This is a genomic window from Kitasatospora sp. NPDC001527, assembly GCF_040298605.1.
In the GTDB taxonomy this organism is placed as follows: Bacteria; Actinomycetota; Actinomycetes; order Streptomycetales; family Streptomycetaceae; genus Kitasatospora.
On sequence record NZ_JBEPAM010000001.1, the window covers coordinates 228,817 to 341,211 of the forward strand.

At 74.2% G+C, this 112,395-nt stretch carries 105 protein-coding genes and 2 pseudogenes (2 of these 107 cut by a window edge); 64 read left to right on the forward strand and 43 right to left on the reverse strand.

The window, feature by feature from the left end:
• The 3 genes from ABT238_RS00995 to ABT238_RS01005 form a co-directional block, all read left to right on the forward strand.
• Positions 1-188: the final stretch of a cytochrome P450 gene (locus ABT238_RS00995; protein ID WP_350755128.1), read on the forward strand. The gene continues 1,003 nt to the left of window position 1, outside the view; only the last 188 of its 1,191 coding nucleotides appear in the window; its start codon lies off the left edge, out of view; its stop codon occupies positions 186-188.
• Positions 189-320: 132 nt separating this feature from the next.
• On the forward strand, positions 321-2,090 hold the full coding sequence (locus ABT238_RS01000) for a phytoene desaturase family protein (protein ID WP_350558382.1): 1,770 nt from the start codon (positions 321-323) through the stop codon (positions 2,088-2,090).
• Positions 2,087-3,145 (forward strand): MDR family NADP-dependent oxidoreductase, encoded by a 1,059-nt coding sequence (locus ABT238_RS01005; protein WP_350558379.1) that lies wholly within the window; start codon positions 2,087-2,089, stop codon positions 3,143-3,145. The genes ABT238_RS01000 and ABT238_RS01005 overlap by 4 nt, the downstream gene beginning before the upstream one ends.
• A gap of 45 nt (positions 3,146-3,190) precedes the next feature.
• Here ABT238_RS01005 and ABT238_RS01010 read toward each other — a convergent pair whose 3' ends face one another.
• The 3 genes from ABT238_RS01010 to ABT238_RS01020 form a co-directional block, all read right to left on the reverse strand.
• Entirely contained in the window at positions 3,191-3,769 is a 579-nt protein-coding gene (locus ABT238_RS01010; RefSeq protein WP_350558376.1) for a TrmH family RNA methyltransferase, read from the reverse strand.
• A complete protein-coding gene (locus ABT238_RS01015) occupies positions 3,766-4,410 on the reverse strand; it encodes a class I SAM-dependent methyltransferase (RefSeq protein ID WP_350558373.1) in 645 nt (214 codons plus the stop codon). Before ABT238_RS01015 ends, ABT238_RS01010 begins: the two co-directional genes overlap by 4 nt.
• Before the next feature lie 127 nt (positions 4,411-4,537).
• Positions 4,538-5,008, reverse strand: coding sequence for a carboxymuconolactone decarboxylase family protein (locus tag ABT238_RS01020; protein ID WP_350755130.1), 471 nt, complete (start codon positions 5,006-5,008; stop codon positions 4,538-4,540).
• Between the two features lie 210 nt (positions 5,009-5,218).
• Here ABT238_RS01020 and ABT238_RS01025 point away from each other — a divergent pair, with 210 nt between their 5' ends.
• Positions 5,219-5,419 (forward strand): hypothetical protein, encoded by a 201-nt coding sequence (locus tag ABT238_RS01025; RefSeq protein ID WP_350558367.1) that lies wholly within the window; start codon positions 5,219-5,221, stop codon positions 5,417-5,419.
• A gap of 20 nt (positions 5,420-5,439) precedes the next feature.
• Here ABT238_RS01025 and ABT238_RS01030 read toward each other — a convergent pair whose 3' ends face one another.
• Positions 5,440-7,923 carry a lysylphosphatidylglycerol synthase domain-containing protein gene (locus tag ABT238_RS01030; protein WP_350558364.1) on the reverse strand — a complete coding sequence of 828 codons (2,484 nt, stop codon included), beginning with the start codon at positions 7,921-7,923 and terminating at the stop codon, positions 5,440-5,442.
• 76 nt (positions 7,924-7,999) lie between these two features.
• Here ABT238_RS01030 and ABT238_RS01035 point away from each other — a divergent pair, with 76 nt between their 5' ends.
• The 3 genes from ABT238_RS01035 (at position 8,000) to ABT238_RS01045 (ending at position 9,806) form a co-directional block, all read left to right on the forward strand.
• A complete protein-coding gene (locus ABT238_RS01035) occupies positions 8,000-8,266 on the forward strand; it encodes a UBP-type zinc finger domain-containing protein (protein ID WP_350558361.1) in 267 nt (88 codons plus the stop codon).
• A 117-nt stretch (positions 8,267-8,383) separates the two neighbouring features.
• Entirely contained in the window at positions 8,384-8,656 is a 273-nt protein-coding gene (locus ABT238_RS01040; RefSeq protein ID WP_350558358.1) for a hypothetical protein, read from the forward strand.
• Positions 8,657-8,801: 145 nt separating this feature from the next.
• Positions 8,802-9,806: a sigma-70 family RNA polymerase sigma factor gene (locus ABT238_RS01045; RefSeq protein WP_350558355.1), complete on the forward strand. Its 1,005-nt coding sequence runs from the start codon at positions 8,802-8,804 to the stop codon at positions 9,804-9,806.
• On the opposite strand, the gene ABT238_RS01050 is transcribed toward ABT238_RS01045, so the two are convergent.
• Complete coding sequence (locus tag ABT238_RS01050; RefSeq protein ID WP_350558352.1) at positions 9,711-10,025, reverse strand: STAS domain-containing protein; 315 nt, start codon at positions 10,023-10,025, stop codon at positions 9,711-9,713. The two genes, ABT238_RS01045 and ABT238_RS01050, sit on opposite strands and share 96 nt — an antisense overlap.
• Positions 10,026-10,186: 161 nt before the next feature.
• On the opposite strand from ABT238_RS01050, the gene ABT238_RS01055 reads away from it, so the two are divergent.
• Both ABT238_RS01055 and ABT238_RS01060 read left to right on the forward strand, forming a co-directional pair.
• The gene (locus tag ABT238_RS01055) at positions 10,187-10,624 is read left to right on the forward strand and encodes an SRPBCC family protein (RefSeq protein ID WP_350558349.1); all 438 of its coding nucleotides are present in this window, start codon (positions 10,187-10,189) and stop codon (positions 10,622-10,624) included.
• Positions 10,625-10,699: 75 nt separating this feature from the next.
• On the forward strand, positions 10,700-11,191 hold the full coding sequence (locus ABT238_RS01060) for an NUDIX domain-containing protein (protein WP_350558346.1): 492 nt from the start codon (positions 10,700-10,702) through the stop codon (positions 11,189-11,191).
• Between the two features lie 92 nt (positions 11,192-11,283).
• On the opposite strand, the gene ABT238_RS01065 is transcribed toward ABT238_RS01060, so the two are convergent.
• From ABT238_RS01065 to ABT238_RS01085, 5 genes are all read right to left on the reverse strand, one after another.
• Positions 11,284-12,039, reverse strand: a complete 756-nt coding sequence (locus tag ABT238_RS01065) for a Clp protease N-terminal domain-containing protein (RefSeq protein WP_350558343.1) — start codon at positions 12,037-12,039, stop codon at positions 11,284-11,286.
• A gap of 84 nt (positions 12,040-12,123) precedes the next feature.
• Positions 12,124-12,828: a class I SAM-dependent DNA methyltransferase gene (locus tag ABT238_RS01070; RefSeq protein ID WP_350558340.1), complete on the reverse strand. Its 705-nt coding sequence runs from the start codon at positions 12,826-12,828 to the stop codon at positions 12,124-12,126.
• A 41-nt stretch (positions 12,829-12,869) separates the two neighbouring features.
• Positions 12,870-13,319, reverse strand: a complete 450-nt coding sequence (locus ABT238_RS01075) for a GNAT family N-acetyltransferase (RefSeq protein ID WP_350755229.1) — start codon at positions 13,317-13,319, stop codon at positions 12,870-12,872.
• A gap of 80 nt (positions 13,320-13,399) precedes the next feature.
• On the reverse strand, positions 13,400-14,140 hold the full coding sequence (locus tag ABT238_RS01080; RefSeq protein WP_350558334.1) for a tyrosine-protein phosphatase: 741 nt from the start codon (positions 14,138-14,140) through the stop codon (positions 13,400-13,402).
• Between the two features lie 188 nt (positions 14,141-14,328).
• Positions 14,329-15,021 (reverse strand): hypothetical protein, encoded by a 693-nt coding sequence (locus ABT238_RS01085; protein ID WP_350558331.1) that lies wholly within the window; start codon positions 15,019-15,021, stop codon positions 14,329-14,331.
• Between the two features lie 299 nt (positions 15,022-15,320).
• Here ABT238_RS01085 and ABT238_RS01090 point away from each other — a divergent pair, with 299 nt between their 5' ends.
• From ABT238_RS01090 to ABT238_RS01100, 3 genes are all read left to right on the forward strand, one after another.
• Positions 15,321-16,184 (forward strand): RNA polymerase sigma factor, encoded by an 864-nt coding sequence (locus ABT238_RS01090; protein ID WP_350559198.1) that lies wholly within the window; start codon positions 15,321-15,323, stop codon positions 16,182-16,184.
• On the forward strand, positions 16,181-17,359 hold the full coding sequence (locus ABT238_RS01095) for a hypothetical protein (protein WP_350755132.1): 1,179 nt from the start codon (positions 16,181-16,183) through the stop codon (positions 17,357-17,359). The genes ABT238_RS01090 and ABT238_RS01095 overlap by 4 nt, the downstream gene beginning before the upstream one ends.
• Positions 17,360-17,907: 548 nt before the next feature.
• Entirely contained in the window at positions 17,908-19,473 is a 1,566-nt protein-coding gene (locus ABT238_RS01100; RefSeq protein ID WP_350558325.1) for a protein kinase domain-containing protein, read from the forward strand.
• A gap of 58 nt (positions 19,474-19,531) precedes the next feature.
• Here the strand turns inward: ABT238_RS01100 and ABT238_RS01105 are convergent, their stop codons facing one another.
• The 4 genes from ABT238_RS01105 to ABT238_RS01120 form a co-directional block, all read right to left on the reverse strand.
• The gene (locus tag ABT238_RS01105; RefSeq protein ID WP_350558322.1) at positions 19,532-20,509 is read right to left on the reverse strand and encodes an ABC transporter substrate-binding protein; all 978 of its coding nucleotides are present in this window, start codon (positions 20,507-20,509) and stop codon (positions 19,532-19,534) included.
• A gap of 71 nt (positions 20,510-20,580) precedes the next feature.
• Positions 20,581-21,471, reverse strand: coding sequence for an ABC transporter ATP-binding protein (locus ABT238_RS01110; protein ID WP_502891387.1), 891 nt, complete (start codon positions 21,469-21,471; stop codon positions 20,581-20,583).
• A gap of 15 nt (positions 21,472-21,486) precedes the next feature.
• The gene (locus ABT238_RS01115; RefSeq protein ID WP_350558316.1) at positions 21,487-22,557 is read right to left on the reverse strand and encodes a FecCD family ABC transporter permease; all 1,071 of its coding nucleotides are present in this window, start codon (positions 22,555-22,557) and stop codon (positions 21,487-21,489) included.
• A complete protein-coding gene (locus ABT238_RS01120; RefSeq protein ID WP_350558313.1) occupies positions 22,554-23,582 on the reverse strand; it encodes a FecCD family ABC transporter permease in 1,029 nt (342 codons plus the stop codon). Before ABT238_RS01120 ends, ABT238_RS01115 begins: the two co-directional genes overlap by 4 nt.
• Before the next feature lie 100 nt (positions 23,583-23,682).
• On the opposite strand from ABT238_RS01120, the gene ABT238_RS01125 reads away from it, so the two are divergent.
• On the forward strand, positions 23,683-24,315 hold the full coding sequence (locus tag ABT238_RS01125; RefSeq protein ID WP_350558310.1) for an HAD family hydrolase: 633 nt from the start codon (positions 23,683-23,685) through the stop codon (positions 24,313-24,315).
• A gap of 16 nt (positions 24,316-24,331) precedes the next feature.
• On the opposite strand, the gene ABT238_RS01130 is transcribed toward ABT238_RS01125, so the two are convergent.
• Positions 24,332-24,568 (reverse strand): hypothetical protein, encoded by a 237-nt coding sequence (locus tag ABT238_RS01130; RefSeq protein ID WP_350558307.1) that lies wholly within the window; start codon positions 24,566-24,568, stop codon positions 24,332-24,334.
• A 494-nt stretch (positions 24,569-25,062) separates the two neighbouring features.
• On the opposite strand from ABT238_RS01130, the gene ABT238_RS01135 reads away from it, so the two are divergent.
• Positions 25,063-25,446: a cold-shock protein gene (locus ABT238_RS01135; protein ID WP_350558304.1), complete on the forward strand. Its 384-nt coding sequence runs from the start codon at positions 25,063-25,065 to the stop codon at positions 25,444-25,446.
• A 33-nt stretch (positions 25,447-25,479) separates the two neighbouring features.
• Here ABT238_RS01135 and ABT238_RS01140 read toward each other — a convergent pair whose 3' ends face one another.
• The 4 genes from ABT238_RS01140 to ABT238_RS01155 all read right to left on the reverse strand — a co-directional run bounded on the left by ABT238_RS01140 (position 25,480) and on the right by ABT238_RS01155 (position 29,077).
• On the reverse strand, positions 25,480-26,325 hold the full coding sequence (locus ABT238_RS01140) for a 1,4-dihydroxy-6-naphtoate synthase (RefSeq protein WP_350558301.1): 846 nt from the start codon (positions 26,323-26,325) through the stop codon (positions 25,480-25,482).
• Positions 26,318-27,076, reverse strand: coding sequence for a futalosine hydrolase (locus tag ABT238_RS01145; protein ID WP_350755137.1), 759 nt, complete (start codon positions 27,074-27,076; stop codon positions 26,318-26,320). Before ABT238_RS01145 ends, ABT238_RS01140 begins: the two co-directional genes overlap by 8 nt.
• Positions 27,077-27,086: 10 nt before the next feature.
• On the reverse strand, positions 27,087-27,620 hold the full coding sequence (locus ABT238_RS01150) for a hypothetical protein (RefSeq protein ID WP_350558295.1): 534 nt from the start codon (positions 27,618-27,620) through the stop codon (positions 27,087-27,089).
• 77 nt (positions 27,621-27,697) lie between these two features.
• Positions 27,698-29,077 (reverse strand): MFS transporter, encoded by a 1,380-nt coding sequence (locus ABT238_RS01155; RefSeq protein WP_502891388.1) that lies wholly within the window; start codon positions 29,075-29,077, stop codon positions 27,698-27,700.
• Between the two features lie 623 nt (positions 29,078-29,700).
• Here ABT238_RS01155 and ABT238_RS01160 point away from each other — a divergent pair.
• On the forward strand, positions 29,701-30,582 hold the full coding sequence (locus ABT238_RS01160) for a DUF3027 domain-containing protein (RefSeq protein ID WP_350558292.1): 882 nt from the start codon (positions 29,701-29,703) through the stop codon (positions 30,580-30,582).
• A gap of 196 nt (positions 30,583-30,778) precedes the next feature.
• Entirely contained in the window at positions 30,779-34,084 is a 3,306-nt protein-coding gene (locus ABT238_RS01165; protein WP_350755139.1) for a sacsin N-terminal ATP-binding-like domain-containing protein, read from the forward strand.
• Positions 34,085-34,111: 27 nt separating this feature from the next.
• Here the strand turns inward: ABT238_RS01165 and ABT238_RS01170 are convergent, their stop codons facing one another.
• Genes ABT238_RS01170 through ABT238_RS01180 form a run of 3 tightly spaced genes read right to left on the reverse strand, consistent with a single transcriptional unit; the run spans position 34,112 to position 37,202 of the window.
• A complete protein-coding gene (locus tag ABT238_RS01170; RefSeq protein WP_350558286.1) occupies positions 34,112-34,348 on the reverse strand; it encodes a hypothetical protein in 237 nt (78 codons plus the stop codon).
• A 33-nt stretch (positions 34,349-34,381) separates the two neighbouring features.
• On the reverse strand, positions 34,382-36,865 hold the full coding sequence (locus ABT238_RS01175; protein WP_350558283.1) for an HAD-IC family P-type ATPase: 2,484 nt from the start codon (positions 36,863-36,865) through the stop codon (positions 34,382-34,384).
• 52 nt (positions 36,866-36,917) lie between these two features.
• Positions 36,918-37,202, reverse strand: coding sequence for a DUF2530 domain-containing protein (locus ABT238_RS01180; RefSeq protein WP_350558280.1), 285 nt, complete (start codon positions 37,200-37,202; stop codon positions 36,918-36,920).
• 246 nt (positions 37,203-37,448) lie between these two features.
• Between ABT238_RS01180 and ABT238_RS01185 the strand changes: the two genes are divergently transcribed.
• Together ABT238_RS01185 and ABT238_RS01190 are read left to right on the forward strand one after the other, a co-directional pair.
• Positions 37,449-38,912 (forward strand): NCS2 family permease, encoded by a 1,464-nt coding sequence (locus ABT238_RS01185; RefSeq protein ID WP_350558277.1) that lies wholly within the window; start codon positions 37,449-37,451, stop codon positions 38,910-38,912.
• Positions 38,913-39,079: 167 nt separating this feature from the next.
• The gene (locus tag ABT238_RS01190; RefSeq protein ID WP_350755141.1) at positions 39,080-39,613 is read left to right on the forward strand and encodes an NUDIX domain-containing protein; all 534 of its coding nucleotides are present in this window, start codon (positions 39,080-39,082) and stop codon (positions 39,611-39,613) included.
• On the opposite strand, the gene ABT238_RS01195 is transcribed toward ABT238_RS01190, so the two are convergent.
• The gene (locus ABT238_RS01195) at positions 39,614-40,927 is read right to left on the reverse strand and encodes an NsdA family TPR-like regulatory protein (protein WP_350755143.1); all 1,314 of its coding nucleotides are present in this window, start codon (positions 40,925-40,927) and stop codon (positions 39,614-39,616) included.
• 174 nt (positions 40,928-41,101) lie between these two features.
• Between ABT238_RS01195 and ABT238_RS01200 the strand changes: the two genes are divergently transcribed.
• From ABT238_RS01200 to ABT238_RS01240, 9 genes and pseudogenes are all read left to right on the forward strand, one after another.
• Positions 41,102-41,575 carry an ATP-binding protein gene (locus ABT238_RS01200; protein ID WP_350755145.1) on the forward strand — a complete coding sequence of 158 codons (474 nt, stop codon included), beginning with the start codon at positions 41,102-41,104 and terminating at the stop codon, positions 41,573-41,575.
• A gap of 319 nt (positions 41,576-41,894) precedes the next feature.
• Entirely contained in the window at positions 41,895-42,023 is a 129-nt protein-coding gene (locus ABT238_RS01205) for an albusnodin family lasso peptide (protein ID WP_350755147.1), read from the forward strand.
• An 82-nt stretch (positions 42,024-42,105) separates the two neighbouring features.
• Positions 42,106-43,800 carry an albusnodin/ikarugamycin family macrolactam cyclase gene (locus ABT238_RS01210; protein WP_350755149.1) on the forward strand — a complete coding sequence of 565 codons (1,695 nt, stop codon included), beginning with the start codon at positions 42,106-42,108 and terminating at the stop codon, positions 43,798-43,800.
• The gene (locus ABT238_RS01215; RefSeq protein WP_350755151.1) at positions 43,797-44,492 is read left to right on the forward strand and encodes a lasso peptide biosynthesis B2 protein; all 696 of its coding nucleotides are present in this window, start codon (positions 43,797-43,799) and stop codon (positions 44,490-44,492) included. The genes ABT238_RS01210 and ABT238_RS01215 overlap by 4 nt, the downstream gene beginning before the upstream one ends.
• Positions 44,431-44,982, forward strand: coding sequence for a GNAT family N-acetyltransferase (locus ABT238_RS01220; protein WP_502891383.1), 552 nt, complete (start codon positions 44,431-44,433; stop codon positions 44,980-44,982). Before ABT238_RS01215 ends, ABT238_RS01220 begins: the two co-directional genes overlap by 62 nt.
• A 287-nt stretch (positions 44,983-45,269) precedes the next feature.
• Positions 45,270-45,674, forward strand: a pseudogene (locus ABT238_RS01225) (transposase); the annotation flags it as partial.
• A gap of 306 nt (positions 45,675-45,980) precedes the next feature.
• On the forward strand, positions 45,981-46,508 hold the full coding sequence (locus ABT238_RS01230; protein WP_350755153.1) for a hypothetical protein: 528 nt from the start codon (positions 45,981-45,983) through the stop codon (positions 46,506-46,508).
• 58 nt (positions 46,509-46,566) lie between these two features.
• Entirely contained in the window at positions 46,567-47,133 is a 567-nt protein-coding gene (locus ABT238_RS01235) for a hypothetical protein (protein WP_350755155.1), read from the forward strand.
• Positions 47,134-47,161: 28 nt separating this feature from the next.
• Entirely contained in the window at positions 47,162-48,358 is a 1,197-nt protein-coding gene (locus tag ABT238_RS01240; protein ID WP_350755157.1) for an MAB_1171c family putative transporter, read from the forward strand.
• Here the strand turns inward: ABT238_RS01240 and ABT238_RS01245 are convergent.
• From ABT238_RS01245 to ABT238_RS01255, 3 genes are all read right to left on the reverse strand, one after another.
• Positions 48,336-49,610: a WD40 repeat domain-containing protein gene (locus ABT238_RS01245; RefSeq protein ID WP_350755159.1), complete on the reverse strand. Its 1,275-nt coding sequence runs from the start codon at positions 49,608-49,610 to the stop codon at positions 48,336-48,338. The genes ABT238_RS01240 and ABT238_RS01245 overlap by 23 nt on opposite strands.
• Before the next feature lie 96 nt (positions 49,611-49,706).
• Positions 49,707-51,008 (reverse strand): WD40 repeat domain-containing protein, encoded by a 1,302-nt coding sequence (locus ABT238_RS01250; RefSeq protein WP_350755161.1) that lies wholly within the window; start codon positions 51,006-51,008, stop codon positions 49,707-49,709.
• Positions 51,009-51,386: 378 nt separating this feature from the next.
• Entirely contained in the window at positions 51,387-51,836 is a 450-nt protein-coding gene (locus ABT238_RS01255; RefSeq protein ID WP_350558274.1) for a VOC family protein, read from the reverse strand.
• Between the two features lie 119 nt (positions 51,837-51,955).
• On the opposite strand from ABT238_RS01255, the gene ABT238_RS01260 reads away from it, so the two are divergent.
• Entirely contained in the window at positions 51,956-52,879 is a 924-nt protein-coding gene (locus ABT238_RS01260; protein ID WP_350558272.1) for a DUF4231 domain-containing protein, read from the forward strand.
• Between the two features lie 45 nt (positions 52,880-52,924).
• Here the strand turns inward: ABT238_RS01260 and ABT238_RS01265 are convergent, their stop codons facing one another.
• Complete coding sequence (locus ABT238_RS01265; RefSeq protein ID WP_350755163.1) at positions 52,925-53,707, reverse strand: MHYT domain-containing protein; 783 nt, start codon at positions 53,705-53,707, stop codon at positions 52,925-52,927.
• 330 nt (positions 53,708-54,037) lie between these two features.
• Complete coding sequence (locus ABT238_RS01270) at positions 54,038-54,463, reverse strand: VOC family protein (RefSeq protein WP_350558266.1); 426 nt, start codon at positions 54,461-54,463, stop codon at positions 54,038-54,040.
• Positions 54,464-54,775: 312 nt separating this feature from the next.
• Between ABT238_RS01270 and ABT238_RS01275 the strand changes: the two genes are divergently transcribed.
• The 7 genes from ABT238_RS01275 (at position 54,776) to ABT238_RS01305 (ending at position 62,103) form a co-directional block, all read left to right on the forward strand.
• Complete coding sequence (locus tag ABT238_RS01275) at positions 54,776-55,471, forward strand: WXG100-like domain-containing protein (protein WP_350558263.1); 696 nt, start codon at positions 54,776-54,778, stop codon at positions 55,469-55,471.
• Positions 55,468-56,460, forward strand: a complete 993-nt coding sequence (locus ABT238_RS01280; protein ID WP_350558260.1) for a nucleic acid/nucleotide deaminase domain-containing protein — start codon at positions 55,468-55,470, stop codon at positions 56,458-56,460. The genes ABT238_RS01275 and ABT238_RS01280 overlap by 4 nt, the downstream gene beginning before the upstream one ends.
• Before the next feature lie 27 nt (positions 56,461-56,487).
• Entirely contained in the window at positions 56,488-57,042 is a 555-nt protein-coding gene (locus ABT238_RS01285; RefSeq protein ID WP_350558257.1) for an SUKH-4 family immunity protein, read from the forward strand.
• 129 nt (positions 57,043-57,171) lie between these two features.
• Positions 57,172-58,023 (forward strand): nucleic acid/nucleotide deaminase domain-containing protein, encoded by an 852-nt coding sequence (locus ABT238_RS01290; protein ID WP_350558254.1) that lies wholly within the window; start codon positions 57,172-57,174, stop codon positions 58,021-58,023.
• 45 nt (positions 58,024-58,068) lie between these two features.
• A complete protein-coding gene (locus ABT238_RS01295; protein WP_350558251.1) occupies positions 58,069-59,832 on the forward strand; it encodes a hypothetical protein in 1,764 nt (587 codons plus the stop codon).
• 110 nt (positions 59,833-59,942) lie between these two features.
• A complete protein-coding gene (locus ABT238_RS01300) occupies positions 59,943-60,377 on the forward strand; it encodes a MarR family winged helix-turn-helix transcriptional regulator (protein ID WP_350558248.1) in 435 nt (144 codons plus the stop codon).
• Between the two features lie 58 nt (positions 60,378-60,435).
• Positions 60,436-62,103 carry an MFS transporter gene (locus ABT238_RS01305; RefSeq protein ID WP_502891384.1) on the forward strand — a complete coding sequence of 556 codons (1,668 nt, stop codon included), beginning with the start codon at positions 60,436-60,438 and terminating at the stop codon, positions 62,101-62,103.
• A 54-nt stretch (positions 62,104-62,157) separates the two neighbouring features.
• Here ABT238_RS01305 and ABT238_RS01310 read toward each other — a convergent pair whose 3' ends face one another.
• Positions 62,158-62,676, reverse strand: a complete 519-nt coding sequence (locus ABT238_RS01310) for a GNAT family N-acetyltransferase (RefSeq protein WP_350558245.1) — start codon at positions 62,674-62,676, stop codon at positions 62,158-62,160.
• 46 nt (positions 62,677-62,722) lie between these two features.
• On the opposite strand from ABT238_RS01310, the gene thpR reads away from it, so the two are divergent.
• A complete protein-coding gene (gene thpR, locus ABT238_RS01315; RefSeq protein WP_350558242.1) occupies positions 62,723-63,313 on the forward strand; it encodes an RNA 2',3'-cyclic phosphodiesterase in 591 nt (196 codons plus the stop codon).
• A gap of 346 nt (positions 63,314-63,659) precedes the next feature.
• Here the strand turns inward: thpR and serC are convergent, their stop codons facing one another.
• A complete protein-coding gene (gene serC, locus ABT238_RS01320) occupies positions 63,660-64,778 on the reverse strand; it encodes a phosphoserine transaminase (protein ID WP_350755165.1) in 1,119 nt (372 codons plus the stop codon).
• Between the two features lie 167 nt (positions 64,779-64,945).
• Positions 64,946-66,046, reverse strand: a complete 1,101-nt coding sequence (locus ABT238_RS01325) for a citrate synthase 2 (RefSeq protein ID WP_350558236.1) — start codon at positions 66,044-66,046, stop codon at positions 64,946-64,948.
• A 415-nt stretch (positions 66,047-66,461) separates the two neighbouring features.
• On the opposite strand from ABT238_RS01325, the gene pdxH reads away from it, so the two are divergent.
• The 6 genes from pdxH to ABT238_RS01355 all read left to right on the forward strand — a co-directional run bounded on the left by pdxH (position 66,462) and on the right by ABT238_RS01355 (position 76,825).
• Positions 66,462-67,094 (forward strand): pyridoxamine 5'-phosphate oxidase, encoded by a 633-nt coding sequence (pdxH, locus tag ABT238_RS01330; protein WP_350559189.1) that lies wholly within the window; start codon positions 66,462-66,464, stop codon positions 67,092-67,094.
• A gap of 201 nt (positions 67,095-67,295) precedes the next feature.
• Positions 67,296-68,870, forward strand: coding sequence for a TIR-like protein FxsC (locus ABT238_RS01335; protein ID WP_350755167.1), 1,575 nt, complete (start codon positions 67,296-67,298; stop codon positions 68,868-68,870).
• A complete protein-coding gene (gene fxsT, locus ABT238_RS01340) occupies positions 68,867-72,964 on the forward strand; it encodes an FxSxx-COOH system tetratricopeptide repeat protein (protein ID WP_350755169.1) in 4,098 nt (1,365 codons plus the stop codon). The genes ABT238_RS01335 and fxsT overlap by 4 nt, the downstream gene beginning before the upstream one ends.
• Positions 72,965-73,002: 38 nt before the next feature.
• Positions 73,003-73,173 (forward strand): hypothetical protein, encoded by a 171-nt coding sequence (locus tag ABT238_RS01345; protein ID WP_350558227.1) that lies wholly within the window; start codon positions 73,003-73,005, stop codon positions 73,171-73,173.
• Positions 73,174-73,214: 41 nt separating this feature from the next.
• Positions 73,215-75,527: an FxsB family cyclophane-forming radical SAM/SPASM peptide maturase gene (locus ABT238_RS01350; RefSeq protein WP_350755171.1), complete on the forward strand. Its 2,313-nt coding sequence runs from the start codon at positions 73,215-73,217 to the stop codon at positions 75,525-75,527.
• A 419-nt stretch (positions 75,528-75,946) separates the two neighbouring features.
• Positions 75,947-76,825, forward strand: a complete 879-nt coding sequence (locus ABT238_RS01355; RefSeq protein WP_350755173.1) for a glycosyltransferase family 2 protein — start codon at positions 75,947-75,949, stop codon at positions 76,823-76,825.
• Positions 76,826-76,945: 120 nt separating this feature from the next.
• On the opposite strand, the pseudogene ABT238_RS01360 reads toward ABT238_RS01355, so the two are convergent.
• Positions 76,946-77,050 (reverse strand): annotated as a pseudogene (locus tag ABT238_RS01360) (DUF397 domain-containing protein); the annotation flags it as partial.
• Between the two features lie 45 nt (positions 77,051-77,095).
• Here ABT238_RS01360 and ABT238_RS01365 point away from each other — a divergent pair.
• From ABT238_RS01365 to ABT238_RS01375, 3 genes are read left to right on the forward strand one after another with little or no spacing between them, the layout of a single operon-like run.
• Entirely contained in the window at positions 77,096-77,272 is a 177-nt protein-coding gene (locus ABT238_RS01365) for an ATP-binding protein (RefSeq protein WP_350558218.1), read from the forward strand.
• A gap of 20 nt (positions 77,273-77,292) precedes the next feature.
• Positions 77,293-77,424, forward strand: a complete 132-nt coding sequence (locus ABT238_RS01370) for a hypothetical protein (protein ID WP_350755175.1) — start codon at positions 77,293-77,295, stop codon at positions 77,422-77,424.
• A gap of 56 nt (positions 77,425-77,480) precedes the next feature.
• Positions 77,481-78,443 (forward strand): 2-hydroxyacid dehydrogenase, encoded by a 963-nt coding sequence (locus tag ABT238_RS01375; protein WP_350558213.1) that lies wholly within the window; start codon positions 77,481-77,483, stop codon positions 78,441-78,443.
• Here the strand turns inward: ABT238_RS01375 and ABT238_RS01380 are convergent.
• The 3 genes from ABT238_RS01380 to ABT238_RS01390 form a co-directional block, all read right to left on the reverse strand.
• Entirely contained in the window at positions 78,424-78,945 is a 522-nt protein-coding gene (locus ABT238_RS01380) for a hypothetical protein (RefSeq protein ID WP_350755177.1), read from the reverse strand. The two genes, ABT238_RS01375 and ABT238_RS01380, sit on opposite strands and share 20 nt — an antisense overlap.
• 150 nt (positions 78,946-79,095) lie before the next feature.
• A complete protein-coding gene (locus tag ABT238_RS01385) occupies positions 79,096-80,040 on the reverse strand; it encodes a DUF4231 domain-containing protein (protein ID WP_350558207.1) in 945 nt (314 codons plus the stop codon).
• Between the two features lie 647 nt (positions 80,041-80,687).
• Positions 80,688-81,452: an SIS domain-containing protein gene (locus ABT238_RS01390; RefSeq protein WP_350558204.1), complete on the reverse strand. Its 765-nt coding sequence runs from the start codon at positions 81,450-81,452 to the stop codon at positions 80,688-80,690.
• A 221-nt stretch (positions 81,453-81,673) separates the two neighbouring features.
• Between ABT238_RS01390 and ABT238_RS01395 the strand changes: the two genes are divergently transcribed.
• The gene (locus tag ABT238_RS01395; protein WP_350558201.1) at positions 81,674-82,366 is read left to right on the forward strand and encodes an iron-dependent transcriptional repressor DtxR; all 693 of its coding nucleotides are present in this window, start codon (positions 81,674-81,676) and stop codon (positions 82,364-82,366) included.
• A gap of 491 nt (positions 82,367-82,857) precedes the next feature.
• On the opposite strand, the gene ABT238_RS01400 is transcribed toward ABT238_RS01395, so the two are convergent.
• On the reverse strand, positions 82,858-83,511 hold the full coding sequence (locus ABT238_RS01400; protein ID WP_350559186.1) for a bifunctional DNA primase/polymerase: 654 nt from the start codon (positions 83,509-83,511) through the stop codon (positions 82,858-82,860).
• A gap of 396 nt (positions 83,512-83,907) precedes the next feature.
• Between ABT238_RS01400 and ABT238_RS01405 the strand changes: the two genes are divergently transcribed.
• Complete coding sequence (locus tag ABT238_RS01405) at positions 83,908-85,284, forward strand: NsdA family TPR-like regulatory protein (protein WP_350558198.1); 1,377 nt, start codon at positions 83,908-83,910, stop codon at positions 85,282-85,284.
• 222 nt (positions 85,285-85,506) lie between these two features.
• Positions 85,507-86,658 (forward strand): hypothetical protein, encoded by a 1,152-nt coding sequence (locus ABT238_RS01410; protein ID WP_350558195.1) that lies wholly within the window; start codon positions 85,507-85,509, stop codon positions 86,656-86,658.
• A 121-nt stretch (positions 86,659-86,779) separates the two neighbouring features.
• Here the strand turns inward: ABT238_RS01410 and ABT238_RS01415 are convergent, their stop codons facing one another.
• Positions 86,780-88,078 (reverse strand): ABC transporter substrate-binding protein, encoded by a 1,299-nt coding sequence (locus ABT238_RS01415; RefSeq protein ID WP_350558192.1) that lies wholly within the window; start codon positions 88,076-88,078, stop codon positions 86,780-86,782.
• 247 nt (positions 88,079-88,325) lie between these two features.
• Between ABT238_RS01415 and ABT238_RS01420 the strand changes: the two genes are divergently transcribed.
• Together ABT238_RS01420 and purU are read left to right on the forward strand one after the other, a co-directional pair.
• Entirely contained in the window at positions 88,326-88,769 is a 444-nt protein-coding gene (locus ABT238_RS01420) for an SCO4402 family protein (RefSeq protein ID WP_502884092.1), read from the forward strand.
• A gap of 124 nt (positions 88,770-88,893) precedes the next feature.
• Complete coding sequence (gene purU, locus ABT238_RS01425; protein ID WP_350558186.1) at positions 88,894-89,760, forward strand: formyltetrahydrofolate deformylase; 867 nt, start codon at positions 88,894-88,896, stop codon at positions 89,758-89,760.
• A gap of 64 nt (positions 89,761-89,824) precedes the next feature.
• On the opposite strand, the gene ABT238_RS01430 is transcribed toward purU, so the two are convergent.
• Positions 89,825-91,045, reverse strand: a complete 1,221-nt coding sequence (locus ABT238_RS01430; protein WP_350558183.1) for a zf-HC2 domain-containing protein — start codon at positions 91,043-91,045, stop codon at positions 89,825-89,827.
• Positions 91,042-91,713 (reverse strand): sigma-70 family RNA polymerase sigma factor, encoded by a 672-nt coding sequence (locus ABT238_RS01435; protein WP_350755179.1) that lies wholly within the window; start codon positions 91,711-91,713, stop codon positions 91,042-91,044. The genes ABT238_RS01430 and ABT238_RS01435 overlap by 4 nt, the downstream gene beginning before the upstream one ends.
• Positions 91,714-92,277: 564 nt before the next feature.
• Between ABT238_RS01435 and ABT238_RS01440 the strand changes: the two genes are divergently transcribed.
• The 6 genes from ABT238_RS01440 (at position 92,278) to ABT238_RS01465 (ending at position 100,279) form a co-directional block, all read left to right on the forward strand.
• Complete coding sequence (locus ABT238_RS01440; RefSeq protein ID WP_350755181.1) at positions 92,278-92,814, forward strand: ATP-binding protein; 537 nt, start codon at positions 92,278-92,280, stop codon at positions 92,812-92,814.
• Between the two features lie 500 nt (positions 92,815-93,314).
• Positions 93,315-94,637 (forward strand): MFS transporter, encoded by a 1,323-nt coding sequence (locus ABT238_RS01445; RefSeq protein WP_502891385.1) that lies wholly within the window; start codon positions 93,315-93,317, stop codon positions 94,635-94,637.
• 22 nt (positions 94,638-94,659) lie between these two features.
• Positions 94,660-95,187 carry a GNAT family N-acetyltransferase gene (locus ABT238_RS01450; protein ID WP_350558174.1) on the forward strand — a complete coding sequence of 176 codons (528 nt, stop codon included), beginning with the start codon at positions 94,660-94,662 and terminating at the stop codon, positions 95,185-95,187.
• 112 nt (positions 95,188-95,299) lie between these two features.
• Entirely contained in the window at positions 95,300-95,677 is a 378-nt protein-coding gene (locus ABT238_RS01455) for a DUF4229 domain-containing protein (protein ID WP_350558171.1), read from the forward strand.
• An 11-nt stretch (positions 95,678-95,688) separates the two neighbouring features.
• A complete protein-coding gene (locus ABT238_RS01460; protein WP_350755183.1) occupies positions 95,689-96,789 on the forward strand; it encodes a LacI family DNA-binding transcriptional regulator in 1,101 nt (366 codons plus the stop codon).
• A gap of 112 nt (positions 96,790-96,901) precedes the next feature.
• Positions 96,902-100,279 carry an SdrD B-like domain-containing protein gene (locus ABT238_RS01465; protein ID WP_350755185.1) on the forward strand — a complete coding sequence of 1,126 codons (3,378 nt, stop codon included), beginning with the start codon at positions 96,902-96,904 and terminating at the stop codon, positions 100,277-100,279.
• Positions 100,280-100,364: 85 nt separating this feature from the next.
• Here ABT238_RS01465 and ABT238_RS01470 read toward each other — a convergent pair whose 3' ends face one another.
• Entirely contained in the window at positions 100,365-101,588 is a 1,224-nt protein-coding gene (locus ABT238_RS01470) for an MFS transporter (RefSeq protein WP_350558162.1), read from the reverse strand.
• A gap of 382 nt (positions 101,589-101,970) precedes the next feature.
• On the opposite strand from ABT238_RS01470, the gene ABT238_RS01475 reads away from it, so the two are divergent.
• Positions 101,971-103,314, forward strand: coding sequence for a dicarboxylate/amino acid:cation symporter (locus ABT238_RS01475; protein ID WP_350558159.1), 1,344 nt, complete (start codon positions 101,971-101,973; stop codon positions 103,312-103,314).
• 215 nt (positions 103,315-103,529) lie between these two features.
• Here ABT238_RS01475 and ABT238_RS01480 read toward each other — a convergent pair whose 3' ends face one another.
• Positions 103,530-103,733, reverse strand: a complete 204-nt coding sequence (locus tag ABT238_RS01480) for a cold-shock protein (RefSeq protein ID WP_350558156.1) — start codon at positions 103,731-103,733, stop codon at positions 103,530-103,532.
• A gap of 422 nt (positions 103,734-104,155) precedes the next feature.
• On the opposite strand from ABT238_RS01480, the gene ABT238_RS01485 reads away from it, so the two are divergent.
• The 6 genes from ABT238_RS01485 to ABT238_RS01510 all read left to right on the forward strand — a co-directional run bounded on the left by ABT238_RS01485 (position 104,156) and on the right by ABT238_RS01510 (position 110,242).
• Entirely contained in the window at positions 104,156-105,058 is a 903-nt protein-coding gene (locus ABT238_RS01485; RefSeq protein WP_350558153.1) for a menaquinone biosynthetic enzyme MqnA/MqnD family protein, read from the forward strand.
• A 174-nt stretch (positions 105,059-105,232) separates the two neighbouring features.
• Positions 105,233-106,456 carry a cyclic dehypoxanthinyl futalosine synthase gene (mqnC, locus tag ABT238_RS01490; protein ID WP_350558150.1) on the forward strand — a complete coding sequence of 408 codons (1,224 nt, stop codon included), beginning with the start codon at positions 105,233-105,235 and terminating at the stop codon, positions 106,454-106,456.
• 14 nt (positions 106,457-106,470) lie between these two features.
• The gene (locus ABT238_RS01495; RefSeq protein WP_350755187.1) at positions 106,471-107,100 is read left to right on the forward strand and encodes an imidazolonepropionase-like domain-containing protein; all 630 of its coding nucleotides are present in this window, start codon (positions 106,471-106,473) and stop codon (positions 107,098-107,100) included.
• A gap of 278 nt (positions 107,101-107,378) precedes the next feature.
• Positions 107,379-107,966 carry a hypothetical protein gene (locus tag ABT238_RS01500; protein WP_350558144.1) on the forward strand — a complete coding sequence of 196 codons (588 nt, stop codon included), beginning with the start codon at positions 107,379-107,381 and terminating at the stop codon, positions 107,964-107,966.
• A gap of 145 nt (positions 107,967-108,111) precedes the next feature.
• Positions 108,112-108,804, forward strand: coding sequence for a demethylmenaquinone methyltransferase (locus ABT238_RS01505; protein ID WP_350558141.1), 693 nt, complete (start codon positions 108,112-108,114; stop codon positions 108,802-108,804).
• A 154-nt stretch (positions 108,805-108,958) separates the two neighbouring features.
• Entirely contained in the window at positions 108,959-110,242 is a 1,284-nt protein-coding gene (locus tag ABT238_RS01510; protein WP_350559180.1) for a geranylgeranyl reductase family protein, read from the forward strand.
• 14 nt (positions 110,243-110,256) lie between these two features.
• On the opposite strand, the gene ABT238_RS01515 is transcribed toward ABT238_RS01510, so the two are convergent.
• Complete coding sequence (locus ABT238_RS01515) at positions 110,257-110,619, reverse strand: MazG-like family protein (RefSeq protein WP_350755189.1); 363 nt, start codon at positions 110,617-110,619, stop codon at positions 110,257-110,259.
• A 106-nt stretch (positions 110,620-110,725) separates the two neighbouring features.
• The gene (locus ABT238_RS01520) at positions 110,726-111,388 is read right to left on the reverse strand and encodes a peptidylprolyl isomerase (RefSeq protein WP_350755191.1); all 663 of its coding nucleotides are present in this window, start codon (positions 111,386-111,388) and stop codon (positions 110,726-110,728) included.
• A 242-nt stretch (positions 111,389-111,630) separates the two neighbouring features.
• Between ABT238_RS01520 and ABT238_RS01525 the strand changes: the two genes are divergently transcribed.
• Positions 111,631-112,395: the 5' portion of a DMT family transporter gene (locus ABT238_RS01525; RefSeq protein ID WP_350755193.1), read on the forward strand. The gene runs 165 nt beyond the window's last position; 765 of the gene's 930 nt are visible here — the first part of the coding sequence; its start codon is at positions 111,631-111,633; its stop codon lies beyond the right edge, outside the window.

Sequence of the window (112,395 nt, forward strand, 5' to 3'; positions counted from 1 at the left end):
ACATCGGCTTCGGCCACGGCGTGCACTACTGCATCGGCGCGCACCTCGCCCGGCTGGAGCTCCAGGTGGCGATCGAGCAGGTGCTGGCCCGGCTGCCGGGGCTGCGGCTGGCCGTCCCCGAGCGCGAGCTGCGCTGGAAGGAGGACGCGATGGTGAACGGCCTGCAGGCGCTCCCGGTCGCCTGGTGACGCCCCGTCACCCCGACCGACAGCACGGCAAGGTGCGGCACGGACAGGTACGCCACGGCGCGGACAGGCACGGCACGGCACGGACAGGCACGGACAGGCACGGCTAGGCAAGGACGACGAGGAAGGCCAGGAATGGCACGGCAGACGGACACCGCGCATCGGCGGGAGTCGATGATCATCGTGGGCGGCGGGCTCGGCGGCCTGTCCACCGGGTGCTACGCCCGGATGAACGGCTACCGCACCAGGATCTTCGAGATGCACGAGATCCCCGGCGGCTCCTGCACCGGCTGGGACCGCAGCGACTTCACCTTCGACTGGTGCATCAGCTGGCTGCTCGGCAACGGCCCGGGCAACGAGATGTACCAGATCTGGCTCGAACTGGGCGCGCTCCAGGGCAAGGAGATGCGGCACTTCGACGTGTTCAACATCGTCCGGGGCCGGGACGGCCGGGCGGTCTACTTCTACTCCGACCCGGACAAGCTGGAGGCGCACCTGCTCGGCCTCTCCCCGGCGGACGCCGCCCCGATCCGGGAGTTCTGCGCGGGGATCCGGACCTTCCGCAAGGCGCTCGCGGCCTACCCGTTCCTCAAGCCGGTCGGCCTGATGGGCCGGCTGGAGCGCTGGCGGATGCTGGCCTCCTTCACCCCGTACTTCAACACCATCCGCAAGTCGATCGCGGTGCTGATGACGGACTTCTCGCAGCGTTTCCGCGACCCGCTGCTGCGCGAGGCGTTCAACTTCATCCTCTACGAGAAGCACCCGGCCTTCCCGGTGCTGCCGTTCTACTTCCAGCTCGCCTCGCACGCCAACCAGGCCGCGGGGGTGCCGGAGGGCGGTTCGCTCGCGCTGGCCCGCTCGATCGAGGAGCGCTACCGCAAGCTGGGCGGGGAGATCACCTACAACGCCAAGGTCGAGGAGATCCTGGTCGAGGAGGACCGCGCGGTGGGCGTGCGGCTGAGCGACGGCCGGGAGTACCGCGCCGACATCGTGGTGTCCGCCGCCGACGGCCACACCACGGTGATGAAGCTGCTCAAGGGGCAGTACCTCAACGACACCTACCGCCGGCTCTACACCTCGCTGATCGACGAGCCGGGCCAGCTGTCGCCGGGCTACGTGGCGCTCTTCCTGGGCCTGCGCAAGCCCTTCCCGGCGGGCGACCCGTGCACCACCTACCTGCTGGGCGAACGGGAGACGGCCCAGCTGACCGGGATCCGCTGCGCGTCGATGAACGTCCAGTTCCGCACCCGGCACTACCCGGAGCTGGCGCCGGCGGACTCCACCGTGGTGTTCGCGACGTACTTCTCCGACATCGCCCCCTGGCGGGCGCTGCACGAGGGCCCCGAGCAGTCCTCCCGGGTGCGCCGGGGCGAGGAACTGCACACCCTGCCGGTCAAGCACGGCCGGGAGTACATGGCGGCCAAGCGGCGGGTGCGCAACGGCATCGTCGGCTTCCTGGACGAGCGCTTCCCCGGCTTCAAGGACGCGGTGGCGGTCGCGGACGTGTCCACCCCGCTCACCCAGGTCCGCTACACCGGCGTCTACGACGGCACCTTCCCCGGCTGGAACCCCTTCGTGGAGGGCGCCGAGACGGTGGAGGAGGAGATCAAGCGCAGCGGCCCGGTGCTGCCCGGGCTGTCGAACTTCTACCTCTCCGGGGTCTGGGCGACCATCGGCGGGCTGATCCGGGCGGCCGCCGCCGGTCGGCACGTCATGCAGTTCATCTGCCGGGACGACGGGCTGGAGTTCACCGCCGAGATCGACCGGAGCGCGCCGCCGCCGACGCACCTGGTCATCCCGGTGGGCCGGTCCGCCGAACCGGCCGGGCCGCCGGTGCCGGCCGGCACCGGCGGGGCGGCACCGACCGAGGACAGCGAGAACGTGGAGACGGGAGCCCTGGCATGAGGATCGAGAAATGGGTGGTCCGGGAGCACCTGGACGGTGTGCCCGACGTCAACCGGATCTACGAGAAGGTCGTGGAGGACGTCGAGATCGACCTGCGGCCGGACGAGATGCTGTTCCGCACCAGGTACGTCTCGGTGGACCCGTACCAGAACGGCCTGGCGCTGGAGACGCCGGTCGGTCACCACATGGGCGCCGACTCGATCATGGAGGTGGTCGAGGCCGGACCCGAGGCGGCGTTCGCGGTCGGGGACCTGGTGCAGGGCTTCGGAGGCTGGCGCACCCACGTCGTCCACAACGGGGCCGAGGAGCTGTGGACGACCGGCATCTTCCCGATGGTCTTCCCGGCCTACCGCCGGCTCGACCCGTCCTGGTACGACGAGCGGCTGCCGCTGTCCACCGCCCTCGGCATCATGGGCGCGCCGGGGATGACGGCCTGGGGCACGCTCACCCGCTTCCTGGAGGTCCGCCCCGGCGACACCGTGGTGGTCAGCGGCGCGTCCGGCTCGATCGGCACCCTGGTGGGCCAGTTGGCGAAACGGGCCGGGGCCGGCCGGGTGGTCGGCACCACCGGGTCGGCGGGCAAGGCCGAGTACCTGCGCGAGCTGGGCTTCGACGACGTGGTGCTCTACACCCAGGGCGACGACGCGGAGAAGGCCCGGCAGGCGCTGCTGCTCGCCGCGCCGGACGGCGTCGACCGGTACTTCGACAACCTGGGCGGGTCCGTCACCGACGCGGTGTTCACCATGCTGAACGTGGACAGCCGGGTGGCGGTCTGCTGGCAGTGGGCGACCACGGTGAACGGCGAGCTGACCGGGCCGCGGCTGCTGCCGTACATCATGTTCCCGCGCACCACGATCCGCGGGATCTTCGCCCAGGAGTGGTTCACCGAGCCGCTGTTGGCGCAGATGCACCGGGAGCTGGGCGGGCTGGTCACCAGCGGGGAGATCCGCTACCACCAGACCGTGCACAAGGGCTTCGACGCGATCCCGCAGGCCTACCGGAGCCTCTACCTGGACCGGGAGGCCAACCGGGGCAAGGTGCTGGTCGAGGTGTGAGCCGCTCCGTCGGCGGGAGGGGTCACCCCTCCCGCCGACGGCGGTTCACTCGTCGTCGAGGCCGTCGAAGCCGCCGGCGTCGGAGCCGTCCGGGGTGCCGCTGATCGCGTACCCCTGGCGGCGCGCCTCGTAGCAGGCCACCGTGGCGGCGGCGGAGACGTTCAGCGAGCCGACCCGGCCCAGCTGCGGCACGAAGACCACCTGGTCGCAGAGGCCGAGCGCCTCCGGCGTCACGCCGCGGTCCTCGTGGCCCAGGACGAAGGCGACCGCCGGGGTCAGCTCGGCGGCGAACATCGGCACCGCCTCGTCGGCGAGCTCCAGGCCGACCACCTTGAAGCCGTCGGCCTTCGCGGCCGCGATCGCCTCGGCGACGGTCGGGTGGTGCTCCACCTTCAGGTACTTGTCGGTGCCCATGGCGGCCTTCTGCGCGCCGGAGGAGCGCACCGACGGGGTGTCACCGGTGAGGTAGAGCTTCTCCGCGCCCATCGCGGCTCCGGTCCGGACGACCGAGCCGACGTTGAAGGGCGACTGGAGGTTCTCCAGGATCATCGCGAGCCGGAACTCGTTCCCACGCCGCCAGGAGCGGTGCAGCCGCTTCAGTTCGGTCCCGCGGAGCTGCTTCACGACGTCGTCCCTCGTCCACTCTCGGGGCCCTCGCCCGCCGTCGGGCGGGGCCGCGCTTCCAGAATCCGGAACCCGTTGACCGAGGTCAGCCGGGTGGTCGGCCAGCCCTGCTCGTTCAGCCACTTCTGCAGCGAGTCCGAGCCGAGGTGCTTCTGCACCACCAGGAAGGCGGAGCCGTCCGGGGTCAGCCGGCCGAGCCACTGCTCCAGCAGCCGGCGCAGCGCCGTCTTGCCGATCCGGATCGGCGGGTTGGAGTAGATCGCCGCGAACCGCAGGTCGGCGGGGACCTCCTCGGGCAGCGCGGCCTGCACATTGCCCAGCCCCAGGGACTCGGCGTTGTGCCGGACCAGGTCCAGGGCGCGGCCGTTGACGTCCACCGCCCAGACCGGGAGCCGCTTGCGGCGGGTCGCCCAGGTCAGCGCGATCGGGCCGTAGCCGCAGCCGACGTCCAGGATCGGGCCGCGCACCCGGGGCGCCGGCGCGTGCTCCAGCAGGATCCGGGTGCCCGGATCCAGCCGGGTGCGGGAGAAGACGCCCGCGTCGGTGGTGAGCTCCAGGGTGAGGTCCGGCAGGGTGACCGTGATCGGCCGGCGCTCGCTGGCGACCTCGGGTGCACCGGTGAAGTAGTGCGAGCCGGACATGGTTTCCCCGTCGTTCGTATGGGCCTCGGGGCCACCGGGAGGTGTGGGTAAGCCCTGCTGGTACGGCTCCGATCGTACCCCGGTGGCCGGGAGGCCCGTTCTGCCCTCGGGCGGGGCTCCGGCGCGGTCAGTGGGTGCCGGGGGTCTTGCGGGTGGCGACGTTGATCCGGTTCCAGGCGTTGATGGTGTAGCAGAGCGAGATCAGCTGGGCCAGCTCCTGCTCCGGGAACAGCTCCGCGGCCCGCCCGTACACCTCGTCACAGACGCCGCCGCCGATGTGGGTGATCTGCTCGGCCAGCGCGAGGGCGGCGCGGTCGCGCTCGCCGTAGACGCCCTCGGGGGCCTCCCGCCAGGCCGGCAGCAGGTAGATCCGCTCGTCGCTCTCGCCGGCCTTGCGGGCGTCCTTGACGTGCATGTCCAGGCAGTAGGCGCAGCCGTTGAGCTGGGAGGAACGGATCTGCACCAGTTCGACGAGGGCCGGGTCGAGGCCCTCGCGGGCGGCGGCGTCCAGCGCGATCATCGCGCGGAAGACCTTGGGGGCGGTGCGGGCGTAGTCGAGGCGGGCGGTGTGCTGCGGGGCGTTCGCGTTCGTCGTCATGGTGATGACCCTAGGCAGCGGGTGAACCCCGTGAGTGGTGCATTCCGGGCCGGTTTCGACGGGTCAATCGGGGTAGGCGGCAACACGCCGACGGGCCGGTGGCGCTTCGCGCCCGGGCGGCGGCCGACGGATACTGCCAGTACCCCACCGGGCAGTCGCCATCGGGTCGGAAAGCCTCCGAGGAACCTTCGAGGAACGAGGACGGACGCCATGCCGCAGAACCACGAGGACTACCTGGACGAGGCCGACGAGGTCGACGAGGCCGTGCTGCCGGACGAGGAGACCGGGGAGGACGAGTACGACGAGCTGGCCGAGCGGCGCGCGCTCGGCGCGGACCCGGCCACCGACGTCGCGGACGTCGCCGAGCAGAGCCGGATCGTCCAGCTCGACGAGGACGAGTACCGGGAGTAGGCGGCCGGGAGGGGCCGGGCTCAGAGCGCGCCGCGGCGCTGGAGCCAGCTGAACGCCGCCCAGCCCGGCAGCACCGGCAGCAGGAGGGTGAGCAGCCGGTAGAGCGTGACGGCGGCCAGCGCCCCGCCGTCCGCCATCGAGGCCAGCTTCACCAGGCCGGCCAGCAGCGCGCTGTCCACGAAGCCGGCCCCGCCCGGGGTGGGCGCGGCGTTCCCGGCCGCGTTGCCGACCAGGAACACCACGCCGACCGCCGCGAAGCCCGGCTCCTCCCCGACCGCCCGGGCGCAGCAGTACAGACAGACGATCAGCGTGATCGACACCAGCAGCTGCCCGGTGAAGCCGACCGCCAGCCGCCCCGGGTTGCGCAGCAGTTCCACCAGCCGGGGCAGCACCTCGGCGGTCAGCGGGCGCAGCCGGGCGATCAGCCAGCGGCGGGCCGGCGGCACCGCGGACACCACGGCCAGCAGGGCGCCGGCCACGGCGAGCCCGCCGACCACGAAGGGCAGCGCGTCCAGCTCGGAGCCGCCGGTCTCCACGCCGGTCAGGTAGACGAAGGCGCCGAGCTGGAGCAGGTGCAGCACCAGCCCGAGCAGTTGTCCGACGCCGATGCTGGACAGCGCCTGCGCGGTCGGGATGCCGGCCCGCTGGAGGAAGCGGGTGTTCAGGGCGACGCCGCCGACCCCGCCGGGGGAGACCAGCTTCACGAAGGACCCGGCGACCTGGGCGAGCACGGCGTTGCGGAAGTCCAGCCGCTCGGGGACGAAGCCGACGAAGCCCATCGCCCCCATGACGTGGCTGGAGGCCGCGGCGAGCACGGCGAGGACGAGCCAGAACGGGTCGGCGTCGGCGACGGCGGCGATCGGGTTGCGCTCGGTGGCGAAGAACTGCGGCAGCAGCAGCCAGCCGGCCAGCAGGCCGCCGCCGACGGCGATCACGGTGCGGGGGCGCAGCCGCTCCAGCCGGACCGGCCGGACGGGGGCCTGCGGGCGGCTGCGGAGGACCTCGGTGCGGATCTGCTCCAGCAGGTCCGGCGCGGGTGCCGCGGGCTGCCCGCCCTTCGCGCCCCGCGCGTTCTGCTCCCGCGCGACCCGCTTGAGGGCGAGCCGGGTGCCGCGGGCCAGCGCGATCGGCTGGAGCAGCGGCAGGGCGGCGGCGACCGCGTCCGGGCCGAGCACCGCCACCGCGCTGCGCACCGAGCGCTCCGCGCCCGTGCGCAGCGCGAGCGTGGTGAGCAGCTGGGCGATGTCGCTGCGCAGCACCAGCTCGCCCGCCGCGATGTCGCCGTCCGCGAGGCCCACCAGGTGCACCGCCCCCGCCGCGTCGACCAGCAGCGCGGCGGGCCCCAGGGCGCGGTGCGCGATCGCCCGCCGCTGGAGCAGCGCCAGCTGGCCCCAGGCGTCGGCGAGCAGCGCGTCGGTGAGCTCCTCGTCGGCCAGCTCGTCCAGGGTGCGGCCGGGCAGCCGCTCGTAGGCGACCAGCGCGCTGTCCGGGCCGAGCCCTGCGGTGGCGGCGATCCGGCGGGTGCGGACCCCGGCGGCGACGGCCGCGTAGGAGACCAGGGCCTCGTGTTCCAGCCCGGTGCGCAGCGAGCGCAGCGCGCGCGGGTGCGGGGCGGTGCGCAGCCGCAGCCGCCGCCAGGCCCGCTGCACCAGCGCGGCGGTGACCGCCTGCCGGTCGAGCAGCTGGACGTCCAGCTCGGGGCGGCCGTCCTGCTGGTGGACCAGGTAGCGGTCCGGTCCGGCCGCCACGGCGGCGACCGGGCGCAGGCCGGCCCCGCGCAGGCTCTGCAGGAGCTGGGCGGGCCGGGGCCGGGGGTCGGGGGTGCCGACGGCCCAGCGGGTGCCGTGGGCCGCCGTCCAGCCGATCAGCACCCCCAGCAGCAGGGCGGTCGGGGTGGCGGCCCCGGAGGCGAGCCCGGCCAGCGCGGAGAGGGTGAGGACGACGCGCGGCAGCCGCCGTTCGCGGGCCGCGGAGGCGATGAGGAAGGCGAGGACGGGCGCGAGGTAGCCGTACACCGGCTCGGTGCGGACGAGCGGGTCGCCGGGCAGCGGCTGGGTGAGCGCGGAGACCAGGGAGAACGGCGCCGGTCCGTCGATCCACAGGTCGACGGCGAGCGAGGCGCCGAAGGCGAGGACGGCGGCCAGCACGCCGTCGGCGAGATGCTGCAGGACGTGCCGCCGGTCGGCGGCGGTGCGGTACAGGCGGCAGGCGGCCGAACAGACGGGCAGGAGCAGCAGCGCGGCGGTGGTGAGGCCGGTGGCGACGCCGCCCAGCGGGTGCGGCACCAGCGCGGCGGCGGCGGCGACGTCCTCGGCGAGGCCGTTGGTGGTGGCGCGGGCGTAGTCGGCGAACAGCAGGGCCAGGGCGATCACGAAGAGCCCGGCGATCAGCCGGATCAGCGCCGCCGGCTGCCGGATCCGGCCGGTGCCGGATATGCCCGGGGGCGCCTGCTCCTCCGTGCCGCCGGTCGTGCTGATCGCCGCGCTTCCCGTCACATCCGCCACCGAGGCATGGTCCCACGAGCCCCGTGGGGCGTGTCCCGGGGAGCGGGGCGGGCCCGGCGTCACTACTGTGCGTTCCATGAGCGCCTGCGAAGACCTCGCCGCCGCACCCCGGGACATCGCGCCCCTGCCGCCCGGGGACGGCTGCGCCGACTGCCTGGCCCAGGGGCGCCGGGACTGGGTGCACCTGCGCCTGTGCCTGGACTGCGGCCACATCGGCTGCTGCGACTTCTCGCCGCAGCGGCACGCCACCGCGCACTTCCACGACAGCTCGCACCCGGTGATCCGCTCCTACGAGCCGGGGGAGGACTGGCGGTGGTGCTTCGTCCACGAGCTCATGGGGTGACCGGTTGACGTTCCGGCGGCCATGCGGTGAGGTGTAATCCCGAGCAATCGGGACATAACGCCCATGCGGCCGTCGGCCGGGCCCGTCCGGCCGGGGGCCACCGAAGGGAGGCCGACGATGACCAAGCGAACAGCGGGAAGCTCCCCCGGGCTCCGCGGCGGTACCCAGGAGCTGCTGGAGCGCCGGGGCATGGCGACGACGCCGCAGACGCTCCCGCCCCGGCCGCGCACCGGGCTCCCGCAGTCCGCCGGCGCCGGCTCCGCGGGCGGGTCCGCCTTCCGGCACGGCGGCCGGGACGCGGCGACGTCCGTCCCGCACTCCGCGCCCGCGCAGCACGCCGAACTCAAGGGCCACCGCCACCGCGGTGCGGAGAAGCACAGCGCGCACTGAGCGCTCCGGCTCCGGTCGCCGTCCCGGCCACGGGTCGGGGCGGCGACCGGGGCACGGCGCGGCGTTGTCGGTGGCCTGCGGTAGTTTTCCCGGCGATCGGCGGCAACCGGCGATCGACGGCGACGGGCGAGCGGGGGCACGGGCGATGACGGACCTGATGGCAGGGCCGGTGACGGAGCCGGCGGCCGGGGAGCCGGTCGAGCTCCAGCTGGAGCGGTACCGGACGGAACTGACCGGCTACTGCTACCGCATGCTCGGCTCGGTCTTCGAGGCCGAGGACGCGGTGCAGGACACCATGGTCCGAGCCTGGCGCGGGCACCGGGGCTTCGAGGGCCGCGCCGCGCTGCGCTCCTGGCTCTACCGGATCGCCACCAACGTCTGCCTGGACGCGCTGAACGGCCGCAACGCCCGGGCCCGGCCGATGGACCTGGCCGGCCCGTCCACGGTGGCCACCGCGACCGACGCCCAGCTGCCCGAGGTCACCTGGGTCGGCCCGGCGCCGGACGGCCGGGTGCTGCCGGAGACCGCCGACCCGGCCGAGGTGACCGCGCAGCGCGAGTCGGTGCGGCTGGCCTTCGTCGCCGCGCTCCAGCGGCTGGCCCCCCGGCAGCGGGCGGTGCTGATCCTGCGCGAGGTGCTCGGCTGGCGGGCCAACGAGGTCGCCGAACTGCTCGGCGTCACGGTCGCCTCGGTGAACAGCGCGCTCCAGCGGGCCCGGGCCGCGCTCGCCGCCGAGCCGGCCGCGTCCCGGCCGGCACCGGTGCTGGACGAGGACCACCGGGCGCTGCTGGCCCGGTACGTCACCGCCTTCGAGGCGTACGACATGGACGGCCTGGCGGCGCTGCTGCACGAGGACGTCACGCTCAACATGCCGCCGTTCGCGCTCTGGCTGACCGGGCACGCGGACCTCCGGGAGTGGATGCTCGGGCCGGGTCACGGCTGCCGGGGCTCCCGGCTGCTGCCGGTGGAGGCCAACGGCAGCCCGGCGTTCGGCCAGTACCGGCCGAGTCCGCGGGGCGGGCACGAGCCGTGGGCGCTGATCGTGCTGGAGGTGTCAGAGGGCCGGATCACGGGGCTCACCAACTTCCTGGACACCGACGTGCTCTTCCCGCTGTTCGGCCTGCCGCCGCGGCTGGCGGCCGGGGAGTGACGCGTCCTCCCCGGTGGGGAGGACCGCGGCCAGCCCGCTGAACGCGAGCAGTTCGCGCAGCGGGCCGCTCGCGTGGTGCAGGACGAGACGCACGCCGTGCCGGGCGGCGGCGAGCCGCAGCCGGGCCAGGGCGTCGACGACGGCCAGGTCGGGGGCGGTCAGGGCGCCCAGGTCACAGCTCAGCGGGCGGTCGGCGGGTGCTTGCGGTTCGGTCTTCACGCGGATCAGACCGGAACGGCGGGCGGGCCTCATCGGCCCGGCGGAAGGATTCCCGGAAAAAACTTCGCCGAAGGGCGATGAGTTTCCGCTGCGGCCCCGGTCTACCCCTGTGAAAGCGCGGCACCGAGCGGCGCGTCCACCGAACAGAGGGAACCACCACCATGACCGAGAACCTCGGCAGCCTCTCCATCGTCCGCGAGGTCCAGGCGGCTCCGGCCGACGTCTTCCGGGCCTACGTCGAGCCCGAGCAGTTCGTCCGCTTCTGGGGCCCGGTCGGCACCCACGTCCCGCTGGACACCGTGACCATCGAGCCGGAGGTCGGCGGGCGCTTCGACAGCACGATGGTGATCGAGGCGACCGGCGACCGCTACCCGGTGCGAGGCCGCTTCACCGCCGTCCGCGAGGGCGAGCTGCTGGAGTTCTTCGAGGAGGGCGTCGGCCTCACCGGCCGGATCACCCTCGCCGACCTCGGCGACGGCCGCACCCGGGTGCTCATGGAGCAGGAGAACGTGCCGGCGATGTTCCTCGGCCCGGAGGCGGAGGCCGGCCACAACTCCAGCTTCGACCGGCTGGTCGAGCACCTGGCCGCCCGCGGCTGACCGCCGCGGCGGCCGGCGGCGGGGCGGCTGGCAGAGTGGGACGCACGTTGTCCCCGCGTCCCAGGAGGTCCCGCCGTGCCGGTCGAGCCGTTGAAGTCCCGTGAAGAGTGGTTGGCCTCGCTGCCGCGGATCTACGCGGCGGCGGGCTGCGTCCTGCGGGACGCGTCCGGGCGGATCCTGCTGGTCAAGGCGGGCTACCGGGAGCACTGGCAGTTCCCCGGCGGGACGATCGACCTGGGGGAGGGGCCCGCCGAGTGCGCGGCCCGGGAGCTGCTGGAGGAGACCGGCATCGTGCGGGAGGCCGGGGACCTGCTGGCCATCTCCTGGACCCACCCCTCGGACGAACTCGACCACCCGGCCGAGCACTTCCTGTTCGACTTCGGCACCGTCCCGGACGGCACCCCCGTGACCGTCCCGGCCGGCGAACTGGACGACCACCGCTGGGTCGACGACCAGGAGGCCTTCGAACTGCTCGGCCCGGCGCGCTCGTTGCGGCTGCGCGCGGCCCTGGAGGCGAGGACGGACGGGCGGACGCGGATCGTCACCACGCACGTCTCGGGCTTCTGAGCGGCAGAGGCAGCACAAGCGGCAGAGGCGGCAGAGGCGGCCGAGGTGTCCCGGGGGCGCGCCCGTCCCGCGCGACCCCCGGAACGGCTCCTTCAGTCCTGCTGCTGGTCGCCGGTGTTCGGCGCGACGAAGGCGGCGAGCAGCTCGCCGACGAACCTCTCCGTCTCGGCCTTCTCCACGCCGAGGTCGTTGAGCACCCCGGCGCCGTTCTCCAGCTCCAGCAGGGCGAGCAGGATGTGCTCGGTGCCCACGTAGTTGTGGCCGAGCTTCAGCGCCTCCCGGAAGGTCAGCTCCAGGGCCTTCTTGCCCCGGGCGTCGTACGGGATGAGCCCCGGCACCTCGGCGTCCGGGGCCGGCAGCACGGCGGTGGCGGCGGTGCGGAGCGCCTGCGCGGACACGCCCTGGGCGGCGAGCGCCCGCACGGCCAGGCCGTCGGGCTCGACGAGCAGGCCGAGCAGCAGGTGCTCGGCGCCGATCTCGGCGTTGCCGGCCTCGCGGGCCTCCTCCTGGGAGGCCATCACGACGTGCCGGGCCCGGTCGGTGAACCGGCCGAAGCCCTGGCTCGGGTCCAGGTCGTTGGGGGTGGCCGGGTCCTTGGGGACGAAGCGCTTCTGGGCGGCCTGCTTGCTGACGCCCATGCTGCGGCCGATGTCGGTCCAGGAGGCGCCGGAGCGGCGGGCCTGGTCGACGAAGTGGCCGATGAGGTGGTCGGCGAGTTCACCGAGGTGGTCGGCCGCGATGACGGCGTCCGAGAGCTGGTCGAGCGCGTCGGTGTGGAGCTTCTTGATCGCGTCGATCAGGTCGTCGAGGCGCAGCGGAGTGGTCTTGGGAACGATCGGATTCTCCATAGCGTCAACCGTAGGTTGTCGACCCTGGGATCGTCAACCATCGGTTGACGCTATGGCGAGTTGAGCCCCGCCGCAGCTCCGGGCCTACCGCTTCTCCCAGACGTACGCCGCCGAGACCGGGTGGCTGCGGTACTTCTCCCACTTCGGCTTGAGCGCGATCCAGGCGTCGTCCACCACCGCCTCGCGCATCTCCACCAGCGTCCAGCCCGCCGCCAGGCCGGCCGTCAGGTGGTCGGAGACCAGGTGGACATGGGTGGTGATGGCGACGTCGGAGCCGTCCGTGCCGGTGAAGTGGGTCGGCATGCCGGCGGCCATGATGAAGTACGGGTGCAGGCCGACCAGCACGCAGCGCCCGCCCGGGCGGGCGAGGCGGAAGGCCTCGCGGTAGTACGGGCCGAGGTCGGCGAGGTGCTCGTCGATCAGCGAGGAGACCACCAGGTCGTACGTGCCGGCCGCGAGCCCGGTGGCGGCGACGTCCCCCTCCCGGAGGCTGTCGTGGGCGCCGCGCTCCGTGGCGCGCGCCAGCATCTCGGGCGTGAGGTCCACGCCGTCCAGCACCAGCCCCGCGGCGGCCCGGCCGCGCAGCCAGGCGCCGGTGCGGCCGGTCCCGCAGCCGAGGTCGGCCGCCCGGCGGACCTCCGGCCAGGCCGGCGTGGCGAGGCGTTCGAGCACCGCGAGGTCCATCGCGTCCTCGACGGTCTGCTCGTAGGTGTCGACCCAGCCGGCGTAGCCGGTGCGGACGTCCACGGTCGGGTAGTTGCGGGTGTCGAAGTCGGAGAAGTCCACCATGCCCGGCAGTATCGGGCGCTGGTCCGGCCGGTCGCGAACGATTATCGGAGCGTCAGTTTGAATCCGTCGTGGCTGCGGTCGAAGCCGAGCGAGGCGTAGAAGCGGTGCGCCCCGGTGCGGCGCTTGTCGCTGGTCAGCTGGACGAGCGTGCAGCCGCGCTCCCGGGCCCGCTCGATCACCCGGACCATCAACTCCCGCCCCAGCCCCGCGCCCCGCCGGTCCGCCCGCACCCGGACCCCCTCGACCAGCGCCCGCTCCGCCCCGCCCCGCCCGAGCCCCGGGATGTACGTGACCTGGAGGTACCCGAGGACGGTGCCGTCCCCCTCGTCGAGCACCAGCATCTCGTTGCGCGGATCGGCGTCGATGTCGGCGAAGGCCCGGGCGTACGCCTCGCCGACCTCGACCGGGGCGGGATCGGTGACCTTGTCCTCGTCGGTGAGCAGCGCGATGACGGCGGGCAGGTCCCGGCGGGTGGCGGTGCGGAGGATCACGCGGATCACGCCCGGAGTCTGCCAGAGCGGCAAAGCGGGAAGCCGGTCCGGCCGGCCTCCCGCTCCGCGGGCCCCTGCCGTCAGGAGGGCAGCAGGCGGGCGCGGACGGCGGCGAGGTCGGCGGCGGTGACGCCGGCGGCCGACAGGTAGCGGGCGGGGGCGAAACCGTCGAGGGCGGCGGCGACGGCGGCCTCGGCGGTGGTGCCGGCCTCGGCGAGGACGGCGTCGATGCGGCGGTACTGGTCGGGCAGGCCGAGCATGCCGTAGAGCGGGCGGACGTTGGGGGCGCTCAGGAGGTAGTCGGCGACGATCTCGGCGGGGGTGACCTCGGCGAGGGCGAGCAGCAGCAGGGCGGCGAGGCCGGTGCGGTCACGGCCGGCGCCGCAGTGCACGACCAGGCCGCCGGGGCGGGCGCCGGCGATCGTGGTGATCAGCTCGGCGGCGGCGTGCGGGCAGTGGTCGAGGTAGGGGCGCAGCGCGAGCGGGGTGCCGTCGAGGTGGCCGTGGGCCAGCCACCAGGCGGGGCCGGCGAGTTCGTCCAGCGGGACGCGGATCAGCTCGACGTCCTCGGGGAGCGGGAGCAGCGGCTTGTACTCCTCGATGTTGCGCAGGTCGACGACGGTGCGCACGCCGTGGTCGAGCAGGGCGTCCCAGCCTTCGGCGGTGAGGCGGTCCAGGTTGTCGGCGCGGGCGATCGCGCCGCGGGTGGTGCGGGCGCCGGTGGTGGTGCGCAGTCCGCCCAGGTCACGGACGTTGAGGCAGCCGTCCCAGACCAGAGTGCGGTCCTCGGAGGTGGTGGGTTGCGCGTCGGCCCGGCTCATCGGTTCCCCGTTTCCTTGACGAGGGGGTCCCGTTACCCCCTCGTGATGTGGACTTCCGGTGGAGCGGGATGGTTCCTGTGACGGTCGGATGATCAGTGGGGCGGGGGCCCGCCCGGCAGTGCCGTCCGTTGCGGGATCCGCATGACAGTCGTCACGGTGCGCGCCGGGACGGTGCCGAGAGACGGGCCCTACCGGGCGAAGTCCCAGAGCGGCCGGCCGAGGGTGTCCACGCAGCGCACGGCCGTGAAGAGCTCGTCCTCGGCCGAGAGGAACCCGTGGGCGACGCCGCGCAGCACCGTGCGGGCGGCCGCGTCCGCCCGCGTCCAGGCGCCGGTCAGCACGAGCGTCCCGTCGACCAGCTCGGCGCGCTGGATCCGGGCCACCGGGACGGCGAGCAGGGCGGCGTTGACCTGGTCCAGCTCGACGGGGGAGAGGTAGGTCTCGCCGGCGCCGCCGCCGCGCTCCCGTTCGGCCCGGCGGCGCAGCTCGGGCAGCCCGTAGTGGCGGACGGCCGCCACCGAGTCGTCCAGGGCGACCCGCCAGCGCGGGCCGGGCAGCACCTCCCACCAGACGTCCTCGCAGACCGGCAGCAGCTCGCCGATCCGGGCCCGCCAGGTCTCGATGCCGTAGACGGCGCGCGGGTCGGGACGCGGACCGGGGAGGGCCGCGGCGGTCCAGTCGGCGCGGCGGACCAGGCTCAGGTCGAAGGTGTAGCGCAGCCGGCCTTCGGTGCGGTGCTCGACCAGGCCGAGCAGGGCCCAGTGGGTCGGGTCGGGGAGGCTGAAGGTCCGCCCCCGGCCGGTGAGGCCCAGGAGGCGGAGGGCGGGCGCGAGGTGGTCGCGCAGGCCGCGCTCGAAGAGCTCGTGGGCGGCGGAGGTCATGGTGTTCCTGGGGGTGGGGGGAGCAACCGGCGGCGCCTGCGGCGCAGAGAAGGGGTGCGGGGCGCGAAAGCGGCGGCCGGAACGTTCGTTCACATATAACGTAGGCGATTTGTCGACTTCCCTGCCATAGGCGAAGGCCAGACGGTCTCGGGACCTTCGACCCGAAGGTGATCCGATGGAGGGGGCGAGCCCCGGGCTCCGGCGGCCGGACCGGTGCCGGAGGGTGGCCGGGCCGTGGCCGGGGCGGGCGGCGGCGGTCCGGACCCGCCGGAGCGGCGCGTTCGCCCCGATGGCGGATGATGTGGCGGGTGCAGAGTGCAGAACGCCCCGGAGCGGGCACCGACAGCGCCGTCGGCCGGTCCGGACCGGTCCCGACGTCAGGTCCGCCACCCACCCCGCCCTCGGGCGCGGCCGCCACCCCCGTCGATCTGACCGAGGCCGTCCGGGCCGCGCAGGGCGGGGACGAGGAGGCCTTCCGGCTGCTGTTCCGGGCCGTCCAGCCGGGTCTGCTCCGCTACCTGCGGGTGCTGGTCGGGGGCCGGCCCGAGGACGCCCAGGACGCCGAGGACATCGCCTCCGAGGCCTGGCTGCAGATCGCCCGCGACCTGGGCTCCTTCACCGGCGACGGCGACGGCTTCCGCGGCTGGGCGGCGACCGTCGCGCGCAACCGGGCGCTGGACCACCTGCGGGCCCGCCGCCGCCGGCCGGTCGCCGACCTGCCCTTCGAGTACCTGGCCGAGCTGGCCGGCGGCGAGGACACCGCGGGGGCGGCACTCGCCTCCGTGGGCACCTCCGACGCGCTGGCGCTGATCTCCCGGCTGCCCCGGGACCAGGCCGAGGCGGTGCTGCTGCGGGTGGTGATGGAACTGGACGCGGAGAGCGCCGCCCAGGTGCTCGGCAAGCGCCCGGGCACCGTGCGGATGGCCGCGCACCGGGGGCTGAAACGGCTCGCCAAGCTGTTGGAACAGTCCTTCCCGGCGGGCGCGGGGACGGGCGCGGGCGGCCCGGGGATCCCGGCCGCCCGGCGGGGTCACGACGGCGGTCCGGCCGGGGGGCCGACCGGCGGCGGAACGGTCCGCGCGGGGCTCGGACGGGCCGCGAAAAAAAATTCTCCGCAGGGTGTGACAGAACGCCGGGCCGCGACGCTGAAGGACATGAGATGAGCACCAACCGATCCCGCCGGATCGACCGTGACACCGCCGAGCAACTGCTCGCCGGTGCCGTGGGCGGCCCGTCGGCCGGGCGGGACGCCTCGCTCACCGGCCCGGACGGCAGCACCGGGCACGCGGGACCCCTCCTGCCCGGCGACGGGCCGAAGGAACGGGTCGCCCGGGTGCTCTCCGCCGCCGCGGCGCCGGTGGCGGCGGGCGAACTGGCCGGGGAGGAGGCGGCCCTGGCCGCGTTCCGGGAGGCCCGTCTCGTGCCCGATCCCGCAGCACCCGCCGCACCCGCACCCGTCCGGAGAGCTTCGATGGCAACCGCCGCGCTGACGAGGGCCTTCAGCACGAAGGCCGTCGCCGTCGTGCTCGGCGCCACGGCGCTCGGCGGGGTCGCGGTCGCGGCCGGGACGGGCAATCTGCCCTCGCCGCTGGGCGGCGGCCCGGACCAGCCGCGCCACGTGGTCGCCCCCGTGACGCCCGCCCCGCCGACCTCGCCGGAGGCCCGCTCCGGGGTGCCGGCCGCCGGCATCCCGTCCGGCGGCGGGCCGCTGGTCGCCCCGTCCGGCTCCGCTCCGACCGGTGCGGCCTCCGCCGCTCCGTCGGACGTCCCCTCGGGCGGCCGGTCCACCTCCGCCGGTCCGTCCGCCCCGGCGAACCGGCCGGCGACGCCGCAGCCGTCCGCCTCCGTGCGGGGGGACGGGAGCGGCCCGTCGAACCCGGCGGCCCACGCGGCGCTCTGCAAGGCGTTCTCCGACCGGGCGGGCAAGGGCGAGCGCCCGCGCACGCTGGTCACCGATCCCCAGTTCGGCGGGCTGGTCTCCACGGCCGGCGGCACGGACAAGGTCGAGGAGTACTGCGCCCGGCTGCTGCGCGGCGCGGGCGGCGACGACGACCGGCAGGGCGGTCCGGCACCGTCCCGGTCCGGCACCGCGGCCTCCGGCAACGGCGGCTCCGGCGGCCAGGGGTCCGGCGGCCAGGGCTCCAACGGTCAGGGTTCCGGCGGCCAGGGCTCCAACGGTCAGGGTTCCGGCGGTTCCGGCAACGGCCAGGGCACCGGCGAGAACAACGGCGGCGGCGCGGGCCGGGCTTCGAAGCCCGCCACCGCACCGCCCGCGGCGGCCACGCCCGGGCCGCCGGGGACCGACCGCACCGACGACGCCACGGGCGGTCCGAGGTGACCCACGATCTCCGGATGGGCGGCGAGCGAATCCCCCCGGGCCCGTCGCCCATCCGGACCGCTCCACCCCGCACCACCACGGTGACCGCACCACCGCGGTAGCCGCAGGACCCGCACCACCGCAGTACCCCGCCCCACCCGAGGACTCCGGGAGGACGGTCGGCTCCCCCGTGCCGGCCGTCGCCCGGCCGGCCCCGGCCTGGCGGGCAGGCGCACCCCGGAACGCGCCTGCCGGCCCGGCCGGACCGGAACCCGCCGGCCCGCCCGCCCGCAGTCAGGGCGGGCCGGCACCGCCCGACCAGTCCGGACCGGACCGATCGTGACCCGTCGTCCTGGACGACCACGAGCCGGCGGTCGGGGATCCGCTGCCCGGTTCCCCGGCCGCCACCCCTTCCCGAGGGGCCACCGGCGCCGCCGCGCCCGGTGGCCCCTCGGTCGGTGCGCCCGTCCGACGGCCGCCCGGGGGCCGTCGCCGCCGGGGGCTATCGTGCACACGTGCACGAGGCGGTCCGGGACCCCGGGCAGGGCTTCTGAGGGGAGCGGTTCCAGGTGATCGGACGCGCGCTGAACGGGCGCTACGAACTCGTCGAGATACTCGGCGTCGGCGGCATGGCCACGGTCTGGCGCGGGGTGGACCACGTGCTGGGCCGTCAGGTGGCCGTCAAGGTCCTCAACGGGGGCCTCGCCGACGACCCGCGGTTCGCCGAGCGGTTCGGCCGCGAGGCGCAGCACGCCGCGATGCTGGTCCACCCGAGGATCGTCATGGTCTTCGACTCCGGGGTGGACCAGGGCTCGCCGTACATCGTGATGGAGCTGGTGCAGGGCCGTTCGCTGGCCGCGCTGCTGGCCCAGCGGCCGGGCCTGCCGGTCGAGCAGGCGGTGGGGATCGCCGCCGCGGTCTGCGAGGGGCTGGCCCACGCGCACGCGGCGGGCCTGGTGCACCGGGACATCAAGCCGGGCAACATCATGATCACCGACGACGGCGGGGTGAAGGTCGTCGACTTCGGCATCGCCCGGGCCGGCTCCTCGCACAACCTCACCCAGACCGCCTCGGTGCTCGGCACCGCCGCGTACCTGTCGCCCGAGCAGGCCACCGCGAGCCCGCTGGACGGCCGCACCGACCTGTACGCGGTGGGCTGCGTGCTGACCGAGATGCTCACCGGCGCGCCGCCGTTCACCGCCGAGACGCCGGTGGCGATCGCCTACAAGCACGTCGGGGAGCAGCCGCTGCCGCCTTCGCTCCGGCGCCCCGGCCTGCCGCCCGCGCTGGACGCGGCGGTGCTGCGGCTGCTCGCCAAGCACCCGGGCGACCGGCCGGCGGACGCCTTCGCGGCGCGGGCCGAACTGCTGGCCTGCGTGCCGGGGCTGGTGCCGGCCGACCCGACCACCGAACTGCTGGCCGCCGCCCCGCCGTTGCCGCCCGCCGTTCCCACGGCCTTCCCCGCCGCCTTCCCGGCGGCCGGGGGAGACCAGCAGCACACCACGCTCCTGCCGCCCCAGCCGGCGCCGCCGGCCCCCACCTCGGTGATGGCGCCGATCCCGGCGGCCCCGCCGCCGATGCCGGAGCCCGAGCGTGAGAGCCGCCGCAAGCCGATCGTGTTCGGCGCCCTCGGCCTGGCCGGGGTCGCGGGCGCCGCGGTGCTCGCGCTCACCGCCTTCGACGACCCGACCACCCCCGTCGCCGCACCGTCCACCCGCCCCACCGCGACCGCCCCCACCACCCCGGCGGCCACGCCCACCCCGACGCCGACCCCGACGCCGAGCGCCACCACCCCGTCCGCCCGTCCGACCCCGACGGCCCCCGCCACCACCCCGGCCCCGCACAACCCGGCTCCGCTGGTTCAGATCAACGCCCTGCGGCAGAGCATCGCGCAGACCCAGCTGGAGAAGGAACGCGGCCGCCAGATCGACCTGCTGCACACCCTCGACGAGGCCACAGCCCTCCTCAACGAGGGCCGCCCCGACGACGCCGCCGCGAAGCTGAAGGGCGCCCAGCGGACCGTCCGCGACCTCGCCAAGAAGCACGCCGTCGACGGCTCCACCTACCAGAACTGGAACTCCCGGCTCTCCTCCCTCGTCACCTCGCTCAACGCCGTCGCCGACGAGGAGGACTGACCGCGCGGGCACCGGGCCGCGGCGACGGACCGGGCCGGCGACGGGGGCCGAGGGCGGGTCAGGCGCCCAGGAAGCGCTGGAGCTGCTGGAGGACGTAGTTGGCGCCGGTGTAGCCGATGCCCTGGAACCAGAGCTGGTCGTCGACGGGGAAGGCGCGGTGGGCCTTGACGGCCTCCAGGGCCTGCCAGGCGGGGCTCGCCAGGGTGGCGGTGAGGCCGTTGCGGGCCGGGTCGCCGTAGTCGGCGTAGAGGAGCAGGTCGCCGTCGGCCCTGGCGAGCTGGTCGGGCGGGAGCTCGATGTCGGACTGGTCGGTGTTCTGGGCGTCCGGGCGGCCGAGGCCGGCGTCGGCGAGCACCGAACCCGGGAAGTTCTGCCTGCCGTAGAGGCGGATCCCGCCGCCCTCGACGAAGCGCAGCAGGCTGACCTTCCGCCCGCCCGCCTTGGCGTTCGCCAGCGCGGTCACCACCTGGTTGACGTGCCGCTGGTACGAGGCCGCGAACGCCGCCGCCGCGTCCTGGCGGCTCAGCGCCTGGGCGTGGGTCTGGACGTTGGCCTTCCAGGGTGCGCCGGTGGTCTGGGTGAGCACGGTCGGGGCGATCGCCCGCAGGTCGTCGTACCGGTCGCCGTCGCGGGTCTGGCTGGACAGGATGAGGTCGGGCCGCAGGGCGCGGATCGCGGCGAGGTCCGGGGAGCCGACCGGGCCGACGTAGGCGACCCGGTCGAGCCGGGAGACGGGCCAGTAGTCGGCGAAGGTCCGGTCCGCGGCGGGCCGCGCCGCGCCGACCGGGGTGATGCCGAGGGTGAGTGCGGAGTCCAGCTCGGCGGTGTCCAGGGTGACGACCCGCATCGGCGCGCCGGGCACGGTGACCGGACCGGTGGCGGCGGACACGGTGACGGCCGGCAGCGGGGTGGGGGAGGGCGGCTCGGCGGCGGCCGGGTGGTCGGCCGGCGGGGGCGCGGGGTGGCGGGTGGTGCAGCCGGTGAGCGCGGCGCCGCCGAGCGCGGTCAGCAGGGTGCGGCGGGTGAGCGGGGACATCGGCACCTCGGACGACGGGAGCGGGGGAGCACGGCGCGTCGATTATGTCCGAATTGGTGCATAAAGTTTCGCTATGCGTCCGTCGTGGCCGTCCACGGCGCGCCCGGTACCACCAGCGGCGTCCCGGTCACCGGGTCCGGCACCACCACCGACTCCAGCCCGAACACCTCCCGCACCAGCTCCGCCGTCACCACCTCGGCCGGCGGGCCCTGGGCGACGATCCGCCCCTCCCGCATCGCCACCAGGTGGTCCGCGTACCGGGCGGCCTGGTTGAGGTCGTGCAGCACCGCGACGACCGTCCTCCCGCGCTCGACGTTCAGCCGGCGCACCAGGTCCAGCACCTCCACCTGGTGCGCGATGTCCAGGAAGGTGGTCGGCTCGTCGAGCAGCAGGATGTCGGTGCCCTGGGCGAGCGCCATGGCGATCCACACCCGCTGCCGCTGCCCGCCGGACAGCTCGTCCACGCCGCGCTCGGCCAGCTCGGCCGTCGAGGTGCGCTCCATCGCCTCGGCGACCGCCGCCTCGTCCTCCGCGGACCACTGCTGCCACCAGCTCTGGTGCGGCTGGCGGCCGCGCGCCACCAGGTCGGCCACCGCGATGCCCTCGGGGGCGCTCGGCGACTGCGGCAGCAGCCCGATCCGCCGGGCGATCTGCTTGGTGGGGACGCGCGCCAGCTCCTCGCCGTCCAGCAGCACCGCGCCGCGCGCCGGCTTCAGCAGCCGGCCCAGCGCCCGCAGCAGGGTGGACTTGCCGCAGGCGTTCGGGCCGACGATCACCGTGACCCTGCCGTCCGGGATCCGCAGCGAGAGCTTCTCGGCGACGGTGCGGGCCTCGTAGGCGAGGGTCAGCTCCCGCGCCTCCAGGCGGTGGCCGGACCCCCGGTCCACGGTGCCGGTGGACGCGGCGCGGGCGGACTCGGTGTCGACGGACTTGGTGTCGACGGACTCGGCGTCGGCGGGCATCGGGGTCTCCACGACTCAGGAACCTCCACGGCGGGAGCGGATCAGCAGCCACATCAGGTACGGCGCGCCCACCAGTCCGGTCACCACGCCGACCGGCAGCTCGGTGGGCGCCAGCAGCCGGCGGGCCAGCAGGTCGGCCAGCACCACGACCAGCGCGCCGGTGAGCGCCGAGCACAGCAGCGGGATCTGCGCCGAGCGGGCCAGCCGCACGGCGATCTGCGGGGCCATCAGCGCGACGAAGTCCACCGGCCCGGCCGCGCCCGCCGCGCAGGAGGCGAGCACCACGCCGAGCAGCGCCATGCCCAGGCGGATCCGGTTCAGCCGCAGCCCGAGGCCGACGGCGGTGGCGTCGTCGAAGGAGATCGAGCGCTGCGCCCGCGCCGCCCACAGCGCCACCGGCACGGAGGCCAGCAGCACCCAGGCGAGCCAGCCGGCCTGGTCGTAGCCGGAGCCGTTCAGGCTGCCGGTCATCCAGACCTTGGCGGCCTGCGCCTGGAAGCCGTCGCCCTTGGTGAGGAACACCGAGGTCAGCGAGGAGAGCGCGACGGAGATCCCGATGCCGATCAGCACGAAGCGCTGGGCGTGCAGGCCGCGCCGCCAGGCCAGCAGGTAGACCAGCAGGCCCGCCACCAGCCCTCCCGCGACGGCCGCGTACGGCACCTGGCCGGTGGAGCCGACCACGCCGTACGCCAGCAGGCCGACCACGGCCGCGGTGGCGCCCCAGGAGACGCCGACCACGTCGGGGCTGGCCAGCGGATTGCGGGCGACGGTCTGGATCAGCGCCCCGGCCAGCCCGAGCGCGGTGCCCACCAGCAGGCCGACCACCACCCGGGGCAGCCGGAACTCGCCGACCACCAGTTCGTGCGGGCTCGGCTGCCCGAACACCACCTTCAGCACCTCGCCGGGCGCCACCGTGGACTCGCCCAGGCAGAGCGAGGCGACGGCGGTGGCGGCCAGCGCCACCAGCAGGCCGAGCGCCGCCCAGGCCGAGCGCCGGTGCAGCAGGAAGGAGACGCCCCGGGCGCGCACCACGGTGTAGCCGCGCAGCGAGACCGTGGAGACCGTCGGGGCCGTCGGGGCCGTCATGCCGCCACCACCTTCCGCCGCCGGACCAGGGCGACCAGGACCGGCACACCGACCAGTGCGGTCATCACACCGGCCGGTACCTCCGAGGGCGGGAACAGCACCCGGCCGAGCGTGTCGGCGAGCAGCAGCAGCGCCGGGCCGAGCACGGCGGACAGCGCGAGCACCCAGCGGTGGTCGGCGCCGGCCACCGCGCGGGCGGCGTGCGGCACGGCCAGGCCGACGAAGGCGACCGGTCCGGCGGCCGCGACCGCCGAGCCGGTCAGCACGGTCGCGCCGAGCGCGCCGACCGCCCGCACCAGCCCGGTCTTGGCGCCGAGCCCCTTGGCGGTGTCGTCGCCGAGCGCCAGCGCGTCCAGCCCGCGCGCCACCGCGAACACCAGCACGGTGCCCACGGCCAGGAACGGCAGCAGCTGCCAGGCGACGTCCGCGGTGCGGCCGGAGAGCGAGCCGACGTGCCAGAACCGGAACTGGTCCATGGCCGCCGCGTCGGTGGTGAGCACCAGGGTGTTGAGCGAGGCGATGAACGCGGACACCGCCGAGCCGGCCAGCGCCAGCTTGACCGGCGTCGCCCCGCCCCGGCCGCGCCCGGCCAGCCCGTACACCACCACGGTGGCGAGCACCGCGCCGGCGAAGCCGAACCAGACGTACCCGGTGAGCGTGGAGACCCCGAACGCGGAGATCGCCAGCACCACGCCGGCCGCCGCGCCCTGGCTGACGCCGAGGATGCCGGGGTCGGCGATCGGGTTGCGGGTGATGCCCTGCATGACGGTGCCGGCCAGGCCGAGCGCCGCGCCGACCGCCAGGCCGACCACCGTGCGCGGCACCCGCAGCTCGCGGATCACGACGGCGTTGGTGGAGTCCCCGCCGTGCAGCAGGGCGTCGAGGGTGTCGCCGAAGGGGATGTTCCGGCTGCCGACCGCCAGGCTCAGCAGCACCGCGCCGGCCAGCAAGGCCAGCGCGGCGATGAGCCACAGGATGCGGCGGCGCAGCAGGCGGGCTCTGCCGGGCGCGGTGGTGTCGGTCATGGCTCTCTCTCGCAGATAGCTCAGGCAAACCTAAGTTCCACGCGGAAGCCGGGGCAAATCGTTCCTTCGCGCAGGTCGGGACGTTGGATAGCCTGACGGCATGCCTGCGACCTCGGACGCCCCGCTCACTGTGGGTTTCGACCTGGACATGACGCTGCTGGACACCCGGCCCGGCATCCGCGCCACCTATCTGGCGCTGTCGGCCGAGACCGGGACCGTCATCGACGCCGACCTGGTGGTGACCCGGCTCGGACCGCCGCTCCTCGACGAGCTGCGCAACTGGTTCCCGGAGGAGCGGGTGGAGGCGGTCGCCCACCGCTACCGCACGCTCTACCGGGACCACGCCTTCGCGCCGACCGTCGCCCTGCCCGGCGCGCACGACGCCCTGGAGGCGGTCCGCGCGCACGGCGGCCGGGTCGCGGTGATCACCGGCAAGTACGAGCCCAACGCCCGGCTCCACCTGGAGCACGCGGGTATGCGGGCGGACGCGCTGGCCGGCGACCTCTGGGCGGAGACCAAGGGCGACGCGCTGCGCGAGCACGGCGCCACCGTCTACGTCGGCGACCACCTCGGCGACATCCGGGGAGCCCGGCACGCGGGCGCCGTCGCGGTGGCGGTGGCCACCGGTCCGTACGGGGCCGAGGAGCTGCGGGCGGCGGGCGCGGACGTGGTGCTGCCCGACCTCACCGCCTTCCCGGCCTGGCTGGCCGGGCACCTCGGGACGGCCGTCTAGGCCCCGGCGCGGGCGCTCAGGCGTTCGCGCGGGACCGGCGGCGCTGGGCCCGGGCGGAGAGCAGCAGGCCGGTCAGGGCGAGCAGGAAGCCCAGCGGCATCAGCATGCTGAGCCAGTACGCGGCCGTGGGCAGCGGCGTCAGGTGCAGGAACAGCGGGACGAAGGTGACCAGCGTGGCGAGCGCGCCGAGCCCGAAGACGATCGCTCCGGCTTTGACGTAGGCGTCGCCGCGGTCGGCGCTCTGGCTGCTCACGGGGCTTGCTCCTCTGCGGCCGGGACGGCGGGTTCGGCTGCCGTCCCAGTCTCGCAGAGGCCGCCGGCGGCCGGTCCCGCGCGGTGCCGGGCGGGGGCGTCCGGGGGCGCTTCGCGGACGAGCGACCCGGTCACGTTGCGCAGTTTTCCGGGCGCTGGGAGTTTTGATCCCTGCTGGGCGGGGGTATGCAGGCTGTGCCGAGGGGTGCGATCAGTGCGCCCCGCTTCTCTCCGACCGGGGGTGCGAGCCTGTGGACAGTGCCGAGCCGCGCCCCGGCCATGCCGGTTCCGGGTCGCCCGTGGCCGTCGGAGCCCCGTACGGATCTTGTGCGGAACGCGGATGAGACAGTGACGGACCGTTAGTCTGCTCCTTACAGTGTGCTGACCGCGTGCGCCCCTGCGGGCGTGTCCCCCCGGGTCGGCCCGCTGTCCCACCACCCAGCGATTCCCGGCCAGGGCCGGGATCCCTCACACCCACATCGAGGACTGTTCGAGATGCCCACCGGCCAGGTCAAGTGGTTCAACGAGACGAAGGGCTTCGGCTTCCTGTCGCGCGACGACGGCGGCGACGTCTTCGTCCACACCAAGGCGCTGCCCGCCGGGATCACGTCGCTGAAGCCGGGCCAGCGGGTCGAGTTCGGCGTGGTCGCCGGGCACCGCGGCGACCAGGCGATGCAGGTCCAGCTGCTGGACGCGCTGCCGTCGGTGGCCGCCGCCCAGCGCAAGAGCCCGGACGACATGGCGGCGCTCGTCCAGGACCTCATCACGATGATGGACGCCGTGCTGCCGGGGCTGCAGCACGGCCGCTACCCGGCCAAGCCGGCCGGGCAGAAGCTCGCCGTGCTGCTGCGCGCGGTGGCCGACCAGTTCGACGTCTAGTGACCTGAGCCGGAGGTTCGCCGGAGGCGGGCCTCAGAAGTCCAGCGCGCCCGGGCCGAGCGGCGGCACCAGTCCCTCCGCGGCGGCCCGGGTGAGCAGCGCGCGCACGGCCGCGTGCCCCTCCTCGCCGAGGTCCGCGGTGAACTCGTTCACGTACAGGCCGATGTGCCGGTCCGCGACGTCCGGGTCCATCTCCTGGGCGTGCTCCAGCACGTACCGGCGGCTGGCCTCCGGGTCGTCCCAGGCCTGCCGGACGGAGGCGCGGATCGCCTCGGCCAGCTCCCGCAGCCGCTGCGCGCCCAGTGAGCGCCGGGCGATGATCGCGCCCAGCGGGATCGGCAGACCGGTCTCCCGCTCCCAGGCCTCGCCCATGTCGGCGAGGCAGCGCAGTCCGTAGTTCTGGTACGTGAACCGGGCCTCGTGGATGACCAGGCCGGCGTCCACCCGGCCGTCCCGGACGGCGGGCATGATCTCGTGGAACGGCAGCACCACGATCTCCCCCAGGCCGCCGGGCACCGCCCGGGCCGCCCAGAGCCGGAACAGCAGGTAGGCGGTTGACCGTTCGGACGGGACGGCCACGGTCTTCCCGCTCAGGTCGTCCCCGCTCTCCGGGCGGGTCAGCACCAGCGGCCCGCAGCCGCGTCCGAGCGCGCCGCCGCACGGCAGCAGGGTGTACTCGTCCAGCACCCACGGCAGCGCGGCGTAGCTGACCTTCAGGACGTCCAGCTCGCCGCGCTCGGCCAGGCCGTTGGTGACGTCGATGTCGGCGAAGGTGACCTCGGGGGCGTCCGCGCCGGGCACCAGGCCGTGCGACCAGGCGTGGAAGACGAAGGTGTCGTTCGGGCAGGGCGAGTACGCGATGCTCAGCCGTTCAGCCACGGCCGGCCTCCTTCACTAGCGCGGGGTGGGGCAGGGCGGCGAAGGCGCGCTCCAGCGCGGCCAGCGCCTCGCCGATCCGCCAGGCGGACCGGTCGCGCGGGCCCACCGCGTTGGAGACGGTCCGCAGTTCGAACGCGGGCACGCCGTGCCGGGCGGCGGCCTCGGCGACCCCGAAGCCCTCCATCGCCTCGGCCACCGCGTCCGGGTGGCGGGCGCTCAGGGCGGCGGCGCGGGCGGCGCTGCCGGTCACCGTGGAGACGGTGAGAACGGTTCCGGTGACGGCGTCCAGGGCCTCGGCGGCGAGCGCCACGGCGGCCGGCGCGGGGGTGTGCCGGACGGTCCCGAAGCCCAGCTCGGTGACGTCGGCGAAGCCCTCGGGGGTCTCGGCGCCCAGGTCGGCGGCGACGATCCCGGTGGCGACCACGGTCGCGCCGATCGGCGCCCGGGGGGCGAAGCCGCCGGCGATCCCGGCCGACAGCACCAGGCCGTAGCGGGCGGCGGTGAGCGCGGTGGCCGCGGCGGCCGCGGCGGCGCCCGGGCCGACCCCGCCGGCCAGCACGTCCACCGTCACGCCCGAGGGGTGTGCGACGCGGTCCAGCGCGCCACCCGGCAGCGCCACCCGCTCGCCGGGGCCCTGCGGGGCCGCGCCCAGGCCGCGCAGCACGGCCTCGGCCTCGGCCGGCACCGCGACGACGACGAGCAGCCGGGCCCGCGCGGGGTCCGACTGCTCGTCGGGGAGTCGTACCGTCACCGCGGGACCGTCAGCTGTCCTGGGTGTTCAGCTGGAAGTACCACACGGCGTAGATCGCGTCCGGCGACTTCGGGTCGGTCTCGACCACGGTGATCAGGGTCTTGCCGGAGGAGTTGAGCGCCTTGCTCGCCGGCACGGAGCCCGAGAAGGTGGCGTTGCGGGCCGCCGAGGCCAGGATGAACCGGCCGCCCTGGCCCTGCTGGCCGCCGTTGGTGTTGGCCCACCAGCCGCGGTCCGCCACGTCCGGGCTGACGCCGATGGCGATGCGGTCGCTGACGACCACGTCGGACGAGGGGAGGGTGCCGTCCTCCAGGGCCTTGCCGGCCTTGTCCTGGCACTCCTCCTGCTGCTGGTCGGTCAGCGGGTTGCCGTCGTTGAAGCAGAACGGGTCGGCGGCCTGCGAGGAGTTGCCGACCACCAGGGTCGCGCGGTGGTCGCTGATCTCGTGCTGGTTCGACGCGTAGGCGATGGACCCGCCGACCGTGCCGGCGGCGATGACGACGACGGCGCCGAGGCCGGCGACTGCGCGGGTGCTGAGGCTCATGCGTCAGAGGCTACCGGGCTTTCGCGATCACGCTACGCGGGGGTCGGCCGCCGCGTGTTGTCCGCCGCCCCGGTGTGCTAGGCCACCCGGGGCGCGGCCGGGCGGTGGCGCAGCCCCACCCGCAGGAGCGAGCGGAACGTCCAGAGCAGCGCCGCGCCGAGCACGGCGGCGGCCACCGACAGCCCCAGCGCGCCGTCCAGCGGCAGCAGGATGCCGACCGCGCCGCCCGCCACCCAGGACAGCTGGAGCGCCGTCTCCGAGCGGGCGAAGGCGGAGGTCCGCACCGCCTCGGGGACGTCCCGCTGGATCAGCGCGTCCAGCGACAGCTTGCCCAGCGAGGCCGCGAGGCCGGCCGTGCCGGCGACCGTCACCACCGTCACCACGCCGTACCAGAGCGCGGCGGCGGCCGTGGCGCAGCCGGCCAGCAGCAGCATCGCGGTGACCGTCACCTCGGGGCTGCGGGGGCGCAGCCAGGAGCCGAGCAGCGAGCCGAGCGCGTTGCCCGTCCCGGCGGCCAGCGCCACCAGGCCGAGCGCCAGGGTCGGCCGCAGGCCGCCGATCGGGTCGTCCCGCAGCAGGAACGCCAGGAACAGCACCAGGAAGCCGACCAGCCAGCGCATCGCCGCCATCGCGCGCAGGGCCAGGATCACCGACGGGCCGACGGTGCGCAGCGAGGCCTTGGGCCGCTGCCCGGCGGGCGCCAGCTCCTCGGCGGCGCGGCCCGGCAGGAGGCCGTGGTGGCCCGGCGGGTGCTCCTCGGCGTGCAGCACCGCGCGCTGCTCGCCCTTGGCCGAGTCCACCGCGTGCGGCAGGTGGAAGGCCATCAGGGTGCCCGCCACGAACACCAGGAAGGCGCCGCGCAGCGGCCAGCTCGGCCCGATGAGGTGCAGCAGCCCGCCGACGCCGGCCGCGACCATGGTGGCCAGCAGCCCGGCCAGGGTGACCCGGGAGTTCGCCTTCACCAGGGAGAGCCGGCTCGGCAGCAGCCGGGGCACCACCACGCTGCGCACCACCCCGTACGCCTTGGAGGCGACCAGCACGCCGAGCGCCGTCGGGTAGAGCGCCAGTCCGCCGCCGGCCACCACGCCGGCCATCGTCCAGGCGAGCACCGCGCGGGCCAGCATCGAGGTCGCCATCGCGGCCCGGCGGCCGTGCGGCAGGCGGTCCAGCAGCGGGCCGATCACCGGGGCCAGCACGGCGAACGGCGCCATGGTGACCAGCAGGTAGAGCGCCACCCGGCCGCGGGCCTCGCCGGTGGGCACCGAGAAGAAGATGGTGGAGGCGAGCGCCACGGTGATCAGCATGTCGCCGAAGGCGTTCAGCGCGTGCAGTTCGATGAGCTTGGCCAGGCCCGACTCGCCGGCGCCCTCGGCCGCGGTGGCCCGGCGGATCCGCCGGCCGGTGCCGTGCACCACCTTGCCGGTGCGGGAGCCGGCCGCGGAGGCGGTGCGGACCAGGAAGTGCCGGCGCGGCTCCTCCTTTTCCTCCCCGAAGTCCCCGAAGTCCTCGATGTCCGCGACGTCCTCGAAGCCCTCTGGGGACTCCTCGGCCCCGGCGGCACCGGTGGCCACGGCGCCGGGACCGGCGGCGTCCGCGGATCCGGAGGGTTCGGCGGCGGGCAGTGGCGAGGGGTCCACCGATCGCGGTTCGCCCGCATCGTGGACCGGAGGCTGCTGTCGCGGCACGGCGTCCGCCTCGTCGGGGCTGCCGGTCTGCGAGGCGCGCAGTGCGTGCTGCGACGGGTTCTCGTCCGCCACAAGCCCATCCTGCCCCAGAATCGGGACGACAACGCGGGATTCCGCTCCGCGCCGCGCGGCCGTCGGCCGTCGTTCCCGTTCCGGACGCTCCGGAGCCACTCCGGGCGCCCCGGACTGTGCCGGGTGGCCGACCGGCGGGTAGCCTGCCCAGGGTCCGCCCGAGGGCCCGACCGGCTCCGGCGGAACCGATGAGCGGCGCGGCCGGTATCCGCGGTGGCCCGCGGTCGCGCAGAATGGACGAGGGACACCGAGCCGCGACGGAACAGGCAACTCGCCGTGGGCGACAGAAGAACTGGGAGAGAATCGACGCCGTGAGTGCTGCGATGCGAAGCCGTACCCCTGATCGGCTCTGTGCCGAGGCCGTCGAACTCGCCCGTCAGGCAGCCGAGGACGCCGTCGGCGCCGAGACCGTCGGAGCGCACCTGGGTGTCCAGGCCGAGGCCGACCGTGTCGTCACCCACACCTTCGAGTGCCTGGACGCGGCGTACCGGGGCTGGCACTGGGCCGTCACCGTGGCCCGCGCCCCGCGCGCCAAGAACGTGACGCTGGACGAGGTCGTGCTGCTGCCCGGCGCCGACGCGATCCTCGCCCCGCAGTGGGTGCCGTGGAGCGAGCGGCTGCGGCCGGGCGACATGGGCCCCGGGGACCTGCTGCCCACCGGCGCCGACGACCTGCGCCTGGAGCCGGGCTGGACCGGCGAGGACGAGCCCGCGCCGAACTCCGCGGTGGCCCAGGCCGCGCAGGAGGACGTGCTGGTCACCGACCCGGACATCCAGCCGGCGCCGGTGCGCGCCCAGATCAGCGCCGTCGCCGACGAGCTGGGCATGGGCCGCAGCCGGGTGCTGTCCCGCCTCGGCCTGCACCTGGCCGCCGACCGCTGGGAGAAGGCGCACGGCCCGCAGACGCCGATGGCGCAGTCCGCCCCGGCCTCCTGCGTCAGCTGCGGCTTCCTGATCCCGATCGGCGGCTCGCTCGGCCAGGCGTTCGGCGTCTGCGGCAACGAGTTCGGCCCGGCCGACGGCCAGATCGTCTCCTTCGCGTACGGCTGCGGCGGGCACTCCGAGGCGGCCGTCATCCCGGCTCCGCCGGCGCCCGCCGAGCTGATCCTGGACGAGCTGGTGGTCGAGCCGTTGCCGCTGCACCCGGACCGGCTCTCCGGCTCGGTCGAGCCGGACGCGCCCACCGAGGAGCTCGGCCACTCCTGAGCACCGCCCGGGCATCGTGGGCCGGCGGCGGCCCGTCCCACCCGGTGGGGCGGGCCGCCGCCGTTCCGGCCCGGATTCCCGCCCGCGCCGTCGCCCGGCCGGGGCGGGCTGCGGCCGGGGGCGTGTCCGGGGCAGTCCTTCCGGCAGGGAAGAATGCCCCTCGTAGGGCACAACAGGGCGGCGGAAGGCAGGTCCAGTGGAACCTCGGATCATCGGCAGCGGCGCGGACGAGCACCTCGCGGACCCCTTCGACAGCGCCGGACTGCGCCGTCGGGTGCTGGACGCCTGGGCCGCCTCCCCGGCCCGGTTCCGGGAGGACGCCAACGCCGAGGAGGAGCTGGCCCTCGGCGGCTACCGCGACCGGCTGGTGGTCGAGCTGGCGCAGAACGCCGCCGACGCCGCCGTGCGCGCCGGGCACGGCCCCGGCCGGCTGCGGCTCACCCTGGCGGACGGCGTGCTGGCCGCCGCGAACACCGGCGCGCCGCTGGACGCCACCGCCGTCGAGTCGCTGTCCACCCTGCGCGCCTCCTCCAAGCGTGGCGAGCGCGACACCACCGTCGGCCGGTTCGGCGTCGGCTTCGCCGCCGTCCTCGCCGTCACCGACGAGCCCGCCGTGCTCGGCTCGGCCGGCGGCGTGCGCTGGTCGCTCGGCGAGGCCCGGGCGCTGACCGGGGCGCAGCCGGCGCTCGCCGAGGAACTGCGCCGCCGGGACGGCCACGTGCCGCTGCTGCGCCTGCCGTTCGCCGCCGAGGGCCCGGCGCCCGAGGGCTACGACACGGTGGTGGTGCTGCCGCTGCGCGACGCCGCCGCCGAGGACCTCACCCGCCGGCTGCTGGCCGCCGTCGACGACGCGCTGCTGCTGACCCTGCCGGGCCTGGCCGAGGTGGTGGTGGAGACCTCGGAGGGCACCCGCACGCTGACCCGCTCGGCCGCCGGGCCGCGGCCCGACGGCGTCACCGAGGTGACGGTGACGGACGACGCGGGCGGGGGCCTTCGGCGCACCGTCTGGCAGACCGCCGAGGCGGCCGGCGCGCTCGCCCCCGACCTGCTCGCCGACCGGCCCACCGAGGAGCGCGCCCGCCCGTACTGGACGGTGACCTGGGCGGTGCCGGTCTCCGACGAGGGCGCCCCGCAGCGGCCCGCGATCGCCCCGGTGCTGCACGCGCCCACCCCCAGCGACGAGCCGCTCGGCCTGCCCGCGCTGCTGATCGCCTCCTACCCGCTGGACTCCACCCGTCGGCACGTCGCCCCCGGCGCGCTCGCCGACTTCCTCACCGAGCGCGCCGCCGACACCTACGCCGACCTGCTGCGCGCCCGCGGCGGCGACCTCGGCTCGCTCGGCCTGGTGCCCGGCCCGCTCGGCCAGGGCGCGCTGGACAACGCGCTGCGCGCCGCCGTGCTCTCCCGGCTGCCCGGCACCCCGTTCCTGCCGCACCCGGCGCCGGTCGAGGAGGGCACGCCCGCGCTGCGGCCCCGGGACGCCACGCTGCTGGAGGGCGCGGACGGCTCGGTCGTCGAGGCGCTGGCGCCGATCTTCCCCGGCCTGCTGCCGGCCGGCCTGGAGCGCCGCACCGAACTGCGGGTGCTCAACGTGCGCCGGGTGCCGCTCGCCGAGGTGGTCGACCAGCTGGGCGGCCTGGACCGCGAGCCGGCCTGGTGGCGCAACCTGTACGCGGCGCTCGGCGGCGCCGACCCGGAGGCGCTCGGCGCGCTGCCGGTGCCGCTCGCCGACGGGCGGACGATCACCGGCCCGCGCCGGGTCCTGCTGCCCTCCGACGACGCCGACTGGGCGGCCTTCCCCGGCTACCCCGAGTCGCTGGCCGGCGCGCTCGCCGTGCTCGACCTGCGGCTCGCCCACCCGGAGGCCGCCCACCCGCTGCTGGCCAAGCTCGGTGCCGGCGCGGCCACCCCGGCCGGGGTGCTGGACACGCCCGAGGTGCGGGCCGCCGTCGCCCGCTCCTACGAGCTGGCCGAGGACGACCCGGACGCCGCCGCCGACCTCGCCGACGCCGTGCTGGCACTGGTCAGGGCGGCCGCCCCGGCACCCGGCGAGCACCCCTGGCTGGCCCGGCTGGCCCTGCTCGACGACGAGGGCGAGCCCGTCCGCGCGGGTGAGCTGCTGCTCCCCGACAGCCCGCTCGCCGCGCTGGCGCGCGAGGACGACGCCGCCTGGGTGGACGACGAGCTGCTGGAGCGCTGGGGCCCGGAGGTGCTCGCCGCCGCCGGCGTGCCGGCCGAGTTCGTGCTGGTCCGCGCCGAGGACGTGGTGCTCGACCCGGACGACCTGGAGCGGCTCGACCCGACCGCCCCCGCCGACCGGGCGGCCGGCGGCCACCCCACCGGGCTGATCGACGAGGCGCCGGACGGCCTGGCCGACTGGGCCGAGGACGCGCTGGAGGCCCTGCACGCCGACGACGGGGACACCGTGGGCGTCCCGCCGGTCGCCGCCGAGCTGCTCGCCGTCCGCGATCTGGACCTGGTGGACGACGACGCCTGGCCGCAGGCGCTGGCCGCGCTCTCCCGCCCGCCGTACCGGGACGCCGTCGTCAACCCGGTCCGCACCCTGCTGCCGGACGGCTCGTACGCCGACCTGCCGCCGTACACCGCCTGGTGGCTGCGCGACCACCCGGTGCTGGACGGCCGCGAGCCCGCCGGGCTGCGCGCCGCCGGCGCCGACCCGCTGCTGCGCGGGCTGTACGACGAGGCCCGCACCACCCTGGACGAGCAGTTCCTGCACGCGCTGGGGGTGCGCACCACGCTGGCCGCGCTGCTCGCCGAGCCGCACGGTCCGGACGAGGTGCTGGACCGGCTCACCGACCCGGCCGCCGAGGTCGGGCACCGCCAGCTGCACGGCATCCACACCGCGCTGGCCCGGGTCGAGGCGGAGCGGATCGAGCCGCTGGACGTGGTGCGGGCGGTGCCGCCGCTGGACCGCGCGACCGGCCGCCGCCCCGACCGCACCGTCGTGGTGGACGCCGCCGAGGCGGTCGTCGCGGACGCCCCCGACCTGGTGGAGCTGCTGCACGACCACCCGCTGCTGCCGGTCGCCCCGGCGCTCGCCGCCGACCTCGCCGAGCGGCTGCACGTCTCGCTGGCCAGCGAGGTGGCCGGCGGGCGGGTGCTCTCCCAGGGCGCCCTGCACCGGGTGCCGGCCGTGGTGCGGGAGCTGCTGCCCGGCTGCCCGGTCGCCTACGAGGAGCACGAGGAGCTGCTGGTGGTCGGCCCGGACGGCGAGGAGGCCGCCGTGGACTGGCGCTGGGACGCCGAGGGCGGCACCCCGGAGGCGCCGTACGACCCGGAGTCGGCCGAGGAGGCGGACGAGGACGACGAGTTCGAGGTGCCGCCGGTGCCCGGGCTGCTGCACGCGGCCACGCCGGAGGGGCTGGCCGCCGGGCTGGCCTGGTCGGTCGGGCAGTGGCACCGCCGGTTCGAGGTACTGGCCGCGCTCAGCGAGCCGGACCGGGCCTACGAGCTGTCCGCCGCCCGGGACTTCGAGGGCTGACGGCCGACCGCTCCGGTGCCCGCCCGTTCAGGAGCGGGTGCCGGAGCGGGTGCGGCCACGGGCGAGCAGCCGCAGGTAGATCGTCAGGGTGGTCACCACCCAGGCGGCGGTCAGGACGGCGGCCACCGCCTTGCTCAGCAGCGGTCCGGCGTGGATCCCGGCCAGCGCGCCGACCCCGGCCATCGCCAGGGCCAGCAGCCCGGTGGCCAGCAGTCCGCCCAGGAAGGCCGCGAAGGCCTCCAGCTCTCCGCCCCTGCGCGCCATCCGCCACCCCCGGCGATCGTTCCGCTCCGTGGGTCAATCATCGAGCCGGCGGCGCATGATCCGCCAGACCACCTCCAGCACCACGCCGGCGGTCAGCGCGATGCCGACCCCGACCCACGGGTCCCGGGTGCCGGTCAGCGAGAGCTGGAAGAAGTCGGAGAGCCACGGCACGGTCAGCACCAGGGTGAACGCCCCGCCCATCGTCCCGATCAGCAGCAGCCGCCACCAGGTGTACGGGCGGGCCACGATCGCCAGCACCCAGATCGCGACCAGGAAGAGCGTCAGGGTGGCGACGCTGGTGTCCGACTCGAGGTCGGTCGCGTGGTTGGCGCGGGCCAGCGCGTACGCGGCGAAGGTGGCCGTCCCGGCGATGAGGCCGCCCGGGATCGCCAGGCGCAGCACCCGGCGCACGAAGCCGGTGCGGGCGCGCTCGTTGTTGGGCGCGAGCGCCAGGAAGAAGGCCGGTACGCCGATCGTCAGGGTGGACAGCACGGTGGAGTGCCGGGGCAGGAACGGGTACGGCGAGTGGGTGAAGATCACCAGCAGCGCCAGCAGCACCGAGTAGACCGTCTTGACCAGGAACAGCCCGGCCACCCGCTCGATGTTGCCGATCACCCGGCGGCCCTCGGCGACCACCGAGGGCATCACCGCGAAGGAGTTGTTCAGCAGCACGATCTGGGCGACCGCCTTGGTCGCGTCGCTGCCGCTGCCCATCGCCACGCCGATGTCCGCGTCCTTGAGGGCCAGCACGTCGTTGACGCCGTCGCCGGTCATCGCCACGGTGCGCCCGCGCGACTGCAGCGCGCCGACCAGCTGGCGCTTCTGCTGCGGGGTGACCCGGCCGAAGACGGTGGTCCGCTCGGCGGTGTCGGCGAAGGCCTGCGGATCGGCGGGCAGGGTGCGGGCGTCCACCGGGTGGTCGGCACCGGGCAGCCCGAGGTGGGCGGCGACCGCGCCGACCGAGACCGCCGCGTCGCCCGAGATCACCTTCGCCTCGACCCGCTGGCCCTCGAAGTAGCGCAGGGTCTCGGCGGCGTCCTCGCGCAGCCGCTGCCGGAGCACCAGCAGGGCGAGCGGGCGCAGCCCGGCGGCCGGGTCGGGGGCGTCCAGCGGGACCGGCGTGCGGCCCAGCAGCAGCACCCGCAGGCCCTGGGCGCCCAGCTCGTCCACCTCGGCCAGCGCCGGGTGGCCGGAGGGCAGCAGCACGTCGGGGGCGCCGAGCAGCCAGCTGGCCTCGTCGCCGCGCGGTTCGTGCAGTTGCACGCCGCTCCACTTGCGGGCGGAGGAGAAGGGCATCGCCTCGATCACCCGCCAGCCGTCGCGCCGCTCGGTGCTGCCGTTGCCGTAGGCGTCGATGACGGCCTGCATCGACGGGTTGGGGCGGGCGTCGGCGCCGGCCATCACGCCCAGGGCCCGGCGGACGGTCTCCTTGAGGGTGCCGTCGCCGTCCGGCTCGGTGCCGGTGTCCCCGTCCCCCGCTCCTCCGTTCCCGCCGATGATCCGCAGGTCGACGACGTCCATGCCGCCCTCGGTCAGCGTGCCGGTCTTGTCCAGGCAGACGGTGTCCACGCGGGCCAGCCCCTCGATCGCGGGCAGCTCCTGCACCAGGCACTGCTTGCGGCCCAGCCGGACCACGCCGATCGCGAAGGCCACCGAGGTCAGCAGCACCAGGCCCTCGGGCACCATCGGCACGATCCCGGCGATCATCCGGCGGACCGCCTCGCGCCAGTCCCGGCCCTCCACCGCCAGCTGGCTGATGATCAGACCGATGGCGGTCGGCACCAGCAGCCAGGTGATGAACCGCAGGATGCTGTCGATGCCGCTGCGCAGCTCCGACTTCACCAGGGTGAACCGGCTCGCCTCCTCGGCCAGCCGCGCCGCGTAGGCCTCGCGGCCGACCTTGGTGGCGGTGAACGCGCCCGCGCCGGCCACCACGAAGCTGCCGGACATCACCTGGTCGCCGGGGCGCTTGAGCACCGGGTCCGGCTCGCCGGTGAGCAGCGACTCGTCGATCTCCAGGCCGTCCGCCTCGGTGACCTCGCCGTCGACGATCACCTTGTCGCCGATGCCGAGCAGCACGGTGTCGTCCAGCACGATCTCGCCGACGGCGACCTCCCGCGCGCTGCCGTCCCGGCGCACCTGGGGCCTGGCCTCGCCGATCAGCGCGAGGCTGTCCAGGGTCTTCTTGGCGCGCAGCTCCTGGATGATGCCGATCGCCGTGTTGGCGACGATGACCAGGCCGAACAGGCCGTCCTGAATGGGGCCGACGACCAGGATGATCGCGAACATCACGCCGATGATCGCGTTGAACCGGGTGAAGACGTTGGCCCGGACGATCTCCCTGGCGGAGCGGCTGGAGCGGACCGGAACGTCGTTGACCTCGCCGCGGGCGACCCGCTCGGCCACCTCGGCGGCGGTCAGCCCGCCGCGGCGCCCGGGGAGCAGTCCGAGCGGGTGGGCGCCGTCCGGCTGGTCACCGGTGGGCTGGTCCTCGGCGGGCTGCGCGGGCTGCGTCATGGCACCGACTCTACGGGCGCCTTATGTCCGATGCGTGCTACTAAAGGACTATTCAGTCCGACCGAGTGGCCGGGTTCTGCGCCTGCGTCGCGGCGGCCGCGCGGCTGCGCGCGATGGCGTCCCGGCGGGCCCGGCAGTACCAGAGGCCGATCAGTCCGAGGCCGCCGCCGGCCAGGCAGATCCACGGCCAGCTGCCGTGGCCGTGGTCGGAGAGCGTGCCCCAGAACGGGAGCAGAGCCACGAACGCCACGAACCAGAGCACCGTGCCGCCGCCGACGATCGCGACGTCGTTGGCCTCCAGCGGCGGGGGAGAGGGGTGCGGTGGCGTCTTGGGCATGGGCCCTAGGGTACGGTGCGGGCGCACGTCCGATCGATTCAGCACGGAGACTGTTCGCGCTGTTACAGGGGTTATTCGTTCTACGCGCGAAGATAGCGTACGAGCGATCGGGGAACCCATACTTGTCTCTCCGGTCGGTCGCGGCATGCTCAGGACACCGTGCTTCGTGCCCGTCCTACCGGGTCGCCCGGCCACCGTCGTCCCGGGCGGGTCCCCCTCTCCTCCGCCCCCCACAGAGGACGCAGCATGCCCGTGGCCCAGCCGACCACCGAGTCGCCCGAGCCCGCCCAGCCCGACGCGCCGAAGCCCCCGTCCGGCGCGCTGGACCGCTACTTCCGGATCAGCGAGCGCGGCTCGACCCTGCCGCGCGAGATCCGCGGCGGCGTCGCCACCTTCTTCACCATGGCGTACATCCTGGTGCTGAACCCGATCATCCTGGCCAGTGCCACGGACATGACCGGCGCCCACCTGGACAGCGCCCAGCTGGTCACCGCCACCGCGCTCACCGCCGGTCTGACCACGCTGCTCATGGGCGTGATCGGCAACGTCCCGATCGGCCTGGCCGCCGGCCTCGGCGTCAACACCATCGTCGCGCTCCAGCTCGCGCCCAAGATGACCTGGCCGGACGCCATGGGCATGGTCGTGCTGGCCGGCTTCGCGATCATGCTCCTGGTCGCCACCGGCCTGCGCGAGCGGGTCATGAGCGCCGTCCCGCTCGGCCTGCGCAAGGCCATCGCGATCGGCATCGGCCTGTTCATCACCCTGGTCGGCCTGGTCGACTCCGGCTTCGTCAGCCGCATCCCGGACGCCGCGCACACCACCGTCCCGCTCCAGCTCGGCACCGGCGGCCACCTGCTCGGCTGGCCCGTGCTGGTCTTCGTGCTCGGCCTGCTGCTGACCCTGGTGCTGCTGGTCCGCAAGGTCCCCGGCGCGATCCTGGTCTCCATCGCCGTGATGACCGCCGTCGCCGTCGTGATCGACAAGGTCGCCGACATCCCCGCCCTCAACTGGGGCCTGACCGTCCCGGCCTGGCCGGGCAACCCGGTCGCCGCCCCCGACTTCGGCCTGGTCGGCGAGGTCAGCCTGTTCGGCGGCTTCGAGAAGGTCGGCGTCCTCACCGGCGTCCTCTTCGTCTTCACCGTCCTGATGTCCTGCTTCTTCGACGCGATGGGCACCATCCTCGGCGTCGCCGACGAGGCGCACCTGCTGGACGAGAAGGGCGACCTGCCCGGTATCAACAAGGTCCTGATGATCGACGGCATCGCCACCGCGGCGGGCGGCGCGACCTCCTCCTCCGCCAACACCTGCTTCGTCGAGTCCACCGCCGGCGTCGGCGAGGGCGCCCGCACCGGCTTCGCCTCCGTCGTCACCGGCGGCCTCTTCGTGGTGGCCCTCTTCCTGACCCCCCTCGCCACCATGGTCCCCGCCCAGGCCGCCACCCCCGCCCTGGTCGCCGTCGGCTTCCTGATCCTCGCCAACTCCGTGCGCGACATCGACTGGGCCGACTACACCATCGCGATCCCGGCCTTCCTGACCATCGCGATGATGCCGTTCACCTACTCCATCACCAACGGCATCGGCTTCGGCTTCATCACCTTCTGCGTCCTCCGCCTCGCCGCCGGCCGCGGCCGCGAGGTCCCCCTCCCGATGTACGCCGTCTCCGCCGTCTTCGCCTTCTACTACCTCATGCCCGCCCTCGGCCTGCTCTGACCTCGCTGAGCTTTCGACGGCCCCACGCCTTCATGGGTGTGGGGCCGTTGGCGTCGGAGCGTGCGAGGGTCCCCAGTATTCGTCAGTCTGACGCGAATTTGCCGGAGTGGGCTGTTGAGGTCGCCCTCCTCTGCGATGCTGAAGGTCCATCGAGAGGGGCCGCAGCTATGCAGTGGAAGATCCACGGGGAACGTCCGATCTACGAGAACCCTTGGGTGAACCTGTGGCTGGCCGATGTCGAGCAGCCCGACGGGCACCGCTGGGAACACCACGTGGTCAAGCTGCGGCACCTGGCGGTCGCGGCCATCGTGAACAGCGAGAAGCAGGTGCTCATGATGTGGCGGCACCGCTTCATCACCAACACCTGGGCCTGGGAACTCCCGATGGGGCTGATCGAGCCGGACGAGACCCCGGCGGAGGCCGCGGCCCGCGAAGCGCTGGAGGAGACCGGCTGGAAGGTCGGTGAGGTCAAGCCGCTGATCTACGCCCAGCCGGCGAACGGGATCACCGACTCCGAGCACTTCGTGTTCCGGGCCGATGCCGTCGAGTACGTGGGCCCGCCGACCGAGCGCAACGAGTCCGACCGGATCGAATGGGTCGCCCTGTCCGAGCTGCGCGGCATGATCGACCGCCGCGAGATCGTCAGCAGCGGCACGCTCGTGGGTGTGCTCTACCTGCTGCTCGACGAGGCCGGCCTCTGATCATCCGGCCGAGCCGGTGATCCGGTCGACCAGTTCCTCGGCCTGGGTGTGGCCGCGGTAGGGCTTGAGCAGTTGGCGGAACTCCTGGAGGTGGGTGACCACCCTGGGGGATTCGACGGCCGCCGCGAGGTCGAGGGCTGCCGTCGCGGTCGTGCAGGCCAGTTCGAGTTCCTGCCGCTGGAGGTGCGTGCGGGCGAGCCAGAAGCTGTGGAACGCGCGGCCTCGGAGGTTCGTCGTCGGCTCGGTCCGGAGGGCTTCGGCGATGAGGGGCTCGGCGGCCGTCGCATCGCCCAGCTGGCCAAGGGCGATCCCGGTGTCCACGGTGAGCTTGGTGTGGTCGAAGTACTGGATCCACGCGGGATCGTCGTCGGTGGTGGAGATCCGCTCGAAGTGGTCGTGTGCTCTGGTGATCGCCCGGTGGGTCGCCTCCTGGTCGTGCGCGCTCGCGTGGCCGAAGGCTTCGCGCATCGACAGCATCGACAGCAGCCTCGGCGTACCACGGTCGAGATGGGCATTGTCCTGGGCGGCTCGGGCCAGCGTGATCGCGTCCTGGGCTCTCTCCTGGTAGGTCGCCTGGAGGCTGAGGCAGGCGAGCACGTTGGCGATGAACGGGCGGTCGCCGATCTCGCGCGCGAACCGGAGTGCTTCGGTGAAGTAGCTCTGGGCGGTGTTGAACTGCCGTGCGTCGAAGTACGTCCACCCGGTGAGGCGCGCGAGTTCGGCAGCGATGCCGTGGAGGCTTCGACGGTAGTTGGGGTCCGCGGTGTCGCGCATGATGCCCGTGACGTACCTGAGCTGGCCGATCACCGCCGGCCGTAGGGCTTCACCGCCATGCTGGTCGTCGCGTCGCCAATAGTCCTCGATGGACCCTTGCAGGGAACGCAGGACGTTGGGCGTGACCCTTGTACCTGCGGCTATGGCGAGCAGGTCGTCCAGCTCGGTTCCTGCTCGGGCTTCGGGAGCCGGCCGGGGGAGATGCGCCACCTCGACCTGGAGTGAGAGCCCCTGGCGTAGGACGGCGGGCTGTTCCCAACTGCGGTCGGCCAGGCCGAGCATCCGCCCGGGAATCCGTAAGCCGTCCGCGATGCGCTCGATGACGCCCATGTTGGTGATCTTCGGGCGGCCCTTCATCACCTCGCCCACCCTGCTGGGCGTCAGCTCGCATGCGCGGGCGATGCGGGACGGGTGGAACCCGCCTTTGCGCGCGGCGAGTTGGAAGACCCGTGCGAAGTCACGCTCCGCGCAGGCAAGAACCATGTCGGGGTCCGCGAGCAGTCTGCGCGGAAGCCCCTGCGGCTCTGTGGACTCGCTCATGGCTGCCACCCCTCAGCGCCAGGAAGATCATCGCTCAGTGTCACGCGAGATAACCGACCGCGAGTTTACCCATCGTGGGTACACACGCTGGCCTTTTTTCGAAGCTGTCCGCTCGGGACTCTGGAGTCACCTTCGGGAGATGCCCGGAGGGCGATGGAGAGGGTGGCTGGGCTGATGAGCGTGATCAATTCCGCCTCGACAGTCCATCCCTCCTCCGCCGGTTTCCCGATCGACGTGCCCATCGAGATTCCGGTGGTGCTTCCTGGTGACTGGCGGTGCCGGGTGGAACTGCCCTGTATCCCCGAATCGGCCGGTGCCGCACGCAAGTTGGTGGCCACCGGCCTGGCCGCTTGGTCGCTTGATCATCTCGCTGACGTGGCTGAGCTCCTGGTGACCGAGCTGGTCGCCAACGCGGCCAAGCACACGGGGTGCACGAGGATCTCCGTTGCGGTGGAGCGGCGGCAGTCGTCGGTACGTGTGGGGGTCCGGGATTCGTCCGTTGAACTGCCGTGCCGCATGGAGCCGAAGGGTGAGGCGGAGTCCGGGTACGGCCTCGGCCTGGTGGACACGCTCGCCTCTCGCTGGGGTGTGGACCTCGCTGCGCTCGGCAAGTGGGTCTGGTTCGAGCTGAGGACGGTGGCGGCGTGAACGTGAATGGACCAGGGACCCACGGTCTTCATCGTGGCGAGCATCGTGACCCGGTTGGCGCGGTACTGGCGGGGGTCTGGGTGCTCGGCCACGCGGTCACCGTGTTCCTCCTCGGTGCTTCGGTGTTGAACCAGTTGGAGGCTGCCGACCATCAGGGCCTCGCACACCCCGCGCGGTCGGCACCCGATCGCGAGCCGCCGACCTGACAGGCGGGTCCCCCAAGACTCCCCTGGCCCCGACGACGACACCGGGGCCTGGGGTGCGCCACCGTGACGGGATCGACCGTCACGCCCTGCACCAGCGGAGGGAGGTGAACGACATGGAGAACCTGGTCCAGCTCGACCCCGAGCAGGAGGAGGAGGTCGTCGTCCTGGGCGACGCGACGTTCCTGACGAAGGGCAGCAACAACAACAGCGTTGAGGGCAAGCGCGCGCCGTACGACGCCTGACGCTGACGGCACGGCGGCGGCACCCTGACCCCCGGGGGGTGCCGCCGCACCTTGCTCGGGCTCGATCCTTGGAGGTGATCGCATGAGCCTGTTCGGTGGATCAATCACCCCGGCCACCACGTCCCGAACGCCTGCCGGCGCACGGGTGTTGTGGCGCGGCCCGTCGGCCTGGTCGGTCGACGCCCGGGTACGCCTGGCGGAGGGCGCCGGTAAGCGGTTGGCGGTCTTCGGCCCATGCGGTGCCACGGACGCGGACCTGGATCGCCTCGTCCGTTCAACCGGTCTGCGCGTCCTGGACATGGCGGCAACCGCCTGGACGGGGGCGTACACCCTGGTCTTCGACGACGGCCGCGGCGAGCTCACGGTGTGGGCCGACCCTGCCGGCGCGGCCCCGGTCTACATCACCCAGGCTGACGGGACTTTGGTCTGGGCATCGAGTGCGCTCGCGCTGGCCTCGCTGATCGGTGCCGAGCCGGACGAAACCTGGCTGGCCGCGCACCTGGCCGAGCCGACCGCGTGGGTTCCCGGCCGGTCGGCTTGGAAGGGAGTGGAACAGGTACCGCCGGGGCATCGCTGGACCGCCAACGCGCATGGCGCTTCCGCCTTCGCTCCGTTCTGGCGGGCGCCCCGCCTCGCCTGGGGCGACGCCGTACAGCGGCTGCGCGACGACCTGGAGGACAGCGTGCTCATCCGGGTTTCCGGACAAGCGGCGTCCTCCGATCTGTCGGGTGGTCTCGACTCCAGTACCCTTGCGGCGATCGCCGCAACGTCCGGTCCTGTCACCGGCCTCACCTACCACCCCAAGGGGCGGGAGAGCGGCGGAGACATCGACCACGCCCGCGCCGTCGCCCGTGCGTTCCCCGCTATCCGCCACCGCTTCATGCCCCTGGGCCCGGAGCACCTGCCCTTCGCGGACCTCGGTTCCGTCCCGTTGACGGACGAACCGGCGCCGTCGGCCATGGTCCACGCCCAACTCTCCTCCCAACTCCGTTTGTTGGCGGTTGACGGCATGAACGTGCACCTGACCGGGGACGGCGGGGACTCCCTGTTCATGCCGCCCCCGGTGCACATGGCCGACCTGGCGCGATCGGGTCGGTTCCTCCGCCTGGCCGACGACGCGCAGGCATGGGCACGGCTCTACCGGTCGAGCCCCTGGACAGTGGTGGCCGCGGCCTGGAAGGACCCCGGAAAGCTCGGCGGTGCGACGGCGCCGATGCCGTGGCTCACCCGCCGCACGCTCGACCTGGCCCGGTCCGTCACCGCTCCACACGCGGACACGCTCACCCTCGGCCACGCCGACCGCTACCTCCTGGGAGAAGCACGTTACGTCGGCCGGACCGCCGCGACGGAGAACCAACTCGCAGCCGCGCACGGCATCGAGATGCACAACCCCTACACGGACGCCCGCATCGTGGAGACCGTCCTCGCCACGTCCGCGACGCAACGATGGTCCGCACGCCGCTACAAGCCGCTGTTGGCCGACGCCGTGACCGGTCTCCTGCCTCAAGGGGTCCTTCAGCGGGGCGCCAAGGGGGTGTTCGCGGCCGATCACCACCACGGGCTGCGCGCGAACAAGGCCCGGGTCCTGGATCTGGTGGACGGGCACCTCGCCGGCCTCGGGCTCATCCGTCCGGCGGCCGTGCGCTCGCTGCTGGGCCATGCCGTGCTCGGCGTCGACATCCCGTGGGGCCTGATCGAACCCGTTCTCGGTACGGAACTCTGGCTCCGGTCCTCGGCCGCGGCCGGACAGGCGGTTCGCTGGGAGGAGAGGCCATGACGATTCCCACGCCGACGAAGCACACGCGTACCGCACTGACCGGCCGCGCGGGCGTGGTCGTCGACTACCGGACCGGCCGGACGGTCCTCCTCACGGGCGACACGCTCACCCGCTGGCTCGACGCACTGAAGCACAGCGCGGCGCCGGCCCCGGTTCCCCTGCGCGACTCGCATGTCTCCTGGGGAACCCGCGAATCCCCTGCCCGCCTGGAGGCGGTCGCCCCGCCACCGTGGGCATGGCGGCTGGCGGCGGCGGCCGTCGTGGCGACGACCCTGGCTGTGCGCACGGCAGGCCGTCCTGACAGAAGCTTCGGTCGCCTTCGCCGCCTCGCCGAGGCCGGCGGCCACCTGCCGTTCCCGAGCGCACGCCACGCCAGCCTCGCGGTGCGCTCGGTCCGTTGGGCCGCCCGCGCGTTCCCCGCCCGTGTCGCCTGCCTGGAGGAGAGCGTGGCGGCCTCCCTCCTTCTCCTGCTCGGCGGCCGTGGTGGTGCCTGGCGCCACGGCGTGGCCACCGACCCGATACGCCTGCACGCCTGGATTTGCGACGTTCACGGCCTGCCGGTGGAGGAACCCGAGCAGACTGGCGACTGCACACCGATCAACGCACCGACCGACCCGGAACGAGGCACTGATGCCCACCCCTCACATCCTGCTGCCCGGCGAGCGCGTCAGCCTGGCGATGACCAACCGTGACCACCTGGCCGACTACCACCGATGGGAGAACGACCCCGGCACCATCCTCGGCTTCGGCACGCAGGTCGCCCAGTCCTGGGAGGTCCGCGCGGGCGGCTGGGAAGGTCAGGGCCGCAACCGCGACTACCCCCAGTTCGAGGTGGTCGCCGACGACGACCACACGCCGGTCGGCATCACGACCCTCTCGATCGACCCCGCCGTGAGGACGGCCGAGTACGTCATCCTCCTCGCGCCGGAGGCGCGCGGTAAGGGCTTCGCCGCTGAGGCGACCGAACTGACGCTCCGCTGGGCGTTCGAGTACACGGCCCTGCGGATGGTGTGGCTCAAGGTCCTGGAGCCGAACGTGGCGGGCGTCTCCGCCTACCAGAAGGCCGGGTTCCAGCCTGCGGGCCGCCTGCGGCAGTCGGGCTACTGGCGCGGCCGCCCCTGCGACGAACTCCTGATGGACGCCATCGCCGACGACTTCCTGCTCACCAACGCGCCCGCCTGACCGCCACATGGGGATCTCCTACCTCATGCCCGCCCTCGGCCTCCTCTGAGATCCACGGTCGGCCCGACGGCCCCGCACTCCTCGACGGAGGATGCTGTTGGCAAGTGTGAGTGATCGGCTGCGGTGAGTGACGCTGGTCTCCGAGACTTGTCTCGGAGACCAGCGTTGGTCGTTGTGGGGTGTGTGGTGTCGATGCGTGCGGGACCGGGTGAGGTTCCGGCGGAGACAGTGAGGGTGGCGCGGGCGGCGTTCCCGAGGGGGAGTCCGGCGATCCGGATTCACCCCCGATCCGGGTCCAGTTCTCTCCCACCGGCTGCCGGCCGTGTCCGCACCTGCGCGACTGCGTCAGCTCCCCGAAGGCCATGCGCCGGGAGCTCACCTTCCGCCACCACGACGAACACCAGGCCATCCGTCAGGCCCGAGAACTCCAGCAGACCGACGGCTGGAAGGAGCGCTACAAGGGCTGCGCCGGGGTGGAGGGAACCCTCTCCCAGGGCATTCAGCGCTGGGGCCTGCGCAGATCCCGCTACCGAGGCCTCGCGAAGACCAGCCTCCAGCACCAGTTCACCGCCGCCGCGATCAACCTCGCCCGCATCGACGCCCACCTCGCCGGGATGCCTCGCGCCCGCACCCGCGCCATCCACTTCGCAGCACTTCGCCCCGCCGGGCACCAGCTCGGCGGGGCGAAATGATCAGGACCCCGAATTCGCCAACAGCATCCCTTCACGGGTGTGGGGCCGTCGGTGTCGGGGCGGAAGTGCGCGGGGGAGCACCGACCTGTCGGCCCGGATCCGCAGCGGACTCCCGACCTCGTCGGTCGCCGTGCTCGCCTTCACCGGCTCCTGGAACGGTCGAGCCCGGCGCGTTGTCGGATCCTTCACCGTTGTGGAGGGCGCTCGCGGATCAGCGCGACGGTGTCCCGGACGGGGAGCGCGTTACCGTGCCGGGCGGTCAGCGATACTGTGGGCGAGCGGCGGGTGGCTGAAAGGGCGACGGGCGTGAGCGAGCAGGGCGGGGCGGGGGCGGGGGAAGAGGCGCATTCCGACCCGGAGGCGGAGCGGCTCGGGCAGCGGATCGAGTACCTGTTCACGTGGGTGCAGCCGCTCGGCCGACGCTACACGCTGCAGGAAGTGGTGGACGGGATCCGTGCGGCGGCCAGACCGGGGGACCCGAAGCTCTCCGTGGGGCGGCTGTGGATGCTGGTCAAGGGCCGGGCCGGTAACCCCACCGTCGGCACGCTCCGGGCGTTGGGCGAGTTCTTCGGCGTCCCGCAGGCGTACTTCATCGACGACGAGGTGGCGGACCGGGTCGCGGCACAGCTCGCGCTGATCGCGGCGATGCGCGCCAACGACGTCCGGTCGGTGGCCCTGCGGGCGGCGGCCGTGGCGACCATGTCGACGCACGGCGTGGACACCGTGCGGTCGCTGGTGGAGCGCAGTGGCCTGCTGGAGGCGGGCGAGCAGGGCGCCGCGGTCGCCGGTTCGCCGGCGGAACCGCCGGACTCGCCCGCCGGACCGATCGTCTAGACTCCGCCCGGGGGGCGCGGACGGGCGCGCGCGGGGCTGTGCGGACGCGGGGGCGCGCGTGGAGCAACGGGAATGGCGCCGGTTCAAGGCGCAGTGCGACGGCCTGATCCGGCAGTTGGACGTCACCGGGCAGTTCACGGTCGAGAGCCTGGCCGACGCGGTGGCCCGCTGGCGCGGGCGGCCACTGCGACTGATCCCGTTGCCGCGGGCGGACACCGGGGGATCCGGGATCTGCGGGGTGTGGATCGCCCTCGCCGACGTCGACCACGTCTACTACTCGGTGGTGACCAGCCCCGTTCACCAGGCCCACATCGTGCTGCACGAGCTGGCGCACATCCTGCTGGACCACCGGCAGGACGGCGAGCCGGACCACGACGCCCTGCGGCGGCTCTTCCCCGACCTGGATCCGGCGATGGCCGCCCGGTTGCTGGCCCGGGACCGCACCCGGACGACCACCGACCAGGAACAGGAGGCCGAACTCCTCGCCACCCTGCTGTGGCAGCACTTCGATGCCGTCCCGGCCGCGCGGCCGGGTGCGTCGCGCGAGTCGGCCGACGCACTCTCCCTGGTCGTGTGCACCTTCGCCGCCGCCTACGAGTGGAGGGGCTCGAATGAGGCCGTTTGACCTGGCGGTTCTGCCTCCGGTGTGGATCTTGACCCTGTTCGGCCTGCGTGGGCTGCGGACCGCGCCCCGGCGCAACCGGGTGCTGTGGACGGCGTGGGCGTGCTGGGCGATGTCGACGACGCTGGGGGCCCCGGCGGTCCGGCGGGCGGTCGATGCGCTGCTGGGCATCGCCGGCGTCACCAACCTGCTGGTTCACCTGGTGGGACTCACGACCACGGCGTGCGTGGTGGAGTTCGTCCGGGAGATGACCGGGCAGGCGCGAGGAAGGGTGTCCCGGCTGATCGTGGCCGTACTGGCGGTGGCCTCGTTCGCGCTGACCGCGGCGTTCGTCATGATGCCGCGCCCGGACGGCGACACCGACCCCTTGACGTACGGCGAGGGCTCGCCGGCCGGCTACCTCTACTGGGCGGTCCTGACCGGTGATCTCGTGATCGGGCTGGCGGCCGACGCCCGGCTCTGCTGGGTGTACGGAAAGCAGGCCGCGCCCGGTCCGGTGCGGACCTCGCTCTGGCTGATGCGGGTCGCGTTGTTGCTGGGCACCGCGTACCTGACGCACCGATTCGTCTGCCTGAGCGCGAGCCAGTTCGGTTGGCGGAGTCTCCGGCCGGCAGCGGCCGGCGGCACGACTCAGGTCCTGATGGCGCTCGCCCTGGCGCTGTTCGCGCTCTCGGTGATCTGGCCCTCGCTGGCCGGGTACCGGCAGAAGCGCGCGGCCGCACGACAGGCCGACCGGATCGCGCCGCTGTGGCGCCTGCTGCAGGCGGCGACGCCGGAGGTGGTTCTGCCGCTGCCCGAGGAGCTCCGCCGGAACAATCCGCGGCTTCGGTTGTACCGGTACGTGATCGAGATCCGGGACAGCGTGCTCGCTCTGGAGGGGCACCTCGGCGAGGCCCATCCGGGCGCCGCCGAGGACCGGCTGCGCGCCGGGCGGATCGCCGGCGACCAACTGGCGCCCGCCGTCGAGGCGGTGCTGCTGCGGTACGCCCTGGCGGCCGAACTGGAGGGGCGGGAGCGTCCGCCCGGCGGCCGGGCGGAGCCGGGCGAGGAGCAGCTGGACCTGGACGCCGAGATCCGCTGGTTCGAGCGGGTCGCGGCCGCGATCGAGCTGCCCGCGGTGGTGGCCGCAGCCCGGGAGCTGGGTGCGCCCGGCGCGCTGGTGAGCAGCGCGCCGGGCGGCGGTGGTGGTGAAGGGGAACACCGGATCAGTGGGGCTGGCCCCAGTTGAGGTTGATGAGGCTGCCGTCGTCCATGCGGAGGTGGAAGTCGGCGGTGGAGGGGCGCCAGATGCCGACGTTGGCGGCGGGGTAGCCGTTGGCGCCGTCGAAGTTTCCGGAGACGGGGAGGTCGCCGTTGGCTCCCCAGTTGAGTTTGGTGAGGCTGCCGTCGTCGTTGCGGAGGTGGAACTCGCCGGTGGAGGGGCGGAAGATGCCGACGTTGTCGGGGCCGGCGCCGTCCCAGTTTCCGGAGACGGGGAGGTCGCCCTGTTGGCCCCAGTTGACCTTGGTGATGCTGCCGTCGTCGTTGCGGAGGTGGAAGTCGCCGGTGGAGGGGCGGAAGATGCCGACGTTGGCGGCGGGGCCGCCGTCCCAGTTCGCGGAGACGGGGAGGTCGCCGTTGGCTCCCCAGTTGAGCTTGGTGATGCTGCCGTCGTCCATGCGCAGGTGGAACTCGCCGGTGGAGGGCCGGAAGATGCCGACGTTGTCGGGGCCCGCGCCGTCCCAGTTCGCCGAGACGGGCAGGTCGCCGTTCTCGCCCCAGTAGACCTTGGTGAGGCTGCCGTCGTCGTTGCGCAGGTGGAACTCACCGGTGGAGGGGCGGAAGATGCCGACGTTGGCGGAGCCGCCGCCGTCCCAGTTCCCCGCCACCGGCTGGTCACCGGAGCCGCCGCCGCTGAACAGGGCGTTGACGATGCGCTCGCCGTCGGCGGCCTGAGGCTGGTACCGCTCTTCGAGGGCGGAGTGCTGGACCGCCTGGCACACCTCGCCGATCGGCCGGGTCTGCCAGTTCGGCACGCTGAGCATGGCGTTGAGGAAGGCGTTGGTCGACCAGGTCGGGTCCATCCGTTCGGCGAAGGAGCCCCAGGTGGCCCGCTGCTGGAACAGGCCCACGCTGTCGTGGTCCTCCTCGTTGGGGTTGTTGCGCAGGGTGGTCTCGACGATGGATGTGGTCACCGCGATGACCGCGGCGCGGTGGGGCAGCCCGCGGTTCTTGACGGTGTTGACGATCGCGCGGGCGCAGGAGACCCGGTACGCCGTCATGTAACCGGCCAGCTTGCCGGTCAGCACGGTGTTGAGCTGGCCGGCGAGGGCCTGGTCGGTGCTCTGGACCAGGCCGCAGGACCAGTCGGGCGCCAACGTGATGGCGGCCGGGTTGGAGAGGTCGGCCGCACTCGCCTGGGTGGCGGGGGCGAGGGCGAGGGCGCCGGTGACGAGGGCGGCGGCGGTGACGGCGGCGAGGTGGTGCGCGGGGCGGTTCACGATGGTGGGCTCTGCTTCCGTTCGGGCGTCGATGAGGCGGCGTCACACGCGGGCCCGCCGGGGCGCGGTGGGTGCACGCGCCCCGGCGGGCGTTCGTCAGTGGGGTTGGCCCCAGTTGAGGTTGATGAGGCTGCCGTCGTCCATGCGGAGGTGGAAGTCGGCGGTGGAGGGGCGCCAGATGCCGACGTTGGCGGCGGGGTAGCCGTTGGCGCCGTCGAAGTTTCCGGAGACGGGGAGGTCGCCGTTGGCTCCCCAGTTGAGTTTGGTGAGGCTGCCGTCGTCGTTGCGGAGGTGGAACTCGCCGGTGGAGGGGCGGAAGATGCCGACGTTGTCGGGGCCGGCGCCGTCCCAGTTTCCGGAGACGGGGAGGTCGCCCTGTTGGCCCCAGTTGACCTTGGTGATGCTGCCGTCGTCGTTGCGGAGGTGGAATTCGCCGGTGGAGGGGCGGAAGATGCCGACGTTGGCGGCGGGGCCGCCGTCCCAGTTCGCGGAGACGGGGAGGTCGCCGTTGGCTCCCCAGTTGAGCTTGGTGATGCTGCCGTCGTCCATGCGCAGGTGGAACTCGCCGGTGGAGGGCCGGAAGATGCCGACGTTGTCGGGGCCCGCGCCGTCCCAGTTCGCCGAGACGGGCAGGTCGCCGTTCTCGCCCCAGTAGACCTTGGTGAGGCTGCCGTCGTCGTTGCGCAGGTGGAACTCACCGGTGGAGGGGCGGAAGATGCCGACGTTGGCGGAGCCGCCGCCGTCCCAGTTCCCCGCCACCGGCTGGTCACCGGCCTGCGGCTGGGCGTCGTCCACGATGCTGTTGTTGCGGGCCGGCTTGAAGGTGCCGTGGCCGGAGAAGTACGGGTACGGGATCTGGCGGTGGAGCACGTTGCCGCTTTTGGTGAACTCGTAGCCGTAGTAGGAGGTCCGCGAGGCGTCGGTCCAGCCCTCGAAGAGGACGACGTGGCCGGCCGCGAGGGCCGCGTCGTTGAGCAGGGCATCGCCGGGCTTCAGCTCGCCCTTGCTGATCCAGGAGGCGACGCCGGTCGGGACGAAGCTGGTGGTGTCCAGCCCGCCCCCGGTCTTGGAGAGGTTCCATGCCATCGAGACGTATCCGGAGCAGTCTTTCCGGTAACCCTGGTAGGTGCCATCCGTGTCGTATATGAGCCCGAGCCCGACCCAGGAGGCGGCGCGGCTGATCGTCTCGCTGCGGGAGATCTGCGGGCCGGCGGTCAGCTGCGCGGTCCCGATGGGTGTGCCCTGGCCGGGGCTGCCCTTGTCGTCGGTGGTGATGGCGACGGCGGAAGGCGGTGCGCCGGCCTCGGCGGCGGCCGGGGTGGTGGCGACGATGCCGGTGACCAGCCCGACGGAGGCCGTGACGGCCAGTGCGCGGGTCATGGCGTGCTTGGTGGACAAGAAGGGTCCCCCCTTTGGTGACGGATGGTGAGAAGCGCAGACCCGTTCGGCGGGCCGCGCATGACCGGCGCTCGGCGGTGTTCTTGCGGTCCCAGCGAGCCGAGGTGACGGCCGGTCAGGTGTCAGCATCATTCGCCCACGTCCCGAACGGATTCAATCTTTATTGAAAATGATCAATGAGCGACCTGGCTCGATCGACGCGCGTCAACCGGCCCTTCTGTACTGATTTATCGCCACAGAAAGCAGAGAGCCGCAGGCGGCTGATTGCTCGCCTGCGGCTCTCTTCTGGCTTGAACTTTCACTACACGGTTACTTCATCTGCTCCTGGAAGGTGGCGGAGCATGCGGGACCCGGTGCGGGGGAGCGCCCGGCGCGTGGTCAGTGGACGCAGAACTCGTTTCCTTCGGGGTCCTGCATGACGGTCCAGGAGCCGCCGGGCTCGGTGACGTCGCGCAGGAGGGTGGCGCCGAGGGAGGTGAGGCGGGTGACGGTGGCTTCGCGGGCGTCGGGGCCGGGGTGGAGGTCGAGGTGGAGGCGGTTCTTGCCCTGCTTCGGCTCGGGGACGCGCTGGAAGAGGATGCGGCGGCCGAGCCCGGTGTCGCTGGTGGGGTCGTGCGGGTCCTCGGGGTGGCGGACGGCGGCGAGGGTCTGCCAGGCGTGGCGGCCGTCGACCTCGGTGACCTGGTCCGGGGTGATCGCGCCGGCCGAGAGCAGGCCGGCGATCAGGGTGCTGTGGTCTTCGAGGGTGTAGTCGAGGGCGGCGGCCCAGAAGGCGGCCTGGCGGTGCGGGTCGGCGGCGTCGATGACGAGCTTCCAGTGCATGGGCATGTAACCGGTTATAGGGGTTGCGGCCGGACGGTGGCAAGAGGGGATGTCAAGAGGGCGTCGGTGTAGGGCAGTTGACCCGGGGCATACTCCGGGGCGAAGACGGGGGAGGGAGCGGGACGATGGTCAGACAGGATCCGCCGGCGGGGGTCGAGGCGCAGCTGCTGCCGGAGTTGTTCCGGACGGCCGACCAGGCGTCGCTGTCCGGGCAGCAGCAGACGCTGCGCTGGTACCGCGGGCTCATCTCGATGCTGGTGGTCGCGGCGGTGGTCGGTTCGCTGCCCGGGCCCGACGACAAGGGGGCCTCCGACATCACGCCGCTGTTCTCGGTGGTGGCGTTCCTGGTGGCCGGGTACTTCTGGTCGCGCCTGCGCCGCAGCAATCCGCAGGCGCGGTGGTACGAGGCGCGGGCGGCGGCCGAGTCGGTGAAGACGCTGGCCTGGAAGTACTCGGTGCGGGCCCGGCCGTTCGAGGGCGACGCGGAGTCGGCGGACGTCGACCGGGGCTACCTGCTGCAGGTGGAGGACGTGCTGCGGGCGTTCGAGGACCCGGCGATCGTGCCGCCGGGGTCGGTCGCCGAGATCACCCCGGAGATGCGCCGGGTGCGGGCGGAGTCGCTGACCGCGCGCCGGACGCTCTACCTGCGCACCCGGGTGGAGGGGCAGCGGACGTGGTACCGCTCGCGGGCGGAGTCCTGCGAGTCGCAGGCGGTCACCTGGGGGCTGGGCGTGGCGGCGCTGATCATCATCGGCGCGGCGGCGGCCGTCGCGCAGGCGACCGGCGCGCTGCAGGTGCACGTGTTCGGGGCCACCTCGGCGGCGGCCGCGGCGGTGATCGCCTGGACGCAGCTGAAGCAGCTCCGTCCGCTGGCCGCCGCGTACCAGCTGGCGGCGCGGGAGCTGGAGAACGTCGGCAACCAGCTGTCCGACCTCGACCCGCGGACGCCGGACGCCGAGCAGCGCTGGGCCCGGCTGGCCGCCGAGGCGGAGGACGCGGTGTCGCGCGAGCACACCACCTGGCGGGCGCGGCGGGCCTTCCCGCGCTGAGGCGGGGAGGGCCGGCCGCGCCCGCGCGGTCCGGGTGACGCGCGATCAGGGCTCGCGCGGGACGAGCGGCGCGGCGCGGCCGACCAGGACCGGCTGGGCGCCGGCGGCGGAGCGGCTCGGCGACACCGCGAAGGCCAGCGCGCCGACGAAGATGAAGCAGCCCAGCCCGACCACCAGCGGGAAGACGAACTGCAGCGCCATCAGCCCGTCCTCGACCGTCCGCGAGCTCTGGAGCCGGACGGAGACGGCGGCCATCCCGGTGTAGTGCATCGCGCAGACCGCGATCCCCATGACCGGCGCGGCGGCCAGCACGGCGAGGGTGCCCCGGATGTTCAGCGCGGCCCACAGCGCGGCCGTCGCCGCGAACACCGCGATCCCGACGGAGAGCGCGACGGTGCCCGCGTCATAGCCGACGAAGCCGGGCAGGACCATCGCGGCCATGCCGAGGTAGTGCATCGCCGCGACCCCGAGGCCGGTGGTCAGCCCGCCCGCCAGCAGCGCCGTCCGAGGGTGCGGGCTGTAGCCGACCGAGAACACGCCGATGCCGACGACCACGATCGCGACGAGCAGGCTGAGCAGGGTGAGGTCGGGCCGGTAGCTGATCTCCGCGCCGGTGACGGAGAAGCCGAGCATCGCGATGAAGTGCATCGACCAGATGCCCGCGCCGAGCGAGGCCGACGCGAAGAGCAGCCAGTGGAGGCGGGAGCGGCCGGTGGAGACCAGCGCCCAGCGGGTCGCGCGCAGGGCGACGAAGGCGCCGAGGCAGGCGACGAGGTACGAGGCCGCCGGTGTCACCCAGCCGTGGTCGGCGTGGTGGATCTCGCCCACGAGGGACTCCTGTCGAGGGTTGGGGGAGGAGGGGGAGCACCGACACCAGGGCAGGGCGGACCGGCCGGCCGTGAACCGGGTCCGTGAGGGGGGAGGCCTGGGGTGGGGGGTGCCCTGACACCGCCGGAGAGTAGCTGCTCCCGATGAGTCCCACAATGTGCGTTTTTCTTGTGAAATCGCAGGCCAGGGGTGCCCTTCACGTGATCGGCATGATCTTGGCACCAAGCCCTGACGCACTCTTCTCAAAAGTGCCGGATCCGATTGAAAACGGACGCAACGGGCGGGTGCGACGCGGAGGGCGTGGCGCGGGCGCCGCGGCTGGACGGTCGGTCAGGCGTCCAGGGGCGCTAGGCCGAACGGGTGACCGGCCGGGTCGATCAGCACCTTGAGCGTGCGGCCGTGCTGGTAGGTGGGCTCGGTCGCGCCCAGGGCCAGGGCGCGGGCGGTGGTCGCCTCCAGGTCGTCCACATAGAAGTCCAGGTGGAAGTGCTTGCCGCCGTCCGGCTCGGTCCACGGCTCCGGCCGGTATCCGCTGACCCGGCCGAAGCCGAGCGGGCTGCCGCCCTCGGGGTTGTCCAGGATGGCGAAGTGCTCGTCCACGTGGCGGGTCTCCCACCCGAGCAGCTCGCCGTAGAAGGCGGCCAGCGCGACCGGGTCGGCGCAGTCGATGGTGACCATGGCGAGGCGGGCGAAGCCGGTGTCGTTCTGCTCGGCGGAGTCGACCTTGGTGGCCTGCTCGGCGGCGACGTCGGTCATGTCTGGTCGGCCCTTCTGCTGAGCGGTGCTGCGGCGCCGGGGGCCCGCGCGGATCGGGTCCCAGGACCAGCATCGCACCGGGAGTCACGGAGGGCACGGCCAGCAGGTACGGGGTGGGGGGAGGGGGCAGTCGGGTGGCGGGCCCCAGGCCGCTGACCAGCACAAATCGGTCGGAGTCGTTCCGGATCGCTACACAATCGGCACGCTTTGGGCATCGGCAGCCAAAGATTAGTTGTATAAACTTTTGGTCCAATCGAGGGATTGTGATTCACGGGGGGTTTCTCGATGGCGATCGAGCTTCCGAGTGAAGTAGTGACGCTCCTTGACTTCATCGGCATCCGTTGGCCCGCGGTCAACGAGGACAGGGTCCGTGAGTTCGGTGAGCACGTGAAGGAGTTCGCGAAGGGCCTCGAAGAGGTCCACGCGGACTCCAGCGCGACGATCCATCAGCTGGGCGGCGCCTACGAGGGCGAGTCGTACCAGGCGCTGGCCGCCAAGTGGGCGCTGATGTCCGACAAGCACTTCGACCAGGTGATCCAGGCCGCCCACGTGGTGGCGCAGGCGATGGACATCGCGGCGGACACGATCGTCGCGATGAAGCTGGAGGCGCTGGGCGAACTCATCGTCCTGGCCGCGACGTTCGTCGCCGCCCAGGCCGCCGCGGTGGCGACCCTCGGACTGGCGGAGGTGGGCGCCGTCGCGGCCCAGCAGGCCGCGCGCAAGCTGATGTCCTACCTGGCGCACGAGTTGGAGGAGTACGTCGTCGGCCAGGTGATCGAGGCGGCCGTCAACCCGCTGGTGGAGGTCGTCGCGGAGGCGGTGTCCGGGCTGGTCTTCGAGGCGGCGGAGGCGGCGGTGAACGGCGGTGGGGGCGCGGCCGGCAGCGGGTTCAGGATCAACCCGGCGGCCGTGGAGGCACACGCCCGGGCCCTGCACGAGCAGGCCGAGAAGGTCGCCCAGCACGCGCAGGTCTTCGGCGTCCGGGTCGCGGCGGTGAGCTTCGAGTGAGCGACGCGGTCGTCAAGGCGCTCCAGAAGAGTGCCAAGAAGCTCGGCAAGACCTTGGCCGAGGACATGGGCAAGGCCGCCACCAAGATGTACAAGCAGGCGGGCGACAACCTCACCAAGACCGCCAAGCACCACAAGGACAACGACACCCACAACGCGGACGACTTCGCCAAGAAGGGCGAGGACAAGGCCGCCCCGCCGCCGAAGACGGGCAAGGGCGGCGGGGACGACGGGGCCAAGAATCCGCCGCGGAAGTACTACATCCACGACGACGGCCGGGTCCAGGAGATCAAGAACGGCCAGCTGGTCGACCTGGACGGCACCGACAAGACCATCGGGCCCCTGGTGGACGGGAAGCCCCCCAAGGTCAAGGACGCGGACCCGGACGACCTCAAGGACACGTACCACGCGAAGAAGTACAAGAAGTCCGACAAGGACGACGACGGCCAGCAGAAGCAGGACGAGAAGGTCGTCAGCCAGAAGATCACCCAGCCGACGGAGCTGTCCCGGGCCGTGGAGGAGGCCCGGCGCGCCCAAGGGGACTACGGCGGCAAGAACTACGCCTCGCTCAGGTACCGGGACGAGCACGGCGAGATCATCCTGGTCGGCCGGAGCGACTACGTCCGCAGCCACTCGGAACGGTCGATCGGCAAACCCCTGTTGGGCGGTAGGGAGGCCGGGGTCAGTGAGCTCTACACCGAACGGGCGCCCTGTCAGGCCGGCCCGAACTGTGAGCGCTGGCTGGCCCGCCACTTCGAGTCGCAGAACCCCGACCTGAAGGTCACCCACGGCGTCGACTACGACAACAAGGTGCCCACCAAGGACCGCGACTGGGGTCACCGGGCCTACCTCAACCAGATCGAGCAGGACCACGCCGCAGGCCAATACGGTGGCACGATGGGCACCAAGGACTTCGACGCTCAGGGGCAGCAGGACAAGGCGGCCGCCGAGGCGAAGCAGGCAGCGAAGAAGAAGCCCAAGGGCATGTGACGGGCGAGACCGAAGGATGGATGACTGGTGCTGGTGGGGATTGACTGGCCCGTGCTCGTCGAACGGGCCGCGCCCGGCGATCTGCTGCGGTTCCGGCCCGACGCGGCGGCGCGGATCTGGCCGGACGGCGACGGCGCGCGCTTCGTGACCGAGGTCGGGATCCCGAACTCCCGGGGGCTCTTCCGCATCCTGGAGGAGCTCGCGGACCGGGATCCGGCCAGCCCGGAGACGGCGTTCGAGGACTGGCCGTCCCCCGAGCCGGTCGAAACCCCGCACGGGCTGCTGCAGCCACTGGGGATGCTCTACCAGGCGGTCGTCTTCGTGCACCTCGGCGACGGCACCGTCTGGGCGTCCGACCCGGACTCCGAGATCGAGTACGAGCTGATCCACGGCGACGTCTCCTCGCTGGCCTACCTCGTCTACAAGTTCGAGGTGGAGCGGCCGGACCCGGACGAGCGGCCGACGCCCTACGACTGGGCCGAGATCGAGGAGATCGTCCGCGAGGGCATGGAGCGCTGGGACCCGCTGCCGTTCAAGAGCGAGTTCTGGACGGCGTTCCTCGACTCCTACCCGATGCTGTGAGCCGGCACTGGTAGGTGGTGGTGTCGGTCGACCCGCGAGCGGTCGACGGGGTTCCGTCCGGGGACGGTACGCGATTCTGGGAGGCCTTCATGGACTCCTGCCACATGACATGAGAGGGCCGGTTCGGACGTGAGCGCGGACAGCAGGGACGACGGGCTGGCGGCGGCGCTGGTGGCGCACTTCGGGCCGCGCGGGCTGCGGGCGCTGCCGATCGCGCCGGCCGGGCCGTTGCGGGATCCGGGGCTGCCGTTGCAGGTGGGGCCGTACTTCCGGGCGGCGGAGGAGGCGGATCCGCTGTCGGTGGGCGAGTGCGCGGCCGCGGCGGGGTGGGACGCGGGGGCGGTGGCGGCGCAGCTGCGGATCGGGACGGACGGCGGGGCCGAGCTGTACTTCGCGCCGGACCGGTCGGTGCGGGCGGTGGTGCCGGGGGCCGAGCCGCTCGACCTGCCGGTCGCTCCCGGCGTCGAGGCGTTCGCCGGGGGGCTGCTGCTGCTCGACCGGCTGCTGCCGGCGATCGCCGCGTCGGAGCGGCCGGACGTGGCCCTGGCCGCGTACCGGGAGCTGCGGCAGGGCCTGCTGGCCGTCGACCCGGCGGCGTTCGAGGACCGCGAGGGCTGGTGGCCGCGGGTGCTGGACGATCTGCGGCGCCCGCTGAACATCGACTCCTCGGCGGCCTTCGAGGTGGTCGACGAGCGGGGCGGGAAGCGCGTCGTCACGGAGGTGAGCGGCCCGGGGCTGCTGCACCCGGAGGAGCGGCTCTGGCACCGGCTGCAGGCGGAGGGCGTGGAGCCCGAGCAGGTGGTCCGGGTGTACTGCGAGCTGGAGCCGTGCATGATGCCGGGGCACTACTGTGCGCGCTGGATGGCGCGGGAGTTCCCGCAGGCGGAGTTCACCCACGGCTTCGACTACGGGGCGACGGCCGACTCCAGGGAGAACGGGATCAAGGCACTGATGCTCAGCGTGGCCGAGCGGCGGGGCTGAGGGCGGGCTGAGGGCGGGGCTGAACGGGGAGAGGGAAAGCGGGCGATGGTGCGCGACGGGCGGCGGATGCCGCCGCTGGGGGCGGGGCGCAGGCCGGCCGGGCTGGCGCTGCTCGGGTGGCTGGACGACCCGCGGGCGCCGCGGCTGTGCCGGGTGGCGGGACCGCCGGGGTCCGGCAAGTCGCACCTGCTGGCCTGGCTGGTGCGCGGCGGCACCGAGGGGGAGGCGCCGGGCGGGCGGCGGATCCACGCCGTGCTGCCGGCCGCCGGGGCCACCGTGCGGACGGCCGTTTGGTCGCTGGGGCGCCAGCTCGACCTGGTCGCGCACGCCCCCGGACCGCTGGTCGAGGCGATCGCGGCGGACGGGCGGCCGACGCTGGTCTGCGTCCCCGAGCTGGACCTGGCCGAGGATCCGGCCGCGCTGGTGACCGGGCTGCTCGACCCGCTGCTGCGGCTGCCGGAGGTGCGGCTGGTGGTCGAGGCGGCGACCGGCGGCGCGGCGGCCGGGGCGTTCACCGCCGTACCGGCGCCCGCCGTGCTGGACCTCGGCGACCCCCGGTGGACGGACCCGGCGCGGTTCGCCGCCTGGGCGGCGGAGCGGGGCGGCGACGCGACGGCCTACCCGCTGCCCGGCCGGGTGCTCGGGACGCCCGCGGCGGTGGCCGCGCCCGTCCCGCCGCCGCCCGGGGCCGACCTGCGCTCCCTCGGCGAGGAGGCGCTGTCCGCGCTCTGGACGGCCGTCGCCGCCGACCCCGGCCCGGTGGCCGCCGATCCGCTGCTCTACGCGCTCGCCGGCCCCGTCCCCGTGACGGCGGCCGTCGAACGGCGGGACGACGCGCTCGCCCGGGCCTGGCGGGCCGCCGGTCCGGCGGTCGTCGACGAGCCCGACCCGGCGGTCCGGGCCGCCGTGCTGCGGACCAGGCTGCTGGGCGGGGACACCGCCGCCGCGGCCGCCGCGGCCGTCCTGGCGCAGCTGCCCGCGCCCTGGGCCGGGCGCTGGGCGCGCTGGGAGGGCGTCGACCGGGACCGGCCGGGCCCGGCCGTCGCGCTGACCACCGGGGCGGGGCCGTACCTGTCGCAGCTGCTGGTGGCCGATCCGACCGGCGCGGTGCGCACCTTCGACGCCGCCACCGGCCGTCGCCTGGGCGTCGTGGTGGTGCCCGCCCCGCGCCCGCTGCGGGGGCTGGCGGTGACCGCCGGCGGCTGTGTCGTGCTGCTCGACGCCTGGGGCCACCCGGAGCCGGTCGTCCCGGCCGAGCCCCGGCCCGGGCTGGACGCGTACGGGCTGATGGCGGCGCTGGACGCGGTGCGGTCGGCGGCCGGGGACCTCAGCGCGGTGGCGGCGATCGGCGGGCTGGCCGACGCGGCGCCCGCCTTCGGGGACGCGGACGGCGCCGTGCACTGGACCGAGGACGGCAAGGTGGCCAGCGAGCGGCTGCACCACGGCCCGGTCACCGCGCTGGCCGGGACGGCGCTGGGCGGCGGCCCGCTGTCCGACCCGGAGATCCCGCTGCTGGTGAGCGGCGGCTTCGACGGCGCCGTCCGGCTCTGGGGTCCGCGCTCGGCGCCGATGCCGGAGCCGTCGGACCGGCGCGGCTGCCCGGTGACGGCGGTGGCCGCCGGGGCGACGGCGGCCGGACCGGTGGTGGCGGCGGCCTGGTCGGACGGGCTGGTCCGGGTGCGGGACCTGGCCACCGGCGGGGTGCTGGACCTGCGGACGGGCTCGGAGGTGTGGTCGCTGGCGCTGGCCGGCACCCTGCTGGTGCTGGGCATGCCGGACGGTCTGGCCGCCGTGGACACCCGCCGCTGAAGCCGGTGCCGAACCCGCCGCCGAGCCCGGCGCCGGCCCCGGCCGGGCCCGGATGCGGACGGCCGTCATCCCATTTTCTTTAGCCAGAGTAATGACGTAGGCTAAAGAACATGCCCGAGATGTCCGAGCAGGACCTCGCAGCCATCAGTCAGCTGCGGTCGTCCGCCATGCGCCTCTCCCGTCGACTGCGCCACCAGCGGGTCGAGGAGTCGCTCAGTCCTACCGAGATCGGGGTGCTGGGCACCCTCGCGCGATGCGGGAAGGCCACGCCGGGTGAGCTCGCCCGGAAGGAGCACGTACAGCCGCCCTCGATGACCAGGATCGTCGCGATGCTGGAGGAGAAGGGCCTGGTGCGGCGCGAGCCGCACCCGGAGGACCGCCGGCAGGTGGTCGTCAGCAGTACCGAACAGGCCGAGGCGATCCTGGCGGAGTCCCGCCGGCGCCGCAACGCCTGGCTCGCCGAGCTCGCCCAGGGTCTCGACGAGGAGGAATGGGCGACGCTCCGCGAGGCCGCGCCCGTGCTCTACAAGCTCGCACACCTCTAGGCACAGCGAATCCGGTAGCCGCCGGAGGACGAAGGAGAACCGCATCACCGCAGGACCGATGACCGACACCAGGAGCGCGACGGCCATGCCACCGGCCGTCGCGCCGCGAGGGGAGACCACCGTGACACCGCCGGCCGCAGCCAGCGCCGCCACCCGTACCCGGACCGACGAGCAGACCACCGACCCCGCCGCGGCGAGCGCCGCGGCCGCCGACGCCCAGGCGCCCGCCCCGACGGGGCTGCCCGGCAACGGCGACGACGACCCCGACGAACGCACCGCGGCGGACGATCCCGCCGCTCCCGGCCGAACCCACTCGGCCCACCCGTCGCCCGCCACCACCCTTCCTGGGACGCGCTCCGCGCGGCACCCCTCATCCCCGACCGGCTCGACCGGCCCGACCGGCCCGACCGGCGCCGCCTTCACCCGGCCCGGGGGGATGTTCTCCTCGCTGCGCGTTCGCAACTACCGCTACTACTTCGCCGGCCAGGTGGTGTCCAACACCGGTACCTGGATGCAGCGCATCGCCCAGGACTGGCTGGTCCTGAGCCTCACCGGCAGCCCGCTCGCGGTCGGCATCACCACCGCCATGCAGTTCCTGCCGATGCTGCTGTTCGGCCTGTTCGGCGGGGTGCTCGCCGACCGGATGTCCAAGCGCCGGCTGCTGATCTACACCCAGGGCGCGATGGGACTGCTCGCCGCCGGCCTCGCCGTGCTCACCATCGGCGGCGTGGTGACCCCGTACTACGTGTACGTGTTCGCGCTGCTGCTCGGCCTGGTCACGGTGGTCGACAACCCGACCCGGCAGGCCTTCGTCTCCGAGATGGTCGGCCCGAAGGACCTCGCCAACGCGGTCAGCCTGAACGCCGCCAACTTCCAGACCGCCCGGCTGGTCGGCCCCGCCGTCGCGGGCCTGCTGATCGCCGCGGTCGGCAGCGGCTGGGCGTTCGCGCTGAACGCGCTGTCCTTCGCCGCCGTGATCGGCGGACTGCTCGCGATGCGGCAGAGCGAACTGCGCCCGACCGCGCCGATCGCCCGCGAGAAGGGCCAGTTGCGCGAAGGGCTGCGGTACGTCAAGGAGCGGCCCGAGCTGCTCTGGCCGATGGTGCTGGCCGGCTTCATCGGCACCTTCGGCTTCAACTTTCCGACGCTGCTGGCGGGTTTCGCCTCCGACACCTTCCACGTCGGCGCCGGGCAGTACGGCCTGCTGAACACCGCGATGGCCGTCGGCTCGCTGACCGGCGCGCTGATCGCGGCCCGCCGCGGCGCGCCGCGGCTGCGCCGGCTGGTCGGCGCCGCGCTCGGGTTCGGCGCGCTGGAGGTGGTCGCGGCGTTCGCGCCCGGCTACTGGACCTTCGCGCTGCTGCTCACGCTGATCGGGGTGTTCGGGCTGAGCTTCAACACCTCGGTGAACGCCTCGCTCCAGCTGGCCACCGATCCCGCGATGCGCGGCCGGGTGATGGGCCTGCTGATGCTGGTCTTCACCGGCGGGACGCCGATCGGCGCGCCGGTCGTGGGCTGGGTCACCGCCTCGTACGGGCCCCGGGTCGGGCTGCTGGCCTGCGGCCTGGTCTCGGCGGCGGCGGCCGGTGTGGTCGGCCTGGTGCTGGCCCGCAGCGCCGAGCTGCGGCTGCGGCTGGACCTGCACCCGGGGCGCGGCGGCCGGGTGGTGACGCTGGTACCGCGTGCGGCGGCGAGCGCCAAGCCGGAGCTGGCCACGGCCTGCTGACGGACCGTCGGCCCAGGGGCGCCCTCGCGGTGGCCCCGGGGCCGGCGGCCGGTGTCAGAGCCGGATCGCCAGGATCTGCCCAGGCCAGCGGCCGGCCGGCTGCTCGACCTCGAAGGACTCCGTCTCGGTGAAGCCGAGCGCCCGGTACTGGCCGACCAGCTTGCGGTCGTCCCCGCCGAAGCAGTCCACCCGCAGCAGGCCGATGCCGCGCCGGCGGGCCTCGTCGAGGGCGTCGGCGATCAGCGCGGTGCCGATCCCGGAGCCCTTGCGGCTCCGGTCGGTCACCAGGTTGCGGATGTACAGCTCGGGCTCGTCCACCGGGGTGGCGTACTCGGGGCGCTCCTCGGACAGGACGCAGGAGCCGACCGTCCGCCCCTCCTCGTCGACCGCCAGCCGGATCAGGAACGGCTCGCCGCCGTACCTGCCGATGTGCTCGACGCGGGTGGCGGAGCCGCTGAACGAGTGCTCGCCCCACTGGCGGGTGCGGCCCTGGGCGGCCAGCCAGGCCACCGCGCCGTCGAGCAGGGACAGGATGTCGGGGATGTCCTCGGGACCCCCGTTGCGGATCTTCATGGAAGACCGTTCTAGCCCAAACCGTCGCGCGCGGGAAGATGGCCCCATGAGGCTCTTCGTGGCGGTGCTGCCTCCGGTGGAGGCATTGCAGGGCTTGGCCGACGCGGTGGCCCCCCTGCGCGGGCTGCCGGGAGCGGACCGGCTGCGCTGGACGACGGCGGACGCCTGGCACCTGACCCTGGCCTTCCTGGGCGAGGTGCCGGCCGGGCGGCTGCCGGAGCTGGAGGCCGCGCTGGCCGCCGTCGCCGGGGTGAACCCGGCGCACACCCTGCGGCTGGCCGGCGGCGGGCGGTTCGGTGACCGGGTGCTCTGGGCCGGGGTGGAGGGGCAGGACTGGGCGCTGCGCCGGCTGGCCGAGGCGGTGTACGGGGCCACCGCGGAGGTGGCCGGCGAGACGGACGCGTTCAGCTTCCATCCGCACCTGACGCTGGCCCGGGCCGGGTCCTCGCGCGGCCGCCGCCGGGCGGAGCAGCGGATGGCGGCCGCCGAGCTGGACACCCTGGCCCGGGCGCTGGACGGCTACCGGGGGCCGGAGTGGGAGGCCGCCGAGCTGCACCTGATGCGCAGCGAGCAGGGCGGCGGCCCGGTCCGCCACACCTCGCTGCGCTCCTGGCCGCTGGCCCGCTGGGAGGCCTGACCCGCGCGGCTACCGAGCAGGGCCACCGGCATCGACCCCCGGCCCGGGGCCGGCGGCATCGCGGACGTCGTGGCTTTCCCGGCCTCGGACGGCGCCCGCCGGATCACCGGCCGGAACCCGGACGCCACGGCGGGTCCAACCTCGGCGTCCGAGCGCCGACCGGCCGGGGGTACGCTCGTTGACCGTGGATCCCAAGACTCGAATGCGAATCGTGACCGGCGCCCTGGTACTGCTGCTGGTCGTCGTGCTGATCAGCTCGCTGGTCGGCCGGTAGCCACCGGAGACGACACGGGGAAGGGCCACCGCCCGGAGGCGGTGGCCCTTCGTGCGTGCCCGCGGGGGACGGTCAGAGCCGCTCGACCACGTAGTCGATGCAGACCGTGAGCGCCTCGACGTCCGCCGGCTCGACCGCCGGGAACATCGCGACGCGCAGCTGGTTGCGGCCCAGCTTGCGGTACGGCTCGGTGTCGACGATGCCGTTGGCGCGCAGCGCCTTGGCGACGGCGGCCGCGTCCACCGCGTCGTCGAAGTCGATCGTGCCGACGACCTGGGAGCGCTCGGCCGGGTTCGCCACGAACGGGCTGGCGAACGAGGACTTCTCGGCCCAGCCGTACAGCCGGGACGCGGAGTCGGCCGTCCGGGCGACGGCCCAGTCGAGACCGCCGTTGCCGTTCAGCCACTCCAGCTGGTCGGCCAGCAGGAACAGGGTGGCGATCGACGGGGTGTTGTACGTCTGGTCCTTCGACGAGTTGTCGATGGCCGTCGGCAGGTCGAAGAACGGCGGGATGTACCGGCCGGAGCCGGCGATCTCGGCGGCGCGCTCCAGGGCGGCGGGCGAGAAGGACGCCAGCCACAGGCCGCCCTCGGAGGCGAAGGACTTCTGCGGGGCGAAGTAGTAGACGTCGGTCTCGGTGATGTCCACCGGCAGGCCGCCGGCGCCCGAGGTGGCGTCCACCAGGACCAGCGAGCCCTCGTCGGCGCCGGCCGGGCGGGCGATCGGCATCGCGACGCCGGTGGAGGTCTCGTTGTGGGTGAGCGCGTAGACGTCCACCCCGGCCTCGGCGACCGGCAGCGGGTGGGTGCCCGGGGCGGTCTTGACGACGCTCGGCTCGGCCAGCCAGGGCGCGGCCTTGACGGAGGAGGCGAACTTGGAGGAGAACTCGCCGAAGTCGAGGTGCTGGGACTTCTCCCGTACCAGGCCGAAGGCCGCGATGTCCCAGAAGGCGGTGGACCCGCCGTTGCCGAGCACCACCTGGTATCCCTCGGGGAGGGAGAACAGGCTGCTCACGCCCTCGCGCACACGCTTGACCAGGTTCTTCACCGGGGCCTGGCGGTGCGAGGTGCCGAGCAGGGAGGTCTCGGTCGCGGCGAGGGCACTCAGGGCCTCGGGGCGCACCTTGGACGGGCCGCAGCCGAAACGGCCGTCGGCGGGCTTGATGTCAGCGGGGATCTGGATCTGAGCCACGGGCGCAGCCTACCCGCCGGGGGGTCCGGAATCGACGGCGGTCCGCCCGCTGAGATGCCGTCGACCGGCCCGCGAGCTGCGGAAACAGCGGGTCCGGTTCACATGTCGGACCCGCCGTTCCCGCGACCGTGCGGTGACCTGCGGTGACCTGCGGAGGTCCGGCCGGGTCAGCGCGCGATGGCGTCGTAGCCCTCGATGTCGCGCGGGCTGCGCGCGCCGGGGCCGATGTAGCGCGCGGCGGGGCGCACGAGCCGGCCCGTGCGCTTCTGCTCCAGGATGTGCGCCGACCAGCCGGCCGTCCGGGCGCAGGTGAACATCGAGGTGAACATGTGCGCCGGGACCTCGGCGAAGTCCAGCATGATGGCGGCCCAGAACTCGACGTTGGTGGCCAGCACGCGGTCGGGGCGGCGGTTGTGCAGCTCCTCCAGCGCGGCCTTCTCCAGCGCCTCGGCGACCTCGAAGCGCGGCGCGCCGAGCTCCTTGGCGGTGCGGCGCAGCACCCGGGCGCGCGGGTCCTCGGCGCGGTAGACGCGGTGGCCGAAGCCCATCAGGCGCTCGCCCTTGTCCAGCGCGTTCTTGACCCAGGTCGTCGCGTCGCCGGTGCGCTCGATCTCCTCGATCATGCCGAGCACGCGGGACGGCGCGCCGCCGTGCAGCGGGCCGGACATCGCGCCGACCGCGCCGGAGAGCGCGGCCGCGACGTCGGCGCCGGTGGAGGCGATCACCCGGGCGGTGAAGGTGGAGGCGTTCATGCCGTGCTCGGCGGCGGAGGTCCAGTACGCGTCGATGGCCTTGACGTGCTTGGGGTCCGGCTCGCCGCGCCAGCGGATCATGAACCGCTCGACGACGGTCTCGGCCTTGTCGATCTCGCTCTGCGGGACCATCGGCAGGCCCTGGCCGCGGGCGGACTGGGCGACGTACGAGAGTGCCATGACGGCGGCGCGGGCGAGGTCGTCGCGGGCCTGCTCGGCGTCGATGTCCAGCAGCGGCTTCAGGCCCCAGACCGGGGCGAGCATGGCGAGCGCGGACTGCACGTCGACCCGGATGTCGCCGGAGTGCACCGGGATCGGGAACGGCTCGGCGGCCGGCAGGCCGGGGTTGAACTTGCCGTCGACCAGCAGGCCCCAGACGTGGCCGAAGGAGACATTGCCGACCAGGTCGTCGATGTCGACGCCCCGGTACCGCAGAGCGCCGCCTTCACGGTCGGGTTCGGCGATCTCGCTCTCGAACGCGACGACACCTTCGAGCCCGGGTACGAAGTCGGACATGCACGGCTCCTTCAGTTCTGCGATCGGCGGCCGCCGTGGTGGGGAGGCACGCCTCTGACCGAATGGTGATTGGCACTCGGTGCCAGGGTGACAGGCACGGGGTGCATTGCGCCATACACCACGGTGGTGATGTTTTCCCGGGGCCCGCTTGACTTTTCGCCCGGGAACCGGTCGCACCCGGCGGATCCGCGGAGCGAAGGGCACGATCACGGACGAATCACCGTACGCCGGGCGGCCTGGCGGTGGCGAGTCACCTTATCTCCCACCGGGGTTTGTCCGGAGGTAGCGGTGCCGGTTGCTTGTCGTACGGGATGATGTTGACGTGCAGACCCCGGACCGCGCCCAGTCGACGCCCCTGACCCCAGCCACCCGGATCCTGGCCGACGAGGCCCGCCCCGGACCGGACCTCACCGTGATGCGCAAGCACTACGCGCACGAGGGCCTGGTCGAGGAGGAGCTCGCCGCCGAGCCGATCGGCCAGTTCACCCGGTGGTTCCACGAGGCCGACGAGGCGGGGGTGGTGGAGCCCAACGCGATGGTGCTCTCCACCGCCGACGCCCAGGGGCGGCCCAGCGCGCGCACCGTGCTGCTCAAGGCGTTCGACGCCCGCGGCTTTGTCTTCTTCACCAACTACGGCTCCCGCAAGGGCACCGAACTGGCCGCCAACCCGCACGCGGCGCTGCTCTTCCCGTGGATCGCGCTGGCCCGCCAGGTGATCGTCCAGGGCCGGGTGGAGAAGGTCGGCCGGGACGAGACCGCCGCCTACTTCCGCACCCGCCCGCACGGCTCCCAGCTCGGCGCCTGGGCCAGCGAGCAGTCCAGCCCGGTCGCCTCGCGCGAGGTGCTGGAGCAGCGCTACGCGGACCTGGAGCGGCGCTACCCGGAGGGCGAGGGGGTGCCGGTGCCGCCGTTCTGGGGCGGCTACCGGGTGGTGCCCGCCAGCGTGGAGTTCTGGCAGGGGCGGGAGAACCGGCTGCACGACCGGCTGCGCTACCTCGCCGACCCGACTGCCCCGACGGGCTGGCAGGTGGAGCGGCTCTGCCCGTGAGGCGGGCGCGGCACTGCCCCGAGGGCCCGGCGGGGGCTGCCCGCGGGCCGGGCGCGGCGCTGCCCGCCGGGGCGCCCGGGGCCGCCCGCGCTCCCGGCCCGCACGTTCCCGACCTGCGGCGTCGAGGCACGGGGCCGCACTTGTGACGACCCTGCGACAACTTCCCGCGTCCACCGGCTGACCCGCCGTCACCCCGCCAGTATGGTGAAGACGTTCACCGTATCGGTGGGGGGTTGTTGGGTGCGGCCGTACTTCTTCTTCAGCTACGCGCGGCGGGACCAGATGGTCGGTGGCGCCTTCGTCGACCAGTTCTTCACCGACCTGCGGGACGAACTGGCGCGGATCGAGCCCGAGGCCGGACCGGGCGAGCTGGCCTACCGCGACACCGAGCGGCTGCGGGTCGGCGACGACTGGGAGCGGCAGCTGTCCCGGATGGTCGGCTCCAGCCGCACCATGGTCGCCCTCTACTCGCCGGCCTACTTCGCCAGCGACTACTGCGGCAAGGAGTGGACCGCCTTCGACGCCCGCACCCGGCGCCACGAGGAGCAGACCGGCGACAGCGTCCCGGCCCTGATCCCCGTGCTGTGGGAGCCGCCGCCGGAGGACCTGCCCGCGGAGGTGCGGCGGATCCAGTACATCCAGCACGACTTCGGCGCGGAGTACGCCACCGGCGGGCTGCGCCACCTGCTGCGCACCGACCCGCACGGCACGGCGTACCGCCTGGTGGTGCGGGTGATCGCCGAGCGGGTGCGGGAGGCCGCCGGCTGGCGGGTCACCGAACTGCGGGACCTCGACCTCGGCCGGGTGGAGGGCTGCTTCCCGGTGCCGGAGATCGCCCCGGTCGCCGTGCGCAGCAGCCTGGTCCGGCTGTTCGTCGCCGCCCGCTGGTCCGGGGACCACCGGTCCGCCGCAGCCGCCGCGGCGACCGGCGACCGCGTCCCGGCGCAGCGCTCCGAGGGCACCGCGGCGGTGGGGGCGGACGACGCGGACGGCGCCGACGCGCGGTACCGCGGCGGCTGGTACGGGGCGCACCCCCGGGACTGGGCGCCCTACCACCCGCCGCGGCTGCCCTCGCTCGCCGTCCAGGCCCAGCAGGTGATCACCCGCGCCGGGCACAGCACCAGCCTGGAGACGGTCGGCCCCGACCTCGGCGAGGCGCTCGACCGGGCCCGGGAGAACAACGAGGTCAGCGTCCTGCTGGTGGACCCGTGGGCGGCCGGGCGGGACCCCTACCGGCAGGCGCTGCGCGACTTCGACCGGCAGAACCACCCGGTCACCGCCGTCCTGCTGCCCGACAGTTCCGAGGACCCTCCGCCCGGTCCGGCGCGCGCCCGGCTCTGGGAGGGGGTGCGCGAGGTGTTCGCGCGCACCTGGTTGCACCGCTCCGGACCCGAGCCGCTCTTTCGCGTCCACGTCCGGCGGGAACGTTTCGAGCGTGAGCTGCTGTCGACGGTGACCGTGGCCCAGAACCGGCTGCTGGACCAGATCGACGACGACCCGGTGACGGCCCGCGCCCAGTTCGGCCTCGGCCCCGACCCGCGGCCGATGCCCGGCCTCACCATCCCCGCCTGGCCGCCGCCCGCCCGGTCGCGGCCGCCGGAGCCGCCGGACCCGCCGGAGCCACCGGAGGACCCGCCGGCCCAGGCGGGTCCGCGCGTACCGCGCCCGGGGAGCACCCCGGGCAACGGGGCCGCCCCGGGGGCACGGGCGGTCCGGCGTGAGGAGACCGTGCCCCCGGCCACCCGGGCGCCCAGTGAAGGAGAAGCGGACCGATGAGCCCCGAGCACGCCGCCCTCGCGGACCACGGGTCCGCCGCCCTGGCGACCCCCGCCACCGGCACCGTCGTCACCTTCTACTCGTTCAAGGGCGGCACCGGCCGCACCATGGCGCTCGCCAACCTGGGCTGGATCCTGGCCAGCCAGGGCCTGCGGGTCCTGGTGGTGGACTGGGACCTGGAGGCCCCCGGCCTGCACCGGTACTACCACCCGCTGCTGGTCGACCCCGAACTCCACGCCACCGACGGCCTGATCGACATGCTGCGGGCCTACGTCGACGAGGCGCTGCCCGGCCCCGACCGCCCCGGGCCCGGCCCGGACCCCCGGGAGTGGCTGGCCGCCCCGGGACGGCTGGAGCAGTACCTGTGCGGCCTGGCGCTCGACCTCCCGGACGGCGGCCGCCTCGACCTGATGCCGGCCGGCCGGCAGAACGCCGCCTACTCGGCCGCCGTCACCAGCTTCAACTGGCGCAGCTTCTACACCCGCGCCGACGTCCGCGGCGCCGAGTTCCTCTACGCGCTGCGCGCGCAGTGGACCGCCGCCTACGACTACGTGCTGATCGACAGCCGCACCGGCGTCAGCGACACCTCCGGCATCTGCACCGTGCTGATGCCCGACACCGTCGTGGACTGCTTCACCCTCGGCGCCCAGAGCATCCGCGGCGGCGTCGACGCGGCCCGCGCCATCGTCGACGCCGACGAGCGCGAGATCCGGGTGCTGCCCGTCCCGATGCGCGTCGAGGACGCCGAACGCGCCGGGCTCGCGGCCGGCCGCGACCTCGCCCACGACGCCTTCGACCCCTACCTGGGCCGCTGGCTCGGCGCCGAGCGCCGCGCGGAGTACTGGCGCGACGTCGAGGTGCCGTACAAGCCGTTCTACGCCTACGAGGAGGTGCCGGCCACCGTCGTCGACCGGCCGCAGCAGGGCCGCAGCCTGCTCGCCGCCTTCGAACGGCTCGCCGACTGGCTGACCGGGGGCCGGGTCCGCGAGCTGCGCCCGGTCCCCGACCAGGCCCGCCGCCAGCTGTACGCGGCCTACCTGCGCAAGGGCCGCACCCGCTCCCGCCAGGTGTACGTCAGCTACGCCCCCCGGGACCGGGTCTGGGCCGAGTGGATCACCGAGACCCTGCGCGGCTTCGGCTACGTCGCCACCCTGCACAGCGCCGCCGTCCCGCTCGACGCCGGCCCGCCGCAGTCCGGCGCGCTGCCCGAGGCCGCCGGGCCGCTGGACGGCGACGGCCGGCTGCTCGCCCTGCTCACCGCCGACTACGCCGGGCTGCCGCGGGCCCGGGAGATCTGGCGCCGGTTCACCGCCCAGGACGCGACGGGCGACTCCGGCGGTCTGCTGGCGGTGCGGATCGGCGCGCCGGAGCAGTCGGAGCCGCCCCAGTTCGCCGGGCTCCGGGCACTGGAGCTGGCGACCGGCTCGGCGCAGCGGGCCGAGGCGCAGCTGTTCGAACTGATCGGTCCGCCGCCCGGCGCCGGCCGCTGGATGGACTCCGGCGAGTTCACCGTGCCGCGCCCGCCGCGCTTCCCGGACGGCCGCCCCGCCGTCCAGGAGCTCCCGCCCAGGCTGCCCACCTTCACCGGCCGGATGCGGCTGCTGGAGGCCGTCCGCGACGGTTTCACGGCCGGCGCGGACGCCTCGCCCGTGCAGGTGCTCTACGGGATCGGCGGCGTCGGCAAGTCGCAGGCCGCGATCGAGTACGCGCACCGCTTCGCGGCCGGGTACGACGTGCTGTGGTGGGTGCCCGCCCAGCAGCCCGCGGTGATCCCGCAGAAGCTCGCCGAACTCGCCCCCGGCCTCGGCCTGGAGAGCGACGGTGACGTCACCCGCACCGCGCGCGCCGTGCTGGACGCGCTCGGCAGCGGACGGCCCTACCGCCGCTGGCTGCTGCTGTTCGACAACGCCGAGGACCCGGAGCTGCTGGACCCGTGGCTGCCCGCCGCCGGGCGCGACGGCCACGTCCTGGTGACCTCGCGCGACCGGCGCTGGTCCCGCCGGCCCGGCCGCACCGAGGTGGAGGTGTTCGACCGGGCCGAGAGCGTCGAACTCGTCCGGCACTTCAACACCGGTGTCGAACGGGCCGACGCGGAGCGGATCGCCGAGCTCCTCGGGGACCTGCCGCTGGCCGTCGGCCAGGCCGCCGCCTGGCTGCAGGAGACGCCGATGCCGGCCGCCACCTACGCCGACCTGCTCGACGAGACGCTCACCGACATCCTCGACCGGTCGGTGCGCTCCGGTTCCGACGGCCCCGCGTTCGGCGGCACCGGTGCCGGCCGGGCCGTCGAGGAGGGACCCAACGCCACGGTCACCGCCGCCACCTGGCGGATCGCCGGCTCCGACCTGCGCCGGATCAACGCCCCGGCCGCCCGGCTGCTGGAGATCTGCGGCTTCCTCGGCCCGGACGCCATCCCGATCGGCCTGCTGTACAGCCCGCCGGTGATCGAGGCGATCGGGCTGCCCCCGGGGACCTCGGACCACCGGCTGGCGGTCGGCGACATCCTGCGGACCGTCAACCAGTTCAACCTCGCCCGCTACGACCAGGGCGCCGGCACGCTGGTGGTGCACCGGATCGTCCAGGCGCTGCTGCGCGAACAGGTCGGCGAGGCGGACCGGGACCGGGTCCGCGGCGTGGCCCACCGGGCCCTCGCCCTCGCCGACCCCGGCGACCCCGACGCCCCGCACCACTGGCCCCGGTACGCCGAACTGCTGCCCCACCTGCGCCCGTCCGGCGCGGACGAGTCCACCGACCCGGCGGTGCGGCAGTGGATCGTCAACTCGGTCCGCTACCTGTGGCAGCGCAGCCTCCACGACGCGGGCCGCGAGCTGGCCGAACGCGTCCTCGCCCGCTGGCGGGAGATCGGACCGCGGGGCACCGGCCCGGACGTGAAGGTGCAGCTGCTGCGCGTCCAGCTCGGCAACATCCAGCGCACCCAGGGGCTGGTCCGGGAGGCGTACAGCACGGACCGGGACGCGTTCGAGCGGCTGACCGTGCTGCTGGGGCGCGAGCACCAGGAGACCATCCCGGCCGCGATGAGCCTCGGTGGGGACCTGCGCCACCTGGGCCGCTACCGCGAGGCCCGGGAGCTGGACGAGGAGACGCTGGCCGTCGCCCGCCGGGTGCTGGGCCCGGACAGCCGGCGCAGCCTGATGGCGGAGAACAACCTGGCCGTCTCCATCATGCTGGCCGGCGACTTCGCCGGGGCGCTGGCCGTCCACGAGGTGCTCTACCACCGGAAGCTGGAGGTGTTCGGCAAGCGCAGCCCCTACACGATCCTCGGCGGCGTCGTCCTCGGCCTGGCGCTGTGCGAGACGGGGCGGCTGGAGGAGGCGCTGTCCCGGCTGGACAAGGCGGTGCGCCGCAGCCGGCAGGCGCTCGGGGAGGACCACGACGAGACCCTGCGCGCCCGCCGCTTCCGCTGCGCCGTGCTGCGCCGGCTCGGCCGGCTGCCGGAGGCCCTGGGGGAGATCGAGGACGTCCACCGGCAGCTGACGGGGCGCTACGGCGCGGACCACCCGGGCACGGCCGCCGCCGCGGGGAGCTTGTCCGCCACGCTCAGCGCGCTCGGGGACACCGAACAGGCCGTGGAGCTCGCCGAGGAGGCGTACCTCTACCAGCGCGACCACCTCGGTGCCGGTCACCCCATGGAGCGGGTCGCGGCGGGCAACCTGGCCGTGGCGCTGCGCCGGGCCGGGCGGACCGAGGAGCCGCAGGCGCTCTCGGGCAAGGTGCTGGAGGACCTGACCGGGCTGCTGGGCGAGCACCATCCGTACGTCGGGACCGCCCGGCTCAACCGGGCCAACGACCTGGCGCGCGCCGGAAGGCCCGCCGAGGCCCTGCCGCTCGCGGAGTCGGCCGCGGCGCTGCTCACCGAGCGCTTCCACCCCGACCACCCGGACGTGCTGGCGGCGACCGCGAACGTCGCCCTGGCGCTCGCCGCGGTCGGCGAGAGCGCGCGGTCGGCGGAACTGCGGGTGCGGACGCTGGTCCGGGCGCGGATGGTCCGGTACCTGGGGGACGGGCACCCGCTCACCGAGGCGATCCGGATGGGGGAGTGGCTGGACGTCGAGACGGAACCACCGCTGGTGTGAGGAGCGGGACGGGCATCGGCCGAGAGGGAGCTGGACACATGGAACCGGACGTCGTGGTGGAGCCGGACCGGCCGCCGCACGGCACCGACGGGCGGCCCGCGCTGGCCGACCTGGCGAGGGCCGACGCGGGTGAGCTGGCCCGGAGGCTGGAGCTGGCCCTGCCGGGCGCGGGTGCCAGACCGGTCGCGTCTTTCAATTCAGGCATCTGACAGTACGGTTAGCGGACGGCGCGTCCTGGAAATGTGCCGTCATGACTCCTCCGCCGCTCACGCAGGTCGTGCTGAAGGTCCACAGCCGGTGCGACCTCGCCTGCGACCACTGCTACGTCTACGAGCACGCCGACACCGGCTGGCGCGCCCGGCCGCGCGTCGTCGGGGAGGCGGTGCTGGCGAGAGCCGCCGAGCGGATCGGGGAGCACGCCGTCGCGCACGGGCTCACCTCCGTGCGCGTCGTCCTGCACGGGGGCGAGCCGCTGCTGGCCGGGCCGGCGGTGTTCCGGCGGGCGGCGGAGGCGTTGCGGGCCGCGCTGCCCGAGGTGTGCGACCTGGACCTGCGGGTGCACACCAACGGGGTGCGGCTGAGCGCGGCGTACTGCGAGCTGTTCGACGAACTCGGCATCCGGGTCGGCGTCTCGCTGGACGGCGACCGGGCCGCCAACGACCGGCACCGCCGCTTCGCCGACGGCCGCTCCAGCCACCCGCGGGTGCTGCGGGCCGTCGGGCTGCTGCGCGAGCCGCGGTTCCGGCACCTGTTCGCGGGCCTGCTCTGCACCGTCGACACCGCCAACGACCCGGTGGCGGTGTACCGGGCGCTGGCCGCACTGGAGCCGCCCGCCGTCGACCTCCTGCTCCCGCACGCCACCTGGGAGCGCCCGCCGGAGCGGCCCGCCGGGGCGGGTGCGACGCCGTACGCCGACTGGCTGCTGGCCGTCCACGAGCGGTGGGAGGCGGACGGCCGCCCGTTCGCCGTCCGCACCTTCGACTCGGTGCACCGCACCCTGGCCGGGCTGCCCGGTCTGGGCGAGGCCCTCGGGCTGGAGCCGGTGGACCTGGTGGTGCTGGAGACGGACGGGACGTACGAGCAGGCGGACAGCCTGCGGACGGCGTACGACGGCGCCCCGGCCACCGGGCTGGACGTCTTCCGGCACAGCCTCGACGACGTCGCCCGGCACCCGGGGACGGCCGCCCGGCAGGCGGGCCTCGCCGGGCTGAACGCCACCTGCCGGGCCTGCCCGGTGGTGCGCTCCTGCGGCGGGGGCCTGTACGCGCACCGCTACCGGGACGGCTCCTTCGACCACCCCTCGGTGTACTGCGCGGACCTGCGGGAGCTGATCGACGGCCTGGCCGCCCGGGCCGGGGCCCCGCGGCGTCCTGCCCCACCGGTGGACGTCGCCGGGCCGGAGCTCAGTGACGCGCAACTGGGCGAACTGGCTCTGGGGCAGGGCGGGCCGGAGACCGTCCGGGCGCTCGCCCGGTCCCAACTCGCGCTCACCCGGGCGATGGTGGCCGCCGTGCACGGCTCCTCGGGGGTGGCCCGCTCGGCGGCCTGGGAGCTGCTGACCGAACTCGACGCCGCCGAACCGGCCGCCGTGGACGCGGTGTTGGCCCACCCGTACGTCCGGGCCTGGGCGGCGCGGCGGCTGACCGGCGACCCGGGCGCGGGGCTCGGTCCGCTGGCCGGGCTGGCCGCCGCGGCGGCCGTGCGGGCGGGGCGCGGGGACGCGGTGGCGGTGCCGCTCCGGGAGGGCGTGCTGCACCTGCCGACCCTCGGCCGGCTGGTGCTGGGCGGGGGCGCCCGGGAGGCGCTGGTCACCGGGGGGCGGACGGGCTGGACGGCGCGCACCGGGGACGGCACGCTCACCGGCCCGGGTGACCCGCGCTGGCAGCCGGTGCGGCGGATCGGGTTGGCGGGCGGGCGCGTGCTGGCGCTGGAGGACGTGGACCCGCAGCGCGCCGTCCACTGCTGGCCGGTCGCGGACCGCCTGTCCGGCACCGCGTACGCGGGCTGGGCGCAGGACCTGCGGGCGGCCGCCGACCTGCTCGACCGCGAACTGCCCGACTACGCGGCCGGATTGCGGGCAGGCCTGACCACCGTCACCCCACTGCGGCCCGGCCCGGACGGACGGGACCTCAGCTCGGCGGCACGCCAGGCCTTCGGAGCGGTCGCCATCGCCCGGCCCGGTACCGCGCCGGGCCTCGCGCTGCTGCTGGTGCACGAGTTCCAGCACGTGAAGCTGGGCGCGGTGCTCGACCGGTGGGAGCTGTACGACCGCACCGACACCCGTCTGTTCGAGGCCTTCGGCCTCTCCCCGCGCCCGGTCGGCTCCCTCTTCCAGGCCGTCTACGCCCACCTCGCCGTCACCGCCTTCTGGGGCACCCAGGCGGACGCCGGATCGCCAGCGGCCCGCTCCCGGTTCACCCACTGGCGCGGCCTGACCGACGCGGCCGTGGACCTGCTCGCCGGCAGCGGCGCGCTGACGGCGCTGGGGCGCCGGTTCGCCGACGGGGCGCGGGAGTCGCTCGACCCCTGGCTGCGGGTCCCCGCCGGGCGGGCCAGGGGGTGATGCGGCCCAGGCGGCGGGCCATCCGCTCGACGGTGCCCGTGGGCGGCGCGGTCTCCGTGGCCGGGGTCGTTGCGGTCGTTCAGCCGCAGCCCCCGCTGCTGAGCGATGCCGTGGCGGGCGGCTGGCAGCTGTTCGAGCACGGCGACCCGGGAGCCGTGGCGTACGCCGTGGATCGAGGTGGCCGTCTGCGCATGGGCGAACCAGGAGGCGTTCGGCACCAGCGGAAGCGGCCGTTGTGGCACTCTGGCCCGGACACCCGCACCGGCGGGCCGGTGGCGGGCGACCCAGTCCCAGCGTCGGCTGGTCCATGACCTGGTGGTCCGGAAGGCGTCCAGTGCCGGCCAGCTCGCGAAGCGAAGGTCCGTTGCCGAGCCGGGGTGTCGGCGAGAGCACGAAGGTTCCTCGAAAGGTCGGGTGCGATGGGCGTCACGCTGGGCGTGGTGGTGCTGACGATGGGAAACCGGCCTGCGGAGCTGACGGCGCTGCTGGAATCGGTACGGGCCCAGGACAGCGGCGACAGCGGTGTTCGGACCGTCGTGCTCGGGCAGGGCGTGAAGCTGCCGGAGCTGCCGGAGTGGGTGGATGCGGTGGAGTTGCCGGAGAACCTCGGCATCCCCGGAGGCCGCAACGCCGGCGTCGAGCGGCTGTGTGAGCTGGGTGGCACGGACGTGCTGGTCGTCCTGGACGACGACGGGCTGCTGCCCCGCACCGACACCTTCCGGCTGATCCGGGAGGCCTTCGAGCGGGACTCCGAGCTGGGCATCGTTTCGTTCCGGATCGCGGATAAGACCGGGTTCACCCAGCGCCGCCACGTGCCCCGCTTCGGTGCGAGCGATCCGCTGCAGTCCGGTCCGGTCACGACGTTCCTGGGCGGCGGGCACGCGATCCGCATGAGCGTGATCGACCGGGTCGGGCTGTTCCCCGCCGAGTTCTTCTACGCGCACGAGGAGACCGACTTCGCCTGGCGCGCGCTGGACGAGGGCTGGCGGATCGACTACCGCGCCGACCTGGTGCTGCAGCACCCCCGCACCGACCCGGCCCGTCACACCACCTACTACCGGATGACGGCCCGCAACCGGGTGTGGCTGGCGAAGCGCCACCTGCCCGCTCCTCTGGTGCCGATCTACCTGACCTCCTGGGCGCTGTACACGCTGGTCGGGCGGCCGCCGCTCGCCGGGCTCAAGGCGTGGTGGTCCGGGTTCTTCGAGGGTGTCCGGGTGCCGTGCCCGCCTCGGCGGCCGATGCGGTGGTCCACGGTGTGGCGGATGACGCGACTGGGCCGACCGCCGGTGATCTGACAACCGTGGTTCGCGCGGCCGCGTCGCGGTGCTGGGACGGAGGGCGGCGCCGATCTGCGGCGTCCCGTGCTGCTCCCGCGTCGGCGCGGGAGCAGCACGGGGGGTTATGGCGGTGGTGGGTTCGTCGGACTCGCGGATGTGGACGAGTTCGCCGTTGGACGCGATCTCGACGCAGTCGGCGTCCTCCCCGCTGAACGTCGACTTCTGCCAGTTGAGCTGCTCCATGGCTACCTCCCCAGGAGTTTGTACCGGACGTGCTGGATCATGCCCTTGAGCCTCTGTCGCACTCTCCGGGTCTCGGTCGGCGACGAGAGCCACACCCTCCCCCGGCACTGGCGATCCGCCGCCGGCGACGACCTCGCCGAGGGCGGGCGGGGGCTCCAACTCGTCGAAGGGCTCACCCACCGGTGGGGCGCGGAGTCGCACAAGCGAGGCAAGCTCGTCTGATTCGAGCTGGACTCGGCCGCGTGACCACCGCCATCGGCCTGCTCGTCCTCGCCTCGGCGGTGGTCGGGGCGGTCGGCGAGGTGCTGACGAGGTCGCTGCGGAACCACGTCGACCGGGCGGGCAGCACGGTCGACGAGCACAGGTGCCATTGATGGCACTCCGCCCCCTCGCCGGGCCCCGGCGAGGGGGCGGAGCGTAGATTCGGCTCATGAACGAGCAGCCCCCGGTCCTGGTCACCCGCCGTCTCGCCCCCGGCGTGGCCGAACGGCTCACCGCTCACCACGCGGCCACCGTGCACGACTCCGACCTGCCGATGGCGCGCGCCGACCTCCTCGCGGCCGTCCACGGCCGCCGGGCCCTCATCACCACCCTGGACGACCGGGTGGACGCGGAACTCCTCGACGCCGCCGGCCCCGGCCTCGAAGTCGTCGCCAACCACGCCGTGGGCCACCACAACATCGACCTGGCCGCCTGCGCCGAGCGCGGCATCCCGGTCACCAACACCCCCGGCGTGCTGACCGCCTCCACCGCCGACATGGCCTGGGCCCTGCTGCTGGCCGCCACCCGCCGCCTCGGCGAGGGCGAGCGGCTGCTCCGCTCCGGCGAGACCTGGGCCTGGGCGCCCAACTTCCTGCTCGGTCTCGAACTGACCGGCACCCCGCTGGGCATCCTCGGCATGGGCCGGATCGGGCAGGCGGTGGCCCGCCGGGCGCGCGGCTTCGACATGCCGGTGAGCTACCACAACCGCCGCCCGCTGCCGCCCGAGCAGGCCGACGGCGCCGAGTGGCTGCCGCTGGACGACCTGCTCGCCACCTCCACCGTCCTCGTCGTCACCTGCCCGCTGAGCGACGCCACCCGGCACCTGCTGGACGCCCGCCGGCTGGCCCTGCTGCCGCCCGGCGCGGTGGTGGTCTCGATGACCGCCGGGGTCGTCGACGAGGAGGCGCTCGCCGCCGCCCTGGAGTCCGGCGCGCTGTTCGCCGCCGCCGTCGACAACTTCGAGCACGAGCCGGCCGTCCCCTCCGCCCTCCTCGCCCAGGACCGCGCCGTCCTCGCCCCGCACCTGGGCAGCGCCACCGTCCGCACCCGCCAGGCCATGGGCGACCTCGCCGTCGACAACGTCCTCGCCGTCCTCTCCGGCAAGGACCCGCTCACCCCGGTCGGCCGCTAGCGGACTCCGGAAACGGCGGAATGTGGTCCATCGTCTGCAACAACCGCCTCGCAGCTGTGGCTTCCTCCGGCCGTACGGAGGAAGCCACAGCTGCGATGACTGACCGACCCGTGAGGACGGCTCTCCTGGCGGCCGCCTCCCAGCCGGATTGCCGCCGGTGGCTCGTGTCGCGCCTGCCGATCCGGTCCGCCGCACAGGCGGAGTGCCACTGGTCGGCCTGGCAGATGCTTCCCAGCAGGTCCAACAACTCGGCCTTGCAGGACACATGAGGGGTCGCGGCCAGTTCGACGAGGAACGGGACCGCGGGAGCTGTTGCCTCACCGACGACGAACCCCAGCGCACAGACGGCGTCGCCCAGTTCGTCGACGGCGAGGCGGGCCGCATCCTCGTCCCCGTGGGCGATCCGGGCCAGCAGCGGGGGAATCCCGCCGGCCGGAGCCCCCGTCGCGTCACGCAGCTCTGCCCAGCGGACCCCGGAGACGCTCCTCAACGGACTTCCCACGCTCTGCTCCTCATCGGATCCTCGCGTCGACTCTGCCGCACCCATGGTCCGGCAGCCGGCGGCACTCCGGCCGGGCGGCATTCCGCGGGTCCGGCGCCGCGCGGAGAACGGGTTGGGGACCACCACCTATGCGCATCGGACGATGATGGGTCACTCGCGATCGGTGGGGCCGTTGATCTCGCGGCGGGCCTGCCAGGTGGTGTGCTCGCGGGAGACGGCGTCCTCGGCGTCGCGGGAGAAGCGGGCCCAGAGTTCCTCGGCGTCGGGGGAGCCGACGTCGAGGTGGGCGAGCTGGGCGCGGATCTGGGCCAACTCGTCGGCGGCCAGGCCGTACGCGGCGGCGAGCGGGCGGTACTGGCGCAGTTGCGCCCACGCGGTGACCGAGGCGGCCACGGCGGAGACGGTGCCGAGCGCGTCGAAGGAGAACTCGCCCATCGCCCGCAGCACCGCGAGCACCAGGCCGAGCAGCGGCAGCCCGACGCCGGCCACGCCGGTCCAGAACCCGGCGCGGGCGCAGTAGCGGGACTTGGAGCGGTACCAGTCCTGCTGCACCTGGATCCGCTCGCGCAGGTAGACGTCCCGGCGTACGGCCAGCGGCTGGTCGCGCAGGCCGCGCATCGCCGCCGTTATCTGGCTCTCGGCGGGCCGGCCGGCCAGGCCGGGGCCGACCGCGCGGCTGCCTCGGAAGGCGTGCAGCACCCGGCCGAGCTGGAGACCGTACAGCCCCTCGGCGTCCGGCAGCGGACGCGGCGGCGGCTGGACGGCGTCCGCCCGGACGGCGAACTTCCAGGCGAGGGTCTTCACCGACTCGGCGGCGGCCCGGCCCTCGTACCAGAGGCCCTGCGGGTTCTGCCGGCTGGTCACGGCGGAGAGGGCGATCGCACCGAGGTAGGCGACGGCCGCGAGCCAGGACCACACCGTGCCGTCGGCCGAGCCGGCCGTGGCGGCCGCGACCAGCAGCACCAGCTCTGCGGCGGCGAGCCGTACCGCTCTGGTCTGCCCCTGCTGGGAGGCGGAGTCGGCCGCCCAGAAGAGCTCCGGCAGCAGCTCCCGCTCCCGCACCACCCGGTCCGCCCCACCCGTGCCCGACGTCATTCCGTCCCCCACTTCGCAGCTCCGCCGCCCCGGCGGTACCTGCCCCGCCAGGGGGCCCGGTACGCCTCGGGTGGGGCTGTGGCGATGGATGTGGTCGCCGGTCCCTTCGGGCCGGTGCCCCCTCGGCGTGTGGCCGGGTCGGGGTGGGGTGTGCGGGGCGGTCGGGGGCAGTGGGAGGTGGGTGCTGCGGGCCGCCGCCGTGCGGCGCAGGGGTGTGCGGGGAGGCCGGGACAGCCCGTGGTCCGGTGCTGCGGGGCGCTGTACGGACGTTGGGGGGCAGCCGATGGTGCGGTGCCGACGGGCGCCGCTGCCGGGCCAGGGGCGTGGGCGCGGGTCGGGCCGGGGGCGCTGCGTGTGTGTGCTGTGGGCCGCCGCCGGGGCGTGCGCGCGCTGTGGGCGGGTTTCGGGTGTGGCCGCTCCGGCGGGCGGTGCTGCCCCGCAGGGCAGGTGGCGCGTGGCCCGGGGCGGGGCGTGCCGGCTCGCGTGTGCTTCAGGTCGGCGGCGGGGCGTCGGGCGGGGCATGGTGCTGCCCCGGCCGACGCCCCCGCCGCCGCCGGGCGGGCGCGGTGTCGACGGCGGTCGGCCGGTCGGCGTAGGGCGCCTGGTACCGGCGGCCGCGCCGGCGTACGGCGTACGGACGGGCGCGGTCAGAAGGTGTAGAAGACCCGCTCCGCGTTGTCGGCCATCTGCTTGGCGTTCCACTCCGTGCCGCCGGGCACGTTGCCGGAGCGGAACAGCGGCGGGGTGGCGCCGGTGCCGGCGAGGGCGGCGTCCGCCAGGCGCTCCACCGCCGAGGCGACCACGGCCTGCATCAGCGCGCTGGTGACGATGGTGGAGACCGGGCCGAAGGAGGTCTCGGCGCCGGGGTGGGTCAGCTCGCCGTCGCCGATCGCGATCTTGTTGTCCAGGACGACGTCGCAGTGGTCCTTCAGATAGGTGCCGGAGGGATGGCCCGACGCGATCTCGCCGGGGTAGGCGAGCGAGGTCAGCCCGATCACCTTCAGGCCCCGCCCCCGGGCGTGCTGGGCCAGCTCGACCGGCATCACCTGGCGGCCGGAGAGCGAGATGAGGAACAGCAGGTCACCGCTGGTGGCGGGAGTGAGGTCCAGGGTGGCGGTGGCCAGGCCGGAGACCCGCTCCAGCGCGCTGGACAGCGGCGCCGGCATCACCGTGACCCCGGCCATCCCGGGGACCTCCAGCAGGTTCATCGGCACCAGCCCGCCGGCCCGGTAGACCACGTCCTGGGCGGCCAGCGAGGAGTGGCCGGCGCCGAAGGTGAAGATCCGGCGCCCCTCGGAGACGGCCTCGGCCAGCAGGGCGGCGGCCGCCTCGATGTTCTCCGCCTCCTCGGTGCGGACCCGCTGGAGGTGGGCGATCGCGGCGTCGAAGTACCGGCCGACCAGCTCGCTCATCTGCTGCCTTCGCTCTCTGCCGGTGGGGGCCCGGCCGGGTGGGGGAGCGGTCGCGGTGGTCCGGACCACTGTGGAGAAAGCTCCGGCCAGCACCGTGCTGCCTGATCGGCGCCGCTGTCAACAGGCACGAAACGCCGGCCCCGCGCCCTGAGGCGGGCCCGGCAGTCGGTGCGGTACGTCAGAATTGGCGATGAGGACACCGAGGAACGGAGCCAGCGGCGATGTCTGGGCTGATCGACACCACTGAGATGTACCTTCGCACCATCCTGGAGCTGGAGGAGGAGGGCATCACCCCGATGCGCGCCCGGATCGCCGAGCGCCTGGAGCAGAGCGGGCCCACGGTCAGCCAGACGGTCGGCCGGATGGAGCGCGACGGACTGCTGCGCGTCGCCGGCGACCGGCACCTGGAGCTGACCGAGGAGGGCCGCCGGCTCGCGGTGCGGGTGATGCGCAAGCACCGCATCGCCGAGTGCCTGCTGGTCGACGTGATCGGCCTGGAGTGGGAGCAGGTGCACGAGGAGGCCTGCCGCTGGGAGCACGTGATGAGCGAGACGGTCGAGCGCAAGGTGCTCGCGATGCTCGGTCACCCCACCCAGTCCCCGTACGGCAACCCGATCCCGGGGCTGGACGAGCTGGGCGACGCCAAGGCCGAGGGCGAGGGCTTCGACGCCGGGCTCGTCCCGCTGGACTCGGTGCTGCCGGGCGCGGACGGCGCCGACGTGGTGGTCCGCCGGATCGGCGAGCCGATCCAGACCGACGGCGACCTCATGCGCACGCTGCGCCGGGCCGGGGTCCGGCCGGGGTCGACGGTGCGGGTGAGCGCCGGGGTCGGCGGGGTGCTGGTGGGCACCGGCGACAACGCCGCCGAGCTGGGCAAGGAGATCGCCGCGCACGTCTTCGTCGCGCAGGCCTGAACCACCGCGGAGGCCCGAGCGCGGGAGCGCGGAGCGGCAGCGGAGACGGGACGGGCGGGCAACGCCGGACGGGGCCGGGCGCTCCCCGCGCACCCGGCCCCGTCCGGCCCTCCCCGGTCCCTCCCGCTTCCGTGTCACCGGCCTCCCCGAACCCGGCCGGTGACACGGCCCCGCCCTGTCCCTCCCGTCCCTCCCGGTCTCCCCTCCGTCCCTCCCGCGTCCGCCTCGCCCGGCTTCCCCGACCGAGCGCCCCGTCCGGCGGCCCCTCACGCTGGGAGTTCTCCCACTCGGACGATCAAGGCAATCCTTGAGTGCTGTCACTCGTACGAGGGGCTTTCGCCGTTGACCAGCGGGTACACCGAACCCTTATCCGCACGTGCGTATGACGGGCCCCGTCTCCGGTGGGAGACAAGGCCCGTCACTCGCGCGCGGGGTGTCGCGCAGCGCACGCCCTCACCCGATCGGCGCAGGGCGGCAGTCCGGGGGAGCGGTCAGCGCACCGCCGCGGGCCGGGCCGACCGGGCTCCGGCCGGCGGCGCGTCACGGCCGCAGGCGTAGGCCAGTGGGCTGATCAGCTCGGCGGCGTCCGGCAGCCAGCGGTTGAGCGCGGTGGGCGAGCGGGCCCACTGCGCGAAGCCGCTCGGACCGACCCGGGACGGCGGGGCGACCGTCCAGTCGCCCTCGCCGCGGGCCACCAGGTCCAGCCGGCCGGGCGGCCAGCCCAGCCTGCGGAGCATCTCCGGCACTCTGGCCGCCACGCCGGGCAGCACCAGGAAGTGCAGCCGCCGGCCGGTGCGGCCGGGCGCGGCCGGGACCACCGCCACCGGACCGAGCTGCAGCCCCATCCGCTCCATCCGCGCCAGCGCCAGGCAGCCGGCCGGTTCCGGGACGTCCAGCACGTCGAAGGACCGGCCGGTCGGCAGCAGGATCGACGCCTCCGGGCACTCCGTCCACCAGTGCCGCACCGCGCCCGGACCCGCGCTCGCCCGGCGCGTCCAGTCCGTGTCGATCGGGTGGGCACCGGGGAGCGCGCACCGCGGATCGCCGCAGGAGCAGCGCGCGCGCCCGTCCCCGTCGACCAGCCAGGCGCCCGGGGTGACCTCCCAGTGCCGGGTCTCGGCGCAGCCGACGGCTTCGACGAGCAGCGGGGACGGTCCGGCAGAGGAGCCCTGGTCGGCGGGGCCCTGGTCGAGGGGATCGGGGAAGTCTTCCACGGGGTGCTCAACTACCGTGCGTGAGACGGGTTACGGCCGGTTCCGGGCCGTCGCGCCCCGGGTCGGCAATTCACCCGAACCGGTGAGGCGGACCGTGCGGGAGCGCGCCGGGGGGAGGCAGGGTGGGCGCAGTGGGGGCGCACGGGAGCATTCTCCCGGGCGCGTGGGGGGTGGGGATCGTCACCGTGGGTATCCCGCTGGCGTTGCTGATCGCTAACCTGGTGTCAGTTTCCTTGAACGGTCGGACAGTCGGCAACTCGGCAACAGAGATCAGCAGAAAGCGTCGCCCGCCGGCCGGGACCGGAGGGTGTGGGGAGGCGAAGCCCAATGGCCGCGAGACCACTTGTCGCACGACAGCCCAACGAGCGTCTCCAGCAGCTGATCCAGGAGGCCAGCTGCTCCAATGCCGGTCTGGCGCGGAGAGTCAATCTCTGCGGCGCCGAGCACGGTCTGGACCTGCGGTACGACAAGACCTCCGTCGCACGCTGGCTCCGCGGCCAGCAGCCGCGCGGGCAGGCCCCGGCGGTGATCGCCGAGGCGCTCGGGCGCAAGCTGGGGCGCAGCGTGTCGGTCGAGGAGATCGGCATGGCCGACGGCAAGAACCTCAGCTCCGGGATCGGCCTGCAGTTCGCGCCGACGCTGGGCGCCGCGCTGGAACAGGTCTGCGAGCTGTGGCGCAGCGACGTCGGCCGCCGGGACTTCCTGACCGGGGCGACGGTGGCGGCCTCCGCCCTGGTCGAGCCCAGCCGGGACTGGCTGATCACCCCGCCCGACCCGGTGGTGGCCCGCACCGGCGGCACCCGGGTCGGCCCGACCGACGTCGCGGCCGTCAAGGCGACCACCGCGATGCTGGTCGACCTGGACCACCGGTTCGGCAGCGGGCACGTGCGCCCGGTGGTGGTGCACTACCTCAACAGCGTGGTCTCCGGGCTGCTCGGCGGCTCCTACCGGGACGAGACCGGGCGCCAACTCTTCGCCGCCGTCGCGCGGTTGACCGAGCTGGCGGGCTACATGGCGGTGGACACCGGCCAGCCGGGCCTGGCCCAGCGCTACTACATCCAGGCGCTGCGCCTGGCCCAGGCCGCCGACGACCGGGGCTACGGCGGGTACGTGCTGGCGGCCTCGATGAGCCACCTGGCGGCGACCCTGGGCAACCCGCGGGAGATCGCCCAGCTCGCCCGGGCCGCCCAGGAGGGCGCCCGGACGGTGGCCACCCCGACCGCGATGGCGATGTTCTACGCGGCCGAGGCGCGCGGGCACGCCCTGCTCGGCGACGCCAGGGCCTGCGAGGCGGTGGCCGCCAAGGCGCTGGAGATGATGGAGAAGCGCCGCCCGGAGGACGACCCGGACTGGATCGTCCACTTCGACGACGCCTACCTCGCCGACGAACTGGCCCACTGCCACCGGGACCTGGAGCAGGCCGGCCCGGCCGAGCACTACGCCCGCCGGGCGCTCGACCTGCACCCGCCGACGCGGGTGCGGCGCCGCGCGGTGGACCTCGTGCTGCTGGCGACGGCACAGCTCCAGCAGCGGGACGTCGAGCGGGCCTGCGAGACCGGGGCCCAGGCGGTCCGGCTGCTGAGCGGGCTGCGGTCCAACCGGGGCGTGGAGTACCTGGACGAGTTCCGGCGCCGGCTGGAGCCCTACCGGGAGCAGCGGGTGGTCCGCGAGTTCCAGGCCCGGGCGGAGGCGGAGGCGGCCTGAGCCGACGGGCGCCGAGGAGGGCGTCGCGGAGGCCGTCATGGAGGCCGTCAAGGAGGACGGCGGAGAGCGTGCAGGGTCGGTGAGGGATGGACCGCCCACGTGGTCGGCCGGTTCGGTGAACCGGTAGCGTGGGCGCGACGTCCAAGGAACTGTGATGCTCCCAAGAACCGACGAGATGTGGTCCGCCGTCAGCGCGCGGTCGTGCACAGGTGAGGAATCGCGTTGAGCCAGCGCCGCTCGTATCCCAACTCGGGTGACTTCAACCTGGACGACCTGTTCCGCCCGGAGCCCGGCCAGCAGCAGGGCCAGCAGCCCGGTCCGCCGCAGGGCCAGCAGCCCGGGCAGCACCCCGGCCCGCCGCCGCAGGGTCAGCCGTACGGGCCGCCGCAGGGTCAGCCGTACGGAGCGCCGCAGGCCCAGGCGCCGGCCGGGCCGTACCCCGGCGGGCCGTCCGGGCAGCCGGAGTACCTCGGTGACAGCGCGCTGCCGACCCAGGCCATGCCGGTCCAGCCGGGGGGCGCGCAGCCGGCCTGGGGCGGCGCCCCGCAGCCGGGCTACCCGGCCGACCCGGCCCAGGCGACCCAGTACCTGCCGCCGTACCCGGCCGGTGACCCGCAGGCGGCGGGCGGCTACCCGCCCGCGCAGCCGGGCTACGCCGACCGGCCCGCGCCGGGCCACCCGGACCAGCCGGGCGGGGCCCCGGCGGGGCGCGACGGCGGGCACGGCGGCCGTTCGTCCAACAAGCTGCTCATCGGCGGCGTGGTGGCGGGCTGCCTGGCGGCGGCCGTCCTGGTCGCGGTCCTGCTGAACGGTGACGACGAGACGTCCGGCACGGAGAAGAAGGCCGTCCCCACGGCCACCGGCAGCGGCCCGGCCGCCGCCGCCACCGCCCCGAGCGCGGGCCCGACGACCGCCTCGGTCGACCCGGTGGTCAAGGCGCAGGCCCAGGCGCTCTCCGACCTGCTCGGTACCGCCAACGACAGCCGGCAGGCCGTGATCGGCGCGGTCGCCTCGGTGCAGAAGTGCGACAAGCTGCCGGAGTCGCAGCAGGCGCTGACCGCCGCGGCCGGGCAGCGCCGGGAGCTGCAGACCAAGCTGGCCGGGCTGAAGACCGACAAGCTGCCCAGCGGCCCGCAGCTGGTCGAGCAGCTGAACGCGGCGTGGACGGCCTCGGCGACCGCCGACGACGAGTACGCGGCCTGGGCCGGGGACGCCCAGGGCGGCTGCGACCCGAAGAAGAACGACAACCCGCACTACAAGAACGCGGTGGCCGCGAGCGGCACCGCGACCACCGCCAAGAAGCAGGCGGCCGGGCTCTGGAACACCGTGGCCGGCCAGACCGGCCTGCCCACCCGCACCGACGGCGACCTCTGACCGCCCGCCGGCGCGCACCCGCCGCGTACCCGCCGGCACCCGCGAGGCAGCCCCGGACACGGACACGGCGAGGGCCCGGCCGTCGTACGGCCGGGCCCGGGACCGCGGGCCGGTCGGCGGCTCAGGCCGGCGGCTTGCCCCCGGTGAGCACCCAGCGCACGTCCACGAAGCCGGGCCGCTGCAGGGTCAGCTGCCCGCCCTTGACCACCTGGTAGGTGACCCAGGTGTTCACCAGCCGCGGCGACTCGGTGCTCGGCAGCATGTTGGTGGTCGCCCAGTTCAGCGGCGGGGTGAGCCCGACGTCGATCGGCTCGCCGCCGTCCAGCAGGGCGGTGATCGCCTTGGCGGACACCGGCCGTCCGGCCGCGGCCAGCCGGTCGGAGACCTGGCGGAACACCTCGAACGCCACCCAGGTGGTCTGCACCCCGGGGTCGGCGGCGTCGATGTGCCGGCCCGCGGTGTCGGCGCGGATCACGGCGCGCAGGCCGTCCCAGGTCTTGGCCGACTCCGGCGGGTACCAGCCGGTGACGAAGGCGCCGGCGAGCGGGCCGGAGTCGCCGCCGGTGGAGTCGACCACCGACTGCTGCACGCTGCCGATCACCGAGGCGATCCGGGTGTTCTTCGCGCCGGTCCGCCGGAAGGCGTCGAGCAGGTTGCCGGTCGGCTCGGAGCCCAGCGCGCTGGTGACGCAGTTGCCCGGCTGGTCGCCACCGATCGCCTTGCGGACCTCCGGGGTGTAGTCGTTGGACTTCTCCGGTGCCTTGACGTCCAGCGGCTTGATCCCGGCGGGCTTGAGCGCGGTGCCCAGGGAACCGAGCAGGTTGTCGCCGGCCGGGGTGTCCGGGCGGATCACCGCGACCGACTTGCAGCCGGCCTCCACCAGCTGCCGGCCGCTGCCGGCGATCAGGGCCGGCAGGCCGCCGCCCACCGGGTAGGACAACGGGCTGCTGAACTCCGGCTGGGACAGGCCGTAGCCGCCGATCAGCGGGATGCCGGCCCGTTCCAGGATGGGCATGAAGTCGTCGCCGTACTGGCTGTAGGAGCCGAGCACCGCGACCGCCTTGGCGTCCACCGCCTGCTGCGCGCAGGCCTTGGCACCGTCGGAGGTGTTGTGCTCGTTGCAGGTGATCACCCGTACCTGGCGGCCGTGCAGGCCGCCCTTCACGTTGATGTCCCGGCCGATGGCCTCGGCCAGGTCGGTCATCCCGGGGCGGTCGGCCGAGCCGGTGCCGGACGGCGCCCAGGTCATCACGGTGAGGTCGCCGCTGCCGGTGGCGGCATCGGCCGGTCCGCCGCACGCGGAGGCCGAGAAGAGGGTTGGGAGCAGCGCCGCGGCGGTCGCGGCGGCGGCGATCGGGCGCCGGCGGCGCCGTCCCGCGATCAGGTTCGTGGCCTGGGACGAGCCCGTACGGCTGGTCATCGGTCTTTCCCTCCCTGGGCGCAGTGCTGCGCACCGGTTCCAGCCAATCCCCGGCGTGGCAAGGAGAGAGGGCCGTCCAGCCAACAGGTGGTAAACGGGGAAGGAACTCCGAGGGGGGACGCGTGTAGATCCTGGAGTGGAGTACGAACGGTGGGGGAACGTACGATCGTTGCCCATGTCCGCCAGCACAGAATCTTCGTATCGGTCTGCCCGAAACCCTTCTCGTCCGGGCCACCGCTCCAGCACGATGGGCGGCATGCCGCTCAACGACCTGCCCTGGTGGCGCTGGCGGGCCCGACTCCGCTCGGCGCTGCACATGCTCTCCGACCCCGGGTTCCAGCGGGACGCCTGGCTGGCCGGCCGGGAGGGGTACGGCGACGTCACCGACGCCGTCTACCGCCTGGTCGAGGACACCTGGCTGGACCGCTGGTCGGCCGAGAAGTACGTGGGCACGATCTTCCGGGACTCCGCCGAGGCGACCCTGGTGGACGTCGCGGTGCTGCGGGTGGTGCGGATCCTGCACGAGGTGGGCGCGGACGCCCCGGCCTCCGCGTACCTGGAGCACCACGGCTGGCCGGAGGCGGTCCGGGCGGCCCGCGAGGCGCACGTCAGGCTGGCGGTCAACGACGGCGAGGACCCGGACGTCCCGCCGCGCTCGCTGGACGTGCTGCGGATCCTGACCCAGGTCTGAGCGGCCCGGCGCCCCGCTCCGGGCGGGCCGTCCCGCAGTGCGGGCAGCGGGGCGGGGGTCCTCCCGGAGTGTGACACGCTGGAGCATTCACACCAGCACCAGCTCAGGACGGGATACCCCCACCGTGGAACAGCAGCCGGCCAGCGCCCAGTACGTCCTCACGCTGTCCTGCCCCGACAAGCAGGGCATCGTCCACGCGGTCTCCAGCTACCTCTTCATGACCGGGTGCAACATCATCGACAGCCAGCAGTTCGGTGACGGGGACAGCGGTCTGTTCTTCATGCGGGTGCACTTCTCGGCCGTCGAGCCGGTGACCGTCGACAAGCTGCGGGCGAGCTTCGCGGCGATCGGCGCCTCGTTCGGGATGGACTGGCAGATCCACCCCAGCGAGGAGAAGCTGCGGATCGTCCTCATGGTGAGCAGGTTCGGGCACTGCCTGAACGACCTGCTGTTCCGCACCCGGATCGGCGCGCTGCCGGTGGAGATCGCCGCGGTGGTCTCCAACCACACCGACTTCCGCGACCTCACCGAGGGCTACGGCATCCCGTTCCACCACATCCCGGTGACCCGGGAGACCAAGGCCGAGGCCGAGCAGCAGCTGCTGGACCTGGTGGCCAAGGAGGACGTCGAGCTGGTCGTGCTGGCCCGCTACATGCAGGTGCTCTCGGACCAGCTGTGCACGGCGCTCTCCGGCAAGGTGATCAACATCCACCACTCCTTCCTGCCGAGCTTCAAGGGCGCCAAGCCGTACCACCAGGCGCACGCCCGGGGCGTGAAGCTGATCGGCGCCACCGCGCACTACGTCACGGCCGACCTCGACGAGGGCCCGATCATCGAGCAGGAGGTGGCCCGGGTGACCCACGACGTCACCCCGGACCAGCTGGTCGCGCTCGGCCGGGACGTCGAGTGCCAGGCGCTGGCCCGTGCGGTGAAGTGGCACAGCGAGCACCGGGTGCTGCTGAACGGCACCCGCACGGTCGTCTTCGCCTGACCGCCTGACCGCCTGACCGCCTGACCGCCTGACCGCCCGACCGGGCCGGCCCCGCCGGCCGGTGCTACGGCCGGGAGAGCAGCGGCGTCGCGCGCAGCACCTCGCGGATCGCGGCCCGGTCGCCGTGCTCGCCGACCGGCAGCCGGTCCGGGTCGCGGTGCGCCGCCGCCAGCTGGCAGAACTCCAGCCCGTCCAGCACCATCGCGGCCACCGGCTCGCCTCCGGGCGGCCCCGCGTCCGGGCCGTCCAGGGGTATCAGCCACTCGCCGGCCGCCGGGCCGTCGATCACGAGCCGGAGCTGCCGCCCGGTGCGGCCCCCGGCCCCGGTGCCGCCGTCCGGCCACCCGTCGGGGACGCCGACCGCCGCCCCGGTGAGTTCGGGGTGCGCCGCCCGCTGCCCGGCCAGGGCCAGCGGGAGCATCCGGACGGCCAGGTCGATCATCAGCCGCAGGTGCTGCGGGGCCGGCGGATCGTACGGGTAGGCGACCGCGCGGGCGACGTCCTCGCCGTGCATGTAGCACTCGAAGGCCCGGTCGACGAAGGCGTCCCGCAGCGGGACGGTCGCGAAGCCGAAGTCCACCGGGGTGTTGCCCTGCGGGGCGAGCGCGGCCGAGCGGACCAGCTCGTGGCAGTGCCGGCGCCAGCGGGCGCGGACCCGCTGCGGCGGCTGGCCGGCCTGCTCGGCGGTGAGCCGGGCGGTGCGGTCGGTGATCCGGGTCCAGCGCGGGCCGCCCTGCTGCGGCACCCGGGGCAGCGGCGGGAGGGCGGCCTCCTGCGGCGGGACCCGGCGTCCGGCCGCCGGTGCGCTGCCCGCGCCGGGGCCGCCCGGGACGGGGTCGGGCAGGCCGAGGGCGACGGCCAGGTAGCCGTCCACGGCGGCGAGGTGGCAGAGCACCTCGGCCGGGCGCAGGTACTCGGTGCCGCCGTGCCAGGGCAGTTCGGCGACCTCCTGCCACTCCTCCGGGCCGAGGTCGCGCAGCAGCGCGTCGAGCTTGGCGGTCTCGGCGGCGTACGGCACGCCCCAGGCGGGGACCGGCAGGTCGGCCGGGCGGCGGGCCAGGCACCAGTCGAGCACCTGCTGACGCAGCGCGGCGGGCTGGTCCAGCGGCTCCTCGACGGAGAGCCAGCCGGCCGCCTCGCGCAGCCGCTCGCCCTCCTCGGCGCACTCCGGGCAGCCGCTCAGGTGGGCCTCGACGTCGGCGGCCTCGCGGGGCGGGACGGCGCCGAGGGCCCAGGCGCCGAGCAGCGAACGCAGGGCCTCGTGCTGCTCGCCGGTGATCGTCACGTCCCCCCGCCCTCCGTCCGCCGCCCGCTGTCGCCCACCCGTTGACCGTCTGTCCGTTGCGCGTCCGTCCGCCGGCCGTCCGGCTGTTGTCCCCCGCTCCGATGCGCGTCCGCCGGGGCGGGGCCCCGGTGCCGGGCGCGCTCCTGCTCCAGCTCGGTGGCGAGCAGCTCCAGGCCGAGCCGCATCCGCTGCTTGGCGGCCTGTTCGCTGATCCCCAGCCGGCGGGCCGTCTCCTGGTAGGTGCGGCCGTCGTAGTAGGACTCCGCGATGGTCTCACGCAGCGGCTGCGGCAGGGACGCGACCACGTACTGCACCCGGGCGGCGGTGGCGACCGTGCGGATCTCCTCCTCCGCGTCGCCGCCGAAGCCCGCCTCCTCGGCGCGGCGGGCCCGCAGCCGGTCCACCGCGCGGCGGTGGGTCAGCGCGCCGAGCCAGGAGCGCAGCGAGCCGCGGGCCGGGTCGAAGGACTCGGGGTGCTCCCAGACGTGGGCGAATATCTCCCGGGTGAGTTGCGCCGCGGCGGTCTGGTCGGCCAGTATCCGGCCCGCCAACCCGTGGACCATCGGGGCGAGTTGGTCGTACAGCTCGCCGAGGGCGGTCTCCTCGCCGCGGGCCAGGCGCCGCTGCAGCTGCTCGTCCCGGCGCGGGGCGCCGTCGGTGGTGGCCACCGGTCACCACCCCTCCTGCCGGACCGACCGCTGACGCGTCCCACGGTAACGCGCCCGCTTCGGGCGGCGGGTGGATTCGGTGAAGAACGGAGCCGGGGGCTTCGGATCGTCGGATCGTGGGATCTGCCGCCCATCGCGCGGTTGCGCCGTTCGAAGCCGGCTGGACATATGTCGCACGGGTGGTTCGCGAGTGGCGGGAGCGGTGGGAGGGGCGGACGGCGGTAGGTTCGCCTCTGCGTCACGGGCCGGCCGGCCCGGGCCGGACGATCGCCGGTCCGGGGCTCGTCAGAGTGAGCGGGACAGTATGCCCTGCCCTGTCCCCCGATCGCTGGAATATGCCCGAAGCGCTTGCTGCGGTCCGCCCGCCGAACCATCCTGAGGCGTGTTCGTGTCGCGGCCGGTGTGCGACGGACGAGGCGGTGCGGGCGCGCCGCGGCGGGTGCGACGTGCGGTCACCCGCGGGGCCGCGGACCGACGGACGGCGGCCCGGTGCGTGCCCGGGCCGGCCGGGCGACCGGGCCCGGCCGAGACGGTGGCCGAACTGCGAGTGCGGGTGGTGGAGCGGTGCAGGTTCTTCAGGTACAGCTTGCGGTGCAGGCGGACCCCGCCGAAGTCGGCCGGGCCCGTCGGTGGGTCCGCTCGCGGCTGCTCAACCACGGGGTGGACCCCGACGCGCCGATCGCCGAGACGGTGGTCCTGGTGGTCTCCGAGCTGGTGACCAACGCCGTGGTGCACACCGGCTGTCCGGCCGTGCTGCGGCTCTGCTTCCCGCTGGGCGACCTGCCCTCCGGCGTGCCGGACGCCTCCCCGGACGCCTCCCCGGGCGGCGCCGGGCGCGACGGGGTGCGCGAGTCGGCGACGGTCGGCCCGCTGCGGGTCGAGGTGGCCGATGCCAGCCAGGTCGCCCCCGCCCCCCGGCGCGCCGGGGCGGACGTCGACGCCACCAACGGGCGCGGCCTGGAGCTGGTCGAGCTGCTCTGCGACCGATGGGGCTGGTACCCGGACGGTACCGGCAAGCGGGTCTGGTGCGAGATCAGCCCGGACGCCCGCCCGGCGGACCCGCTCGCCGCCGTCGACTGGGTGGCGCTGGCGCAGCCCTGACGGCCCCTCCCGTCACTCCGTCACCCCGTTCACCGGCCCGTGGATCGCCGGGCCGAAAGGTGACGCAACCATTCCGAATTTCGGACAACCCATTGACGTGACGTATCCGACTGATCACGCTTGGGTGCAGCTCTCCGTCGCGAGGGGACGCCGAGGGAACACCCGAACGCCGTTGCGGTGCTGCTGTCCAGGGGGACCACGTCAGCAGGGGGGCCGTGGGCCGGTCGTGCGCTGGCTCCTTGGCGAGTGCGGAGAGCGCGGCACGGGGTTCAGGGCCCGTGCGCCGAGGTTGGATGGCGGCCGGCCGTGCCGTGCTCGGGGTGCGCGCGGCCCGCCGCCATCCGATCCGCCGGACCTGGGCGATCGTTTTCGGCCACCGGACCCGCCTGTCGAACCGCGGATTCCGTTCGGCCGGTTCCGGCCCGTGGTTGGCCCGATCCCGACGAAAGCTGGCAGCCCCGCCCCTCGTCGGGCGCCCGCGCCGTCGGGAGACTCGCCGGGTGAACGAGACCGACACCCCCATCGGATCCCCGGCCCCCACCGACGCGCCCCCGGTGCCCGCCCGCGCGCCACGGGTGCACTACGCCTGGGTGGTGGCCGGCGTCTCCCTGCTGGTCCTGCTCGGCTCGGCCGGATTCCGCTCCACGCCCGGTCTGATGATGGACGCGCTGCACACCGAGTTCGGCTGGTCGATGGGCGCGATATCCAGCGCCACCTCGGTCAACCTCACCCTCTACGGCCTCACCGCGCCGTTCGCCGCCGCCCTGATGGACCGGTTCGGCGTGCGGCTGGTGGTGGTCTGCGCGCTGCTGACGATCTCGGTCGGCGCCGGCCTCACCATGCTGATGCGCGAGCCCTGGCACCTGGTGCTCTGCTGGGGCGTGCTGGTCGGCCTGGGCAGCGGCTCGATGGCCGGCGCCTTCGCCACCACGATCACCGGCCGCTGGTTCCGGGCCCGGCAGGGCCTGGTTACCGGCGTGCTGACGGCCGCCGGCGCGGCGGGCAACCTGGTCTTCCTGCCGGTCGGCGCCTGGCTGGTCGAGCAGCACGGCTGGCGCTCGGCGGTCGTGGTGGTCTCGCTCGCGGCCAGCGCGGTGGCCGTCCCGGTGCTGCTGCTGATGCGCGAGCGGCCCGCCGACCTCGGCCTGCTCCCGTACGGCGCGACCGAGCCGCCGCCCGCCCCCGCCGGCGGCGGCCGGGCGCTGGCCCGCTCGCTGCGGGTGCTGCGGGAGGCCGCCCGCGCCCGGGCGTTCTGGCTGCTGGCCGGCTCCTTCGCGATCTGCGGCGCGACCACCGCCGGGCTGGTCGGCACCCACTTCATCCCGGCCGCCCACGACCACGGCATGCCGGTCACCACGGCGGCGGGCCTGCTCGCGCTGATCGGCGTCTTCGACGTGATCGGCACCGTCGCGAGCGGCTGGTTCACCGACCGCTTCGACGCCGGCCGGCTGCTGATCGTCTACTACGGGCTGCGCGGGCTCTCGCTGCTGGTGCTGCCGCAGCTGTTCGCCGGCTCGCTGGAGCCGCCGATCCTGGCGTTCGTCATCTTCTACGGGCTGGACTGGGTGGCCACCGTGCCGCCGACCGTCGCGCTCTGCCGCCGCCACTTCGGGGAGGACGCGCCGATCGTCTTCGGCTGGGTGCTCGCCTGCCACCAGATCGGCGCCGCCGCGGTGGCCGGCCTGGCCGGGTTCGCCCGGGACGCGCTCGGCGACTACGACCTCGCCTGGTACGTGGCCGGCGGGCTCTGCGCGGTCGCGGTGCTGCTCTGCCTGGCCCTGCGCCCGGCCGCCCCGGAGCGAACCGCTCCGGTTCTGTCGTAAGGGGCGGGTACGCTCCGGGGCCATGACGCTGAGCTTCACCCTCGACCCGGAACTCGACCCCACGCTGCGTGCCGAGATCACCAGCCTGTGGACGGCTGCCAGCAACGCCGGCGGGGCCATCGGCTTCGTCCACCAGGTGACCGAGGAGGAGGTCTGGGTCACCGCGGAGAAGCAGTTCGCCGGGATCGCCCCGGCCGGGCCGGACCGGCTGCTGATCGCCCGGGAGGAGGGGACCGGGCGGCTGGCCGCGCTGCTGGTCTTCGAGTCGATGCGGTTCGAGCCGATGGACCACTGGCGCGTGCTCTCCCGGGTCATGGTCCACCCCGGCCTCCAGGGCCGGGGCCACGGCGCGGCGCTGCTGGCGGAGGCCGAGCGGGTCGCCCGCGGCTGGGGACTGGCCGGGCTGCGGCTGTACGTCCGGGGCGGGCTCGGCCTGGAGTCGTTCTACGCCCGCAGCGGCTACACCGAGGTCGGCCGGGTGCCCGGCACCATCCGGGTCGCGCCCGGCGACGACCGTGACGACGTCACCATGTGGCTCGACCTGCGCTGATCGCGCGCCGCCGGGGCACCGCCCGGCGGGACCCGTTCCCCGCCGGGCGCGTCGGGCATGCTTCACTGGGAGACCGGCCCGGTTCCAGCGCAGTGAAGGATGTGTCCCCCCGGTGAGCAGCAATGTGAGCAAGAAGTCGCACGCCACGCTCCGCTACACCTCGATGCGCGTCTCCATCTTCCTCGGCTGCCTGCTGGTCGCGCTGCTCCTCGGACACTTCGGGATCATCCCGGTCTCCGGCGAGGCGGGCGTGGTCTTCCTCTTCCTGCTGGCCGCGATCGCCTCGGCCCCGCTCAGCTACGTACTGCTGAGCCGGCAGCGCGACGAGATGTCGGCCGCGATCTCCGGCAAGGTGGACGGCATCCGGTCCCGGACCGCCTCGAAGATCGCCGCGCAGAACGCCGAGGAGGACGCCGCGGATGAGGCCGCCCGCGCCGCGGCCGCCCGGAACGCCGCCTCCGGTCCCGCCGCCTCGGCCCCGCAGAACTGACCCGCGCCACCGTGCCCAAGGACGCCGCACCGGGCGGCACCGGACCCGAGGGGGCCGGGCCCGGGGACGCCGCCGCGCGGCAGGAGCGGCCCGCGGCCGGGACCTGGCCGGCCCCGGTCCGCCGCCCCACCGGCCGGGACGTCGCCCGGCTCGCCGGGGTCTCGCAGGCCACCGTCTCGCTGGTGTTCTCCGGCTCCGAGGCCGGCCGCCGGGTCTCCGACGCCACCCGCGAGCGGGTCCGGGAGGCCGCCCGCAGCCTCGGCTACCGCCCGCAGGCGGCCGGCCGGCAGCTGCGGCTGGGCCGCAGCGGCATGATCCTGCTGGCCGTGCCGAACATCCTCGGCCCGTTCTTCGGCCGGGTCCTGGAGGGCGTGCACGAGGAGGCCGGCAAACACGGCCTGGCCGTGGTGGTCAGCTCCGGCTGGGGCAGCGCCACGCTCGCCGAGGCCGCCACCACCAGCCGCTTCGACGGACTGCTGATCTGCTCCCCGGACGACAGCCAGCTCGGCGAGCTGCCCGCCGACACCCCCGTCGTCTTCCTGGACGCCGACCCGGGCACCGACCTGGCCCGGCCGACCATCGAGCTGGACGTGGCCGGCGGGATGCGGGCCGCCGTCGAACACCTCGCCGGGCTCGGCCACCGCCGGATCGGCCGGCTGCGCTCCAGCCACGCCGCGTACACCTTCCGGGTCCGCCAGGCGGCGTTCGAGGAGACCGTCCGGGCGCTCGGCCTGGACGTGGTCGAGCTCGGCGTCAGCCTGAACGAGGGACAGCCGGCCGCGCGCGAGGTCGCCCACCGGCTGCTCGCCCGCCCGGACCGGCCGCACGCGGTGATCTGCGACGACGACGTGGTCGCCTCCGGCGTCTACCAGGCCGCCGCCGAGCGCGGACTGCGGGTGCCCGCCGACCTCTCGGTGGTCGGCATCGACAACGTCCCGGTGGCCGCGCTGCTCGCCCCGCCGCTGACCACCGTCGACCTGCCCGGCGAGGAGCTGGGCCGGGCCGGGGTGGCGGCGCTCGCCCGGCTGCTCCGGGGCGAGCCGGTCGCGCCGGTCGCGCCGCTCGCCACCTCGCTGGTGCGGCGTTCCTCCACGGCGCAGCTCCCCCAGTAGTACCTCCGGGTGAGCCCGTTCCGCCGTCCGGGCTGCGCCGAACGGGTGAAAGTTCGTCATACCGCCTCGCGGCGCGACCTCGTGCGGATTAACGGACGATGAGATTCCGCGTATGCGGACGTCAAGACCCAGACCCCCACGGCCCCCACGCCCCTCCCGGCCGTCCCGCCTGCCGCGCCTGGCCGCCGCGCTCGGCCTGATCGGCGGCACCCTGCTCACCGGCACCCTGACCGCCCCGCCCGCCGAGGCCGCCGTCACCTTCACCAAGACGGTGGACAAGCCCACGGTGGGGCCCGGCGAGAACGTCACCTTCACCCTGCGGTACACCTGCTCGGTGAGCGACTGCGTCAACGGGCAGATCACCGACGTGCTCCCGGCCGACATGGAGTTCATCGGCTGGACCCCGGACGCCTCCACGGTCGACGTCCCCAACTCCACCGTCCCACCGGCGGGTTCCATGGGCGGCACGCTCACCGCCAAGCTGCAGACCCTCTCCCCGGGCACCACCGCCACCATCAACGTGGTGATGCGCTACCCCAACTTCTCCACCCCCAACGGCACCCAGAGCACCAACGCGGCCACCCTCACCTCCGACGGCGAGCCGCCGCAGACCGGTAGCGCCACCACCACCGCCGTGGTCCAGCCCAGCTACACCACCACCAAGGGCGTGCAGACCAGCAGCCTGGACGGCCGCTCGGTCACCTACCAGTTCAGCGCCTGCTCCACCGCCGGTGTGCCCAACGTCGACCTGGACAGCAGCCGGCTGGTCGACACCCTGCCGCCCGGTGCCGTGGTCGACACCAGCCGCTCGCCCGGCTGGGTCAACGACCCGGCCGGCTCCACCACCTGGGTCTACGACATCGGCGCCTTCGTGTCCGGCAACGGGCAGGCCGGCTGCCGGATCCCCGGCGTCCTGGTGGTCGGCTACCCGGACCCGGCCTTCCCCAGCGGCACCACCTCGACCAACACCGTGACGCTCCAGGGCGACCCGCTCGGCCCCGAGCCGCAGCGCGACCTGTCCACCGACACCGCCGAGACCCCGACCTTCCAGCCGCCGGTCACCGGTGTGCAGATCGGCGCCTCCAAGGTGTGGCAGGACAACACCGTCTCCGGTGACCTCACCACGCTGAGCATGCGGGTCTCCAACAACGCCGACCCGGTCAGCAGCCTGGTGATGACCGACCCGGGCGCCGGCACCACCGCCAACCTGTACAACTGGCTGATCCCGCAGTCCATCCAGCTGGAGGCGTGGAACCCCACCTCGATCACCCTCGCGCTGGAGTACCGGCTGGACGGTGACCCCACCTGGCGGGCCTTCACTCCGGGCCAGCCGCTGAACGGCTCGACCACCCGCCGGATCACCTTCGCCGAGGGCGCCGGGGACCCGGCCAACGACGTGCTCGGCATCCCGGCCGGCCGCTACCTGGACGGCCTGCGGTTCAGCTGGAGCGGACCGATCCCCGGTGGCTGGAGCCCCGGCAACGCCGTCCAGCTGCTCGCCCAGGTGATCACCCCGGGCCACGACGGCCGGACGGCGCCGGTGCCGCTGCACAACTGCCTCGACGCGGTGGGCACGTCCGCCGCCGGCGACACCGCCGCCTCGAACGCCTGCGCCGACAGCACCGTCACCGCCGCCACCAACCTGGGCGCGGCGAAGGAGACCGTCTCCGGCGCCGTGCTCTCCCCGGGCGGCATCGCCACCTTCCGGGTCACCCCGTACAACCGCACCGGGCGCACCCTCGACCGGCCGCTCGTCCTCTACGACCTGCTGCCGCCCGGCATGGTCTACGTCGACGGCAGCGCCCGCAAGGACCCGGCCTACACCGAGGCGGTGGCCCCGCAGTCGGTCACCGTGCTCCCCGGCCCCGACGGCCGCCAGCTGCTCAAGATGACCTGGCCGGCCGGCTCCCCCGACATGATGTACCTGAACGACCACCGGGCCTACCGGACCCTGATCGACGTCCAGGTGGCCGGCAGCGCCCGGCCCGGCACCCTGACCAACGACGTGTTCGTCACCGCCGAGGGCACCGGTGACCCGGTCTCCTGCTTCTACTTCGGCAGCGACAGCGGGGTGCCGGACGTCCAGGACCTCGACAAGGACGGCGACAGCACCGAGACCATGTGCCACGCCACGTCGCTGGTCGAGGTGCAGGTGCCGGCCGTGCTGCGGTCGTACAAGGAGGTCAAGGGCGACCTCGACCCCGACTACACCACCACCGGCACCACCCGCCCCGGCGGCGGGGTCTCCTACCGGATGACCGTCCGCAACGACTCCGCCGACCCGGTCACCGAGTTCCTCGCGTACGACAAGCTGCCCACCCCGGGCGACTCCTACGTGCTGCGGCCGGACGTGCCGCGCAACTCGGCCTGGACGCCCTCGCTGGTCGAGCCGCTGACCTCCAGCGACCCGACCGTGGTGATCGAGTACACCACCTCGCCGGACCCCTGCCTGCCCGGCGAGTTCGCCGTCCCCGGACCGTGCGACGCCGCCGCGCAGTGGAGCGCCACCTTCCCCGGGCCGGGCACCACGACCTGGTTCCGGGTGCACCGCCCCGGCACCCTGGCCCCCGGGGAGTCGTTCACGCTCACCTGGCCGATGGTCGCCTCGTTCGACGCGGGCCCGGACGAGTTCGCCTGGAACAGCTTCAGCTACACCGCGACCGACGCGGCCGGCAACCCGCTGCTGCCCGCCGAGCCGGCCAAGGTCGGCGTCGGCATCGAGCAGAGCACCCCGCCGGCCAACGTGCTCGGCGACTTCGTCTGGAACGACCTCAACAAGGACGGCATCCAGCAGCCCGGCGAGCCCGGGGTGCCGGGCGTCCGGGTCGAACTGCTGGACGGCGAGGGCCGGGTGGTCCGGGACAAGGACGGCAACCCGGTCGCGACGGTGACCGACGCGAGCGGGCACTACCGGTTCGAGCGGCTGCCGGACGGGGTGTACGCGGTGCGCTTCGACCTCACCACGCTGCCCGAGGGCGCCACGGTGACGGTGCGGGCGGCCGGGCCGGACCGGACGCTGGACTCGGACGCCGATCCGGCGACCGGGGTGACGCAGACCGTCACGCTGGCCGGCGGGGTGGAGGACCTGGGGCTGGACATGGGACTGGTGCTGCCGACGGTGAGCCCGTCGCCGTCGCCGTCCCCCTCACCGTCCCCCTCGCCCTCGCCCTCGCCGTCGCCCTCCCCGACGGTGAGCCCCTCGCCGTCCCCGTCGCCGACGGCCTCGCCCTCGCCGACCGTGACGCCGACGCCCACCCCGTCCCCGACGGTGACGCCGACTCCGACCGAAACCCCGACCCCGACCCCGACGGAGACCCCCACGCCGACGCACCACCCGTACCCGCCGACCCACTCGCCGGGCCACGGCGGTGAACTGCCGGGCACCGGCGGCGGGCCGAGCACGCTGCTCGGCGTCATCGGCGCCGCGACGCTCGGGGCCGGTCTGCTGCTCGCCCTGGTCGCCTGGGGAGGCCGAGGCCGCCACAGCTGAGTGAAGGGATGACGAAGTGACTGCGCCCGTCGGCCAGACCACCCGGTCCGACGGGCGCAGCCACGTCCAGGGGATGCGGTGGGCCTCAGCCCACCGGCACCGGTTCGGCCGCCGGCCGCGCCCCGGCCGGTGCGGCGGCCGGGCGGAACCAGCGGCGGGCGCCGAACAGCAGCAGCCCGCCGAGCGCGATCCCGCCCGCCGCGCAGAGCGCCACCGGGCGCAGCGAGTCCTCCGCGAGGTGGCCCGAGACGGCGTAGCCGAGCGAGTTGCCGGTCGCGAAGAGGGTGACCAGCCAGGCGAAGGCCTCGGTCACGGTGCCGGCCGGGGCCAGCTCGGCGACCAGGACGAACGCCGCCGCCAGCAGCGGGGCCAGCGCGATCCCGGAGAGGAAGGCGAGTCCGGCCATCGCGGCCGGACCGGGGAGCAGCACCAGCGGCAGGTAGCTGACGGCCATGCCGAGCGCCATCAGCCAGGTGCGGGTGGCCGTCGAGCTGCGCCACGGCACCGCGCCGTAGGCGAGCGCGCCGAGCAGTCCGCCGAGCGCGGCCAGCGCCAGCAGGGTGCCCGCGCCGCCGGGCGGGCCGTCCGCCGCGTGGGCCTCGGCGTAGGCGATGAACAGCACGTTCTGCGCGCCGACCGCCCAGCCGGCGCCGGCCAGGCCGACCAGCAGCAGGACCAGGCCGGGGGAGCGGAGTGGGCCGAGCAGTCCCGCCGAGTGCGCCCGCGGCGGGGCCTGCCAGGCCCGGGCCGGTGCGGCGGTGGCGACGACGAGCGCCCCGAGCAGGCCCAGCGCGGCCGCCACCCAGAGTGCGGCGACCGCGCTCACCGCGCCCGCGATGCCGGCCACCGCGAGCGGGCCGGCGACGTAGAGGATCTGCTGGGAGGCGGAGTCGAAGGCGTAGGCGGTGTCGAGCTGCTCCTCCTCGACGACGTCCGGCCAGAGCGAGCGCAGGCAGGGTTCGAGCGGGGGCATGGCCAGGCCGGCGATCGCGGCGCCGATCGGGGCGGCCAGCGCCGAGCCGGGGGCCAGCGCCAGCAGGGCGTACCCGCCGCCGGCGACCACCGCGGAGAGCACCAGCACGCGCGGCTGCCCGGTGCGGTCCACGATCCGGCCGAGCACCGGCCCGCCGACGGCCGCCGCGATCGCGTACGCGGCGGTGGCCAGCCCGATCCGGCTGTACGGCGCGTGGACCTCGCGCAGTGCGAGCGCGATCACCAGGGCGGTCATGCCGGCCGGGAGGCGGCCGAGCAGGGTGCCGAAGAGGAGGCGGCCCACGTGCGGGGCGCGGAGCAGGGCGAGGTAGCCCATGGGGCGGCACTCTCCGGTCTGGGCAGGGGGACGGGCGGGGGCTGCCGTCCAAGTTATACGTATAACTGTTGACCGGTCAATCGGTCCGCGTCCGGAACTCAAACAACTACTTTGAACATCTCAAAGCTTTACTGCTAATGTGTCGGCCGTGACCACCTCAGACGCACGTTCGCCGCTCGGCCCGGGCCCGCTGCCCGCCGCCGCCCGCGCGTGCCGTCTGTCCGGTGCTGTGGACAGCCCGCGCCGTTGTCGCGCCATGAGCTGTATCCCGGCGGCACGCCCCTGACCGGGGCCGGTCCCTCCCACTCCGGCCCGCGCGCCGTGCCGCCGTCCCCACCCCCCGCCTCACCATCAGCAACGCCTCCCCCGGAGCCGCACCGTCATGTCCACAGCGCCCGAGGCGACTTCGTCGCCGTCCGTGCTCTCCAAGATCCGCAAGACTCCGTTCTGGGTCCAGATCGTCGCCGGCCTGGTGCTCGGCGTCGGCCTCGGCTACCTGGCCCGCGCGGCCGACATCTCCTGGCTCGCCACCACCCTGGAGACGATCGGCCGGATCTTCGTCCAGCTGCTGAAGCTCGCCGTCCCGCCGCTGGTGTTCACCGCGATCCTGGTGAGCGTGGCGAACCTGCGGAACGTCACCAACGCGGCCCGCCTGGCCGTCCGCACCCTGCTCTGGTTCGCGATCACCTCGCTGATCGCGGTGGCCATCGGCCTCGGCCTCGGCCTGCTGACCAGCCCGGGCGAGGGCACCAGCCTCAAGACCGAGGGCCTCAAGCCGCCGAAGTCCACCGGCAGCTGGATCGACTTCCTGACCGGGATCTTCCCGACCAACATCGTCACGGCGTTCACCGAGGTCGAGGTCCTGCAGATCGTCTTCCTGGCGATCGTGGCCGGCGCCGCCGTGATCAAGCTGGGCGCGAAGGCCGAGCCGGTCCTCAAGCTCAGCGAGTCGGTGCTGGAACTGGTCCAGACCGCCCTCTGGTGGGTCATCCGGCTCTCGCCGCTCGGCACCCTGGGCCTGATCGGCAAGTCCGTGGCCAAGTACGGCTGGGACCTGCTGGAGCCGTTCGCGACGCTGACCGTCGACGTCTACGTCGGTTGCGCCCTGGTGATGTTCGTCGTCTACTCGCTGCTGCTGAAGTTCGCCGCCGGCCTCAACCCGGTCAACTTCTTCAAGGGCGCCTGGCCCGCCATCCAGCTGGCCTTCGTCTCGCGCTCCTCGGTCGGCACCCTGCCGGTCACCCGCCGGGTCACCGAGCGCCTCGGCGTCCCGGGCGAGTACGCCTCGTTCGCCGTCCCGTTCGGCGCCACCACCAAGATGGACGGCTGCGCCGCGATCTACCCCTCGCTGGCCGCGATCTTCGTCGCCCAGGTGTACGGCATCGACCTCGGCGTCAAGGACTACCTGCTGATCGCCTTCGTCTCGGTGATCGGCTCGGCGGCCACCGCCGGCCTCACCGGTGCGATCGTCATGCTGACGCTGACCCTCTCCACCCTGGGTCTGCCGCTGGAGGGCGTCGGTCTGCTGCTGGCCATCGACCCGATCCTCGACATGATGCGCACCGCGACCAACGTCGCCGGCCAGGCCCTGGTGCCGGTCGTGGTCGCGGCCCGGGAGAAGACCCTGGACCTGGTCGCCTACAACAACCCCACCGGTGACCTCTACGACGAGAGCCCGGCCCCGGCCGGGGCCAAGGTCCCGACCCAGGCCACCGCGACGGCCTGACGCCCGGACGGGCACGCGAAGGGCCCTCCTCCCCGGAACGGGAGGAGGGCCCTTCGCACGTGCGCGCGGCCGGCGGGGCGCGCCCGGGCACAAGGCAGGGGGCCCGCCGGACGGCGGGCCCCCTTGGGTACTGCTGCTCTTGTGCTCATGGTGACGGCCGTCGGCCGCCAGTGGACCCGTCGGGTCCCGAGCGATCAGATCATCATCGAGGATGGTCAGATAACGGTGACGTTCTCCGCCTGCGGGCCCTTCGGGCCCTGGGTGACGTCGAACTCGACCGCCTGGTTCTCCTCCAGCGAGCGGAAACCGCTCGCGTTGATGGCGGAGTAGTGGACGAAGACGTCGGGGCCGCCGCCATCCTGGGCGATGAAGCCGAAGCCCTTCTCAGCGTTGAACCACTTGACGGTTCCCTGAGCCATGCCGTTCTCCTTGCGAGGGACGTGTCGGGGCCACACCGTGTGGCACCCGGTCCGCTGCGCTGATCGCCCTGCCTCCGGACGGGTCCGGAGTTTTTCGATATTGCTGAAAAACTACGAAAAGCCTGCGGTTACATGCTCCGCAGGCTTCAAGTACTGCAAGGGGAATCAAACTGCAACTGAGGGCAACGCTAGCATGCGGCTGCTGTGACGACCAGGGGTGACTTGCGGGCTGGACAGCGCGTGTCGTAAGGCGGTTGTGACACTCGGTGCGCCGCCCCGCGACGCCTCCCCGACGCCCTCCGCGGTATCTGTGCGACGCCTGTGCGACGCCTGCGCGGCGCGTCCCGCAAGGGCGGTGCGGGGCGGGTGGAGCGACGGGCATACGCTGCGGGGAGGCGCACGAAGAGCAAGGGAGCGGCGCAGTGGCAGCACCGGATGCGGAAACGCGGGAGCCCCAGGAGAACACCCCGGTCCGGCCCAGGGTCGGGCATATTCAGTTCCTCAACTGCGTACCCCTCTACTGGGGCCTGGCCAGGACCGGCAACCTGCTCGATCTGGACCTCACCAAGGACACCCCGGAGAAGCTGAGCGACCAGCTGGTCGGCGGTTCCCTGGACATCGGTCCGATCACCTGCGTGGAGTACCTGCGGCACGCGGACGAACTGCTGGTGCTGCCGGACATCGCGGTGGGCAGCGACGGCCCCGTGATGTCCTGCGTGATCGTCAGCAAGGTGCCGCTGGCCGAGCTGGACGGCCGGCGGGTCGCACTCGGCTCCACCAGCCGCACCTCCGTGCGGCTCGCCCGGCTGCTGCTGGAGGAGCGCGAGGGCGTGCGCCCGGAGTACTTCAGCTGCCCGCCCGACCTGGACGCGATGCTCGCCGAGGCCGACGCGGCCGTGCTGATCGGCGACCCGGCGCTGCGCGCCTACCTGGGGCAGGCGGCCGACCAGGGCCTGGCCGTGCACGACCTGGGCGAGATGTGGAAGGAGTGGACGGGGCTGCCGTTCGTCTTCGCCGTCTGGGCCGTCCGCCGCGACTTCGCCGAGCGGCGCCCGGGGCTGACCGCGGCCGTTCACCGGGCCTTCCTGGAGTCCCGGGACCTCTCGCTGGTCGAGGCCCGCGAGGTGGCCGAGCAGGCGGCCCGCTGGGAGACCTTCGACGCGGGGGTGCTGGAGCGGTACTTCAGCGAGGCGCTGGACTTCTCGCTCGGCGAGCGGCAGCTGGCCGGGGTCGCCGAGTTCGCGCGGAGGGTCGCGCACGACAGCGGGTTCGCCCCCGACGTGGCCGTCCGGCTGCTGGAGCCGGTGCCCCAGCCGGTGGCCTGACCGAGGCCGCGGCGCCCGTCCCGCGCGCCCCGCGTCGTGCCGAGGGCACGGCGCGGGGGGCGGAAGGCGCTGGCGTAGGCTGAACCGGATGCGACCCGGTACCGCGCTGTCGCACACGTCGTACCCGCAGCACCCCCAAGCACGTGCAGTACCCGAGAGAGAGAAGGCCGCCAGGTGTCCGAGCTCGCAGCGACCACCCTCGATGCGCCCAGCACCGACCTGCAGGCCGTGCTCGACCGGGCGGCCGGCGGCGGCCGGATCAGCCCGGAGGAGGCGCTGGAGCTCTACCGCTCCGCCCCGCTGCACGCGCTCGGCTCGGCGGCCGACGCGGTGCGCCGCCGCCGCTACGCGGGGACCGAGCACATCGCGACGTACATCATCGAGCGCAACATCAACTACACCAACGTCTGCGTGACGGCGTGCAAGTTCTGCGCCTTCTACGTGCCGCCGAAGAGCGACAAGGGCTGGTCCCGCGACCTCGACGAGATCCTGCGCCGCTGCGCGGAGACCGTCGAGCTGGGCGGCACCCAGATCATGTTCCAGGGCGGCCACCACCCGGACTACGGCGTCGAGTACTACGAGCGCGCCTTCTCGGCGATCAAGGCGGACTTCCCGCAGCTGGTGATCCACTCGCTGGGCGCCTCCGAGGTCGAGCACATGGCGCGGATCTCGGGCGTCTCCATCGAGGAGGCGATCACCCGGATCCACAAGGCGGGCCTGGACTCCTTCGCCGGCGCCGGCGCCGAGCTGCTGCCGGAGCGCCCGCGCAAGGCGATCGCGCCGCTCAAGGAGTCCGGCGAGCGCTGGCTGGAGATCATGGAGACCGCCCACACCCTGGGCGTGGAGTCCACCTCCACCATGCTGATGGGCACCGGCGAGACCAACGCCGAGCGGATCGAGCACCTGCGGATGATCCGCGACGTGCAGGACCGCACCGGCGGCTTCCGCGCCTTCATCCCCTACACCTACCAGCCGCAGAACAACCACCTGAAGGGGTCGACCCAGGCGACCGTCTTCGAGTACCTGCGGATGATCGCCATCGCCCGCCTGTTCCTCGACAACGTCGCCCACATCCAGGGCTCCTGGCTGACCACCGGCAAGGAGGCCGGCCAGCTGTCGCTGCACTACGGCGCGGACGACCTCGGCTCGGTCATGCTGGAGGAGAACGTGGTCTCGGCGGCCGGCGCCAAGCACCGCTCCAACCTCACCGAGCTGATCCACCTGATCCGGGCCGCCGACCGCGTCCCCGCGCAGCGCTCGACCACGTACGAGCACCTGCGGGTGCTGGACGACCCGGCGAACGACCCGGTCGACCCGCGGGTCGCCTCGCACATCGCCTCCACCGCGATCGAGGGCGGCACCGCGCACCCCGAGCTGAAGATCCTCGACAACGGCTGAGGTCCCCTCCCGCCGTGCTGACCCTGCACCGGGCCGCCCTCGTGCTGCCCGACCCGGCCGATCCCACCGCCCCGTCCCACGCCGACGGGGCGGTGCTGGTGCGCGGCGAGCTGGTCGAGGCGGTCGGCCCGTACGCCGCCCTGGCGGCGGCGCACCCGGCGGCCCGGGTCCGGGACTGGGGCGACGCGCTGCTCGCGCCGGGGCTGCGCAACCCGTACGGGCACGGGCTGCTGGAGCGGGCGTACCATCCGGACCCGCGCGAAGGGGCCGGGGACGAGCCGGTGCCGCAGGGGCTGGCGGGGGAGCGGGACGAGACGCGCTGCGGGGCGAGCGCCCGGCGCGGGCTGCAGCGGATGCTCGGCTTCGGTGTGACGGCGGTGGCCGGGCCGTTCGAGCGCGCCTCGGTGCGGACGGCGGTGGCCCGGTCGGGGCTGGTCGTGCTGCCCGGGCCGGGGGACGGCGCGGCCGCGGGGGACGGGCCGCTGGACCCGCTGGCGGTGGTGCCGCTCGCCGAGGCGGTGCACGGCCGGGTGGCCGTCGGGGGCCGGGCGGACTTCGCGGTGTTCGCTCCCGCGGCGCGGGGCGCCGAGCGCGGCTGCCGCGCCACGGTGCTGGCCGGCCGGCTGGTGTTCCGGCGCCGCTGAGCGCCTTCCCGGATCCCGTTCCGGTCACACCCTACTCGTCGGTAGTCCCACGATCCGGCCTGGGCCGGCCGTATGCCCGTGCGACGTACGGGACTTGCTTCGTGTGCCACTGAACTGCGAGTTCTTCCCCGTGGCCTGATTGACCCTTCGCCGTGACCTGAGGGCCCGCCAGCGGATAGCATCCGGCTCAGCTCAGTCCACACCCTCACCACGCCCCGCCCGTGACCGCGGGCGGCGGGGCCCGCCCCAGGCCCCGAACGCAAGCCAGGACAGGAACCATGCGATCCGCGACCGTCCCCCCGCAGCGATCCCCGCGGTTGGGCCGTGGCTGGTACCTCACCGCCGTGCTCAGCGCCGTGCTGGCCGTCGGGATGTGCCTGCTGGGGTGGCGTCAGGCCGAGCAGGCCGACCGGATCGGAGCCCACCCGGTGCGGGTCGGCGGCGTGGTGACCCAGCTGCCGGCCGGCGGCGGCTCCTACAGCACCGTCAGCTACCAGGCGGGCGGCCAGCACTACTCGGCCACCGCGCTGCCGCTGGCCGACGGCACCAGGGTCGGCGAAACCGTGTGCCTGGAGCACGCGGCCGACGAGCCCAGGGCGGTGCGGATCTGCGGTGACACCTACCCGCAGCCGGTGGGCGTCGGGCTGGCCCGGTTCAGCGTGCCGGTGGCGCTGCTGCTGTTCGCCGTCTGCGTGCTGCGGATCCGGCGGCACCGGCGGGCGCTGGCCTTCCGCAGCGGGCAGAACCGGTTCGCCACCACCGTCGCCCTGGCGACCGAGGTGCTGGCCGACGGGATGCCGGCCATAACGCAGGGCAAGCGCTCGCGCCGCCGGCGCCGGGCGGGCGGACGGCGCGGCCTGCACTGAGGCGGCGCGCGGCGTTCCCGTCGCGCCCCCTGTGTCCTCCCCGCACGGCCCCGGACGTCCCGGCGGCGCCCCGGAGGTGTTCCGGCGGTGCCCGGAAGACGCCCCCTTGCCCGGTTCGGCGGAGCCAGGGTGAACAATGGGGGGCGTGACCCGAGCCTCTCTGGACAAGCAGCCGCACGAAGTCGCCGCCATGTTCGACGACGTCGCGGCCAAGTACGACCGCACCAACGACGTACTCTCGCTCGGCCAGGCCCGCGCCTGGCGCCGGGCGGTGGCCGAGGCGGTGGCCGCCGGGCCGGGTGACGTCGTGCTCGACCTCGGGGCCGGGACCGGCACCTCCTCGCTGCCCTTCGCGGAGGCCGGGGCACGGGTCGTGCCGTGCGACTTCTCGGTCGGCATGCTCGTCGAGGGCAAGCGCCGCCACCCCGAGCTGGCGCTGACCGCCGGGGACGCCACCCGGCTGCCGTTCGCCGACGACACCTTCGACTCGGTGACGATCTCCTTCGCGCTGCGCAACGTCCACGACACCGGGGCGGCGCTCGGCGAGATGCTGCGGGTCACCAAGCCCGGCGGCAAGCTGGTGATCTGCGAGTTCTCCACGCCGACCTGGACGCCGTTCCGGACGGTCTACACCGAGTACCTGATGCGCGCGCTGCCGCCGGTGGCCACCGCGGTCAGCAGCAACCCGGACGCGTACGTCTACCTCGCGGAGTCGATCCGCGAGTGGCCCGACCAGCCCGCGCTGGCCGGTCGGCTGCAGGAGGCCGGCTGGTCCAAGGTGGCCTGGCGCAACCTGACCGGCGGGATCGTCGCCCTGCACCGGGCCTACAAGGTCTGACCGGCCGCCGCGACCGGGTTCCCCCCGCCCGGTCGCGCCCGGCCGCGGCGCCGTCCGCAGCTCATAGACTCGTCCCAGCCCAGCCGCGCCGGCCCCCGCCGGCCGGCCGACCCCCAGCAGGAGTGTGCCCACCGTGTCCGAGACCGCCGTTGACCTGAGCGCAGGCGTTGTGGAGAGCACCGCGGACGTCATCGTGGTCGGCGCGGGCCCGGCCGGGTCCACCACCGCCTACTACCTCGCGCAGGCGGGCCTGGACGTGCTGCTGCTGGAGAAGACCAGCTTCCCCCGGGAGAAGGTCTGCGGCGACGGCCTCACCCCGCGGGCCACCAAGCAGCTGGTGGACATGGGCATCGACGTGTCCACCGAGAACGGCTGGCTGCACAACAAGGGCCTGCGGATCATCGGCGGCGGGGTCCGGCTGGAGCTGGACTGGCCCGAGCTGTCGGCCTTCCCGGACTACGGACTGGTCCGCAAGCGCGCCGACTTCGACGAGCTGCTCGCCCGTCAGGCCGAGAAGGCCGGGGCCCGGCTCTACGAGCGCTGCAACGTCAGCGGCCCGGTGCTGGACGAGCGGACCGGCCGGATCACCGGGGTCACCGCGAAGCTCGGTGACGAGAAGCGGCCGGTGACCTTCCGCGCCCCGCTGGTGGTGGCCGCCGACGGCAACTCCACCCGGCTCTCGCTCGCCATGGGCCTGCACCGCCGGGAGGACCGCCCGATGGGCGTCGCCTACCGCACCTACTTCACCTCCCCGCGCCACGACGACGACTACCTGGAGTCCTGGCTGGAGCTGTGGGACACCCGCGGCGGGGAGCGCAAGCTGCTGCCCGGCTACGGCTGGGTGTTCGGCATGGGCGACGGCACCTCCAACGTCGGCCTCGGCATCCTGAACTCCTCGCCGGCCTTCGGCGAGCTGGACTGGCGCGAGGTGCTCAAGGCCTGGTGCGCGAGCATGCCCGAGGAGTGGGGCTACACGCCCGAGAACATGACCGACCCGATCCGGGGCGCCGCGCTGCCGATGGCCTTCAACCGCCAGCCGCACTACACCCGCGGCCTGTTGCTGGTCGGCGACGCTGGCGGCATGGTCAACCCGTTCAACGGCGAGGGCATCGCCTACGCGATGGAATCCGGCCAGATCGCCGCCGGGGTGATCGTCCAGGCCCTCGCCCGGGTGACCGACGGTGGCCGGGAGCGCGCGCTCCAGGCCTATCCGCGGATCCTCAAGGACGTCTACGGCGGCTACTACACGCTCGGCCGGGCCTTCGTGAAGCTCATCGGCAACCCGAAGGTGATGCAGCTCGCCACCCAGCGCGGGCTGACGCACCCGCTGCTGATGAAGTTCGTGCTCAAGCTCCTCGCCAACCTCACCGACCCGCAGGGCGGCGACGCGATGGACCGCGTCATCAACGGCCTGGCCAAGGCCGCGCCCAACGCCTGACCGGCCGCCCTCGGTCAGTCGGCCTGGTCGCGGTCGGCCTGGTCGCGGTCGGCCTGGTCGCGGCCAGCCGCGGAGCGCCGCTCGACGTAGGCGAGGCGTTCGGCGAACACCCGGGCGGCGTCCGGGGTGAGCGTGCGCAGGGCGACCAGGGCGGTGAAGACGACGTCGCACAGCTCGTGCTGGACGTCCTCCCAGCTGTGGGTGACGCCCTTGCGCGGGTTCTGGCCGGTGACGCCGATCACGGCGGCGCTGACCTCGCCGACCTCCTCGGAGAGCTTGAGGATCCGGGCGAGCCGCTCCTCCCGCGGGGGGAGCGGACTCTCCTCGTCGAGCCAGGCCACCATGTGGTCGACGCTCTCCCAGATCCTGCTGTCCATGTGGTGCCGCTCCCGTGCGGTGTCGGTGGCCTGACGACGGCCGGTCGGTGGCCGGTCGGTGGCCGGTCGACGGCCCGCTCCACCGTACGGGAGTCCGGCCGGTGGCTCAGCGGGCGGAGATCTTCACGTTGCGGATGTTCACCGGCAGGGTGGGGAAGCCGTCTCCCGGGTTGTTCTGGTCGTCCTCACCGCCGGCGGCGATCTTCTGCAGCACGTCCAGGCCCTCGGTGACCCGGCCGAAGGGGGTGTAGGCGGGGGAGAGCTTGGTGTCCTTCCAGACGAAGAAGAACTGGCTGCCGTTGGTGTTCGGCCCCGCGTTGGCCATGGCGACGGTGCCGGCCGGGTAGGTGGCGCCCTCCAGGTTCTCGTCCGGGAAGGAGTAACCCGGGCCGCCGCTGCCGGTCCCGGTCGGGTCGCCGCACTGCAGGACGTAGATCCGCTGGGTGGTGAGCCGGTGGCAGTGGCTGCGGTCGAAGTAGTCGCGCTCGGCGAGGAACCGGAACGAGAAGGTCGTGCAGGGGGCCTTGTCGGTGAGCGCCTGGAAGGTGATCGCGCCCTGGGAGGTCTTCAGGGTGGCCCGGTACGGCTTGGCCGCCTTCCGGGTGTCGAAGACCGGGATCCCCTTGAAGTTGTCCGCCGGGACGGCCGGCGTGTAGGTGCAGGTGGTGCCGGCCGCGCCGGTGCCGGCCGACGGGGTGTCCGCGACCGCGGTGCCGGTGCTGACGACGAGCGGCAGGACGGTGGCGGCGGCGGTCAACGCCCAGTGCATGCGCCTCACGTGACGGGCCTTCCGGTGGGTGGGGGACGGCTGGGTTGGCATGGCGCCATCATCCACGGCGGGGCGGGCATCCGGTAGGGGGCCGGAAAGCCGTTGATCGCGGGCGGTGCGGTGCGCGAGGATGGCGGGCCCGCTCTGCTCCGGGATCCGTCCGACGACGTGCGCGACTCTCGTGTGCCGGTACGTCCGTTTCGAGCGCCCGCGCGTCTCGAACGCTCCGAGAGGCTCCGCCCGTGCGCGCTCCGTCCTCCCCCCTGCTGCGTGACCTCCCGGTGCTGCTGGTGGCGGTGGTCTGGGGATCGAGCTTCCTGGCGGTGCAGCGGGTGGCCGAGCCCGGCACGGTGGTGGCGATGCTGGTGCTGCGCTTCGGCCTGGTGCTGCCCGTCCTGGGGCTGGCCGCCTGGCGGTCGCTGCGGCGGCTGCGGCCGGCCGAGTGGCTGGGCGGGGCCGGGCTGGGGCTGGTGCTCGGTGCGATCTTCCTCCTGGAGACTTTCGGCGCGGTGCACACCTCGGCGACCAACGCGGGCCTGATCATCAGCCTGACGATCGTGTTCACCCCGCTCGCGGAGAGCGCGCTGACCCGGACCAGGCTGCCGCGCTCCTTCCTCGCGGCGGCTGGCCTGGCGGTGGTGGGCATCGCGCTGCTCACCGGGGACGGCGGACTGCGGGCCCCGGCCTCCGGCGACCTGCTGGTGCTCGGCGCCGCCGTCGTGCGGACGGTCAACGTGCTCGCCACCGCCCGGGCCCGGTCGATCTGGCGGAGCGACACGCTGGCCGTCACCTGGGTCCAGCTCGCGGCCGCGACGCTGGTGTTCGCCACCGCCGCGCCGTTCGCCGGCCCGCTGCCCTGGACGGTGGCGGCCGGCTACGGGCCGGCCCAGTGGGGCTGGCTGCTGCACCTCGCGCTGCTCTGCACGCTGTTCGCGTTCTTCGTGCAGATGTGGGCGGTCCGCGCCACCTCGCCCTCCCGGGTCAGTCTGCTGCTGGGCACCGAGCCG

What these genes read in the sequence shown, in the direction of transcription:
- ABT238_RS01000 (WP_350558382.1), top strand. Translation starts at nt 321, where the DNA reads ATGGCACGGCAGACGGACACCGCGCATCGGCGGGAGTCGATGATCATC.
- ABT238_RS01005 (WP_350558379.1), top strand. Translation starts at nt 2,087, where the DNA reads ATGAGGATCGAGAAATGGGTGGTCCGGGAGCACCTGGACGGTGTGCCC.
- ABT238_RS01015 (WP_350558373.1), bottom strand. Translation starts at nt 4,410, where the DNA reads ATGTCCGGCTCGCACTACTTCACCGGTGCACCCGAGGTCGCCAGCGAG.
- ABT238_RS01020 (WP_350755130.1), bottom strand. Translation starts at nt 5,008, where the DNA reads ATGACGACGAACGCGAACGCCCCGCAGCACACCGCCCGCCTCGACTAC.
- ABT238_RS01025 (WP_350558367.1), top strand. Translation starts at nt 5,219, where the DNA reads ATGCCGCAGAACCACGAGGACTACCTGGACGAGGCCGACGAGGTCGAC.
- ABT238_RS01035 (WP_350558361.1), top strand. Translation starts at nt 8,000, where the DNA reads ATGAGCGCCTGCGAAGACCTCGCCGCCGCACCCCGGGACATCGCGCCC.
- ABT238_RS01040 (WP_350558358.1), top strand. Translation starts at nt 8,384, where the DNA reads ATGACCAAGCGAACAGCGGGAAGCTCCCCCGGGCTCCGCGGCGGTACC.
- ABT238_RS01045 (WP_350558355.1), top strand. Translation starts at nt 8,802, where the DNA reads ATGACGGACCTGATGGCAGGGCCGGTGACGGAGCCGGCGGCCGGGGAG.
- ABT238_RS01055 (WP_350558349.1), top strand. Translation starts at nt 10,187, where the DNA reads ATGACCGAGAACCTCGGCAGCCTCTCCATCGTCCGCGAGGTCCAGGCG.
- ABT238_RS01065 (WP_350558343.1), bottom strand. Translation starts at nt 12,039, where the DNA reads ATGGAGAATCCGATCGTTCCCAAGACCACTCCGCTGCGCCTCGACGAC.
- ABT238_RS01070 (WP_350558340.1), bottom strand. Translation starts at nt 12,828, where the DNA reads ATGGTGGACTTCTCCGACTTCGACACCCGCAACTACCCGACCGTGGAC.
- ABT238_RS01080 (WP_350558334.1), bottom strand. Translation starts at nt 14,140, where the DNA reads ATGAGCCGGGCCGACGCGCAACCCACCACCTCCGAGGACCGCACTCTG.
- ABT238_RS01085 (WP_350558331.1), bottom strand. Translation starts at nt 15,021, where the DNA reads ATGACCTCCGCCGCCCACGAGCTCTTCGAGCGCGGCCTGCGCGACCAC.
- ABT238_RS01090 (WP_350559198.1), top strand. Translation starts at nt 15,321, where the DNA reads ATGTGGCGGGTGCAGAGTGCAGAACGCCCCGGAGCGGGCACCGACAGC.
- ABT238_RS01095 (WP_350755132.1), top strand. Translation starts at nt 16,181, where the DNA reads ATGAGCACCAACCGATCCCGCCGGATCGACCGTGACACCGCCGAGCAA.
- ABT238_RS01105 (WP_350558322.1), bottom strand. Translation starts at nt 20,509, where the DNA reads ATGTCCCCGCTCACCCGCCGCACCCTGCTGACCGCGCTCGGCGGCGCC.
- ABT238_RS01110 (WP_502891387.1), bottom strand. Translation starts at nt 21,471, where the DNA reads ATGCCCGCCGACGCCGAGTCCGTCGACACCAAGTCCGTCGACACCGAG.
- ABT238_RS01115 (WP_350558316.1), bottom strand. Translation starts at nt 22,557, where the DNA reads ATGACGGCCCCGACGGCCCCGACGGTCTCCACGGTCTCGCTGCGCGGC.
- ABT238_RS01120 (WP_350558313.1), bottom strand. Translation starts at nt 23,582, where the DNA reads ATGACCGACACCACCGCGCCCGGCAGAGCCCGCCTGCTGCGCCGCCGC.
- ABT238_RS01125 (WP_350558310.1), top strand. Translation starts at nt 23,683, where the DNA reads ATGCCTGCGACCTCGGACGCCCCGCTCACTGTGGGTTTCGACCTGGAC.
- ABT238_RS01135 (WP_350558304.1), top strand. Translation starts at nt 25,063, where the DNA reads ATGCCCACCGGCCAGGTCAAGTGGTTCAACGAGACGAAGGGCTTCGGC.
- ABT238_RS01150 (WP_350558295.1), bottom strand. Translation starts at nt 27,620, where the DNA reads ATGAGCCTCAGCACCCGCGCAGTCGCCGGCCTCGGCGCCGTCGTCGTC.
- ABT238_RS01160 (WP_350558292.1), top strand. Translation starts at nt 29,701, where the DNA reads ATGCGAAGCCGTACCCCTGATCGGCTCTGTGCCGAGGCCGTCGAACTC.
- ABT238_RS01170 (WP_350558286.1), bottom strand. Translation starts at nt 34,348, where the DNA reads ATGGCGCGCAGGGGCGGAGAGCTGGAGGCCTTCGCGGCCTTCCTGGGC.
- ABT238_RS01175 (WP_350558283.1), bottom strand. Translation starts at nt 36,865, where the DNA reads ATGACGCAGCCCGCGCAGCCCGCCGAGGACCAGCCCACCGGTGACCAG.
- ABT238_RS01180 (WP_350558280.1), bottom strand. Translation starts at nt 37,202, where the DNA reads ATGCCCAAGACGCCACCGCACCCCTCTCCCCCGCCGCTGGAGGCCAAC.
- ABT238_RS01185 (WP_350558277.1), top strand. Translation starts at nt 37,449, where the DNA reads ATGCCCGTGGCCCAGCCGACCACCGAGTCGCCCGAGCCCGCCCAGCCC.
- ABT238_RS01190 (WP_350755141.1), top strand. Translation starts at nt 39,080, where the DNA reads ATGCAGTGGAAGATCCACGGGGAACGTCCGATCTACGAGAACCCTTGG.
- ABT238_RS01195 (WP_350755143.1), bottom strand. Translation starts at nt 40,927, where the DNA reads ATGAGCGAGTCCACAGAGCCGCAGGGGCTTCCGCGCAGACTGCTCGCG.
- ABT238_RS01200 (WP_350755145.1), top strand. Translation starts at nt 41,102, where the DNA reads ATGAGCGTGATCAATTCCGCCTCGACAGTCCATCCCTCCTCCGCCGGT.
- ABT238_RS01205 (WP_350755147.1), top strand. Translation starts at nt 41,895, where the DNA reads ATGGAGAACCTGGTCCAGCTCGACCCCGAGCAGGAGGAGGAGGTCGTC.
- ABT238_RS01210 (WP_350755149.1), top strand. Translation starts at nt 42,106, where the DNA reads ATGAGCCTGTTCGGTGGATCAATCACCCCGGCCACCACGTCCCGAACG.
- ABT238_RS01215 (WP_350755151.1), top strand. Translation starts at nt 43,797, where the DNA reads ATGACGATTCCCACGCCGACGAAGCACACGCGTACCGCACTGACCGGC.
- ABT238_RS01220 (WP_502891383.1), top strand. Translation starts at nt 44,431, where the DNA reads ATGCCCACCCCTCACATCCTGCTGCCCGGCGAGCGCGTCAGCCTGGCG.
- ABT238_RS01255 (WP_350558274.1), bottom strand. Translation starts at nt 51,836, where the DNA reads ATGCCCATGCACTGGAAGCTCGTCATCGACGCCGCCGACCCGCACCGC.
- ABT238_RS01260 (WP_350558272.1), top strand. Translation starts at nt 51,956, where the DNA reads ATGGTCAGACAGGATCCGCCGGCGGGGGTCGAGGCGCAGCTGCTGCCG.
- ABT238_RS01270 (WP_350558266.1), bottom strand. Translation starts at nt 54,463, where the DNA reads ATGACCGACGTCGCCGCCGAGCAGGCCACCAAGGTCGACTCCGCCGAG.
- ABT238_RS01295 (WP_350558251.1), top strand. Translation starts at nt 58,069, where the DNA reads ATGGTGCGCGACGGGCGGCGGATGCCGCCGCTGGGGGCGGGGCGCAGG.
- ABT238_RS01300 (WP_350558248.1), top strand. Translation starts at nt 59,943, where the DNA reads ATGCCCGAGATGTCCGAGCAGGACCTCGCAGCCATCAGTCAGCTGCGG.
- ABT238_RS01305 (WP_502891384.1), top strand. Translation starts at nt 60,436, where the DNA reads ATGACCGACACCAGGAGCGCGACGGCCATGCCACCGGCCGTCGCGCCG.
- ABT238_RS01310 (WP_350558245.1), bottom strand. Translation starts at nt 62,676, where the DNA reads ATGAAGATCCGCAACGGGGGTCCCGAGGACATCCCCGACATCCTGTCC.
- thpR (WP_350558242.1), top strand. Translation starts at nt 62,723, where the DNA reads ATGAGGCTCTTCGTGGCGGTGCTGCCTCCGGTGGAGGCATTGCAGGGC.
- ABT238_RS01325 (WP_350558236.1), bottom strand. Translation starts at nt 66,046, where the DNA reads ATGTCCGACTTCGTACCCGGGCTCGAAGGTGTCGTCGCGTTCGAGAGC.
- pdxH (WP_350559189.1), top strand. Translation starts at nt 66,462, where the DNA reads ATGCGCAAGCACTACGCGCACGAGGGCCTGGTCGAGGAGGAGCTCGCC.
- ABT238_RS01335 (WP_350755167.1), top strand. Translation starts at nt 67,296, where the DNA reads ATGGTGAAGACGTTCACCGTATCGGTGGGGGGTTGTTGGGTGCGGCCG.
- fxsT (WP_350755169.1), top strand. Translation starts at nt 68,867, where the DNA reads ATGAGCCCCGAGCACGCCGCCCTCGCGGACCACGGGTCCGCCGCCCTG.
- ABT238_RS01345 (WP_350558227.1), top strand. Translation starts at nt 73,003, where the DNA reads ATGGAACCGGACGTCGTGGTGGAGCCGGACCGGCCGCCGCACGGCACC.
- ABT238_RS01350 (WP_350755171.1), top strand. Translation starts at nt 73,215, where the DNA reads ATGACTCCTCCGCCGCTCACGCAGGTCGTGCTGAAGGTCCACAGCCGG.
- ABT238_RS01355 (WP_350755173.1), top strand. Translation starts at nt 75,947, where the DNA reads ATGGGCGTCACGCTGGGCGTGGTGGTGCTGACGATGGGAAACCGGCCT.
- ABT238_RS01375 (WP_350558213.1), top strand. Translation starts at nt 77,481, where the DNA reads ATGAACGAGCAGCCCCCGGTCCTGGTCACCCGCCGTCTCGCCCCCGGC.
- ABT238_RS01385 (WP_350558207.1), bottom strand. Translation starts at nt 80,040, where the DNA reads ATGACGTCGGGCACGGGTGGGGCGGACCGGGTGGTGCGGGAGCGGGAG.
- ABT238_RS01390 (WP_350558204.1), bottom strand. Translation starts at nt 81,452, where the DNA reads ATGAGCGAGCTGGTCGGCCGGTACTTCGACGCCGCGATCGCCCACCTC.
- ABT238_RS01395 (WP_350558201.1), top strand. Translation starts at nt 81,674, where the DNA reads ATGTCTGGGCTGATCGACACCACTGAGATGTACCTTCGCACCATCCTG.
- ABT238_RS01405 (WP_350558198.1), top strand. Translation starts at nt 83,908, where the DNA reads ATGGCCGCGAGACCACTTGTCGCACGACAGCCCAACGAGCGTCTCCAG.
- ABT238_RS01415 (WP_350558192.1), bottom strand. Translation starts at nt 88,078, where the DNA reads ATGACCAGCCGTACGGGCTCGTCCCAGGCCACGAACCTGATCGCGGGA.
- ABT238_RS01420 (WP_502884092.1), top strand. Translation starts at nt 88,326, where the DNA reads ATGGGCGGCATGCCGCTCAACGACCTGCCCTGGTGGCGCTGGCGGGCC.
- ABT238_RS01450 (WP_350558174.1), top strand. Translation starts at nt 94,660, where the DNA reads ATGACGCTGAGCTTCACCCTCGACCCGGAACTCGACCCCACGCTGCGT.
- ABT238_RS01465 (WP_350755185.1), top strand. Translation starts at nt 96,902, where the DNA reads ATGCGGACGTCAAGACCCAGACCCCCACGGCCCCCACGCCCCTCCCGG.
- ABT238_RS01470 (WP_350558162.1), bottom strand. Translation starts at nt 101,588, where the DNA reads ATGGGCTACCTCGCCCTGCTCCGCGCCCCGCACGTGGGCCGCCTCCTC.
- ABT238_RS01475 (WP_350558159.1), top strand. Translation starts at nt 101,971, where the DNA reads ATGTCCACAGCGCCCGAGGCGACTTCGTCGCCGTCCGTGCTCTCCAAG.
- ABT238_RS01480 (WP_350558156.1), bottom strand. Translation starts at nt 103,733, where the DNA reads ATGGCTCAGGGAACCGTCAAGTGGTTCAACGCTGAGAAGGGCTTCGGC.
- ABT238_RS01500 (WP_350558144.1), top strand. Translation starts at nt 107,379, where the DNA reads ATGCGATCCGCGACCGTCCCCCCGCAGCGATCCCCGCGGTTGGGCCGT.
- ABT238_RS01515 (WP_350755189.1), bottom strand. Translation starts at nt 110,619, where the DNA reads ATGGACAGCAGGATCTGGGAGAGCGTCGACCACATGGTGGCCTGGCTC.
- ABT238_RS01520 (WP_350755191.1), bottom strand. Translation starts at nt 111,388, where the DNA reads ATGCACTGGGCGTTGACCGCCGCCGCCACCGTCCTGCCGCTCGTCGTC.